Origin of the sequence: Candidatus Thiothrix putei, assembly GCA_029972225.1 — a bacterium.
GTDB classification, from domain to species: domain Bacteria; phylum Pseudomonadota; class Gammaproteobacteria; order Thiotrichales; family Thiotrichaceae; genus Thiothrix; species Thiothrix putei.
Window position 1 is genome coordinate 2,110,253 of the sequence record CP124756.1, and the last position, 115,343, is coordinate 2,225,595.

111 protein-coding genes and 5 pseudogenes (2 of these 116 running past the window's edge) are annotated in these 115,343 nt (G+C 50.6%); 72 read left to right on the top strand and 44 right to left on the bottom strand.

Features of this window, described 5'->3' with window-relative positions; all coding sequences use genetic code 11:
- Positions 1-1,654, bottom strand: partial view of a hypothetical protein gene (locus tag QJT81_10775; GenBank protein ID WGZ96411.1) — the 5' portion only. It extends 548 nt beyond the left edge of the window; only the first 1,654 of its 2,202 coding nucleotides appear in the window; its start codon is at positions 1,652-1,654; its stop codon lies beyond the left edge, outside the window.
- Between the two features lie 109 nt (positions 1,655-1,763).
- Between QJT81_10775 and QJT81_10780 the strand changes: the two genes are divergently transcribed.
- Entirely contained in the window at positions 1,764-2,522 is a 759-nt protein-coding gene (locus QJT81_10780) for an IclR family transcriptional regulator (protein WGZ96412.1), read from the top strand.
- A gap of 4 nt (positions 2,523-2,526) precedes the next feature.
- On the opposite strand, the gene QJT81_10785 is transcribed toward QJT81_10780, so the two are convergent.
- Positions 2,527-3,354 (bottom strand): hypothetical protein, encoded by an 828-nt coding sequence (locus tag QJT81_10785; GenBank protein WGZ96413.1) that lies wholly within the window; start codon positions 3,352-3,354, stop codon positions 2,527-2,529.
- A 123-nt stretch (positions 3,355-3,477) separates the two neighbouring features.
- Here QJT81_10785 and QJT81_10790 point away from each other — a divergent pair, with 123 nt between their 5' ends.
- A complete protein-coding gene (locus tag QJT81_10790; protein WGZ96414.1) occupies positions 3,478-4,209 on the top strand; it encodes a toll/interleukin-1 receptor domain-containing protein in 732 nt (243 codons plus the stop codon).
- On the opposite strand, the gene QJT81_10795 is transcribed toward QJT81_10790, so the two are convergent.
- The 4 genes and pseudogenes from QJT81_10795 to QJT81_10810 all read right to left on the bottom strand — a co-directional run bounded on the left by QJT81_10795 (position 4,151) and on the right by QJT81_10810 (position 6,613).
- The gene (locus tag QJT81_10795) at positions 4,151-4,906 is read right to left on the bottom strand and encodes a UPF0236 family protein (protein ID WGZ96415.1); all 756 of its coding nucleotides are present in this window, start codon (positions 4,904-4,906) and stop codon (positions 4,151-4,153) included. The genes QJT81_10790 and QJT81_10795 overlap by 59 nt on opposite strands.
- Positions 4,907-4,922: 16 nt before the next feature.
- Positions 4,923-5,971 (bottom strand): annotated as a pseudogene (locus QJT81_10800) (IS630 family transposase).
- 22 nt (positions 5,972-5,993) lie between these two features.
- Positions 5,994-6,170 carry a hypothetical protein gene (locus QJT81_10805; GenBank protein ID WGZ96416.1) on the bottom strand — a complete coding sequence of 59 codons (177 nt, stop codon included), beginning with the start codon at positions 6,168-6,170 and terminating at the stop codon, positions 5,994-5,996.
- Positions 6,171-6,304: 134 nt separating this feature from the next.
- On the bottom strand, positions 6,305-6,613 hold the full coding sequence (locus QJT81_10810) for a hypothetical protein (protein WGZ96417.1): 309 nt from the start codon (positions 6,611-6,613) through the stop codon (positions 6,305-6,307).
- A 77-nt stretch (positions 6,614-6,690) separates the two neighbouring features.
- Between QJT81_10810 and QJT81_10815 the strand changes: the two genes are divergently transcribed.
- Complete coding sequence (locus QJT81_10815; GenBank protein WGZ96418.1) at positions 6,691-8,913, top strand: SUMF1/EgtB/PvdO family nonheme iron enzyme; 2,223 nt, start codon at positions 6,691-6,693, stop codon at positions 8,911-8,913.
- 58 nt (positions 8,914-8,971) lie between these two features.
- Here QJT81_10815 and QJT81_10820 read toward each other — a convergent pair whose 3' ends face one another.
- Together QJT81_10820 and QJT81_10825 are read right to left on the bottom strand one after the other, a co-directional pair.
- Positions 8,972-9,355 carry a hypothetical protein gene (locus QJT81_10820; GenBank protein ID WGZ96419.1) on the bottom strand — a complete coding sequence of 128 codons (384 nt, stop codon included), beginning with the start codon at positions 9,353-9,355 and terminating at the stop codon, positions 8,972-8,974.
- Positions 9,334-9,846 (bottom strand): reverse transcriptase domain-containing protein, encoded by a 513-nt coding sequence (locus tag QJT81_10825; protein WGZ96420.1) that lies wholly within the window; start codon positions 9,844-9,846, stop codon positions 9,334-9,336. Before QJT81_10825 ends, QJT81_10820 begins: the two co-directional genes overlap by 22 nt.
- Here QJT81_10825 and avd point away from each other — a divergent pair.
- Entirely contained in the window at positions 9,833-10,180 is a 348-nt protein-coding gene (gene avd, locus QJT81_10830) for a diversity-generating retroelement protein Avd (protein ID WGZ96421.1), read from the top strand. The genes QJT81_10825 and avd overlap by 14 nt on opposite strands.
- Positions 10,181-10,635: 455 nt before the next feature.
- Here avd and QJT81_10835 read toward each other — a convergent pair whose 3' ends face one another.
- From QJT81_10835 to QJT81_10855, 5 genes are read right to left on the bottom strand one after another with little or no spacing between them, the layout of a single operon-like run.
- Positions 10,636-11,589, bottom strand: coding sequence for an HpcH/HpaI aldolase/citrate lyase family protein (locus tag QJT81_10835; protein ID WGZ96422.1), 954 nt, complete (start codon positions 11,587-11,589; stop codon positions 10,636-10,638).
- The gene (locus QJT81_10840; GenBank protein WGZ96423.1) at positions 11,586-12,659 is read right to left on the bottom strand and encodes a cysteine protease StiP family protein; all 1,074 of its coding nucleotides are present in this window, start codon (positions 12,657-12,659) and stop codon (positions 11,586-11,588) included. The genes QJT81_10835 and QJT81_10840 overlap by 4 nt, the downstream gene beginning before the upstream one ends.
- A complete protein-coding gene (locus QJT81_10845; protein ID WGZ96424.1) occupies positions 12,656-13,390 on the bottom strand; it encodes a hypothetical protein in 735 nt (244 codons plus the stop codon). The genes QJT81_10840 and QJT81_10845 overlap by 4 nt, the downstream gene beginning before the upstream one ends.
- Positions 13,387-14,487, bottom strand: a complete 1,101-nt coding sequence (locus tag QJT81_10850) for a phosphoribosyltransferase domain-containing protein (protein ID WGZ96425.1) — start codon at positions 14,485-14,487, stop codon at positions 13,387-13,389. Before QJT81_10850 ends, QJT81_10845 begins: the two co-directional genes overlap by 4 nt.
- Positions 14,488-14,508: 21 nt before the next feature.
- A complete protein-coding gene (locus tag QJT81_10855) occupies positions 14,509-15,642 on the bottom strand; it encodes a trypsin-like peptidase domain-containing protein (protein WGZ96426.1) in 1,134 nt (377 codons plus the stop codon).
- 194 nt (positions 15,643-15,836) lie between these two features.
- On the opposite strand from QJT81_10855, the gene QJT81_10860 reads away from it, so the two are divergent.
- From QJT81_10860 to QJT81_10870, 3 genes are read left to right on the top strand one after another with little or no spacing between them, the layout of a single operon-like run.
- Positions 15,837-15,995, top strand: a complete 159-nt coding sequence (locus QJT81_10860; protein WGZ96427.1) for a DUF559 domain-containing protein — start codon at positions 15,837-15,839, stop codon at positions 15,993-15,995.
- A gap of 58 nt (positions 15,996-16,053) precedes the next feature.
- Complete coding sequence (locus tag QJT81_10865) at positions 16,054-16,326, top strand: hypothetical protein (GenBank protein WGZ96428.1); 273 nt, start codon at positions 16,054-16,056, stop codon at positions 16,324-16,326.
- A gap of 17 nt (positions 16,327-16,343) precedes the next feature.
- Positions 16,344-17,285 (top strand): ISAzo13 family transposase, encoded by a 942-nt coding sequence (locus QJT81_10870; protein ID WGZ96429.1) that lies wholly within the window; start codon positions 16,344-16,346, stop codon positions 17,283-17,285.
- A gap of 70 nt (positions 17,286-17,355) precedes the next feature.
- Here the strand turns inward: QJT81_10870 and QJT81_10875 are convergent, their stop codons facing one another.
- Positions 17,356-17,511 (bottom strand): hypothetical protein, encoded by a 156-nt coding sequence (locus QJT81_10875; protein WGZ96430.1) that lies wholly within the window; start codon positions 17,509-17,511, stop codon positions 17,356-17,358.
- 182 nt (positions 17,512-17,693) lie between these two features.
- On the opposite strand from QJT81_10875, the gene QJT81_10880 reads away from it, so the two are divergent.
- The 6 genes from QJT81_10880 (at position 17,694) to QJT81_10905 (ending at position 22,934) form a co-directional block, all read left to right on the top strand.
- Positions 17,694-18,707, top strand: a complete 1,014-nt coding sequence (locus tag QJT81_10880; protein ID WGZ96431.1) for an ATP-grasp domain-containing protein — start codon at positions 17,694-17,696, stop codon at positions 18,705-18,707.
- A gap of 91 nt (positions 18,708-18,798) precedes the next feature.
- Entirely contained in the window at positions 18,799-19,398 is a 600-nt protein-coding gene (locus QJT81_10885; GenBank protein WGZ96432.1) for a TerD family protein, read from the top strand.
- Positions 19,399-19,408: 10 nt separating this feature from the next.
- The gene (locus tag QJT81_10890) at positions 19,409-20,677 is read left to right on the top strand and encodes a TerD family protein (protein ID WGZ96433.1); all 1,269 of its coding nucleotides are present in this window, start codon (positions 19,409-19,411) and stop codon (positions 20,675-20,677) included.
- Positions 20,678-20,744: 67 nt separating this feature from the next.
- Positions 20,745-21,323 (top strand): TerD family protein, encoded by a 579-nt coding sequence (locus QJT81_10895; GenBank protein ID WGZ96434.1) that lies wholly within the window; start codon positions 20,745-20,747, stop codon positions 21,321-21,323.
- A 96-nt stretch (positions 21,324-21,419) separates the two neighbouring features.
- On the top strand, positions 21,420-22,460 hold the full coding sequence (locus QJT81_10900) for a DUF475 domain-containing protein (GenBank protein ID WGZ96435.1): 1,041 nt from the start codon (positions 21,420-21,422) through the stop codon (positions 22,458-22,460).
- Between the two features lie 18 nt (positions 22,461-22,478).
- Positions 22,479-22,934, top strand: coding sequence for a tellurite resistance TerB family protein (locus QJT81_10905; GenBank protein WGZ96436.1), 456 nt, complete (start codon positions 22,479-22,481; stop codon positions 22,932-22,934).
- Here QJT81_10905 and nhaR read toward each other — a convergent pair whose 3' ends face one another.
- From nhaR to QJT81_10925, 4 genes are all read right to left on the bottom strand, one after another.
- Entirely contained in the window at positions 22,935-23,840 is a 906-nt protein-coding gene (gene nhaR / locus QJT81_10910; protein ID WGZ96437.1) for a transcriptional activator NhaR, read from the bottom strand.
- A gap of 2 nt (positions 23,841-23,842) precedes the next feature.
- Positions 23,843-26,728 (bottom strand): UvrD-helicase domain-containing protein, encoded by a 2,886-nt coding sequence (locus QJT81_10915; GenBank protein ID WGZ96438.1) that lies wholly within the window; start codon positions 26,726-26,728, stop codon positions 23,843-23,845.
- A 92-nt stretch (positions 26,729-26,820) separates the two neighbouring features.
- Complete coding sequence (locus QJT81_10920; protein WGZ96439.1) at positions 26,821-28,566, bottom strand: ABC transporter ATP-binding protein; 1,746 nt, start codon at positions 28,564-28,566, stop codon at positions 26,821-26,823.
- 3 nt (positions 28,567-28,569) lie between these two features.
- Entirely contained in the window at positions 28,570-28,998 is a 429-nt protein-coding gene (locus QJT81_10925) for a hypothetical protein (protein WGZ92398.1), read from the bottom strand.
- Positions 28,999-29,103: 105 nt separating this feature from the next.
- Between QJT81_10925 and QJT81_10930 the strand changes: the two genes are divergently transcribed.
- The 4 genes from QJT81_10930 (at position 29,104) to QJT81_10945 (ending at position 32,464) form a co-directional block, all read left to right on the top strand.
- Entirely contained in the window at positions 29,104-31,152 is a 2,049-nt protein-coding gene (locus QJT81_10930; protein WGZ92399.1) for a cation:proton antiporter, read from the top strand.
- A gap of 51 nt (positions 31,153-31,203) precedes the next feature.
- On the top strand, positions 31,204-31,728 hold the full coding sequence (locus QJT81_10935; GenBank protein WGZ92400.1) for a disulfide bond formation protein B: 525 nt from the start codon (positions 31,204-31,206) through the stop codon (positions 31,726-31,728).
- Positions 31,729-31,909: 181 nt separating this feature from the next.
- Positions 31,910-32,083, top strand: coding sequence for a hypothetical protein (locus QJT81_10940; GenBank protein ID WGZ92401.1), 174 nt, complete (start codon positions 31,910-31,912; stop codon positions 32,081-32,083).
- Positions 32,084-32,206: 123 nt separating this feature from the next.
- Positions 32,207-32,464, top strand: a complete 258-nt coding sequence (locus QJT81_10945; protein WGZ92402.1) for a helix-turn-helix domain-containing protein — start codon at positions 32,207-32,209, stop codon at positions 32,462-32,464.
- A 54-nt stretch (positions 32,465-32,518) separates the two neighbouring features.
- On the opposite strand, the gene QJT81_10950 is transcribed toward QJT81_10945, so the two are convergent.
- Together QJT81_10950 and QJT81_10955 are read right to left on the bottom strand one after the other, a co-directional pair.
- Positions 32,519-33,064, bottom strand: coding sequence for a helix-hairpin-helix domain-containing protein (locus tag QJT81_10950; GenBank protein WGZ92403.1), 546 nt, complete (start codon positions 33,062-33,064; stop codon positions 32,519-32,521).
- Positions 33,065-33,257: 193 nt separating this feature from the next.
- Positions 33,258-34,299: pseudogene (locus tag QJT81_10955) on the bottom strand (IS630 family transposase).
- Between the two features lie 15 nt (positions 34,300-34,314).
- Between QJT81_10955 and QJT81_10960 the strand changes: the two are divergent.
- The gene (locus QJT81_10960) at positions 34,315-35,823 is read left to right on the top strand and encodes a cytochrome c peroxidase (GenBank protein ID WGZ92404.1); all 1,509 of its coding nucleotides are present in this window, start codon (positions 34,315-34,317) and stop codon (positions 35,821-35,823) included.
- Here QJT81_10960 and pyrE read toward each other — a convergent pair.
- From pyrE to murA, 7 genes are all read right to left on the bottom strand, one after another.
- The gene (pyrE, locus tag QJT81_10965; GenBank protein WGZ92405.1) at positions 35,820-36,461 is read right to left on the bottom strand and encodes an orotate phosphoribosyltransferase; all 642 of its coding nucleotides are present in this window, start codon (positions 36,459-36,461) and stop codon (positions 35,820-35,822) included. The two genes, QJT81_10960 and pyrE, sit on opposite strands and share 4 nt — an antisense overlap.
- 10 nt (positions 36,462-36,471) lie before the next feature.
- Positions 36,472-37,326 (bottom strand): archaetidylserine decarboxylase, encoded by an 855-nt coding sequence (asd, locus tag QJT81_10970; protein ID WGZ92406.1) that lies wholly within the window; start codon positions 37,324-37,326, stop codon positions 36,472-36,474.
- Between the two features lie 117 nt (positions 37,327-37,443).
- Positions 37,444-37,932, bottom strand: coding sequence for a hypothetical protein (locus QJT81_10975; GenBank protein ID WGZ92407.1), 489 nt, complete (start codon positions 37,930-37,932; stop codon positions 37,444-37,446).
- A 202-nt stretch (positions 37,933-38,134) separates the two neighbouring features.
- Complete coding sequence (gene hisD / locus QJT81_10980; protein ID WGZ92408.1) at positions 38,135-39,436, bottom strand: histidinol dehydrogenase; 1,302 nt, start codon at positions 39,434-39,436, stop codon at positions 38,135-38,137.
- A gap of 2 nt (positions 39,437-39,438) precedes the next feature.
- Entirely contained in the window at positions 39,439-40,500 is a 1,062-nt protein-coding gene (gene aroG / locus QJT81_10985) for a 3-deoxy-7-phosphoheptulonate synthase AroG (GenBank protein WGZ92409.1), read from the bottom strand.
- Positions 40,497-41,141, bottom strand: coding sequence for an ATP phosphoribosyltransferase (gene hisG / locus QJT81_10990; protein ID WGZ92410.1), 645 nt, complete (start codon positions 41,139-41,141; stop codon positions 40,497-40,499). The genes aroG and hisG overlap by 4 nt, the downstream gene beginning before the upstream one ends.
- A 4-nt stretch (positions 41,142-41,145) precedes the next feature.
- On the bottom strand, positions 41,146-42,405 hold the full coding sequence (gene murA / locus QJT81_10995; protein WGZ92411.1) for a UDP-N-acetylglucosamine 1-carboxyvinyltransferase: 1,260 nt from the start codon (positions 42,403-42,405) through the stop codon (positions 41,146-41,148).
- Positions 42,406-42,672: 267 nt separating this feature from the next.
- Here murA and QJT81_11000 point away from each other — a divergent pair, with 267 nt between their 5' ends.
- The 5 genes from QJT81_11000 to QJT81_11020 are packed head-to-tail and all read left to right on the top strand — an operon-like array spanning position 42,673 to position 47,494.
- Positions 42,673-45,096, top strand: coding sequence for a sugar-binding protein (locus tag QJT81_11000; GenBank protein WGZ92412.1), 2,424 nt, complete (start codon positions 42,673-42,675; stop codon positions 45,094-45,096).
- A gap of 27 nt (positions 45,097-45,123) precedes the next feature.
- Positions 45,124-45,546: a DUF3293 domain-containing protein gene (locus QJT81_11005; protein WGZ92413.1), complete on the top strand. Its 423-nt coding sequence runs from the start codon at positions 45,124-45,126 to the stop codon at positions 45,544-45,546.
- Entirely contained in the window at positions 45,543-45,863 is a 321-nt protein-coding gene (locus QJT81_11010) for a hypothetical protein (protein WGZ92414.1), read from the top strand. Before QJT81_11005 ends, QJT81_11010 begins: the two co-directional genes overlap by 4 nt.
- 40 nt (positions 45,864-45,903) lie before the next feature.
- On the top strand, positions 45,904-46,839 hold the full coding sequence (locus QJT81_11015) for an IS1595 family transposase (GenBank protein WGZ92415.1): 936 nt from the start codon (positions 45,904-45,906) through the stop codon (positions 46,837-46,839).
- 16 nt (positions 46,840-46,855) lie between these two features.
- Positions 46,856-47,494 carry an SH3 domain-containing protein gene (locus tag QJT81_11020; protein ID WGZ92416.1) on the top strand — a complete coding sequence of 213 codons (639 nt, stop codon included), beginning with the start codon at positions 46,856-46,858 and terminating at the stop codon, positions 47,492-47,494.
- 61 nt (positions 47,495-47,555) lie between these two features.
- Here QJT81_11020 and QJT81_11025 read toward each other — a convergent pair whose 3' ends face one another.
- Complete coding sequence (locus QJT81_11025; protein WGZ92417.1) at positions 47,556-49,274, bottom strand: proline--tRNA ligase; 1,719 nt, start codon at positions 49,272-49,274, stop codon at positions 47,556-47,558.
- Between the two features lie 362 nt (positions 49,275-49,636).
- Here QJT81_11025 and QJT81_11030 point away from each other — a divergent pair, with 362 nt between their 5' ends.
- The 8 genes from QJT81_11030 (at position 49,637) to QJT81_11065 (ending at position 57,585) form a co-directional block, all read left to right on the top strand.
- Positions 49,637-51,238 carry a cytochrome ubiquinol oxidase subunit I gene (locus QJT81_11030; protein WGZ92418.1) on the top strand — a complete coding sequence of 534 codons (1,602 nt, stop codon included), beginning with the start codon at positions 49,637-49,639 and terminating at the stop codon, positions 51,236-51,238.
- 13 nt (positions 51,239-51,251) lie between these two features.
- Entirely contained in the window at positions 51,252-52,394 is a 1,143-nt protein-coding gene (gene cydB, locus QJT81_11035) for a cytochrome d ubiquinol oxidase subunit II (GenBank protein ID WGZ96471.1), read from the top strand.
- 12 nt (positions 52,395-52,406) lie between these two features.
- Positions 52,407-52,517: a cytochrome bd-I oxidase subunit CydX gene (gene cydX, locus QJT81_11040; GenBank protein ID WGZ92419.1), complete on the top strand. Its 111-nt coding sequence runs from the start codon at positions 52,407-52,409 to the stop codon at positions 52,515-52,517.
- A gap of 107 nt (positions 52,518-52,624) precedes the next feature.
- Positions 52,625-53,215 (top strand): Uma2 family endonuclease, encoded by a 591-nt coding sequence (locus QJT81_11045; protein ID WGZ92420.1) that lies wholly within the window; start codon positions 52,625-52,627, stop codon positions 53,213-53,215.
- A 12-nt stretch (positions 53,216-53,227) separates the two neighbouring features.
- The gene (cydD, locus tag QJT81_11050) at positions 53,228-55,027 is read left to right on the top strand and encodes a thiol reductant ABC exporter subunit CydD (GenBank protein ID WGZ92421.1); all 1,800 of its coding nucleotides are present in this window, start codon (positions 53,228-53,230) and stop codon (positions 55,025-55,027) included.
- Positions 55,024-55,374, top strand: a complete 351-nt coding sequence (locus tag QJT81_11055; protein ID WGZ92422.1) for a hypothetical protein — start codon at positions 55,024-55,026, stop codon at positions 55,372-55,374. Before cydD ends, QJT81_11055 begins: the two co-directional genes overlap by 4 nt.
- Entirely contained in the window at positions 55,265-56,674 is a 1,410-nt protein-coding gene (gene cydC / locus QJT81_11060) for a thiol reductant ABC exporter subunit CydC (GenBank protein WGZ96472.1), read from the top strand. Before QJT81_11055 ends, cydC begins: the two co-directional genes overlap by 110 nt.
- 50 nt (positions 56,675-56,724) lie before the next feature.
- Positions 56,725-57,585 (top strand): D-hexose-6-phosphate mutarotase, encoded by an 861-nt coding sequence (locus QJT81_11065; protein WGZ92423.1) that lies wholly within the window; start codon positions 56,725-56,727, stop codon positions 57,583-57,585.
- Here the strand turns inward: QJT81_11065 and tgt are convergent.
- Positions 57,582-58,685, bottom strand: a complete 1,104-nt coding sequence (gene tgt / locus QJT81_11070; GenBank protein WGZ96473.1) for a tRNA guanosine(34) transglycosylase Tgt — start codon at positions 58,683-58,685, stop codon at positions 57,582-57,584. The two genes, QJT81_11065 and tgt, sit on opposite strands and share 4 nt — an antisense overlap.
- Positions 58,686-58,870: 185 nt before the next feature.
- Here tgt and QJT81_11075 point away from each other — a divergent pair, with 185 nt between their 5' ends.
- The 10 genes from QJT81_11075 to QJT81_11120 all read left to right on the top strand — a co-directional run bounded on the left by QJT81_11075 (position 58,871) and on the right by QJT81_11120 (position 72,182).
- Entirely contained in the window at positions 58,871-60,553 is a 1,683-nt protein-coding gene (locus QJT81_11075) for a hypothetical protein (GenBank protein WGZ92424.1), read from the top strand.
- 90 nt (positions 60,554-60,643) lie between these two features.
- Positions 60,644-62,203, top strand: coding sequence for an EAL domain-containing protein (locus QJT81_11080; GenBank protein ID WGZ92425.1), 1,560 nt, complete (start codon positions 60,644-60,646; stop codon positions 62,201-62,203).
- Positions 62,204-62,249: 46 nt separating this feature from the next.
- On the top strand, positions 62,250-63,977 hold the full coding sequence (locus QJT81_11085; protein WGZ92426.1) for a hypothetical protein: 1,728 nt from the start codon (positions 62,250-62,252) through the stop codon (positions 63,975-63,977).
- 7 nt (positions 63,978-63,984) lie between these two features.
- Complete coding sequence (locus QJT81_11090; protein WGZ92427.1) at positions 63,985-65,052, top strand: glycosyltransferase; 1,068 nt, start codon at positions 63,985-63,987, stop codon at positions 65,050-65,052.
- Positions 65,037-66,821: a DUF4091 domain-containing protein gene (locus tag QJT81_11095; protein ID WGZ92428.1), complete on the top strand. Its 1,785-nt coding sequence runs from the start codon at positions 65,037-65,039 to the stop codon at positions 66,819-66,821. Before QJT81_11090 ends, QJT81_11095 begins: the two co-directional genes overlap by 16 nt.
- Positions 66,818-68,020, top strand: coding sequence for an O-antigen ligase family protein (locus tag QJT81_11100; protein WGZ92429.1), 1,203 nt, complete (start codon positions 66,818-66,820; stop codon positions 68,018-68,020). Before QJT81_11095 ends, QJT81_11100 begins: the two co-directional genes overlap by 4 nt.
- Entirely contained in the window at positions 68,017-69,084 is a 1,068-nt protein-coding gene (locus QJT81_11105) for a glycosyltransferase (protein ID WGZ92430.1), read from the top strand. Before QJT81_11100 ends, QJT81_11105 begins: the two co-directional genes overlap by 4 nt.
- 12 nt (positions 69,085-69,096) lie before the next feature.
- On the top strand, positions 69,097-70,542 hold the full coding sequence (locus QJT81_11110; GenBank protein ID WGZ92431.1) for an oligosaccharide flippase family protein: 1,446 nt from the start codon (positions 69,097-69,099) through the stop codon (positions 70,540-70,542).
- Positions 70,509-71,645: a glycosyltransferase gene (locus QJT81_11115; protein WGZ92432.1), complete on the top strand. Its 1,137-nt coding sequence runs from the start codon at positions 70,509-70,511 to the stop codon at positions 71,643-71,645. Before QJT81_11110 ends, QJT81_11115 begins: the two co-directional genes overlap by 34 nt.
- Positions 71,646-71,732: 87 nt before the next feature.
- The gene (locus QJT81_11120; GenBank protein ID WGZ92433.1) at positions 71,733-72,182 is read left to right on the top strand and encodes a hypothetical protein; all 450 of its coding nucleotides are present in this window, start codon (positions 71,733-71,735) and stop codon (positions 72,180-72,182) included.
- A 38-nt stretch (positions 72,183-72,220) separates the two neighbouring features.
- Here the strand turns inward: QJT81_11120 and QJT81_11125 are convergent.
- A pseudogene (locus tag QJT81_11125) lies at positions 72,221-73,262 on the bottom strand (IS630 family transposase).
- 143 nt (positions 73,263-73,405) lie between these two features.
- On the opposite strand from QJT81_11125, the gene QJT81_11130 reads away from it, so the two are divergent.
- Positions 73,406-73,792 carry a hypothetical protein gene (locus QJT81_11130; GenBank protein ID WGZ92434.1) on the top strand — a complete coding sequence of 129 codons (387 nt, stop codon included), beginning with the start codon at positions 73,406-73,408 and terminating at the stop codon, positions 73,790-73,792.
- Here the strand turns inward: QJT81_11130 and QJT81_11135 are convergent.
- A pseudogene (locus tag QJT81_11135) lies at positions 73,734-75,058 on the bottom strand (UPF0236 family protein). The gene QJT81_11130 and the pseudogene QJT81_11135 sit on opposite strands and share 59 nt — an antisense overlap.
- An 86-nt stretch (positions 75,059-75,144) precedes the next feature.
- On the opposite strand from QJT81_11135, the gene QJT81_11140 reads away from it, so the two are divergent.
- Entirely contained in the window at positions 75,145-75,714 is a 570-nt protein-coding gene (locus QJT81_11140; protein ID WGZ92435.1) for an SIR2 family protein, read from the top strand.
- A gap of 28 nt (positions 75,715-75,742) precedes the next feature.
- Here the strand turns inward: QJT81_11140 and QJT81_11145 are convergent.
- Positions 75,743-76,791: pseudogene (locus tag QJT81_11145) on the bottom strand (IS630 family transposase).
- Between the two features lie 108 nt (positions 76,792-76,899).
- Here QJT81_11145 and QJT81_11150 point away from each other — a divergent pair.
- From QJT81_11150 to aroE, 6 genes are all read left to right on the top strand, one after another.
- Positions 76,900-79,032 carry an SUMF1/EgtB/PvdO family nonheme iron enzyme gene (locus tag QJT81_11150; GenBank protein ID WGZ92436.1) on the top strand — a complete coding sequence of 711 codons (2,133 nt, stop codon included), beginning with the start codon at positions 76,900-76,902 and terminating at the stop codon, positions 79,030-79,032.
- A 140-nt stretch (positions 79,033-79,172) separates the two neighbouring features.
- Positions 79,173-79,559: an endonuclease domain-containing protein gene (locus QJT81_11155; GenBank protein ID WGZ92437.1), complete on the top strand. Its 387-nt coding sequence runs from the start codon at positions 79,173-79,175 to the stop codon at positions 79,557-79,559.
- Positions 79,560-79,639: 80 nt separating this feature from the next.
- Entirely contained in the window at positions 79,640-79,978 is a 339-nt protein-coding gene (locus QJT81_11160; GenBank protein ID WGZ92438.1) for a UPF0175 family protein, read from the top strand.
- Positions 79,975-80,472 (top strand): hypothetical protein, encoded by a 498-nt coding sequence (locus QJT81_11165; GenBank protein WGZ92439.1) that lies wholly within the window; start codon positions 79,975-79,977, stop codon positions 80,470-80,472. Before QJT81_11160 ends, QJT81_11165 begins: the two co-directional genes overlap by 4 nt.
- A complete protein-coding gene (locus tag QJT81_11170) occupies positions 80,465-80,782 on the top strand; it encodes a hypothetical protein (GenBank protein ID WGZ92440.1) in 318 nt (105 codons plus the stop codon). The genes QJT81_11165 and QJT81_11170 overlap by 8 nt, the downstream gene beginning before the upstream one ends.
- Positions 80,783-80,801: 19 nt before the next feature.
- The gene (aroE, locus tag QJT81_11175) at positions 80,802-81,644 is read left to right on the top strand and encodes a shikimate dehydrogenase (GenBank protein ID WGZ92441.1); all 843 of its coding nucleotides are present in this window, start codon (positions 80,802-80,804) and stop codon (positions 81,642-81,644) included.
- Here the strand turns inward: aroE and QJT81_11180 are convergent.
- Positions 81,630-82,220, bottom strand: a complete 591-nt coding sequence (locus tag QJT81_11180; GenBank protein WGZ92442.1) for a Maf family nucleotide pyrophosphatase — start codon at positions 82,218-82,220, stop codon at positions 81,630-81,632. The two genes, aroE and QJT81_11180, sit on opposite strands and share 15 nt — an antisense overlap.
- Before the next feature lie 125 nt (positions 82,221-82,345).
- Here QJT81_11180 and QJT81_11185 point away from each other — a divergent pair, with 125 nt between their 5' ends.
- The 8 genes from QJT81_11185 to QJT81_11220 all read left to right on the top strand — a co-directional run bounded on the left by QJT81_11185 (position 82,346) and on the right by QJT81_11220 (position 89,117).
- Positions 82,346-82,891, top strand: a complete 546-nt coding sequence (locus tag QJT81_11185) for a YceD family protein (GenBank protein ID WGZ92443.1) — start codon at positions 82,346-82,348, stop codon at positions 82,889-82,891.
- 6 nt (positions 82,892-82,897) lie between these two features.
- Entirely contained in the window at positions 82,898-83,092 is a 195-nt protein-coding gene (rpmF, locus tag QJT81_11190; protein ID WGZ92444.1) for a 50S ribosomal protein L32, read from the top strand.
- 93 nt (positions 83,093-83,185) lie between these two features.
- Positions 83,186-84,214: a phosphate acyltransferase PlsX gene (gene plsX, locus QJT81_11195; GenBank protein WGZ92445.1), complete on the top strand. Its 1,029-nt coding sequence runs from the start codon at positions 83,186-83,188 to the stop codon at positions 84,212-84,214.
- The gene (locus QJT81_11200; protein WGZ92446.1) at positions 84,211-85,179 is read left to right on the top strand and encodes a beta-ketoacyl-ACP synthase III; all 969 of its coding nucleotides are present in this window, start codon (positions 84,211-84,213) and stop codon (positions 85,177-85,179) included. Before plsX ends, QJT81_11200 begins: the two co-directional genes overlap by 4 nt.
- A 6-nt stretch (positions 85,180-85,185) precedes the next feature.
- A complete protein-coding gene (locus tag QJT81_11205) occupies positions 85,186-85,671 on the top strand; it encodes a CYTH domain-containing protein (protein WGZ92447.1) in 486 nt (161 codons plus the stop codon).
- A gap of 7 nt (positions 85,672-85,678) precedes the next feature.
- Positions 85,679-87,025, top strand: coding sequence for a DEAD/DEAH box helicase (locus tag QJT81_11210; protein WGZ92448.1), 1,347 nt, complete (start codon positions 85,679-85,681; stop codon positions 87,023-87,025).
- 86 nt (positions 87,026-87,111) lie between these two features.
- The gene (gene hisC / locus QJT81_11215; protein ID WGZ92449.1) at positions 87,112-88,242 is read left to right on the top strand and encodes a histidinol-phosphate transaminase; all 1,131 of its coding nucleotides are present in this window, start codon (positions 87,112-87,114) and stop codon (positions 88,240-88,242) included.
- Positions 88,239-89,117, top strand: coding sequence for a prephenate dehydrogenase/arogenate dehydrogenase family protein (locus tag QJT81_11220; protein ID WGZ92450.1), 879 nt, complete (start codon positions 88,239-88,241; stop codon positions 89,115-89,117). Before hisC ends, QJT81_11220 begins: the two co-directional genes overlap by 4 nt.
- A gap of 3 nt (positions 89,118-89,120) precedes the next feature.
- On the opposite strand, the gene QJT81_11225 is transcribed toward QJT81_11220, so the two are convergent.
- The 8 genes from QJT81_11225 to QJT81_11260 all read right to left on the bottom strand — a co-directional run bounded on the left by QJT81_11225 (position 89,121) and on the right by QJT81_11260 (position 98,694).
- Entirely contained in the window at positions 89,121-90,428 is a 1,308-nt protein-coding gene (locus tag QJT81_11225; protein WGZ92451.1) for a DUF58 domain-containing protein, read from the bottom strand.
- On the bottom strand, positions 90,425-91,399 hold the full coding sequence (locus tag QJT81_11230; protein WGZ92452.1) for a MoxR family ATPase: 975 nt from the start codon (positions 91,397-91,399) through the stop codon (positions 90,425-90,427). The genes QJT81_11225 and QJT81_11230 overlap by 4 nt, the downstream gene beginning before the upstream one ends.
- Positions 91,374-92,384, bottom strand: a complete 1,011-nt coding sequence (locus QJT81_11235) for a DUF4350 domain-containing protein (protein ID WGZ92453.1) — start codon at positions 92,382-92,384, stop codon at positions 91,374-91,376. The genes QJT81_11230 and QJT81_11235 overlap by 26 nt, the downstream gene beginning before the upstream one ends.
- Entirely contained in the window at positions 92,381-93,892 is a 1,512-nt protein-coding gene (locus tag QJT81_11240) for a hypothetical protein (GenBank protein WGZ92454.1), read from the bottom strand. Before QJT81_11240 ends, QJT81_11235 begins: the two co-directional genes overlap by 4 nt.
- A complete protein-coding gene (locus tag QJT81_11245; GenBank protein ID WGZ92455.1) occupies positions 93,882-94,880 on the bottom strand; it encodes a stage II sporulation protein M in 999 nt (332 codons plus the stop codon). The genes QJT81_11240 and QJT81_11245 overlap by 11 nt, the downstream gene beginning before the upstream one ends.
- Positions 94,877-95,563, bottom strand: coding sequence for an RDD family protein (locus QJT81_11250; protein ID WGZ92456.1), 687 nt, complete (start codon positions 95,561-95,563; stop codon positions 94,877-94,879). The genes QJT81_11245 and QJT81_11250 overlap by 4 nt, the downstream gene beginning before the upstream one ends.
- 63 nt (positions 95,564-95,626) lie before the next feature.
- Positions 95,627-96,829, bottom strand: a complete 1,203-nt coding sequence (locus tag QJT81_11255) for an efflux RND transporter periplasmic adaptor subunit (GenBank protein WGZ92457.1) — start codon at positions 96,827-96,829, stop codon at positions 95,627-95,629.
- A gap of 62 nt (positions 96,830-96,891) precedes the next feature.
- Positions 96,892-98,694 carry an endonuclease gene (locus QJT81_11260; protein WGZ92458.1) on the bottom strand — a complete coding sequence of 601 codons (1,803 nt, stop codon included), beginning with the start codon at positions 98,692-98,694 and terminating at the stop codon, positions 96,892-96,894.
- A gap of 127 nt (positions 98,695-98,821) precedes the next feature.
- Between QJT81_11260 and icd the strand changes: the two genes are divergently transcribed.
- The 3 genes from icd to clpA all read left to right on the top strand — a co-directional run bounded on the left by icd (position 98,822) and on the right by clpA (position 102,887).
- A complete protein-coding gene (gene icd / locus QJT81_11265) occupies positions 98,822-100,075 on the top strand; it encodes an NADP-dependent isocitrate dehydrogenase (protein ID WGZ92459.1) in 1,254 nt (417 codons plus the stop codon).
- Between the two features lie 176 nt (positions 100,076-100,251).
- The gene (clpS, locus tag QJT81_11270) at positions 100,252-100,584 is read left to right on the top strand and encodes an ATP-dependent Clp protease adapter ClpS (GenBank protein ID WGZ92460.1); all 333 of its coding nucleotides are present in this window, start codon (positions 100,252-100,254) and stop codon (positions 100,582-100,584) included.
- Between the two features lie 5 nt (positions 100,585-100,589).
- Positions 100,590-102,887: an ATP-dependent Clp protease ATP-binding subunit ClpA gene (clpA, locus tag QJT81_11275; GenBank protein ID WGZ92461.1), complete on the top strand. Its 2,298-nt coding sequence runs from the start codon at positions 100,590-100,592 to the stop codon at positions 102,885-102,887.
- A gap of 47 nt (positions 102,888-102,934) precedes the next feature.
- Here the strand turns inward: clpA and infA are convergent, their stop codons facing one another.
- Positions 102,935-103,153: a translation initiation factor IF-1 gene (gene infA, locus QJT81_11280; protein WGZ92462.1), complete on the bottom strand. Its 219-nt coding sequence runs from the start codon at positions 103,151-103,153 to the stop codon at positions 102,935-102,937.
- A gap of 154 nt (positions 103,154-103,307) precedes the next feature.
- Here infA and fabD point away from each other — a divergent pair, with 154 nt between their 5' ends.
- From fabD to QJT81_11330, 10 genes are all read left to right on the top strand, one after another.
- Entirely contained in the window at positions 103,308-104,255 is a 948-nt protein-coding gene (gene fabD, locus QJT81_11285; protein ID WGZ92463.1) for an ACP S-malonyltransferase, read from the top strand.
- Positions 104,255-105,010, top strand: a complete 756-nt coding sequence (fabG, locus tag QJT81_11290; protein ID WGZ92464.1) for a 3-oxoacyl-ACP reductase FabG — start codon at positions 104,255-104,257, stop codon at positions 105,008-105,010. The genes fabD and fabG overlap by 1 nt, the downstream gene beginning before the upstream one ends.
- Before the next feature lie 80 nt (positions 105,011-105,090).
- The gene (gene acpP / locus QJT81_11295; GenBank protein ID WGZ92465.1) at positions 105,091-105,330 is read left to right on the top strand and encodes an acyl carrier protein; all 240 of its coding nucleotides are present in this window, start codon (positions 105,091-105,093) and stop codon (positions 105,328-105,330) included.
- A gap of 71 nt (positions 105,331-105,401) precedes the next feature.
- Positions 105,402-106,646 carry a beta-ketoacyl-ACP synthase II gene (fabF, locus tag QJT81_11300; protein WGZ92466.1) on the top strand — a complete coding sequence of 415 codons (1,245 nt, stop codon included), beginning with the start codon at positions 105,402-105,404 and terminating at the stop codon, positions 106,644-106,646.
- Positions 106,647-107,984 carry an aminodeoxychorismate synthase component I gene (locus QJT81_11305; GenBank protein ID WGZ92467.1) on the top strand — a complete coding sequence of 446 codons (1,338 nt, stop codon included), beginning with the start codon at positions 106,647-106,649 and terminating at the stop codon, positions 107,982-107,984.
- Positions 107,971-108,780, top strand: a complete 810-nt coding sequence (gene pabC / locus QJT81_11310) for an aminodeoxychorismate lyase (GenBank protein WGZ92468.1) — start codon at positions 107,971-107,973, stop codon at positions 108,778-108,780. Before QJT81_11305 ends, pabC begins: the two co-directional genes overlap by 14 nt.
- Positions 108,777-109,817, top strand: a complete 1,041-nt coding sequence (gene mltG, locus QJT81_11315; protein WGZ92469.1) for an endolytic transglycosylase MltG — start codon at positions 108,777-108,779, stop codon at positions 109,815-109,817. The genes pabC and mltG overlap by 4 nt, the downstream gene beginning before the upstream one ends.
- Positions 109,814-110,449: a dTMP kinase gene (tmk, locus tag QJT81_11320; GenBank protein WGZ92470.1), complete on the top strand. Its 636-nt coding sequence runs from the start codon at positions 109,814-109,816 to the stop codon at positions 110,447-110,449. Before mltG ends, tmk begins: the two co-directional genes overlap by 4 nt.
- Complete coding sequence (gene holB / locus QJT81_11325) at positions 110,446-111,408, top strand: DNA polymerase III subunit delta' (protein WGZ92471.1); 963 nt, start codon at positions 110,446-110,448, stop codon at positions 111,406-111,408. The genes tmk and holB overlap by 4 nt, the downstream gene beginning before the upstream one ends.
- 26 nt (positions 111,409-111,434) lie before the next feature.
- Positions 111,435-111,815, top strand: a complete 381-nt coding sequence (locus QJT81_11330) for a PilZ domain-containing protein (protein ID WGZ92472.1) — start codon at positions 111,435-111,437, stop codon at positions 111,813-111,815.
- A gap of 383 nt (positions 111,816-112,198) precedes the next feature.
- On the opposite strand, the gene QJT81_11335 is transcribed toward QJT81_11330, so the two are convergent.
- The gene (locus QJT81_11335) at positions 112,199-112,426 is read right to left on the bottom strand and encodes a hypothetical protein (GenBank protein WGZ92473.1); all 228 of its coding nucleotides are present in this window, start codon (positions 112,424-112,426) and stop codon (positions 112,199-112,201) included.
- 559 nt (positions 112,427-112,985) lie between these two features.
- Here QJT81_11335 and QJT81_11340 point away from each other — a divergent pair.
- Together QJT81_11340 and QJT81_11345 are read left to right on the top strand one after the other, a co-directional pair.
- Positions 112,986-114,251, top strand: a complete 1,266-nt coding sequence (locus tag QJT81_11340) for a hypothetical protein (protein ID WGZ92474.1) — start codon at positions 112,986-112,988, stop codon at positions 114,249-114,251.
- 27 nt (positions 114,252-114,278) lie between these two features.
- Positions 114,279-114,638, top strand: coding sequence for a hypothetical protein (locus QJT81_11345; protein ID WGZ92475.1), 360 nt, complete (start codon positions 114,279-114,281; stop codon positions 114,636-114,638).
- A gap of 357 nt (positions 114,639-114,995) precedes the next feature.
- Here the strand turns inward: QJT81_11345 and QJT81_11350 are convergent, their stop codons facing one another.
- Positions 114,996-115,343, bottom strand: the 3' portion of a protein-coding gene (locus QJT81_11350; protein ID WGZ92476.1) for a hypothetical protein. The gene runs 72 nt beyond the window's last position; the window shows 348 of its 420 coding nt (coding positions 73-420); its start codon lies off the right edge, out of view — the gene reads right to left on this strand; it ends in the stop codon at positions 114,996-114,998.

Here is a 115,343-nt window from a genome sequence, read left to right on the forward strand (position 1 = left end):
GCACCGCCCAGCCGTAAGCCGCTTGGATCATATTCGCATCCGCCGGATACAGCAGGTAAACATTGCCGTTGCGCATTTGCCCGCCGATGTAGTTTTCGATTTCGGGGCGTTGGTGTGTCCAGCCGTTGCGCCCTTGCTCCAACGCACCAGCAGTGAACATCGACACCACCGCCGGAGTTTTGCGGCGCAATTCTGCCATTGCCTGCCCGACGGTTTGCACAATTGGCCAGCCGTTGATGGCGAAACTTTCATACGACAACCACAGCGAACGCCCGCCAAACAGCGCCAAGGCAGCGGCGAAACCGGCACAAGCGTCTTCGTTGAGCGGTTCGTACACTTGCCCCGTCGGGCTTTGGTTGTAGAGCGGGTCAACGGTCGGGTGGCGGATTTTCAAGACATCGTTGATGATTTTCATGTTCGAGGCTTCGTTGCCATCGGCATTGGTGACGACGAATAGCGGGTCACGCTTGCCCAGTTCCGCCACCATGTGCCCCATTGCGGTTGCGGGCACGGCTTTATCACCGACCGCGAAATCTTGCCGTGGCAAGTCGCTGGCATCAGGTAGGGCGCGTTCAAATTCGGTCACGACCGTGCGGCTGGCAGAACCGCCACCGGCGCGTTGCAGGGTGGTGCGTACCAATTCCCATGCAGCGGGGGTGAGTGCGCCTTTTTCCAAGGCGGCGGCAATCGCGGGTTTCTGCACCGTGTCACCGGGGTAAAGGTTGTGCGATTTTGCGCCGTGGATGTGAATCCCTGAACCTTTGATTTGCTTGATAATCAGCACCGACATTGTGCCACTCATCGCGCTATCAGCGGCGGCTTTTGCGCCTTCCAAGACCGCACGGGTGAAGGCAGTCCGCGCCGCATCGCTGAACAGGGTGCTATCCACATACGCGCCTTCCTGCCCTGCGTCGTCGAAATCTTTCGCGTCGATCAGCACTACGTTGCCGAAATCGTGCGCTTTCCAGTAATCCCGCATTTGCGCATTACTCATCAGTGACACCATCGAATGGTGTTCCTGACTGAAGCCGTTCCACACCAAGACCGGCAAGAAATTGGTCACATCGGGGTAGCTGGTGTGGAAGTGCTTGAATGCCGACAAAATGTACGGTTCACCCAAACCGCCGTCGCCGATGGTGCAGGGGAACAGCTTGTCGCGGTTCAAATACGCGCCCGCCATCGCAAAATGTTGCCCTTGACCCAAAGGGCCAGCGGGAGCGAGCAAGCCCGGAATCGCGCCGGATAAATGCCCCAACAAGCCGTCACGTTCGCGGAAACGGGCTTGCAAATCGTTCATGGTGTGAATGCCCATGTCTTCCAGCGAGCCGTCGAGGAACATCGCGCTGTAGAAACCAGGCGCGTGATGCCCCACTTCCGTGACGATATTGGTATGCCCCAACAGCACCAACGCCGCGTAAGCATCGGCAGAACTGGCAAAGCCGCCGGGATGCCCGGATTCTTTCGAGGCGCACAATTGCAGCGTGGTATAGCGCAAGGCATCAACGATTAAGCGGCATTGGTAAACGGCTTGGTCGTTGATTTCGGTGATCGCGGTTTGATCCGCCGCAATCGCGGAACTCGCGCCGAATTGCGTGAACGCGCTGGATGGTGCGCCGAAATGCAAGATGCCTTCGCAGAAAGTGGGTGCAGTCATGGTCGTGTCTCCTTGAATGTGTTGCTATGCGCTAACCATAAGCCTCTATGTTATTTATCGCAATACGGTATAGTTTCCACATTGTGGGAAACTGTTCTATACTGTTGCCATGAAAGCAGAAACCGACACCACCCGCATCCAAGTCATCGACCGCGCTGCTGCGCTGCTCGATGCCATCGCCCGTTACCCTGAACCTGTTAGCCTGAAAATCCTCAGTGCTGATACGGGTTTGCACACCTCTACTGCGCACCGCATCCTCAGTTCCCTGATCGACAATCGGTTTGTGGAACGTGATCCGGCGGGGCGTTACCGATTGGGGATTCACCTATTGCAATTGGGGGTACGTTTGCACAATAAGATCGACTTGCGTTCGGTGGCGCTGCCCTATATGGAAGCCTTGCGCGATCAATTGAACGAGTCGGTTAACCTCACGTTGCGCGAAGGTGACGTGGTGGTGTACATCGAAAAAGCCACGCCAAACCGCATGATGCATGTGCAACAAGTGGTCGGCAGCCGTGCGCCGTTGCACGTTACCGCCGTCGGCAAGCTGATGTTGGGGGTGGGCAGTGATGACGATATTCGCAGCTATGCGCAGCGCACCAATTTACCCGCGTATACCCGCAATACGCTTTCGACCTTGCCGCAATTGTTGGGTGTTTGCCAGCAAGCGGCGCAACAGGGCTATGCGCTGGATAATGAAGAAGCGGAAATCGGGGTGGGGTGTATTGGCGTGCTGATTTATGACAGCACGGGCAGGGCTGTGGCGGGGTTGTCGGTATCTGCCCCGATGGAACGGCGGCAGATGGCGTGGGTGGATGCGGTGCAGGCGGTGGGGAGGGCGATTTCAGCGCAGTTGGGGGGCGGGTAAACCCCTAATGCTGTGATCGCAGCGCTATTACTTGCTCTAAACTTAAGCTGGTAATACGGGCAACGTCTTCTTCTGGAATCACACCCAGCGTTAGCAATTGACGAGCAATCTCTTGCGCTTTTTTTAACTCGCCTTGTTCGATTCCTTGTTCAAGACCCGCTCTTACTCCCCAGCGGTAGGAGGCAAATTTTGTTACATCGACTTCAGTTAACATTTTTTCAGCCTCTTCTAAATAAGGTTGTAGATCACGGTTTTCAGCCAAGGTTTCGAGCATTTCAAAGTAATGGCGGAAACCGCTTTCGTCTTCGCCCATCAGCTCGCGTAGGCGTAGCACGATGTAATTGACCATTTCTTGTTCGGGGCGACCTTTGAAATCGCATAAAATGGCGAGAATCAGCGCGTCCGGTGTGTCTTGCGTGAGTAATAAACTGCAATCCACGGTGTGCATATCCAGCAGTTCATAACGGTAGGTGAAAGCGCGTGCCTGAAAATGATCGGGCATGGTGAGGCGCTCTTTGCCTATGTAAATTAAGTGCTGGTGTACACTTTCCTGTGGGTGAGCGAGCTGAATATCGGTAAAATAACGCAACATGCGTAAAGGCATCGCCGTGTCATTTTGGTTTTGAATTTCGATATGCAAGATAAACGGTGTATCGTCGGCTTTGCTGCGCATCCGCGCCACTAGGTCGGCACGGCGCTGTTCGACGCGCTGCTGTTCGGTATCCAGTAGCTCCACATCTTGCGCATCTACATTCAAATTGAGCAATAGATTGGCAATATCGGCAGCTAAATGACCCAGTACGGATTTGCTGATGATGTCTTTATTTCCCATACAGGGGATTATAGCAATGAAGTGAGGGTAGAGGTAGCAAAGACCTAAAGATGATCGTTTCAAGATTGCCTAAATTCTGGTATTAATCTGTCAGGGATTTTAAGCAGGGGAATTGCACGGGTTATGTCTCAGCCAATCAGGGTTTTTATCAGTTATAGTCATGACGATGACGCGCACCGTGAGTTTGTATTGCGTCTGGCAAACCGTTTGCGGGCGGAAGGTGTTGAAAGCTGGATTGATCAGTATGTTCCCGGTTTTCCTCCCCAAGGCTGGCAGCGTTGGATGGAAAATGAAATCGAGCAAGCCAATTTTGTTCTGCTGATTTGTACACCCTTATATTTGAAACGTTTTAGGGGTGAAGACTTTGACGGTGGGCGTGGCGTCAATTTTGAGAGCGTTATCGTTTCTCAGATGCTTTACAGCGACCGTTACCACAATACCAAATTTATCCCTGTATTGCCTGAACAAGGTGCAATCGAACACGTTCCTACAGCCTTACAAATCTACAATACCTATTGGTTGCATGATGCTGGGTATCAGGCTTTATACCGTCTGTTGACAAGGCAACCAGCAGTTACACCACCACCCGCTGGCGAGCGTATTCAACTGCCTGAAAAAACGGTCGCGGTTTTGCCAAGCCTGAGTGTTGAAACCGCTTACCTGCAAAGTCTGTTGCAACACAGTGAGATTCTGTTTGCCGACAAGACCTATACGGCATTATCCGGGCAATTCCAACAAGATCGCTCACTGATCCCCAGTACGTGTATGCCGGGTGTGAACAAAAGTGCGGTAAACCTCATGCCGCCTCAGCGGTGTTTCGCCAATAATGCTTCCATTGCTGGTTTCCCCGCATGACCCTCAACGCCAACATATCCGCCGCATTATCACTTTTCCACCATGCCCCCGATTTTTTTAAGCGTTGCTGGATGATGTAACGGTGTGCACTTTCTATTTCGCCCGACCCCACGGGCAATCCGAGGGATTTTGCTGTCGGGTAATCCAGTTGCTCAATGCGGTTGCTCAGGTAACGGTGACAAGCTCGTACTGGGGCGTTACTGTCTTCTACCGTTTCTGCTTCGAGGAAAGGTTTCAGTGTGTCGATGACCGCTTGAGCTTGACCATCCTGTAGGGCTTTTTTCTGTTTGGCAAACCATTTATCCTTGTCCTTGAGGCATGAACAGCTTGCGGATGCTGCTGATAGGTATTCACAAACATGATAAAAATCAATCAGGTAATGTCCTTGTGTGCCAAATTGTTCATCCACTTGACGGTTGATCCAGCTTGCCCCATCACCCACCGCATGGAGGAACGTGCTTTTTCCAAATCCAGCACGGCAGGCGGTGTCGAATAAGATTTTTCCAGCATCTTCTACCGTGCCACCGAATATTGCGCCAAACGTTGGCGTAGCACTGCCTTTGGCGTGGGCAAGACACAGGCGGGCTTCTTTCCAGCTTTCCTTTTTGCCTTTGCGCTTGTCGGGGGCTGTTTCGTCAATCTCGACGATGGGGATCATGCTGCCGTCCATTTCGGCAATGACATAGGCTTTTCCCAACGTGCTTGGATATACCTTACAGCGTCAAGACCTGAACATTTTTAAAGGTTTGAAAATTTGTTGTCATCAACTGGGTCAGTTCTTTCTTGTGATCGGTATCCAGCTTGTCGAGACAGTTGGTGATGGCCGCCTTGAAAGCGGGAAACTTATCATAGTATTTCGAGTACAAGCATTTTTTCTTGACGAACTTCCACAACCGTTCAATCAGATTGAGGTTGGGTGAATAGGTCGGTAAAAATAATAGTTCAATATTGAGCCTTTTCGCACAGGCAAACACGGCTTCACAGCGTTGATACTTGGCATTATCCAAGACCAAAGTGATCGGTATTTTGAGTGCTAACGCTGCAATTTTTTCCAATAATTCACACACGCTGTTAGCGTTGATATAGGAGTCGTTAGTGATCGTGATGAGTTGTAGCGTTATCGCATTGAGTGCGCCCAATACGTTGTAGCGTTGTCGACCACAGGGGGCTTTGATGAATACGCGGGAAAATGACCACAAAAACCCCAGAAACGGTGCTAACACGAAGTGGGCGGCATCGACAAAAAAAGGGCGCGTTTGCCCTCCTTAGCCTCCTGAATGCGCGGTTTTAGTTCATTTTCCAGGAACTTTTCTTGTGCTTCCACATCAGCTTTGGCGGGTATCATCCCCACTTTATGGATGTCCATCCCTATTTTCTTCATAAAGACACGTACCCTGTCCTCACTGCGTTTGATGCCTGTCAGCTCCTCAATCTTAGCGGCTGCCGCCTTGCTGGTTGCGGGGGGATATTCACGAAAATAGGCTTCAATCTTGTCTTTATATGCCATCAAATCACTCTGTGGTTTATTGAATCGTATTTCTTTAAGAGCTTCTAAACCGTTAGGTTGTAGGTAGGCGTTTAGGTAGGCAAGCAGCGTGGCTTCTGTAATCCTTTCCAATCGTTTGATTTCCTTATGCGTCAACTGTTGGGATTTCAGGTACAGCACGGACATTTTCTTACGGACTCTGGGATGAGGATGGCGCTCCTTCCAGTAGAACAGCTCCGCTATCTCATCCTCAGTGAAAGTGATTTTTAATGTCATACATTACTCATGGCTGCTTTTGTTACCAGTCATCTAACCATATTTCCCTGATCAAAAAAACTATTTTATGGCACGGACTGGTATAGTCTTTTATCAACACTTGGGATTCATGGATGCGTTTGGCGTGACCTTCGGTGATGTGTCGGATGCTGCTGGATGCCAGCCGTATCCCGTAATGTTCTTCTAATTTATCAGGCACTTGAGCAAATGAACAGTCCGCCCCAAAGTCCGTCACCGCCCGTTGCAGCGGGAGCGAACAGCCTCGGCAAACAACCTCGGCACTCTGGCTAAAGGGGCGGACACGCTTGCCGGGAATCCGGTAGACCGGTTCGCTTATGTGGATTTTTCCGTAGGTCGTGTGCCAATGACAGTTTTTTTTCCACTCTTTACATACTTCCCAATGCCTTCTTCACAGGCTGGGGCTGTGCATTTTTCTACACGTTTGTTTGCCCATGCAGTGATCGCATCATTTCCCATTTGGCGCAGTTCTTCTATCACCCGCTGTTCGGCGTCTGCTGCTTTGATAATGTCATCACCGGCATTTTCAACCACCTCGATTAGCCCTTCCATCCGAGCTTTTAATGCGGGGTTGCGGTTCAAGGCTTCTAAAAGTTTTTGGTCGCGGGAGCTAACTGTCAACATGGGAAAGTCCTTTTTCTCTGGTTTTAGGGGATGCCATCTTAGTCTACAGGACACCGCACTTTTGTTCACACCCGTGTATGCCTGCCAGCTTTCTGTTTGAAGAATTCTCCGGTAAGGGCAGTGGCTTGCGTGATTGCCGCAGTGAACCGGAAAAACACGATGACTTGTTGAGGGCATTTACCAAATATGAGCGTCTAGTCCTGTTGGGCGAGCCGGGTACGGGTAAGACCTTTTCCTTGTGGCGTATTGCTGCTGAACAGGCGCGTAAAACATTGGCTGAACCAACTGGCTTATTGCCGGTAATTATCCCGCTCAACCGTTGGACAGATGAAACCCAGAGCTTGCAGGATTTTGTGCTGAAACAAATGGGCGGTTTGGCTGGGCGTTTTGATGAACTCCGCCGTACCAAGCGTTTATTGCCACTTTTGGATGCCTTGAATGAAATTCCGTTTGACCAACGCACCACCAAACTGAAGCAGGTTAAGGCGTTCGTTAACCAGCCTGATTTCAAACATTTGCTGCTAACCTGTCGTAAACGTGACTACGTGGACAAGCTGGAACAGGATATGGACAGGCTGACGATAGAGCCGCTTGACCCGCCACGTATCCATCGGTTTCTGCACAATTACTTTGCCTATTTTGAGCAACAGCGCCCCGGTGAGTTTGAGACTGACATGGCAGAGAAGCTGTTTTGGCAGTTGGCGGGTGGTGAGCCAGTGAAACAAACGTGGGAACGTTGGCAGCAACAGGGGAAAGGTACCCACTGGCATGATTTCTGGGAGATGAAAGCAATCCCGGAAGATTGGGCGAGTGAAACACGCTGGTCGGATCGGTATAGAAAGCAGCAACTGGATGACCCGCGTAGCTTGTTGAAACTGGCAGCAAACCCTTACTTGTTGTTCCTGATCACCACCCTCTATGCCCGTTATCGAGAATTGCCCCGCAGCCGTATTGATTTGTTTGGGCGGTTTGTCAAAGTGTTGCTTGAGCGCGAGGAAGTTGAGAAGGCTAAATGCCGCGAATACATCCCCAAGCGTGAGGAAATGCTTCAGGAACTGAAACAGCTTGCTTGGCAATTGCAAAGCCGTACTGGGGATTTGAAGGAGGCACGTACTGTTCTGCAACGTGTCGAAGCGGTGCAGACTATGTCTGAACCACGCTTGGAATTTGCGGCTGCTGCCAGTCTTTTGGAGTTGACCCATAATGCGGTGCGTTTTTCTCACCAGTTACTACAGGAGTTTTTCACTGCCCAGCGTTTTAAAGAGGAGCGTGAGGCGGGGCGGAAAGCCTGTGAAATCTGGTCTGCTGATAGTTGGTGGGAGCCAAAAGGTTGGGAAGAAGCGGCAAGATTGGCGGCGGAATACGAAGCTGCCCCTGTGTCTTTTTTGCAATGGCTGGCGCTGGCAAACCCCAAGTTGGCAGCGGAAATTGCCCGCGATCAGCAACTGCCTGATGCATTGAGTGGATTCCGTGATCAATGGCAACGTGCTATCACTGACATTAAGCAATATCCGAATCACCATGAACGTCATGCGATCAGTACGGCTTTGGCATGGTTGGATTGGGATAATCGCCCCGGTGTTGGTTTGAATGTACGGGGTTTGCCTGATATTGATTGGGTAGAAATTCCCGCAGGCGAATTCACCTATCAGGATGGCGAACATTTGTCTTTGCCGACCTACAAAATGAGCCGCTACCCGGTCACAAACGCCCAGTTTCAGGTATTTGTGGCGGATGGTGGTTACGAAAATGATGAATGGTGGGAAGGGCTGCAAAAACCGGATTCTTTGCCAAATCATAGCTGGACAGAAGGAAACCGTCCGGTGGAGCGTGTTGACTGGTATGAATCCATCGCCTTCTGCCGCTGGTTATCTGCCAAAACTAATCAAGAAATCCGTTTGCCTACAGAACAGGAATGGGAAAAAGCCGCACGGGGTACGGATGGTCGGGAATACCCGTGGGGTAATGGCTACAAAACAGGTTATGCGAATATCAATGAAACTTTGGATAAAGTAGGTGAATACAACTTACAGGAAACTTCTGCTGTTGGTATTTACCCTCAAGGTCAGTCACCCTACGGTCTGATGGATATGTCCGGGAACGTCTGGGAATGGTGTCTCAACAAGTACGAAGAACCTTCAATGATTACCCCCGACCTTTCCGGCGGTGTTCGTGTGGTTCGGGGCGGCGCGTGGAGCTTCAATACAGGGAGTTGCCGCTCTTCTTTTCGCTATCTTAGGCATCCAGTCGATCGTTACTTCAGTCGGGGTTTTCGGTTGTTGTGTTGTTTTCCCCATTGATCACTGATTTACTGATCACTGAACCCCTGTCAGCCGCGTAGCGGCTGACGATTTTTTTTCACCACCTGAACTGCTTTAGCATGTGCTTTCTTAATCCCCATGAATCGGCATAACGGACGTGGCTGATCCAGCCCTGTACGCTGGCATCGAATTCAGCGAAGCTGATGTTGCCTTGTCGCCAATCAGTAAACCGTTCGCCCAATCGCCGCGAGGCTTCAACGACTTTGCGTGATTTCAAACGCCGATGCGTCGGGTAAACCACAAACCCTAACCACGGAATGCCCGCATCACACTGCATCACCTGCGCGGATTCTTCATGTACCCGCAGCCGCAATTGTGCCAGTCGATCCAGCACTTGAGCTTTCCACTCCCACAATTCCCGCTTGCTGTCAGAGAACAACGCAAAATCATCGACGTACCTCACATAGCCTTGGCACGACAAGCCGCGCTCTCAATGTGGCGGCAGAGAAAATCATAAAGAATTTGGTGATCCAGTGACGGGAAGTGTTTCACAATATCCAACCGCAGCACATAACGGTATTGTCGGCTAAACTGTTGGAAACGCTCCACCGCCCGGTGTGTGCCTTTGCCCACCCGGTTGGCGTAGCTGTCGGGGATAAAGCGCCGCTCAAAAAATGGCTCGATCACATTGCACAAGGCGTGATGTACCACCCGGTCACGGAACGGTGCGGCACTGATCTTGCGCCGTTTGGGTTCGTGGATGTAAAAGTGGGTGTATGCGCCGGGTTGGTACGTGCCGCTTAACAAATCTGCTTTCAGTGCCAGCAGCTTGTCAGCTACCTGATGCTCAAACGTTGCCACCGCTTGAGTGCTACGCTTGCCCCGCGCTGCCTGCTGCCACGCTTGCAGCAGGTTTTCCCACTGGACGATTTCCGCAAAGCGGATAGAGGATGCTGGTATGAGTGATGACATGGTAATCCTGACCAAAACCTTCAATATGCTCGAATGGTTGCTACCCAAAGCCGAACGCTTCCCGCGAGTGTACCGTTTCACCGTCACCCAGCGGATGATGGATGCCGCGCTCGACTTTCAGGATACCCTGTTCGCCGCCCAAAGCAGCCGTGGGCAAAATCGTATCGACCAACTCCAGCAATGCGATGCTGCCCTCAACCGTTTGCGCCTTTACCTGCGGCTGGCTTTCGATTGGCAATGGCTCAACAGCGGGCAATACGAACATATCAGCACAATGGTTGCCGAACTGGGGCGTTTGCTCGGCGGCTGGATGAAACAGGCAGGAAAAAGGTGAGGCATTCCGGGAACGAATCCAAGGAATGCCCCGTTTCAGTATGCGCCTGACAGCGTGCAAGCCTGTGCAGACCGGACAAACCCGCGCCATTTATCAACCTTCCAGCGCATTCCGCCAACCGTAATCAGCGCAACCTGTCAATCTGAAAAGCTGGGGAAATGTGGAAAACAACACAACAACCGAAAACCCTGATTGTTGTTACGATTGTCTGGATGCCTATGATTGCGAAAAGAAGAGCGGCAATTCTCTGTATTGTTGTTCCACGCGCCGCCCCGAACCACACGAACACCGCCATTTTACCGGGTTGCCCGACCCCGAAGGGTAATAGGAGTGTAGCAAAAGTACCGCTTCTTTGTAGGAGCCAGCCCTGCTGGCGATTCTTTCTCTTGAGATCCTGACAAATACAAGACTTATTACCCGCACCTTAAATTAATAACGCCAAAAACAGAAGAGCATTAATAAAGTGCCGCACACTCTTTCTCCATCCCCTCATCCACCGCCACCGCGTGCAAATGGCAGCCAAAATGCTTGGCACGTTCCATCACTTGCACTGCCCAATGGTGATGCGTCGCGGGTTCGCACATCGCGCCTTCAAACTGGAACACCGCAGGCATGGCATCATCCAAAATCCGCAACGCTGCTTCGTAATCACGGCTATCCACTTTCAACGCCTGATGGATCACCGCAATCTGGCTGGGGTGAATCACGGTTTTGCCCACCAAGCCGTGCAGCAAATCACGCTGGAATTCGGCTTGCAAGATGGTGTGATCTTGAAAATATTCAAACACGGGCGCGGTCAAGTGAAAACCTGCCGGAACAAAATGCGTCACCAGCATCGCCACCACATACCCCAACGGGCCATCGTACAACGTGTGTGCATGGTGAGTACGCAAGCGCAAGCACGACAGCAAATCGTTACCGCCAATCCGCAACGCCAATATCCGCGATTTAATTCCATCATCTTGCAAGCGCTCGCACAATTCGCGCACTGCCATCGCATCCAATACTTGCGCGGTTTCCAGCGTGGGCATAAACAGCAAATGCGCGGGTGCGGCTTGCACCACTGTATACCACGCCGCAAACGACTGGTTATCAAACTTGGGCAGCACGAAGCCGTCAATGCACTCAATGCCTTGCATCGCCAATAATTGATGCGCCATCTGCGGATGACGGGGACGAATAAATACCAGCGGTACGCCGCGCTCTTGCCCGCGCAGTTCGTGCAAACAGTGTTGCAAATTGCGTAAGCTGGCAGCGACTTCATCCTCACGCACTGCGTCTTCGAGGCAAATCACCATCGAGCGTAGATCAGGGATTTTCTGCCGTAAAATCACCTCCAGCAAATCGGGACGTGTTGCTGGCATGTATAAGGTTGCGCCTAACTGATAAGGGGAAATTCGTGTGGTCATGTGGTTTTCTTGATTATGGTTATCGCACGGTATGGCGCAAGCCCATCCCCAACCGCTTGCAGGGGAATCCCCCGCGCTTCGGCAAGATGGCGTAATAAGCGGATATTCGGGTCATCGAGGCGCTGCACCAGAATGTGTTCTGGCACGCGCCGCATGACCGCACGGGTGGCTTCCGCAATCCCCGGTTTCAAGCGGTTAAGGTTGGTAATATCATAAGTCTCAACCAGTTGTGCAATCGTAGCTTGTGATTGCACCAGCAACGTATGGCGGAATGTATCCGCCCAATCCGCCGCAGTGACACCCTGTTGACGACGACGGCAAGCATCCACGGTATCGACGAACCACTGGCTAACATCGTATTCCGCCAAATGCGCGTAATTGACGCAAGCGTGCCAGCCGCCATCCTCACGTAAAATCGAGCGCGACACCAAGCCGGAAACGGTCGAGCCTAAAACGCCAAACGGAATCAGCCAATCTTCGCCGGATGCTGACAGCCATGCTTTGCCGGTCGGGTCAGCCAAGACCACCAAGGGAATGTCGCCATCAGGGTAACGTTTCCCCAGCGAACGTTGCAATTCGCCATGAATCGCCCCTTTGCCGACCCAGCCATCCACCCACACCAGATCAGCGAACGCATGGCGTTGCTCAATCCAAGCCACCGCCGCTTGGTCGATGCCTTTGTCCCGCACAATGCTGATGCCGTAATGCTCACTTTCTACCCCCAACTCACGCAAGGCACGCACCAGCAATACGCCCAACGGCACACCCGCCCGCACGAAACTGACCAGCACAATCGGGCGGTTTGGGCGACGTTGCAGCAAGGCCAGTGCCAAGGCTTGCACTTCGCGGGCAAGGCGTTCTAGCCCATCGTCCAGTGCTTGCTGGAACAAGGTTTGATGCGCGGCGGAGGGCGGTGATTCCAGCGTCAGCATTTCGGAATAATGGCGTTGCCCGCTTTGAATCAGGCGTTCCTTTTCCTCCACCGGCGTGGTTTCCATGACGATTTGCCGCAACAAAAACGTGACATCGCTGGCAGCATACGAGCCGTGAAAACCGTGGGTTGCGCTCATGGTAACTGCCTGCAAATTTGTGTGTTCGGCGGGAACGCAGCGAAGTCACACAAGCGCATAAAGCCCAAATCGGACACGCTATCACCCATGCCGAATACTGGAGTACGCCCGTGTTCAGCCGTATGCCGCCGCAGAATTTCTGCCGCCGCTGCGCGTTTATTGACGAAATCGGGCAGCAGTGCGAGGTTGTTGCCATTCATGTGGGTGTAGAAGCCTTGCAAGTTAAGGGTTTCACGTAAGTTGTGCAGCAGTTGCTGGAGGTCTGCGGTGCTGGCGGTATTGCTCTTGATCACCAGATACGCAGCGGTGTCTTCTACCGATTCCAACCAGCCGCGTAAAGATAACCCCAGCGTTTCACCGATTTGCAGCGCGGTTGCCAGCATTTCTGGTAAGCGTTCCTGGTAAGCGGCAAGCTGCGGTTGGATGTGCGAATGCCAGTCGGGGTCAAGCGTGCCATCCGCTTGCAGAATCGCTGCGCCGTGAACGCATACCGCACCGTGTTGGAAGGGCAGGTGGACACGTTTAAAGGAGGCAATTCCCCGCGCCGTCACCGGAATCACGGTCATGCAGTCCAGCGCCCAGTGGATGAAATCCTGTTGCCAGGGGTGCATAAAGCTCCCGCTGTCGCTGGTTTTGCCTTGCGCGGCGGGGATTTTATCCGCATTCGCTGGCATTTTGCGGGCAGTCTGGAACAGCGTGTCATCCAAATCGGTGAGTAATAAGGGCTTCACGGGTAGAACTCCAAACAGGTGGGGTTCAAGGCGGTGATCAGCTCTTTATCCAGCAAATGTGCGGGTGGTTCGCTGCACAGCAGAATACGGTCGTAATTTTCAGGCACGACGTTGTAGAGGAAGTTGGGGATGCCTTGCCCGTAATTGTCGTGCAAGCAATAGCGGTGCTGGATGCTGTGACCTAAGGCAATCGGCGAGCGGGTGGTGGCGCTGAAATGCACGGTTGCGCCTTGCTGTTCGAGGTATTCCGCCAGCAGGTACGGAGGCCAAACAAATTCGCCTGTGCCGAGGACGAGGATGCGTTCGCCGGGCGTGACATTTATGTTGAAGGTAGAAACCCGATGTTTACGCACGCCCAACCGTCCCCAATCATTGGCAGGATTAGCGTGCCATTCGCCCGTACCCAAAACATCGACTTGCGGCATTTCGGGTGGGGGCGCGTCATTGGCTTGCCAGTTCCAATGCCCAGACAGCAGTGAAACGGCAATAGCGCGTTCTCCCAGACGTTCGGCGGCAGCACCGCCCGACCAGTCGGTAAGAGTCGCAGCAACGATGTGTTCAAACTGATCCAGCCCGGCGCGTTGCAAGGCTTCCAGCAAATTGGCGAACGTTTTGCCGGTGGAGGCTTCGTCATCGACCAACACTAAAGTACGTGCTGTGCGCAGCAATTCGACATCGGCGGCGTGTTGCGGCAGGTGTAGCACTTGTTGGGTGGCGTGGCTGTGTTCTTCGCGGAATTCGACCAGAATCGGCAAGTCCAGCGGGTGGCGCGTGGTGCAAAGGTAGAGCGTGTCGTCACGGCTGCGGCTGAGGGCTTGTTGAACCCCTGCGCCCATAGCAATCGCGGTTTCTGCCATGCCAATGACCACGACCGGCCCCGGCAAATCAGCGGGGATTTGCGCGGCAAGGGTATCTGTGGCCTTGCGCATGACCGCTGGCGAGACCGGAATGTGCCTGCCCAACACTTTGGATACAAACAAAAAAGCGCGTTTCGGGTTGCGACGTTGCGCAAAGCCGAAGAGTTCATCCGGCGAGTGCGTGCCAGATTCGATGGTCAGGTTGAGCGTGCCCTGTTCGAGAGCGACATTGATTTGCATGAACAATCCATTGGTGGTTATTTAGCTGGCGCATTCTACACGCCAGATGGCGTTTTGGGTTTGCGTCACCATTTGCGCGGCTGACAGCGTTTGCGTGCTGCTTTGCAAAGCGTATTGGATATTAGCCGCTTCCATTAATGCAATCGCCAAACTGTGACGGATGGCAAAATTCATGTTCTGCGCGTGCGTAAACGTGGACGACACCACGCCCAACACTGCGCCCGTTTCATCCAGCAAGGGACTACCGCTGGAACCGGGTTGAATGGGGGCAGTGAATTGCAGTAAGCGAATGTCGTTGTGCGCCCCAAACAAGCCGGAAATAACGCCTTGCGTGACTTGAATGCCGCTGCCCATCAAGCCTGCCAGCGGATAGCCCAGCGTGGTGATGCTTTGCGCCAAACCGACGCCGCTGCTGCGGAACGGGAGCGGTTGCAGATGACTCGGTGTTGCTACCCGCAACAAGGCAAGGTCGTTGGTACTGTCGCTGATAATCGGTTCGGCATCGAGATTGCCTTGCAGCGAACTCAAGCGGATACGGCTTGCACCGTCTGCCACATGCGCGTTGGTCATGAACACATTGGGGGCGACCAGAAACGCTGTGCCTGTCCAATTACCGGGCTGGCGTTCGGGGTTGTTTGGGGTGTTGAAGGGTGAGCTTTCATCCACCTCCATGCCCATTCTGCGCCCCAAGGCGGCAAGCCCGTAGGCGGAGGTTTCTGCCAGAGCACGTACTTTCCATTGCCCCGCTCGTTGGTAAAATTCGGCGGCAATCAGCGCGGAGGCTTGCATGTCCCCCAGTGCAATGGTGTGGCTGAAAACGTCATCCATTTGCACACTGACAGTGCTGCCAACATTCACCGGCCCGCGTGCGCCGTAGCGGTACAGCACTACGCACAAGCGCGTAATGTTGGGATTGGATAACACGCTGGTATCCAATGTCAGGGTGTAACTTGTGCCTGCGTCATTCAGCTTTGCACTTGCCCATTCGGTGGCATTGGCATGAGCTAATTGCGGGGCAGTAACTAATTGTTTTGCCTCATTGACAGGCAACACTGCCAGCCCTAAATCATGGCGGATGTCGTGCGGAAACGTGATGGCGACTGTCCAGCGATTGCCGTTCAGTGGCAGGTTTGCTCCTGCGGGTAAATTCATCATAATTATTGTTACCGAGCTGTATGGTTATGCGCAGCATGATAGCAAGAATTTTGGGTGAAGTGCCTGAATTTGTTGCCTCACTCCGAACTTACCCCCCATCCCCAGCCCTTCCCCCGCAAGGGGTGAAGGGAGTCAAGAGGTGCAGCTTGTCGGTGAATGTTGCGTGATGGGGTACGGTTGCTGATATTGATGGGATGGATAGACAATATGACAAAATTCACCGTGATCTTGCACGGACTCTGCGCAAGAACATGACAACACCAGAACAGCAATTGTGGGATGCCTTGCGAAAACGCCAACTCGATGGCTACCGTTTTCGCCGTCAAACCCCCTTAGGAACTGTCCCGAAATAACTTCCCTCTTTTCTGCTAACAGCGAAAGGGGGAAGATAGCCCCTTGTAATGCCAAGTAATGCCAATCAACACCGAGGATGAGCCAATGGATGTTTACCCATCAGCCATAGAAAAACAAATGCAGCGGTTCTACCAATCGCTCAATGAGCGTGACCGCCGCCGCTACGCCGCCGTGGAAGCCGTCCGGCTTGGGCATGGGGGGCAGGACTACATTTCCCGGTTATTGGACTGTGACCCCAAAACCATCCACCACGGGTTGACGGAGTTGGAATCGGAAGATGGCTTGCCCACCGTAAGGCAGCGAAAAAAAGGGGCGGGCGCAAACGGCTGAACGCTACGCACCTGCAATTGGATGAGCATTTTCGCCAAGTTTTAAAGGATCATACGGCAGGCGACCCCATGCGGGAGGCGGTAAAATGGACGAACCTGTCACGTCGGCAGATTGCCCGGCGGGTGCAGGCATTGGGGACATCGGCTGGGAAAAACGTGGTGTCGCGCCTATTACGGGAGCACGGCTACCGCCGCCGCAAGCCCCAGAAGAAACGCACCATGGGGCAACACGCTGACCGTAATGCCCAGTTTGAAAAGATTGCCCAACTCAAACAAACCTACCTGCAAGCAGGCAAACCCGTGATCAGCATTGACACCAAAAAGAAGGAACTGCTGGGCAACTTTTACCGTGAAGGGGTGACGGATGCCGTCGAACCCACGGAGGTCAATGACCATGACTTCCCCAGCTATGGCAATGGTCAGGTGATCCCCCACGGCATCTACGACCTTGCCCGCAACGAAGCGGCACTGCACCTGAACACCAGCCACGACACCACCGAGTTTGCCTGCGAAAGCCTTGGCTTATGGTGGCGTGAGCAAGGGAAACCCAACTACCCCGAAGCTGACGAGCTGTTGGTCTTATGTGACGGTGGTGGCAGCAACAGCTCCTCTGCGTACCTGTTCAAGCAAGACTTGCAGGCATTGGCGGACAGCCTGAACCTGACAATACGCATCGCCCACTACCCGCCCTATTGCTCCAAATACAACCCGATTGAACACCGACTGTTCCCCCATGTGACCCGTGCCTGCCGGGGTGTGCCGTTGGAAACGGTCGAAACCGCCAAACACTACATGGCAAAAACGGAAACCACCACTGGCTTGAAGGTCGCTGTCCGCATCATCAGTAAAGTTTTTGAAACCGGGCGCAAGTATACCCAAGCGTTCAAGGATAACATGACCATCCAGTTCGATGACTTCCTGCCAAAATGGAACTACTCCGCTGTCCCTCAGTCCCCCTGATTTCGGGAAGTTATTTCGGGACAGTTCCTTAGGGCGTTACATCGCTGATTTTGTTTGTCTGGAAGTCCGGTTAGTGATTGAGTTGGATGGTAATCACCATCACGACCAGCAAGGCTATGACCGCGAACGTGACAACTGGATGCAACAACAAAACTTCCGTGTACTCCGCTTCTGGAATCACGAAATCCAGCACCATCAGCAAGCCGTCACCCAACAAATCCGCCAAGCCCTACACCAACAATCACAGTACCTCTTACCCCCTTCACCCCTTGCGGGGGAAGGGCTGGGGATGGGGGGTAAGTTCGGAGTGAGGTAATGAAAAACATGAAAACAAGCATCAAACTTGTACAAATACTTATGGCATACTAGCGGCTGTCATCATTACTACAATTCTAAACAGGGCATACCATGCGCATTTGGTTCAACAAAACATTTTCCAGTATTACCTCGGTGTTCAACAACCTTCGCCAAGCGGGTGTCACCATCGTTTCGACGCATACCAATCCGGCTGCTTCCGTCTTTTTGGCCGCCGACGAAGCGATGCATGAGCCGCCCGGTTTGGTCGGGGCAGCTTATCTGGATTGGTGTTTGAGTTTTTGCCAACAACATCGCATAGATTATTTCTGGCCTGCGAAAGAGGCGGTGTTGCTGGTGCGTCATCAAGCCGATTTTGCGCAAATCGGAACGCAGTTGATTGCGGTGGCATCCCCGGAAACGCTGAAGTTATTGCACAATAAAGGCGAGTTTTACCGCACCTTGCCACCCAGTGTGGCACTGACAATGGCGTGTATCGCGGTGACAGATAGCAACGGTTTTGATCAGGCAGTGGCGGAACTCTCACGCCAACATACGGCCTTGTGTGTAAAACCCGTCGAGTCGGTATTTGGCTTGGGATTCCGTATTCTGGATACGCAACGTGACAGCATTACGCATTTGCTGGAAGGCGTGGAATACGAAATCCCGCTGGCAGAATTACGCGCAGGCATGGCACACACGCCGACGTTCCCCGAATTGCTGGTGATGGAACATTTGCCCGGTGATGAATGGAGCGTGGACTGTGCAGGACGTGACGGGCAATTGTTATGCGCCATTCAACGCAAAAAGCATCCGCAAGCAGGCTACGGGCAGGCAATCGACAATAACGCCGACATTCAAGGCATGGTGGAGCGTTTGACTACGTATTACCGCTTGAATGGCTTGTTCAATATCCAATTCAAGGCGAATGCAGCAGGCGAGCCGCGTTTGCTGGAAATCAATCCGCGTCCTTCCGGTGGCTTTGGTATGGCGTGTCTGGCGGGGGTAAATCTGGCAGAGGTTTTCTTACACAGCTTGCAAGGGAAAACCCTGAACATTGCCCCACTGCGTTACGGTTTGCGGATTAGCGAAGTCAGCACACCCGTGGTATTGCAACCGTTAGGCTGAAATAACCTGACAATTCTGGGTGAGTGTTGCTTGCATTTGAGTGACTCTCTAAGATTTTGTCACTCAACAATACAAAAGGATGGAGATTCTCATGGCTGTAAGTTTAAGTAAAGGTCAACGCATTTCGCTGGAAAAAACTGGCGGCGGTGGCTTGAGTAAAGTACGTATGGGCTTGGGCTGGGATCCGGCAGAAGCACCCAAAAAAAGCGGTTTTTTCGGTAGCATGTTCGGCGGCGGTGCTGCGGCAGACATCGACTTGGACGCTTCCTGCCTGTTGCTGGATGCACAAAAGAACCTGCTGGATGTGGTGTGGTTCCGTCAATTGGAAAGCCGTGACGGTTCAATTCGCCACTCCGGTGACAATCTGACAGGCGAAGGTTCGGGCGATGATGAAGTGATTTTCGTCGATCTGACCCGTTTGCCGGGGAATGTCGCGTATCTGGCATTCACCGTCTGTTCGTTCCGTGGGCAAACTTTCAATGAAGTCGGCGGCGCATTCTGCCGTTTGGTCGATGACAGCAACAATACCGAAATGGCGAAATTCAACCTGTCCGACAAAGGCGCACACACGGGTGTCGTCATGGCGATTGTGAGCCGTAACGGTGCAGGTTGGGAAATGAAAGCGGTCGGCACACCCACAGCGGGCGCAGTCGCCAACGACATGATGCCAGCGGTATTGGCAGCACTCTAGGAGTAACGCGATGTCAGTGACACAATTGGTTGCCGGGGCAAATTGCCCTGTACCGCGTGAAAAACTGCACGTTGAAGTCCTGCTATCGCCTGCGCAAGTCAGTGTACCGCGTGAAAAACTGCACGTTGAAGTCCTGCTATCGCCTGCGCAAGTCAGTGGTGCAGAGGTGGATATTTCCGCCTTCGCCCTGACGGCTAACGGCAAAGTGCGCGGCGATGATGACATGGTGTTTTACGGGCAACCGCGCCCCGGCAATGGCAGTGTGGCGTTTGTCGGCAACAGTGCTGGTCGTGCTGAATTCGCCGTTGACCTGCCGAATGTATTGGCAGGTACAGAAAAAATAGCCTTCACCGCCACGATTCACGAAAACCGCACCAATTTCGGCGCATTCACCAATTTGCAAGTCACCGTGAAAAACGCGGCGGGGCAGGCAGTATTGCAAGCCACCTTACCCGCGAATGGCATGGTCGAATCGGCACTGATTCTGGGCGAATTGTACCTGCGCCAAGGGGCGTGGAAATTCCGTGCCGTTGGGCAAGGTTTTGCAGGCGGCTTAAAACCGTTGGCGGAACATTTCGGGGTGGAAATCAGTGACCCCACACCAGCGGCTGCTCCACCCGTAACGCCTCCACCTGCACCTGCGAAAAAGCCGATTTCCTTGAGCAAAGTGACGCTGGATAAAGCCAAGCCGCGTGTCAGTCTGGAAAAGAAAACCGAAGGCTTCGGCGAAATCCGCATCAACCTGAACTGGAATCGTGGTCAAGCACCTGCTGCGAAAAGTGGCGGTTTGCTGGGTGGCTTGTTCGGTGGCAGCAATAAAGGCATGGATTTGGATGTCGGTTGTTTGTACGAGCAGCGTGACGGCACGATCAGCGCGATTCAAGCCCTCGGCAACCGCTTTGGTTCGTTCCGCAGTGACCCTTACATCGAACTCAAAGGCGATGACCGCACCGGCGCGATTTCGGAAGGCGAATGGCTGCACATTAACGGGCAGCAATGGCAAACCTTCAAACGGATTCTGGTGTATGCCTTCATCTACGAAGGTGCGCCCAACTGGGCACAAACCGATGGCGTTGTAACTATCTACGTACCGAATGAACCCCCGTTAGAAATTCGCTTGACCGAAGGCAGCAATTCACTGGGCATGTGTGCGGTGTTGGTGTTGGAAAATGTTAATGGCGCATTGCAGGTCAACCGTGAAGTGCGTTATTTCAAAGGCCATCAAGAAATGGATCAAGCCTACCACTGGGGTTTAAACTGGCGGGCAGGCGCTAAATAATCGAGGGATTACCGCTGATTTTCCCTGTTAAACGTTTACATGTTAATAATGATTTAAGGAGTACAAAATGGCAGTTAGTTTACAAAAAGGTGGCAACGTTTCTTTAACTAAAGAAGCACCGGGCTTAACCGCTGTTACCGTGGGTTTGGGTTGGGATACGCGTGCTACCGATGGTGCTGATTTCGACTTGGATGCGTCCATTTTTATGTTGGGTGAAAACGGCAAGGTATTGTCTGACGATTCCTTCATTTTCTACAACAACAAAAAATCAGCGTGTGGCAATGTTGAGCACATGGGTGACAATAAGACGGGCGCTGGTGATGGCGATGACGAACAGGTCAACGTGAATTTGGCAGGTTTGGCTGAAACCGTCAAGAAACTGGTATTCTCTGTCACCATTCATGACGCTGAAGCACGCAAGCAAAACTTTGGTCAAGTCAGCAATGCTTATATTCGTTTGGTGAATGCGGCTGATGGCAAAGAAATTGCGCGTTACGACCTGTCCGAAGATGCCAGCGTAGAAACGGCGATGCTGTTTGGTGAAATCTATCGCCACAATGCTGAGTGGAAATTCAAAGCTGTCGGTCAAGGTTTTGCCGGTGGTTTAGGCCCAATGGCTGCCTCTATGGGTGTTAACCTTGGCTAAATGGCGTAAGGCATTGTTCGCAATGCACTTATGATTTGACGGGCATCTCGTGGTAGATGCCTGTTTTGTTTATCCCTATGGTAAATTAGTAACCCTATGTTTCAGGATTTTAAATATTCGTTTTTAGTCACCATCCTCTGTGTAGGTTTGGCCGTTTGGTGGGGTGCGACCACCTCGATGGGCATTGCCACGGCCATTTTCCTGGTTTTGGTACTGGGCATTATGGAAGTGAGCCTGTCATTTGATAATGCGGTGGTGAATGCTTCTGTCCTCAAGGAAATGGATGAGAAATGGCAGCAGCTATTTTTAACCGTTGGTATCCTGATTGCGGTATTCGGGATGCGTTTAGTGTTCCCGATTGTGATTGTAGCCGTGGCTACGGGGCTGGGTACGATTGATGTCATGAGCATGGCTTTGAATAACCCAGATGAATACTCCCGCCATTTGATGGAAAGTCATGCAGGTATCGCAGCGTTTGGTGGCATGTTTTTATTGCTGGTGTTCCTGAGCTTCATGTTCGATAACGAAAAAGATGTTCACTGGATTCATGCTATCGAAGAACGCATGAGTGCTATGGGTAAACTTGACGTGATTAGCGTGTTATTGGCGTTAATTGCATTGTTTTTGTTGCAGGAGTTCCTGCCAATTAGCGATGAAACCCGTTTAACTGTATTAGTGGCTGGTTTAGCTGGCGTGGTGTTATACATTGCAGTCAGTAGTTTAGACGTGTTCTTTGAAGATGAAGCGGAAGGTGATGCGGTTGTTAAAAGCGTCAAGCGTAATGGTTTGGCGGGCTTTTTATACCTAGAAGTATTGGATGCATCGTTTTCATTTGACGGGGTAATTGGTGCATTTGCGATTACCAAAGATGTCGTCATCATTATGTTGGGTCTGGCAATTGGCGCGATGTTTGTGCGTTCCCTGACCGTGCATTTGGTGCACAAAGGCACGTTGGATGAATACATTTATCTGGAACACGGCGCACATTACGGTATTGGTGCTTTAGCATTCATTATGCTGTTTAGTATCCATTACCACATTCCCGAAGTCATTACCGGCTTAATTGGCGTGACGTTTATTGCGTTGTCGATAGTGTCTTCATTGCGTCACAAAAAGAAATTACTGGCAGAAGCCTAATTGATAAGGAGATTATTTATGTCATTTTTTGATAGTTTGAAAGAAAAAGCTGGCGAAGCCCGTGCTAAATTAACCGCTGAAATCGGTAAATTCAAAAACCGCGAATTCATGGAAGCCTGTGTTGCCGGTTGTGGTTTAGTGGCTGCGGCGGATGGCAGTATTGATTCGTCCGAAAAGCAAAAGATGATGAAATTCATCCAGCAATCGGATGAATTGAAAGTCTTTGAAACCAAAGACGTGATTGCTGTTTTCAACAAAGTGACCGAAAACTTTGAATTCGACAACGAAATCGGTAAAGCGGAAGCCCTGAAAATGATCGGCAAGCTGCGTAGCAAACCCGATGCAGCACGCTTAATGGTGCGCGTTTGCATGGCAATCGGCAGTGCCGATGGCTCGTTTGATGACAAGGAAAAGCAAGTCGTGCGTGAAATTTGCCGCGATTTGGGCGTTCCTGCGGACGATTTCGGTCTGTAATTAAGGCATCGCTTTAGTGTGCAGCCAATCCTGCGCGTGTTTGGTAATCGCCAGCACCGCAGGATGGCTAATCCGCCGCTCGACCGAAATGGCAAAAAATTGTTCCATCACCCCTTCTGCCCGCCCAATACAATGAATATCCGCTTCCTGGATAAAAGTATCTTCCTGTACGGAGGGGGCGACAAAGACGCCTGCCCCGCCAAAGCCAAATGCCCGCATCAGCGCACTGTCATCAAACTCCCCAATAATAGTCGGCTGTACTTTTTGCTGATGAAACCAATTCATGAGTTCATTGCGCACTGACGTACCCTCGCTCGGAATCAGCAGTGGGGCATTGTTTAAGCATTCAGGGAATTTGCCCTGCAAACTGGCTTTTACCGTGGTGTGTGCAAAAAAGCTAATCCCGCTGAAACCTAAACGGTGCGAAAATCCCTTGATTGGTAGCGTATTGGGTAACGGTTTATCCGCAATCACCAGCTCAATGCGGTGCATGGCGAGTTCCCCCAACAAGTCGGGCAAAGGACCTTCGTTGCACACAATGTGAATTTGTGGGCTGAGTTGCATTGCCGGTTCCAGTAGTTTGTAGGCAATGGTTTTAGGCACAACATCGACGATACCGACCCGAAACAGGCGTGCCTGCCCGGAAGGATGGGTTTGCAACGCTTGTTCTAGGGCGCTGCCCAGTTGAAAAATTTCATCGGCATAACGCCGTGCAGTATGCCCCGCGTCGGTGAGTTCCAGATTGCGTCCTTGTTTGCGGAACAGTTTGACGCCGAGGGAGTCTTCCAGTAATTGCAATTGCCCGCTGATGGTTTGCGGAGTCAGGTTCAGGCTTTCGCAGGCACGCACAATACTGCCCAACGTGGCAACTTCACGAAAGTAATACAGATGTTTGTAATTGATCATGTTTAACTGTCCTGAATCTTACGTAATTCTTGTTCGCACAGGGATTTTAACATGGTCAGCGCGTCATTTAGCATGGCAGTACGCACTTGCTGGAGTTGGTGTTTAATGTGATTGCGCCCAGCATCCAGCCAATGATCCCAGCGTGCTTGATCGTGCTCGCTCCACCAGTCTGGTGTATTGGCAGGTTGATAAGCCAGTTTATCGAGATCCAGCAAATCGTAAATATTGACCCATTCACCTTCCACTTTCAGCATGAGGCTAGGGTTAAACAGGTAATGCCCTTGACGCACCCGATAGAACAGTTTGCGGTTGTAACGGTCGTCGCGGTACATCTCGTTTTTTGAGAAAATGCTGGAAATATAAGCGCGTTGCTTGCGTTGTGGGCTTAATACATCCGGCGGGAAATGTGCCACTGCGTCAATAATGTCTTGCGTCCCAAAGCCACCTCGCTCCCCGATTTTGGTCGGTAGGGCGCGATAGAATAGCGCAATCATCATATTGAGCAGGAAAAACTCCATGCCGTGCTGGTCGAGTTTTAATAATTTACCGTCGATTTGAATGCTTAAACTGTCGGGGGCGAGTTGCCGGTAAATGCTGGCAAGGTGATGTTTAGCATATTTTTCATCTTTACTAGCTTGTTGTAAGGCAATCTGAAACGCGGTGAAGTGGTTATTATCCACGTATTCGGGGTTGGCTCCGAGTGCTGCCAGTTCATTAATCAGGCTTGAGTTGCCCAGCCATGCTGCCACCATGAGCGGGGTTTGGTTGAACGGGTTGCGGAAATCCACACCGAACTTATTCAGTTGACTATGTAAGGCCACCGGATTTTTAAGCTGATAGGGCAGGTAATATTTCTGCTGTAATTGCTTGATACCATTGGCGGGATGCCGTGCCGGTTTGAAGTCAACCTTGACTAAATCACGCAGGCATTGCCGGTCTTCGTAAACTAACGCTACTTCAAACAGCGCCAGCCGGGCTTTTTTATCACCCTGCTGAATGGCTTGGGTATGCAGTTGCTGCAAGGTTTCGCCGGTATAAACCGCCCACTCTGGGGTTTGTTGCTGGAGAATTTCTTGGCGGATGCGGTCAGCTTGTTCTTGTTTGCCTTGCAATTCGAGTTTGTGGGCTTCGCGTTGCCATTCTTCGCGGCTGGAATTTTGATTGGCGAGGTTGAGTGTTTCTTGCGCATCGTGCAAACCAAGCAAATCCAGTACGTGTTGTTTGGAATCGGCTTCGATCCAATACAAATTACGCACCGCACGGGTCAGGGCAACGTAGAGTGCGTTAATGTAAAACTTGTAGGTTTCCAGTGATTTATCGGTTTTATTTTTAGCTCTTGCGTAAGTTAAGTCTTGTTGCAGATCGGCATGAGTCACGCCAGCGCTGATCTCGCGGAAGCGCTTGTTTTCGGCACTCAGAAAGTTGTAGAGAATAATATTGTCGTATTCAAGCCCTTTGGCTTCTTGGATTGAGAATACCAGTGGGGTGTTGAAATGTTGTTGCGCTTCAGCTTTTTGTTCGGGGTGCATGACCACCACGGCGAAACGGGTGGAACTGCGGGTTTTGGCATCGAGTTCGCGGCGGATGTTATCGCGGTCTTGCAGAAACACCACATCGCCTTGCACATGCCCGTTACTGTGCACCAGATAATTACTTTCACGGTCAATTGAACCGAAGCGGGCATTTTTGAGCAGCAAAATCCGGTTTGCCAGCGCGGTGACTTGTGGGGAATTGCGGTAATTGGTACTGAGGATGCGGATTAAATCAACATCTGCCTGCAATTCGCCGTGGGTGTAGAACAAGCTTTTGAGTTTGCTCCACGAGAAAAAATTGGGGTGGACGATTTGGTTAGAATCGCCACACAGCAAAAATCCGCTAGGGTCACGCAAGGTTTTGAGAATGAGGAAAAGCTGGATATTGGTTAAATCCTGCACTTCGTCCACCACCACGAAATCGTAGCGTGGTGCAACCCGCTCTAGGTATTGGTGGCTGAGGATATTGCTGTCGTAACGCTGGTTTTCCTGCAAAAAACTCAGGTAACGGCTGAAAATATCGTAAACAACCGGGCGTTCGTCTTCCAAAAAAATGGATTGTTTGATGCCGAGATTGAGGTATTCATCACGGCTAAGGTAAGCGCTGGCAACGGATGGCCCAGTTATGACGCCCTTGAATTCCTCGAACAGTTTGTGGGCATCTTTGATCGGAGTACGCGGTAAGCGGCTGAACCATTGCGCAAATTCGCGGAAGTGAATCGGTTTGCCGTTGGGGATTTGGATGCTTTCGAGAAATTCCTGAAAGGAAAGGAAATCGACCTGTTGTTGGGCATTTTCGTAGCCGTGGGCGTAATACAGGTCGCGGGAATTTTTCACCAGATACGGCGATAGCGTGACGTAGAGGACATCGCCAGGGCAGGCTTTGAGTTTTTCAAGCGTCAACGCCGTTTTACCACTGCCTGCCGACCCGATGATTACTAACGGTGGCGGTAGCTCGAATACGGCTTGCTGGGTGTCGTCAAATGAGATGATTTTATCCAGCAGATTGAAACGCCCGTGCTGGGTGTTGACGTAGGCTAGGTTGGGAGTGTCATCGGGGGCGTGTTCGAGTGGGGGGATTTTGTCTTCGTCGACGATTGCGCCGTGACTGAGGAAGCGTGAACCGGCGTAATCATGGCTTTTGAGGTACTCCAGCACCAGTGCGTAGCGTTCGCCTTGATAATGGTAAAACGCTAGGAGCAGACGGTCGCTGCGATTGAGACGAGCGCGGTAGAGATTATCGCCGATTTTTTTGACATCAGCGGACTTGAGGTCGTCGGCTTCGATGAAAGAGCGCCATTTGCGGAAGCCGTTGATTTTGTCAGGGTTGAGTTCGTTATAAAGCAGTATTTGCATTCTAGTTCTGTGGCAGGTGGATGTTTACCGGACGCTGATTATAGCTGAAAAGTGCTTACAGGGGTGAGGCTGTGCTAGAACGGGGTTTGGCTTCACAAGAATTCCCCACTCTGGTGTTGCCACATTTCGTAGTATTTACCCTGTAATGCCAATAGTTCATTGTGTGTACCTTGTTCGATAATTTGCCCGTTTTCTAGCACAATGATTCTGTCCATACGTAGAATGGTGGAGAGCCGATGCGCAATCACAATCGCTGTTTTATGCTCAATGAGCTCGAAAATAGCGACCTGAATCTGTTGTTCGGTGAGTGAATCTAGCGCACTGGTGGCTTCGTCCAATACCACAATGGGGGCATTTTCCAAGAAAGCACGCGCAATGGCGATGCGTTGCTTTTCACCGCCAGAGAGTTTCACGCCACGTTCTCCCACCATTGTTTCAAAGCCTTGGGGAAGTTTTTCGATGAAATCCAACGCGCGGGCTTTACGTGCTACCTCACGCAGTTGGTCATCGGGTATCGCTTTACCCAGCGCAATATTGTCACGGATACTGCGGTGAAACAGGTCAGGCTGTTGTGGAACCAGTGAAATCTGTTCACGCAGCGAGGCTAAGGTAAAGCTGCTTGCCTCAATGCCATCCAGCAGGATTTTACCGTGCTGCGGATCAACAAAACGAAACAGGAGTTTTGTTAGCGAGGTTTTGCCTGAACCAGAATGCCCCACTAATGCTACTTTTTCGCCCGATTTGATATGCAGGTTGAAGTTTTCAAACAAGCCAACTTGTGTATTTTCTTTGCCATACGCAAAGCCTAGGTGTTCAAAGCGAATCTCGCCATGGGTAATGGTGTGGGCTTGCATCCCCGCGTGATCTTCCTCCAGATCCGTTTGGCGGAACACCTCGGTCATTTCCCTTGCATCAGCCAGTACGTTGAAAAAACGCCGGAAATTCATCCCAAAATCCCACAAATGCCGAATGATGAGCAGTAGTACTGTTTGGAATAGCACAAATTCGCCGATCTCGAATGCGCCCTGTTGCCATTCACCGATCATCCAGTAAATCAGCAATAACTCAATACCAAATACCAAGGTGCTTTGTACGGCAAAAGATACAAAGGTCAACAACCAGGCCACATTGCGTTTGCGGTAGGATTCATCCGCCAGTGCACTGATATTGGCACGTTCGTGTTGTTCCAGCGCAAAACTTTTGACAATAGCAATATTGCTGATGCCATCGGCATACGCACCACCGAGTTTGGAATCCATGGCTGCCACGCGCAGGTCAAATTTGAGTTTCCAGACCAGAAATCCGCCACTCCACCCCAGAAAGAGAGCCACCCAGACGAGGAAATACAGGGCAAAGGTTGGTTGTTGCTGGTAAAAAATAATGAAGGCGAGGCTGACTTGCAGCAAATTGCCGTAAAATTCAAAAATCATCCAGTCGATGATGGTTTCAAATGCTTTAATGAAACGGTTGGCTTGCTTGACTAAACTGCCCGCGAAATTGTTCTCGAAAAAATGGTGACGTTGTTTGACCAAGACATCAAAACAGCGTTTGTCGAGTTGGTTTAATCCCCAGCTTTGGAACATGATCATGCCGAGTTCCAGCGCCCGCCAACTGAGCCAAATAACGCTGTAAGTTACGGCGATATAGCTTAGGTTTTGCAATAATAGCTCATGTGTTGCCGCAGTGAAGGGTTTGGATAAGCCATTGGCAATTTCTTTGTAATACAGCGGAACCAGTAGCGCCAGACCTGAGCCACCTGAAATCCCTAGCATGACCACTAAAAACCAGCCCCATTTTTGACGAATGATGCTGCCGTATTCCCGAAAAATAATGTCCATATTTTAAGATTTTCCTTTTGCCGCTGCGGCTCTGGTGCGGGCTTCGATTTCGTAAGGGTTATCCCAGTAAAAGCTGCCCCCGCGTTGTTGTGCTTGTATTCCTGCAATAAAATAGACGAAAGGGAAAAGTAAGCCCCAATGCTCGAATTGTGTCACATGAACGCGCTCATGCACCCGGCTATTGTGCAAGTGTTGGGGGGAGACTCCGGCAACGATATGCCCGATGGTAATCGCATTGACTGCACCGAGAAAAGGAATACCGCGATCTAGCCGTTGCCCGACCCAACCACCCCAAATTTCCAGTACTCCTGAATGTATGGCGTATCCACCCCCTGTCCACTTTGCGAGTAAGGCTAACGGTAAACACCAAATGGTGATGGGGGCAACCCATACGTATAAGAGTAGTTGCTGCCAATAAGCTGTTTTTTTCACGGTATATCTCAACTTAATCCGGATAAGAACTGAACCGATATGGTGTTTACAAGGTCAGAAACCCGTATACTTGGCAATACGGCTTAGCAAATTGTAGGGGATTCCTTGGCAGAACACGAAATATTACACGAGCATGGACTCTTGGAAAGTATCCTGCTGTTACTGGTCATGTCTGTCGGTGCAGTTGCTGCGTTTCGCACCTTGCATTTACCGCCTATTCTGGGCTACTTGTTAGTGGGCACGGTAATGGGGACGCATGGCTTGGGGTTTATTCCGGAAAGTGAGGGCTTGGCATTCATGGGGGAGGTCGGTGTGGTCTTCCTGCTGTTTGCGATTGGACTGGAGTTCTCACTGAAGCAGTTCATGGCGATGCGTACCACCATTATTGGTTTGGGTGGGTTGCAGGTGGTGATTTCTACGCTATCAGGCATTGTCATTTTGTCTTATTTTGGCGTGCAATGGCAAAGTGCTTTAGTAGCGGGTGGGGCAATGGCTATGTCGTCAACAGCGATTGTTGTCAAGCAGTTAACCGACCAGGCGGAAATGCGTGCGCCACATGGGCAGTCAGCGTTAGGTATTTTGTTGTTTCAGGATATAGCGGTCGTGCCTTTTTTGGTAATGATCCCGTTGCTGGCAGGTGGCGGCAACCTAGAGGTGAATACCAGTGAACTGTTGCTAAATATTTTCTCGGCGGCAGTGTTGTTTTTTGTGATGTTGTTGGTCGGGCATTACACACTGCGCCCTTTATTTCAATACATTTCTCGCGCTGAGTCGATTGAGTTATTCAATATTACGGTGTTGCTGGTGGCACTAACGGCAGCTTGGCTTACTCAGTCGATGCAGCTTTCATTGGCTTTGGGAGCATTTCTTGCTGGGATGCTGCTCAGTGAAACAGAATACAAACATCAGATTGAGAGTGAAATACGACCTTTCCGGGATATTCTGATGGGGATATTTTTTATCACGGTGGGGACTAAGTTAAATATTTCTATCCTGCCTTCGTTGTGGCTTCCTGTGTTGTTGTTAGTGGTCGGGATAATTGTAGGCAAGGGCTTATTAATTGCCGTGTTAACGCGTCTCTTTGTGAAGAATAATGCGACATCACTACGTACCGGGTTGGTGTTAGCACAAGGTGGGGAGTTTGGGTTTGCGCTGTTGGCCTTAGCGTTAAGTAACCAAGTCATGTCTTCTGGTGAATCACAAACGACATTAGCTGCTATCGTGATTAGCATGGCACTTTCTCCGTTCATTATTCGCTATAACGATAAAATTACGAACCTGTTGTTAGCCGATACTTACACGCATCAACAATTTAAAGATGTCGCAGAGGTTAGTGCAGCTGTTAAAGAAGCAGACGACCATGTCATTATTTGTGGCTACCGGCGTATGGGGCAAAATATTGCTCGCTTTTTACAGGAGCAGGGTGTGCCTTATATTGCGCTTGATCTTGATCCGAGTATTGTAGAAAAAACGTGGGAAGCGGGGGATCCGGTGCATTATGCGGATGCGACGCGTCCAGAGATTTTGATGGCTGCTGGTTTAGACCGTGCTCGTATGGTGGTTATCACTGTAGTGGATGTTGAGGTGGCTAAACGTATTATCGAAGCGGTGCGTTTGAAACGTACTGATGTGCCAGTTTTAGTGCGTACTCGCGATGAGCGCCATTTGGAGGCTTTGGAACGCTTAGGGGCAACCAGTGTGTTGCCGGAGAGTTTGGAAGCAACCTTGATGATTACGCAACGTATTGTGGAGCAACTTGGGTTTAGCCCGGATGAAGTGTTCCAGATGACAGAAAAAATTCGTCGGGATAGTTACCGTTCGTTGCATAGTTATTATCACGGGGATCAAGATAAGCCTATGTCGAGTGGTAAAGTTGCTGAAGCTTTTTTACATACGTTTACCTTGCAGATGACTGATTATGCAGTGGGTAAGCGCATTGAAGAGTTGGAGTTAAAGCGTTTTGCGGTGAACATTAAGGCATTACGTCGGGGTGATATTCGGGGGGAAGAGCCTTCCGCAACTATTTTTCTGCAAACGGGGGATGTATTGGTGTTAGAAGGTACTAAAGCCGAATGTTTTCGGGAGGTGGAGAACCTCTTGAAGACGGGTGGGAAATTAGCAAAAAATAGCGCGGTTGCTACAGCCGAATCATAACGCGTATTGATGAAGACAGTTGTATGAGTATTTTTTTGAGAGAGTGCTGCTATGAATAAACGCCCACATTACTTATTTGTGTTTGTCTTTTGTTTAGCGTTATTGGGAGCAGCCTTGTTTTTTCAATTTGTGATGGGTTTAGACCCTTGCCCGCTGTGTATTTTGCAACGAATGGCAATGATAGGTATTGGCTTGGTAGCGTTATTGGCTTTTTTGCATAATCCTACGGGGTTAGTTGATAAAGTCTATGGGGGACTGTTGGTGTTGGTGGGGCTGTTCAGTGTCGGGGTTGCGTTACGTCAGGTGTGGTTGTTGAGCTTGCCATCAGAGGAGGCTGCTTCTTGTGGGCCGGGTTTAGAATTATGGTTAGATCGTTTTATTGCTGCTTTACCTCAGGGGCAGGTGACAGAGGCATTGTTACGCAGTAGTGCTGGTTGTGATGAGGTGAGTTGGTCTATCTGGGGGTTAGGAATGCCACAATTAACCTTTCCAGTGTTTATATTCTTTGCTTTTTATTTAATTTGGTTATTCTTTAAGCGAAGCAATAGGCATGTCGGTACATTTTCTATGCGTTAAATCTTAGCCGTTTTTCTGTTGGACACTACCGTTTATCAACCCAATGTATTGGGTATATTTCACTCTATGGTATTCTTTTATTCAGGATATGCGTTTAGTTAGATAGTTTTTATAGTGAAAGCTCTTGTGAAGTAAACACATGCCGATAGCCCGATATATGTCGGGCGACTTGGGGTCTGCCATGGATATTCTCGCAAATAAAAGATTTTCTGAGCGTAGAGAACCTTTTACACAACAGCGTGTCTATGAAGGGTGTCGAGTCGTTTTAGATTACATTGGCGCTATTTATGACTTCTATGGAGCGGATGCTGATTTCCGTATTGCAAGGAAGCATATCGGGTGGTATCTGGATTGAATCACCTCCAAGACAAGTTGCAAAAAGGAATTTTTACGATAACGACTCCTGAAAGCAGTTGGCTACGGTTCATCAAACATTGTGTAGAATCGTACCAACAAATACTAAAAAGGTTGCATTAATATGACGAATACATCTTCTCGTGCCGGTCTGGACGCTTCTTTGTCTGAAACGGTTGCCCGTACTTTACAAGATTACTTGGATACACTGGGCGATCATGAGGCATCAAACATTTACCGTTTGGTGTTGGATGAAGTGGAACGCCCTATGTTGGAAATCATGATGCGTTACACGCATAGCAATCAGTCTAAGGCTGCTCAGTGTATGGGTATTAACCGTGCTACATTGCGTACTAAACTGAAGCGCCATAACTTGCTCTAACTGGAGTAAGTATGGCTAAAAGGGGCGGTTTAACGTAACCGCCCCGGTTAGCCATTAAGCTTTTAATGCGTTTTGATATGTTTTTAACCCATCCCAATCGCCCGCTGCTGCTAGTGTTGCTTGCTTAGCCCAACTTTCCGCAGATGCTTTGCTGTAACGAATGTTGCTCGATGCAAGTTTCTCATTGAGGTCATCTATCGTTAATTCTGCTAACTGTGCATAACGTTTAATACCACTTGCCTGCATAGCTTCCGCCAGTTTCGGACCAATACCATTTAATTTTGTGAGATCATCAGCCACTGTTGTTTCAACAACCGGTGTTGAGGTAACGGGTATCGCTGTGGAGATAGGAACCGCTATAGGTTCTGCTGTATTCGTGAGCGTTTGGGCGGGTGATGCAACAAGTTTTGCTTTTGCGGTGCTCAGTTCTGCTTGTAACTCACGGTTCTGCTTTTGCAGCGTATCATTTTCTTTACGGCTGGTTTGCAGGGCTGTTTCGAGTTTTTTCTTCGGATTAGGTACAAACAAACGGACAAAAATCCACTCAACTAACCAACCCACCAGTATTCCAAGAATAAATACGCCTACTAGTTTAGACATTGTGAAACTCCATTGATTTAGCATGTATTTAATGCTTTTTATTACAAAGCAGATTCTAAACACATAATACGGCGGACAGAATACACCAAATGGTAGGGTTTGGCAGACAAACCTCCTCCCGACTTGATCTATAGCAATGTAATAATGTGATTACTTCATTACTTTTAGTGTCCTACTCATATGCTATTATACTTCAACCGCCCATAATTGCAGATTCCTCAAAGGTCTGAAAGTTGAGAGTCAGCAAGGAGTCCAAGGCTTTTTTATGCGTAGTGTGGGTTTGTGCCAAACAGGCATCAATGGCCTGCGCAAACGCGGTAAAGTTTTCATGGTAACGTGAATACAGGCATTCCTTCTTCACAAACTTCCAGAGGCGCTCAATCAGGTTCAGGTTGGGGGAATAAGCGGGTAGGAACAACAGTTCGATCCCGAGTGTTTGGGCGAATGTTTGTACCAGGCTACAGCGCTGGTAACGGGCATTGTCCATCACCAAGGTCACCGGGACATCCAGGGCCAATGCCTTGATTTGCCGAAGCAACTGACAAACACTTTGGGAGTTGATGTAACTGTCATTGGTCACGGTGACCAGTTCATGGGTGACTGCATTCAACGCACCGAGGACATTGTAGCGCTGGCGTCCGGCAGGGGCGCGGATGAACAGCCGGGTGAAACACCACAGGAACCCCAGAAACGGGGCCAGGACAAAATGGGCGGCGTCGACAAAGAAAACGGCGCGTTTTCCGGCCTTGGCCTCCTCAAGACGCGGCTCCAGCTCTTTTTTTAAAAGTCTCCTGGGCAGCAGGGTCGGCTTTCGCCGGTATCATCCCCACCTTCCTGACGGACAAACCCAAGTCATGCAGGAATAGCCGCACGGCTTCCCGCTTGAGTTCAAGGCCGGTTAAGCGCTGTATATCAGCGATCGCCTGACTGATCCGGGTCGGTGGATGCTTCTCAAAATGTTTCTTCAGGGGCTCACGGAAAGGTTCCAACCGGCGGGTTGGGCGACGGAAATCCAGTTGTTCCAAGGCAGCGATCCCACCTTGTTGGTAACGTTTCAAATAACGGGTGACCGTCGTTGAACTCACCTGTGCCAGCCGTTCAATGTCCCCATGCGCCATTCCCTGGCTTTTTAGCCACAACACTTCCATCCGTTGGCGGACGCGAGGGTGGGCATGGCGGTAACGCCCCTCATTCAAGGCGGTTTGATCGGATTCGCTGAAGTCTATCTGGATCATGGAAAGGACGACCGGTTGCCAATAACAGCCGTACTTTGCTTGAGGGCTTCTCATTATTCAACAGCTATTCACGGGCAAAGTATAAAGTTTATTGCGCTTGCCGGTATATTGTTATTGCTGGCAGGGTGTCAGGATGAGTCCAATATCTATCAACCGGATAATAGCAGTGCAAAAGTATTGCGCTCCGAATTAGATGCCACACTGAGAGGATTGATTCAGCAGCATGGGCTTTCAGGTGATGCGCTGCAAGGTCGAATATTGCCCACCATCGAATCACCTTTGGCACAATTGGGGATGCAGTTGTTTTTTAGCAAGTCACTGTCCGGCAATCGGGATGTTGCCTGTGCAAGTTGTCATCATCCATTGTTAGGGGGAGGGGATAACTTATCATTGTCGATTGGGGTGGATGCGGTCGATCCTAATGTGTTGGGGCATAAACGTTTGTTACAGGGGAACCTGAGTCCTAGTGTGCCACGTAATGCGCCAACTACATTTAATATCGGTTTGTGGCGGCAGTTCATGTTTCATGATGGACGGGTCGCGCAACTTGATAAAGGAATTATGACCCCTGATGTCGCTTATTTACAGCTAGACCCTTTAGCGGGTAGCAACTTGGTTCATGCACAAGCACGATTTCCTGTGACATCGAACCATGAAATGCGTGGCAAAACGTTTGATGTTGGTGGTACTGCGCAATCTTGCCGTGAACGTTTAGCCGAGCGTTTGGGGGGGTATGGTGCAATACTTGATGAGCGTTTGCCCGCTACGGAAACAGATTACTGGCTGAACACATTTCGTAATGTCTACCAACAACCTCAGGCACAAGCAGCGGAATTGATTACCGAGCAAAATATTGCAGCAGCTTTGGCGGAATATCAACGTTCTCAAGTGTTTGTTAACCATGCCTGGAAACAGTATGTACAGGGTGAACTTGCGGCGATCAGTGAACCGGCAAAACGTGGCGCGTTATTGTTTTTTCGGGAGAGGGAGGCCGGTGGGTATGCGTGTGCAAGCTGTCATCGGGGGGATTTCTTTACAGATGAACTCTTTCGTAATGTATTGATGCCGCCGCTAGGGCCGGGTAAAGGCAATAGGGATACTGAAGTGCAGCAGGATTATGGACGTTGGTTAGTGACGCAAAATCCAGACGATAAATTTCGGTTTCGTACACCCAGTTTACTGAATGTGGCAGTGACGGGGCCATGGGGACATAACGGCGCGTATACCAGCCTTGATGCCATTGTCAGGCACATGCTAAACCCATTTCAGGCAGCGCTTAACTATGACAGTGGGCAATTAAAGCAGCCAAACATTCCAACCGAGCAATTTGCCGCAAATCTGCGTGACATGTTGGGTAGTAATACTGATATGGCGGGGCAGGCGTACCAGGAAGAGGATGTGCAGTATTTAGTCGCATTTCTGCACACCCTGACTGACCCGTGTGTGACACATGCAGATTGCCTGCAACCTTGGATTCCTCCTGTTGCAGGTTCACCAGAATCAATCCTATGGGCGAGGTTTTAGATGCCAAATTCGTTGCGGTATGCCTGTACTTTTTCCAGTAGGGCCGTGTCTTTTAGATGACTACCGACATGGTTGATAACCTCATTCAAACCGACGATGCTAATGACATTGATGCCGTATAAGGCTTCCACCTCTTGTACAGCGGACTGAGCACCTTTGCCGCGCTCTTGGCGGTCGAGCGAAATGGCTACACCTGCTAAGATTGCGCCTTGGGCAGCTACGATGTCAGCCGATTCACGAATTGCCGTTCCTGCTGTCATGACATCATCAATAACTAGTACGCGACCTTGTAAGGGAGCGCCGACAATGGTGCCACCTTCGCCATGATCTTTGGCTTCCTTGCGGTTGAAGGCATAGGGGTAGTCTTTGCCATGATGTTCATATAGCGCAATTGCTGTCGCTGCTGCTAAGGGAATGCCTTTGTAAGCAGGGCCAAACAGCATATCGAACGCCAGACCAGAATCTACAATGGCTTGCGCGTAGAATTTACCAAGTCGAGAGAGGGCAGAACCCGTTTGGAACAAGCCTGCATTGAAAAAGTAAGGACTGACTCGACCGGACTTTAGGGTAAATTCACCGAATCGCAGCACACCTTGCCCAATAGCAAAATCCAGAAAATCTTGTTGATATGTTTTCATCGCTTTCATCCTATGCTTTTAAGTCTGCTAAGGCTTGCCCCAGTTTTAGGGCGACATCGGCTCCCAGCGTTTTCTCCCAAACCATGTGCGGCTGTTCCAACAGTAGAATAACGGTTGAACCCATGTTGAAACGCCCCATTTCCATGCCTTTACTCAAGATAATATCAGGGAATACTTGGCGTTTGACGCCCCAGCCTTGTGGTGGCGTTACCAAGCCATCCCACACGGTTTCGATGGCGGCTACATTGATAGCACCTACCAGTATCATCGCTAGTTTGCCGAATTCGGTATCAAATATAGCCACGACCCGTTCATTACGTGCAAACAGACGTGGAATTGTGCGGGCAGTATGCCCCGCAACGCTGAACAATCGCCCTGGTACATACACTTGCTCGATCAATGTGCCATTCAGTGGCATATGGATACGGTGATAATCACGCGGCGAGAGATAAATCGTCATGAACTGACCGTTCAGAAACGGAGCAGAGCGGGCTTCATCTCCCCCCAGTAACTCCAAGGCAGAATATTCATGGCCTTTGGCCTGAAAAATTCGCCCTGCTTCAATTCTACCCATTTGGCTAATGCGACCATCAACAGGGCTGACCAATACCTGCGTGCCTTCTGCTATTGGGCGTAATGCGGGTTGCAGTGGACGAGTGAAAAAGGCATTAAAAGTTGAGTAGCTGGCAGGGTCGGAATTGACGGCTTCCGCGAGATTTACCTTGAATATCTTGCTGAATAAACGGATAGCAGGGGGAACGACTGTTGGGCATTGAATACGCGTCAGTCGAAAGACCAGTCGGGAAATAAAGTGATGTGGCAACAGATACAGCGGCCAGGATTTCAAGGCATCGAGTAGATTCATGCAAGATTCGCGTGTCAGGAACTAAAAGCGGGATAATACGGGAAATTGGGAGAGAATAAACCAAAAAAGGCATCCCGAAGGATGCCTTTTAGCAAACTGTGATGCTTGCGCTTGGTATTACTTAACAGCAGGTGCTTGAGCAGCAACAGCAGGAGCCGCTACTGGTGCTTGAGCAGTAGCAGGTGTTGGCATTTGTGGAACCATCATTGCTGGAGCGAAGCCATTGTTAGCGCCTTCAGCAGCGAAGTTGTTGTAACCGTAGCCGTTGCCATTACCGTTGCCGTAGCCATAACCGTTACCAGCACCGTACCAGTCACCGTTACCTTTACCGTTAGCAGCCATGTCAGTATCCATGTTGGTACGGCCTTTGCCTTTGAAAGTGATTGCGAAATCAACTTCGCCATCAGCGTCGCCTTTACCACGACCCCATCCGTTTACATCGCCATTACCTGTACCGTAACCAGTACCTTGACCACTGGTAGAACCAGTGCCTTGACCAGCGCCTTGACCGTAGCCAGTGCCATTGTCAAAACCATCAGTGAATTCAGCAGAAGCAGCGCCAGCGAAAGCGATCAGAGCAGCGAAAGCGATAGTTTGCAGTTTCATAATTTTATCTCCTAGCATTTGACATTTTGGAAAACTTCAGTATGAAGAAATTATAATATTAGCATTTTCTAATGTAAAGAGGTTTCTGCACGTTTCTTGCAAATTTTTTGCAATTATTGGAAACGTTGGGTCTTGCATAAAAAAGCCCCGGTAAGCGGGGGCTTTAAGAGGTTTCAATAATAGCGGTAAATGCGCGTTGGCCTCAGCCTTTGATCCGATATTCCGCTGACCGCGCATGGGCAATCAGACCTTCACCACGTGCCAAGACTGATGCAATTTTGCCTAGTGCTGAAGCACCTTCTGCCGAGCAATCAATCAACGATGAACGTTTCTGGAAGTCATAAACTCCTAGCGGGCTAGAGAAACGTGCAGTACGTGAAGTTGGCAATACATGGTTAGGCCCTGCGCAGTAGTCGCCCACTGCTTCTGCCGTATAACGTCCCATAAAAATCGCCCCGGCATGACGGATTTGTGTTGCCATTTCACGCGGATTTTCCACGGAAAGCTCCAAGTGTTCTGGGGCAATGTAGTTGGCGACTTTCACCGCTTCATCCATATCTTGCACATGGATCAGCACGCCACGATTTTGCAGCGAGGTGGAAATGATTTCCTTGCGTGGCATCTCTTCCAGCAGACGGTTGATGCTGGCTTTCACTTGTTCGATGAATGCAGCATCGGGGCAGACCAGAATGGATTGCGCATCTTCGTCGTGTTCAGCTTGGGAGAATAGATCCATCGCAATCCAGTCAGGGTTGGTTTTGCCATCGCAAACCACGAGGATTTCGGAAGGGCCTGCAATCATGTCGATACCGACAGTGCCGTAGACCATGCGTTTAGCGGTTGCCACATAGATATTGCCGGGGCCGACGACCTTATCAACTTGCGGAACAGTGGTCGTGCCGTAAGCGAGTGCTGCAACGGCTTGCGCACCGCCGATAGCAAACACGCGGTCAACGTTGGAAATTGCTGCGGCTGCCAGCACCAATTCGTTGACTTCACCATCCGGTGTTGGCACAACCATAATCAATTCTGGCACGCCTGCTACTTTGGCAGGCACGGCATTCATTAGCACGGAAGAGGGGTATGCTGCCTTACCACCGGGGACATACAAACCGACCCGATCCAATGCCGTGACTTGTTGCCCCAGCAAGGTACCGTCGGCTTCGGTGTAGTGCCACGATTCCATCAGTTGGCGCTGTGCGTAGGATTTGAGGCGGGTAGCTGCTGATTCCAATGCCGTGCGTTGTTCTGGCGTGATCTTGGTCAATGCTTCTTGCAAACGTGCCTGCGGGATTTCCAGTTCCGCCATGCTGCCCACACTCATGCGGTCGAAACGGTTGGTGTATTCCACCACCGCAGCATCGCCACGCTTGCGCACGTCCTTGAGAATACCGTTGACGGTGTTGAATACCGCGTCATCGGAGACGCTTTCCCATGCCAGCAAGTCTTGCAGTTTTGCCCAGAAATCGCTGGCGGTGGTGTTCAGTTCGGTAATGTTGAGCATATTCAGATACTCCTACGTTTTTCAATGGCCTCTGCCAATTGGTGCAGCACGACAGTGGTGGTATCAAAGTTGATGCAAGCATCAGTAATGCTTTGCCCGTAGACCAGCTCTTCGCGCTTTTTACCATCCGCTTTCTGGTTGCCTTCCACCAGATGGCTTTCGATCATCACACCCGTGATGGCTTTGTTGCCTGCTGCAAGTTGTTCGGCGACACTTGCTGCCACTTCTGGCTGGCGGCGGTAATCTTTGTAGCTATTGGCATGGCTGAAATCGACCATCAGATACGGTGGTAATTTGGCTTTTTCCAACGCTGCTACGGCTGCGGCAACACTCGTTGCGTCGTAATTCGGTTCTTGCCCGCCGCGCAGGATGACGTGGCAATCTTCATTACCCTTGGTCGCAAAAATCGCGGTATGCCCATCCTTGGTGACAGACAAGAAATGGTGAGGACGCGAAGACGCACCAATCGCATCAATCGCAATGTTCAAGTTGCCATACGTGCCATTCTTGAAACCAATCGGGCAAGACACACCAGAGGCCAGTTCGCGGTGTGCCTGGCTTTCGGTGGTACGTGCGCCAATCGCCGCCCAGCTCACCAAATCCGCTACGTATTGCGGGCTGATCAGGTCGAGGTATTCAGTGGCAGCAGGCATCCCCTGATTGTTCAGATCCAACAACAACTTACGTGCCATGCGCAAGCCTTTGTTGATGTGGAAACTGTTATCCATATCCGGGTCATTGATCAAACCTTTCCAGCCAATGGTGGTGCGTGGCTTCTCGAAATAGACCCGCATGATAATGTGCAACTGGTCTTTGAGTGTATGACGTAAGTGCTGCAAACGCGCTGCATATTCCATGGCTGCATCCACATCGTGAATGGAGCAAGGCCCTACCACGACTAACAACCGGTCATCCTCGCCATGCAAAATACGGTGGGCTTCTTGACGTGCTGCATACACGGTTTCGGTAGCCATTTCGCTCAACGGGTATTCACGGTGCAATTCCACAGGCGGGGTTAATTCGTGCATTCCGATAATGCGCAGGTCGTCAGTTTGGTATTTCATGGGAGATTCCTTTGGTCGACTGCCGCTTGAATGTGCGCAATCAGCTCACGAATGGCGGCATGTTTGAGTTTCATGGATGCTTTATTGACGATCAAACGCGAGGTGATGTCTGCCATGTGTTCAAGTGGCGCAAGCCCATTCGCACGCAAGGTGTTACCGGTGTCTACCACGTCCACAATGCAATCTGCCAAACCAACCAATGGGGCGAGTTCCATAGAGCCGTACAGTTTGATCACGTCGACTTGGCGGCCTTGCTCCGCAAAATAGCGGCGGGTGCAGTTCACAAATTTGGTGGCAACTTTCAGCCCTGTCGTCGGCAACGGGCGGTCTGGAAAGCCTGCAACCATGAGTTTGCAACGTGCAATTTTTAGGTCAACCAGTTCATACAGATCGTGACCGCCGTGTTCCATCAGCACGTCTTTGCCTGCCACCCCCAAATCAGCCGCCCCGTATTGCACATAAGTTGGCACATCGGTTGCACGGATAATAACCAGTTTCACGTCATCACGGTTGGTATCAAGGATCAGCTTGCGGCTGGTTTCGGGGTCGTCCAAAGGTTCGATACCAGCGGCTTTTAATAGCGGGGCGGTATCTTTGAAAATGCGCCCTTTGGAAAGCGCAATGGTCAAGGTATCTTTCACAATCTTATCCATTTACTCGCTGGATTCGCGCACCCAAGCGGGAGAGTTTTTCTTCAATGCGTTCATAGCCACGGTCAGTGTGGTAAATCCTATCTACCATGGTTTTGCCTTGCGCCGCCAAGCCAGCCAACACCAGTGAGGCCGAAGCGCGTAAATCGGTTGCCATGACGGGTGCGCCTTTGAGATAAGGCATCCCCGCAACAATCGCGGTATTGCCTTCCAAGCGGATATTGGCTCCCAGACGCATCAATTCGGCAACGTGCATCATGCGGTTCTCAAATATGGTTTCGACAATCACGCCAATGCCTCGTGAAACGGCATTCATCGCCATGAATTGCGCTTGCATATCGGTCGGGAAAGCGGGGTAGGGGTCAGTGCGAATATCCACCGCTTTCAGCGTGCGGTCACGCATATCGACTTCGATCCAATCAGCCCCGGTCGTCACTAATGCACCTGCTTCGGTAAATTTGTGCAGTACAGCATCGAGTGTATCAGGTGCGGCTTTTAAAGTCCTGACCCGCCCGCCGGTAATCGCAGCGGCTGCTAAAAAAGTACCCGTTTCGATACGGTCAGGCAGGACGCTGTAATCCACGCCCTTGAGGCTGGTTACGCCCTCGACGGTGATTTTGTCCGTACCCGCACCTTTGATCTTCGCACCCATGGCAATTAAGCAGTTAGCAAGGTCGACCACTTCCGGTTCACGTGCTGCATTTTCCAATACCGTTGTGCCTTCTGCTAATACCGCTGCCATCAGCAAGTTTTCTGTACCGGTGACTGTCACGATGTCCATGACGATTTTTGCACCTTTGAGGCGTTTGGCGGTGGCACGGATATAGCCCTCTTCGACCACGATCTTCGCACCCATCGCTTCCAATCCTGTCAAATGGATATTGACCGGACGTGAACCAATCGCACAGCCACCGGGTAAAGATACTTCGGCTTCACCGTAACGTGCCACCATTGGCCCTAGCACAAGAATGGATGCTCGCATGGTACGCACTAAATCATACGGCGCGACAAAATGCTGAATGGTAGCGGTGTTGGTATGGATATTATGGTGTTCGTCGGTTTCTACCGTAACGCCCATGCCTGCAATGACCGCAGCCAAGGTAGACACATCTTTTAAGCGTGGCACATTGCGGATAGTCATCGGCGTTTCTGCCAATAAGGTCGCCGCGAGCAGGGGCAGGACAGCATTCTTCGCACCGGAGATGTCGACATCTCCATCCAGTGTTACGCCACCTTCGATAATCAGCTTTTGCATGGTATTAAGATCCGGTTCAGTCGCTTGTCAGCAAAAGGATGGAATAATAGCGAAAATTGCGGGGGGATTCACCGCATCCTGCAAACTTTCCTACAAACTGCTACGTTGGGGGCAAGGTAGGGAACTTAATCGGCAAAGTTGTTTTCCAATTAAAAGACGTTGGGCAATAAAGCAGCGAAAAGGCGGGGCTTTTACGGCTGCTCATCATAATATGGGGTTTAGTAAATCATGATAAATGCTTTCCATTGGGGGGGGAGCCGCTGGGCTATGGCTTTCTTACTGCTATTGGGGTTAATGGCGGTTAAACCAGCCTCAGCCTTCTACAACAGTCATTCTGCGTTGGGAACCAATACGAATGAAATCATGGATGACGATTCAAGCGTACCCTTCATTGATTTGATGAAAATGGCGTTGCCGTTTCGTGAAGCTCATCAATTGAATAAAGGTCATATCGAATACGATCGTTACGGCTGGCCTAAAAAGATTTCTGCGGGGGGGCAAGCAGGTACACGCTTTGTGAGTAAGTTACCTGCTGGCACTATCCCCAGTGGGCGTTACACCGTCTTATACGATGGTGAGGGTAAGTTAGAGTACCGCAATGATGCCGTCTTGGTGGAAAACATGCAGGGGCGGGACATCATTACGCTTGAACCGGGCAAGGACAATGAGTTGAATGCCACGTTGTTCATTATGGCAACGAATCCAGCCAACCCGATACGCAATATCCGCATCCTGCCACCGGGTGGAATTTGCGGGAGTAACCCGTTTCAGCGTGTGGCTGGCGCAGGGCAGTGCCGGGGTGATTACCTGGCATTTGAACAGCACTCCAGCAAGATCATTTTCAATCCCGATTACCTGACCTATATGCGGGATTTCCGCGTGATTCGCTTTATGAACATGAGCGGTATTACCCGTAATCCGGTGTATGCGTGGGAAGACCGTGCCAGCATCGACCAGCAAACCTGGGGGGGCGCAGAGGGTATCCGTGGCGCACCCATGGAAGTCATGGTCGAACTTGCCAACCGTTTGCACGCTGATCCGTGGTTTTCCATGCCACATGCAGCGAGCAACGACTTTATTCGGCGTTTTGCTGAATACGTGCAGACAAACCTTGACCCAACTTTGAAGGTGTATGTGGAATATTCCAACGAAGTCTGGAACGGTGTTTTCACCCAACACGCTTTCGCCAAGCAACAAGGGATGCAAATGGGGTTAGACCCTGATCCGAATCAGGCTGCGTATAAGTTTTATTCCAAACGTTCGGTGGATGTGTTTGGGATTTGGGAACAAGTGTTTCGTGGGAATAAACGGGTAGTACGGGTGATGTCAGGGCTGGTGGGCAGCACCCAAATGACCAAAACAGTGCTGTCCTACAACGGTGCTTACCGCTTTACCGATGCGTATGCTGTTGCACCCTATGTGTTTGGTGATGCGAATGCCTTACGTCAGGCGCGTAGTGTGAATGATATTTTCCGGGTGATGACCGACCCGAAGTACCCACATTCCCTGCCTAATGAAATCAAGCTTATTGGCAAGCAAGCGGAGATGGCAAAAAGTTTCGGGGTTGATTTAATTGCCTATGAGGGTGGGCAACATTTGGTGGATATGACCACTAAATCCGATAGTCAGCACCCCAATAACTTGTTTTACGCCGCTAACCGTCACCCACAAATGGCCTCCATTTACCAACAACTGTTAGCCGGTTGGAAACAGGCGGGTGGCAAATTATTTGTACACTTTAGCTCCCCGCGTATTTACCGCAAATACGGTAGCTTTGGCACCAAGGAATACATTACCCAAGCGGATGCACAAGCACCAAAGCACCGTGCGTTAATGGCATTTACCCGTGCTAACCCTTGTTGGTGGAATGGTTGTTCGGGTAACACTTTGGTACGCCAAGCGAAACCCGTCAGCACCTTGGAGGCATTGAAAACACAATCGGAACCTTTGGATGCCACAGCACCACAATACGAACCAATCCACGGTGAACCTCCACCGTTCCCTATGGGCAATATTCCTCCAGAAGAGGCTATGCCCCCGCAAGCAGCCGTGCAACCAACGCTGGTCACCATGCGCAATGCACCGAGTGAGCAATACGTTGCAGGCGGTAATGCCCTTATTCGGCGGGTGCGTAATCCGGCAGATGTTTGGCAAGGTGCGACAGCCTATCAACTGCGTAATATGTTGAATGGCAAAATAGATGGCACGACAGATTTAGCCGCCATGTGGCAAGCCAGTTGGGATCAGCAAAACCTGTACCTGCGCATAGGTGTTGAAGATGACCGTCCGGGCATAAGTGATTCTACGTTGCCTTGGGAAGATGATGCGGTGGAACTTTATCTGGATGCGGATGCTTCCATGCGTCCACAATATGACCAATATAACGACTTCCACTTCATTTTTGACCTAAAAACTGGCACAGTTGTGTTGGGCAAAAACTCACCTAAAATTGACCGTATGCCATTGACTCATAGCATGATACGTTCCAGTAATGGTTATATGTTGGATGTAACTTTGCCTTGGTCGGCTTTACAGGTTAACCCGCGTTCGGGGCAGCGCTTAGGGATAGATGTACACATTGACGACGACGATGACGGTGGTGATCGTGACGGTAAGTTGGCTTGGAAGGCCAAGCAAGACGAGTCTTGGCAAAATCCATCGTTATTCGGTGGGGTGATTTTGGGCGAATAACAGCATTAATAACACGGGGAATTCACGATGATGACATCAGAACTGCTGGCGGCTTACCATGCAGCACATTACCAAGTGCAAGATCCACAAGGGGCGTTTACGCTGAGAACGGATAGCCCTTCACCGGAGCTTGCCGCATTGCTGCGCACAAGAGGGCATAACTGTGCCGCTTTTATTACCGCTTGCAACCCACACAGTTGGCCGTTGAGTGAGGCTGAAAATGCCAGTGCTCAACAACAATTAGCGGCGGAGTTGGCACAATACGGGTACACCACTATTCCAGCCATTGGGTTAGACCCGGCGGGTGAGTGGCAAGGTGAGGCAAGCTTTCTTGTACCGGGCTTGGATTTAGAAAATGCCAAATCACTGGGTGAGCAATACGCACAAAACGCTATTTTATGGGCAGATGCGGAGACTGCTGTACCGCAATTGGTGGTATTAGCCGGATGAAACACTGCATTCGAGGTTTGCTATTAGTGGCAGCATTGGTATTACCGTTGCACAGCCATGCAGCCAGTTTCAATTGCGCCAAAGCCAAAACATGGTCAGAGAAAACCGTGTGTAATACCAAGCAATTGTCCAGTTTGGATGATCTGTTAGCGGTTTCATTCAAAAAAGCGTTGGAAAGCACTGACGATAAAGCTGCTTTGAAATCGGCACAAGTTGCATGGCTGACGGATGAGCGTGATGTTTGCGAAGATATTGCTTGTGGCTCAATATGCGTTTCAGGGTCTTGTTTTCCCCGGCATTGCAAACGTGATGGATAGCGGTAAAGTTAGTCATTTCCGATAGCCAAGGAGAGGCTTTATGACCTCGCTCATCAGTATTTCCAGCCTGACCAGTGATGCCGCCTGTTTCGAGCAAGTCCGTTCCGTGCGTTGGCCTAATGGGGTGATTTGTCCGCACTGCGGTTCACAGGACACTATCCGTCGAGGCAAGGATGACACCCAGCAGGAACGCCAGCGTTACCAGTGTAAGGATTGCCAAAAGCGTTTTGATGACCTGACGGGCACGGTGTTTGAAGGCCACCACCAGCCGCTGAAGGTGTGGGTGTTGTGCCTGTACCTGATGTCGTTGAACCTGTCCAACCAACAAATCGCCCGCGAATTGGGGTTGAACAAGGATGATGTTCAGGCGATGACGGAACAGTTACGGCGTGGTGTCGAGAAAAAAACGCCAGTAAACCTGTTTGGGAATGTTGAATTTGATGAGGTTTATGTCAAGGCTGGACACAAGGGAAACCCCGAAGCCGTCGCGGATGCTGGGCGTGAAGGTCGCCGCCGCGCCCTGAAAGGTGCGCCGGGGCGTGGGACACTGGAAAAGGACAAACCACCCATTTTCGGCATGATCCAGCGTTCCGGGGAGGTCGTGATCCGTATGCTGGCGAATGTGAAACAGACGACGATCAAGCCGTTGATTGTGGAAACGGTGGCAGCAGGCACGCTGGTCTACACCGATGAGTACAACATTTACAGCCGATTGGAAGAATGGGGCTATGCCCACAAAACCGTCAACCATGGCGCAGGCGAATATGCCCGTGACGAAGATGGTGACGGTTTCCATGAAGTCCACGTCAATACGATGGAAGGTTTTTGGTCACTGTTACGCTCATGGTTACGACCTCATCGGGGGATCTCACAAGAAAAGCTACCGTGTTACCTTGCATTCTTCGAGTCTCTTCACAACATCAGGAAACGGGGGCAAGCTGCCTTACAGTCCTTGCTTTCGCTGCTGTTGGGATAAGACCCTGAAACGCATATTGAGCCTTGCTTGTTTAAAAGCAGTTTACACGGCTCGCCTTGCGGTACTGAATGAGATTATTGCCAGTGCTGAAGAGTCCGTAACAGAACACGATAGCGATGAAGTGAGTGGTGGTTGGTATCAAGCTATTGCTAAACCTAACTTGACGGTACGCAAAAGCGCAGATGTTACTGGTAAAAAGCTCGGCAATGTTCCCTATGGCGGTAAAGTAAAGGTCTTAGAGTTCACCGATAAAACCGATTCGATTGGAGGGCGTGCGGGTACGTGGGTAAAGATCGAATGGCAAGGTAAGAGTGCTTACGCCTTTGATGCTTTTCTGGAAAAACTGCCTGTGGCTGATAGTGATAAAGCTGACGAATCTGACACCACTAAGGCAAGTAAAACCTTGGAAGGACTCATCACCTCCTATGAATGTGGCGACAATTGCTATTTGGTGATCACAGACAAGCAAGGCGAGCAACATTCAGGCTTGTGTACGGCAACGCTATGTGAACCTTGGAACGAGGTGGCGGAAATGCCAACCAAGTTCCAGAATCAAAAGGTGAAAGTCACTGTAGGTACAGGAACCCAATACGACGGCGGCGGCAACGTGATGGGTGAGATGGATGCATTTGAAACGATTAAGTTACTGAAATAACCGCAGTCGCAAGCAAGGTGCGGTGCGGTTATTGAGTGGGTTCTATGCATGGCGGGCTATATCAGCCCGCCAGTTTCCCTTGTATAAACGCTAAAATATCGGCAACCGGTATTTTCACTGCATCACCACCGCTGCGAGCTTTGTATTCCAATTCACCGGCTTGCAGGCCACGTTCTGAAATAATGACGCGGTGTGGAATGCCTAGTAATTCGTGGTCAGCAAACATCGCACCGGGGCGCAAGGCACGGTCATCCAGTAACACATCCACACCCACTGCCTGCAATTGCGCATACAGATCTTCTGCTTTCGCGGCAACATCCGGTGATTTCTGCATGTTCAAGGGCGCAATGACCACCGTGAATGGCGCAATCGCCGCAGGCCAGCGGATACCGAATTCGTCGTTATTCTGCTCAATCGCGGAGGCGACGACACGCGAAACGCCGATGCCGTAGCAACCCATCGTCATCACTTGCGCACGTCCGCTTTCATCCAGCACTGTCGCGTTGAGTTTTGATGAATAGGTTTTGCCTAACTGGAAAATATGCCCGACTTCAATACCGCGCACAATGGAGAGCGTGCCGCACCCGTCGGGACTGGGGTCGCCTTCGATGACATTGCGCAAATCGGCCACTTTTGGTAGAGCAACATCGCGTTCCCAGTTGATGCCGAAGAAGTGTTTGCCGTCGATATTCGCGCCTGCGCCGAAGTCAGACATATTTGCGACTGTGCGGTCAGCAACCACCGGAATCTTTAAACCGACCGGGCCTAAGGAGCCGGGGCCTGCACCAATTAGCGGACGAATTTCATCTTCACGGGCAAAGCGCAATGGCACAGCAACGCCGGGGATTTTTTCCGCTTTGATTTCGTTCAAGGTATGATCGCCGCGTACTAGCAGTGCGACAAAATCGTATTCTGCATCTTCGGCAGCAGCCACGATCAGGGTTTTGATGGTTTTTTCAATTGGTAAGCCGAATTGTTCCACCAATTCCTCGATAGTTTTAGCGTTAGGCGTATCGACTTCACGCATTGTCTCCGTCGGGGCGGCGCGTTCGGCAATCAGGCAAACCGCTTCTGCCAATTCGATATTCGCGGCGTAGTTGCTGCCACTGGCGAAGGCAATCGCATCTTCACCGGAATCAGCCAATACATGGAATTCGTGCGAAGCGTTGCCCCCGATCGAGCCGGTATCCGCTTGCACCGGGCGGAAATCCAAGCCCAACCGCTGGAAGATGCGCGAATACGCCGCGTACATGGCGTCATAGGTTTCTTGCAGCGATTCTTGGGTGAGGTGGAAGGAATACGCATCCTTCATCAAGAATTCACGCGCGCGCATCACGCCAAAACGCGGGCGCACTTCGTCACGGAATTTGGTTTGAATCTGGTAGAAATTGATCGGCAATTGCTTGTAGCTGCTCAATTCTTTGCGGGCGTAATCGGTAATGATTTCTTCGTGGGTTGGGCCGTAGCAAAAATCACGGCTGTGACGGTCACGAATGCGCAGCAATTCTGCCCCGTACTTTTCCCAACGACCGGATTCTTGCCAGAGTTCGGCGGGTTGGATGGAGGGCATCAGCACTTCTATCGCACCCGCGTTGTTCATTTCTTCGCGCACGATAGCTTCGACTTTGCGCAATACGCGCAAGCCATACGGCATCCACGTATACAGACCGGAAGCGAGGCGGCGAATCATGCCAGCGCGTAGCATTAATTGGTGGCTGATGACTTCGGCATCGGCGGGCGTTTCGCGCAGGGTGGTGAGGGGGAATCGGGAAACTCGCATGGTGTTGTCTTCTATCCGGTGTGTGAAAGGGGTGATTATAGATTTCGTGGCAGATTTGCGAAACCCCTATAGTGCCGTGGCGTATATGTTGATGAATCAAGTCAGAATTACTCACTAAATTTGATGGAAATCAATGTTGTTGCATTGCGCTTCAGAGTAGATTCGGCCCACAACAGGTAAGAGTCTGAGGAGGTGGCAAGCGGGTAGAGTGGTGTGGCATTTCACCTGCGAAGTGAGTGTGATGCTATGAGCATCTGTTGATCTGCAAAGCTAAGTATATGTTTGTTAATAATTAAATAATTTGGCATCTTTTTTGCTTTGTTCGCGATGAAGTTTTTAATGCGCTAGAGGTAATGCTATTTATGGTAACCGATGAAGTCGTCGATCTCTCGCGGCTGCAATTTGCAGTCACTGCCCTTTACCATTTCCTGTTTGTCCCCTTGACGCTTGGCATGACCTTCATGCTGGCGATCATGGAGTCGGTCTATGTGATGACCGGCAAGCAAATCTACAAGGACATGGTGAAATTCTGGGGCAAACTATTCGGTATTAACTTCGCGCTCGGTGTCACTACTGGCCTGACAATGGAATTTCAGTTCGGCACGAACTGGGCATATTACTCACACTATGTCGGTGACGTGTTCGGCGCACCGCTGGCCATTGAAGGTTTAATGGCCTTCTTCCTCGAATCGACCTTCGTCGGTTTGTTCTTCTTTGGTTGGGATCGCTTGAGCAAAGTGCAACATTTATCTGTCACTTGGTTGATGGCGATTGGCACGAATCTTTCTGCGCTGTGGATTTTGATTGCGAATGGCTGGATGCAAAATCCGGTGGGTGCAATCTTTAGCCATGAAACCATGCGCATGGAAATGGTGGATTTCGCCGCTGTCTTGCTAAATCCGGTTGCGCAAGTGAAGTTTATTCACACGGTTGCAGCAGGTTATGTGACGGGAGCAATGTTCGTGTTGTCGATCAGTGCGTGGTACATCCTCAAAGGGCGTGATCTTGGGTTTGCGAAACGTTCGTTTGCGGTGGCGGCGGGTTTCGGTATGGCTTCCATCCTCTCGGTTATTTTGCTGGGTGATGAAAGCGGTTATGAAGCGGGTGACGTGCAAAAAATGAAACTCGCGGCGATTGAAGCGGAATGGGAAACCCACCCCGCACCGGCGGGTTTCAACCTGATTGCTTTCCCGGATCAGGAAAAGGGCGAGAACAGTTTTGAGGTGAAAATCCCTTACGCACTCGGTCTGATTGCCACCCGCTCGCTGACGGAAGAGGTGAAGGGTATCAATGATTTGGTCGAGGAAAATACCCAGCGCATCCGTAACGGGATTTTGGCTTACGACCTGTTCCTGAAAATGCGGGCAGGCACTGCGAGTGATGTGGATAAGGAAAGTTTTGAGCGGTTGCGGGTTGACCTAGGTTACGGTTTGCTATTGAAGCGTTACACCCCGAATGTGGTGGATGCGACCGAGGCGCAAATCCAAATGGCGGCGAAAGACACTGTGCCACACGTTGCACCGTTGTTCTGGACATTCCGCATTATGGTGGCTTCGGGCTTCTTTATGTTGATGGTGTTTGCGCTGTCATTCTATTACACCGCGAAAAAGACCGCGTTTGAAAAGCGTTGGTTGATGCGTTTGGCGTTCTTCAGCTTGCCGTTGCCCTGGATTGCGATTGAATCCGGTTGGTTTGTGGCGGAATACGGGCGTCAACCTTGGGCGATTGGGGAGGTGTTGCCAACGTTCTTGGGTACTTCAACGCTGACGGAGTGGGATTTGATTGGGTCAATTGCTGGCTTTGTATTCTTCTACACCATTTTGCTAGTGGCGGAAATGTACTTAATGATCAAGTTTGCCAAACAAGGCCCCAGCAGCCTGCACACCGGGCGCTACTACTTTGAGAAGCACGGTGGCGGTCACGCGGGTGCGGTTTACGCTGATAAAATGAACGATCAGGTCTAAGGAGCAAACCATGATTTTTGATTACGAAACGTTTAAGTTGATCTGGTGGGTATTGGTCGGCGTGCTGTTTATTGGCTTTGCCTTGACCGATGGCTTCGATATGGGCGTGGGTGCGTTGTTGCGCTATGTCGGCAGAAATGACGAGGAGCGCCGTGTGGCAATCAATGCGATTGCGCCGCATTGGGATGGCAATCAGGTGTGGTTGATTCTGGCGGCGGGGGCGATTTTTGCGGCTTGGCCGATTACCTTTGGTGCGTCGTTTTCGACGTTTTATTGGGCGTTGGTATTGACCTTGTTTTCGCTGTTTTTCCGTCCGGTGGGCTTTGATTACCGTTCTAAAATTGCGGATACGCGCTGGCGGAATACGTGGGATTGGGGGTTGGTGATCGCGGGTGTTGTGCCGCCATTGGTCATCGGCGTGGCGTTTGGCAATTTGTTGCTGGGTGTGCCGTTTGCGTTTGACGAGTTTTTGCGAATTACGACTTACGGCTCGTTCTTTAAGTTGTTCCACCCATTTGCGGTGTTGGTGGGCTTGGTGAGTTTGCTGATGTTTACCATGCAGGGTGCGACGTATTTAATGCTGCGTACTGATGATGTGGTGTATGAGCGTTCACGTAAGGCGGCGCGATGGACAGCGGCTGGGGTGATTATCACCTTCGGGCTGGCGGGCATTTGGTTGTGGGCAGGGATTGATGGTTATGCGATTGTGCAAGAGCCGCCCCATGATTCACTGCCGAATCCGGTAGCGAAAACCGTTGTGCCGATGGCGGGCGCATGGTTGGCGAATTACAGCACGTATCCGTTGGCAATTGCTGCGCCGTTGGCGGGTTTCGTTGGGGCATTCGGGGTATTGATGCTGGCAAGTGGTAAAGGTCGCCCGGTATTGAGTTTCGTCCATAGCTCTTTGTGCTTGATTGGGGTGATCATGACGGCGGGTGTTTCCTTGTTCCCGTTTGTGATGCCTTCCAGCTTGAACCCGAACCACAGTTTGACGATTTGGGATTCGGCTTCCAGCCATTTGACGTTGGCGATTATGTTCTGGGCGGCGATGATTTTTGTGCCATTGATTCTGTTCTACACCATTTGGTGCTACAAACAGATGTGGGGCAAGATTACCGTTAAATTCATCCGTGAAAATGATCACGCCGTTTATTAAGGAGATTTTAGCATGTGGTATTTTGCTTGGTTACTCGGCGTATTGCTGGCGTGTTCCTTCGGTATCATTAACGTGATGTGGCTGGAGTTTCATGGCGGCTTGGATACGGATGATGAAAAGTAAGGCGTGAAGCACGTCTGAGAAAAGGGGAGTGCTGCGGCACTCCTTTTTTATGGGATAGGGGTTGATGTGCTAATATCTCGGTATTCATCGAGTCAGGAGTGCTAACCGTGCCGCCATTAGCGTTTCAATTGGATTATCTCAGTGTTGAGGATTACCTCCGTGGTGAGCGTGTCAGTGAACAAAAGTATGAATATGTCGAGGGAATAGCGTATGCGATGGCGGGCGCGAGCCTGCGGCATAATCTAATTACCAATAATTTTTCAGCATTGTTGTGGGTACAGTTGCGGGGCAAGCCGTGTTTCCCGCTGACCAGTGATATGTTGGTGAAAACCAAAACAGAGCGTTTTCGTTATCCCGATTTGATGGTGGTGTGTAATGATGATCCCTCTGATGATGATTATGTGCGGGAAGCGCCGTTATTGATTGTCGAGGTGATTTCTGAAAGTACACGGCGTAAAGATAAAACTGAAAAACGTGCTGAATATCTGGCGTTACCCAGTTTATTGGAATATGTTTTGATTGAACAGGATATTGCAGAAGTAACGGTTTATCGGCGTATCGATAATTGGCAACCCTCTTATTATTATCTGGGACAGGAATTGGTGCTGGAGTCTATCGGTGTTACTGTGTCGGTGGCTGATTTATATGAGCGGGTGGAAAACGGGGATATGGTGAAATGGCGGACAGATTTAGGATAGCGGCTATCAATAATGACCACACAATCTCAACCCAAGCCTCATAAACCAGCCCCTGAAATCCTCACCGCGCTCAAAGGCTGGAAAACCCATTCTGGTTTCTGGCTGAAAGCCGCTGTTGCGATTGGTTTGACTTCCGGTTTGCTGCTGATTGCGCAGGCGTGGTTGCTGGCAAATGTCGTCAATGCCGTAGTATTTGCCGAAGCAGCTTTAGCGGATGTCATGCCCAGTCTGTGGGGTTTGCTGGCATTATTTCTCCTGCGGGCAGGCTTGGCGTGGGCATCCGAACAAGCCGCGTTTCATGCTGCGGTGCAGGTCAAGCTTGCCATCCGCGCCCAACTTTACCAAAAAGTGCAGCAACTCGGCTCCGCGTGGTTGACGGGTGAGCGCAGCGGCGATTTACTCAATACCCTCAGCGATGGGGTGGAGGCACTCGAAGCCTATTACGCCCGCTACATTCCCGCGATGTCACTGATGGCACTCGTGCCGCTGGCGATATTGGTGTTTGTGTTTGCCAATGACTGGTTGTCGGCAGTGGTGATGCTGGTGACAGCCCCGCTGATTCCGGTGTTCATGATTCTGATAGGCAAAGGCACGGAAAAGCGTAACCAGCAGCAATGGCAACAATTGGCGCGGATGAGTGCGCATTTCCTCGACGTGATTCAAGGCTTAACCACCCTGAAACTGTTCAATGCCAGCCGCCGCGAAGCGCAAGTGGTGGCACAAGTTTCCGACGAATACCGCCAAAGCACGATGTCGGTATTGCGGGTCGCGTTTCTGTCCTCGTTCGCGCTGGAATTTTTCGCCGCAGTCAGCATTGCGATTATTGCGGTGTTGATCGGCTTCCGCCTGTTTTGGGGGGAAATGGATTTTCTGTACGGCTTTTTTGTGCTGCTGCTTGCGCCCGAATTCTACCTGCCGCTGCGCAATATGGGGACGCAGTATCATGCGCGAATGGCGGCGATAGGGGCGGCGGAGAAGATGGTGGGAATGCTAGAAGAGAAAATCCCCCTCAATCCCCCTTTTTCAAAGGGGGAGGCTGGATGTGCTACTTTCCTGATTCCCCCCTTTGAAAAAGGGGGGCTAGGGGGGATTTCTCTTCAAAACCTTTCCTTCATCTACCCCGACGCTAGAACCGCCCTAAGCAACCTCTCGCTGGACATCCACCCCAACGAAACCCTAGCCATCGTCGGCGCAAGCGGTGCTGGCAAAACCACGCTAATCAACCTGCTAATGGGTTTCCTACAACCCCAAAGTGGGCAAATCCTCATCGGCGATACGCCGTTAACCGCCATTGCCCCGGAAATCTGGCGCAAACACCTAGCATGGCTGCCGCAAAAACCGCAACTGTTCCCCGGCACGGTTGCCGACAATATCCGCCTCGGCAATCCCACTGCAACGCTGACACAAGTGCAAGCCGCTGCCGAACAAGCCTATGCCGCCGAATTCATCGTCAAATTGCCGCAAGGTTATGACACGCTGATTGGCGAAGCGGGGCAAGGGCTTTCCGGCGGACAAGTGCAACGCATCGCACTGGCACGGGCATTCCTCAAGGATGCGCCGCTGGTAATTCTCGACGAAGCCACCGCCAACCTTGACCGTGCCAGCGAAACTTTGGTGCAAGCCGGGGTCGAACGTTTGGCGCAAGGGCGCACGCTGGTGATGATTGCGCACCGTTTACGCACCGTACAAACCGCCGACCGGATTGTGGTGCTGGATCAGGGTACGGTGAGCGCGATTGGGACGCACGCCGAATTGCTGGTCAGTTCCCCGCTCTACCGGCAGATGCAAGCGGCTTACGGGGGTGAAGCATGAACGATTTACTGCGTTTGTTGCGCCTGTTCAAGCCGTATTGGAACTGGGCGGCATTGGGCATGGGCTTGTCATTCATCACCTTGCTGGCGAATGTGGGGTTGATGGCGGTGTCGGGCTGGTTCATTACGGCGATGGCAATGGCGGGTGTCGCGGGTGTGTCGATGAATTATTTCACCCCCTGCGGCATTGATTCGGCTGGCAGCGATTGTGCGCACGGCGGGGCGTTACGGCGAACGGCTGGTCACGCACGAAGCTACGTTTCGGATGTTGGCGGAATTGCGGGTGTGGTTTTACGAGCGCATCGAGCCGCTGGCTCCGGCGGTGTTGGAGCAATATCGCAGCGGTGATGTGTTGAGCCGCATCCGTGCCGACATTGATACGCTGAATAATGTGTACTTGCGTCTGCTAGTGCCCGTGGTGGTGGCAACGGTGGCGACGTTCGTGTTCGTGGTGGTGTTGCTGTTTTATCACCCGTTGCTGGCACTGCTGGAGTTGAGCTTGCTGCTGGTGGCGGGGGTGCTGATTCCCTGGCTGATGAACCGTTTGGGGCATGAGCCGGGGCAACAATCGGTAGAAACGGCTGCGCAATTGCGCTCGGCTTTGGTGAATGATTTGCAGGGCATGGGCGAGTTGCTGGTGTATGGTGCGGCGGATGACCATGCCGCGCACGTTCAACAGTTGTCGCAAACCTTGGCGGCGCAACAGCAAACCCTGAGCCGTTTGAATGGCGTGGCGCAAGGCGCGTTGGGGCTGTGCGCGAATTTGGCGATGTGGGGCATGTTGGTGCTGGCAATTCCGTTGGTGCGTGATCACACGATAGCCCCGCCGGAATTGGCGATGTTGGCATTGTTCGCGCTGGCAAGTTTTGAAGCGGTGTTACCTTTGCCGCTGGCGTTCCAGTCCTTGGGCGAAACCTTGGCAGCGGCGCGACGTATTTTCAGTCTTGCGGATCAAGTTGCGGCGGTGACAGAACCAGCGCATCCGCAAGCTGTGCCTGAACGTCTGGATTTTGCGTTGCGGGAAGTGAGTTTCCGTTATCAGCCGCAGGGTGAGGCCGTATTGGATGGTTTGACGCTGGATTTTCCGCAAGGTCACAAGCTCGCCATTGTCGGCGTAACCGGTGCGGGCAAAAGCACCCTGACCAGTTTGCTGCTACGTTTCCGCGAACCGAGCAGCGGTGAATTGCTGTTAGGTGGGCAAGCTATCGCCCACTACAGCGGCGAAGCCTTGCGCCAACACATCGCGGTTGTGCCGCAGCAAACACATTTGTTCAACACTACCTTGCGCGAAAACCTGTTGTTGGCAAAACGCGATGCGACGGATGCGGAGCTGGAAGCGGTGTGCCGCACTGCGCTGATCCACGACTTCATTACGCAACAGCCGGAAGGTTATGCAACGTGGGTGGGGGAAACGGGCGTGCGTTTGTCCGGCGGGCAAGCCAAGCGCGTGGCGATTGCACGAGCTTTGCTGAAACCTGTACGGTTGTTGATTCTCGATGAACCTACCGAAGGCTTAGACCCGGAAACCGCGACACAGGTGATGGTCAATATCCTCGCGCATGTGGCGCGTAACGGGCAAAGCCTGTTGCTGATTACGCACCGGGCGCACGGCTTGGAAGCGATGGATCAGGTGCTGCATCTGTCTTGAAGGATGCGGTATGATGGCGGCGATTTTTAACCAGAAAACAGGAATGCACCATGACAATCACTCGTGTAGCAGGCAACGGTGGCTTGCCGATGATCAACGTTAGCAACGACCATGCCGATGCCGTGATTTCGGTTTACGCAGGGCAAGTCTTGTCCTTTACCCCCAAAGGCGCGGCAGATCTGCTGTTCGTTAGCGACAAAGCCTATTACGCCGAAGGCAAAGCGATCAAAGGCGGCGTACCGATTTGCTGGCCTTGGTTTGGCGCAGACCCCGAAGGCAAAGGCCGCCCCGCTCACGGTTTTATGCGCAACCGCATGTGGAGCGAGTGGGAAACCCGCGAAAATGCGGATGGCTCAACCACCGTGATTTTGGGCGTGGAATCCTCCCCCGAAACCTTGGCAATTTGGCCTCATGCGTTCCGTTTGGCGATGGAAATTACCGTCGGCAAAACCTTGCAACTGGCATTGGTGACACGCAATACCGGCGATGCAGCATTCACCATTACCCAAGCGATGCACACCTATTTTGCGGTGGGTGATATTGCGCAAGCGACCGTGACCGGGTTGGAAGGTACGCAATACCTCGACAAAGCGGCAGACGGCAACGGTGCTACCAAGCAGCAAGACGGTGCAATCAGCATCAACAGCGAAGTTGACCGCGTTTACCTCGGCGTTCCGGCAGAACTGGCGATTGTCGATGGCGCGTTGAACCGCACGATCCGCATTACTTCCAGCGGCAATAACACGGCGGTGGTGTGGAATCCGTGGGCGAAAATCGCGGCGGGCATGGCAGATTTGCAGGACGATGATTACACTCGCTTTGTGTGCGTGGAAACGACGAACGCGGCAGATGATGTGGTGGAAGTGGCGGCAGGCAGCGAGTTCCGTTTGCTGGCGGAGTACGCTCTCTAATCGTTCTTTTGCCTGAGTGCGTAGAACTCACTGACAAATGCCTCAAATCGACCTTCGCTGATTGCGGCACGAATTCCCCGCATCAGTTCCTGGTAGTAATACAGGTTGTGGATGGTATTGAGGCGGGCGCTGAGGATTTCTCCGCACTTATCCAAATGCCGCAAATAGGCACGTGAATAGTGTTGGCAGGTATAGCAGCCGCACTGTTCATCAATTGGGCGTGTGTCATGCTGGTACTGGCTATTGCGGATTTTCAGTGTGCCGTAACGAGTGAACAGGAAACCGTTACGCGCATTGCGGGTGGGGATGACGCAATCGAACATGTCCACGCCGCGTTTCACTGCTTCCACAATGTCTTCCGGTTTGCCAACGCCCATCAGGTAGCGCGGGCGGTCAGTCGGTAATTCGGGCAGGGTGCATTCCAGCACCTTGTCGCGTTCGTCTTTGGGTTCGCCAACGGAGAGACCACCAATGGCGTAGCCGTCAAAGCCGATGTCTAGCAAGCCGTGCGCGGAGACTTTGCGCAATTCCTCGTACATCCCGCCTTGCACAATGCCGAATAGGGCGGAAAGGTTGCCCTCATGCGCGTCTTTGCTGCGTTTGGCCCAGCGTAGCGAGAGTTCCATCGAATGGCGTGCTTCGTCGGGTGTCGCGGGGAAGGGAGTACATTCGTCGAAAATCATCACGATGTCTGAACCGAGGTCGCGTTGCACTTGCATCGAGGATTCGGGGGTCATCAGCACTTTGCTGCCGTTCACCGGGGATTGGAAGCGCACGCCTTCTTCGGAAATCTTGCGCATTTCAGCCAGTGAAAACACTTGGAAGCCGCCAGAATCGGTGAGAATGGGTTTTTCCCAGTGCATAAAGCCGTGTAAGTCGCCATGCAGTTTCACAATGTCCGTTCCGGGGCGCAGCATTAAATGAAAAGTATTGCCGAGGATGATTTCAGCACCCATGCCTTGCAGTTCTTCGGGGGTCATGGCTTTGACCGTGCCATACGTGCCAACGGGCATGAAAGCTGGTGTTTCTACCGTGCCACGCGGGAAGGTAAGGCGACCACGGCGGGCATTGCCGTCAGTGGCGAGCAGGTCGAACTGCATGTGAGACATGGGGTTTCCTCTTGGTGGGGCAAATCCGAAGGGCAAGGAGTTTACCTGCTTGGGCAGAGAGAAGAAACCCCTCTGAGCTTCGCCTGTTCTGCGCGATTATCGTCTCATGTTCGTCTGTTATCTTTAATACTGCTACACTGGGCAAATACATAAAAAATATAACGGATACCGTGAACATGGCTACAGATGAAGCACAGATTTCCAACCATCGTTTTATTCCTTTGTCCAGCAGCAAAGCCCGCGACTGGATCAAAGCCCTGCCATTAACTGATCCCGGCGAAACGACACGGCGTATCTTCCACGGTTTAGTGGATTTAAACCGGCGGGCATTGCCAGCGATGGCGCGTTTGCAAATCAGTGAAATGTTGCGCCCAGCGCTGGACGTGTCGTTGGAGGCATTGCAACGTCATTTGGAAGCACGTGCTTTTCCGCTCCCCTCAAAAAGCCAGAAAATTTTCGAGCTTACCCAGTCCTTGATGCTGGAGTTTGCAGGGGCGTATCAAGTGGCAGCGCTGGATATGATGACCAAGAAAGAGGGCAATAAAAAAGCCCTGCAATTGGCTATTTATCGGGCAATGGATTTGATGGGTAAAGTGCTGGTACTGACCTATTCGGTATACGTGCGTACTCGTGAAACTTTGTGGCATGACATTCATCACCTCTACTTGTTGGCGGTGGAAAATGGTGTGGAAAAATTGCCACTTCGTGATGCTGCTGTGGGCGCGCCGACCATTGAAGCGCGGTATACCCAGATGAATTTGCTGGCACTGGTTAAGCCTTACAGTTTACGGCAGGGTGAGGTGGTGCGCTTGATGCAGTATTTCGCGCAACATTCGCCATTAGTGACGCTGACGCGGGACACCAACGGGCAACAGATGGGTGATTATGTTCATGCTGCGCTTCTGAATAGTGACGAGCCAGCGGTGATGATGTTGGCAAGTGATTTGCCTCATTCCCCTACCGTGAGAGTGTTGAACTTGAGTGCGTTGGTGGCGCAGATGGATACGCATATTCGTGAGTTAGAAGCCAAAGGTGTGCCAGCGATGATCCTTCAGGAAGGGTTGAGCCGCAACCTCGCTAAGCGTGTCATTTACCATTTAACGGCAGTGCTTAACCGCAGTTATAACCGTTTTCTGAAAAATGAACAGATTGGTATGGTGACGCGCCTACCTGATGTTTTATCCGTTATTCGTCAGGCACATAAAAGTGAAGCCAGTGAAGATGCGGAGGCGGAAGACATGCTGTTCAACGTATTTATGGCGAGTGATTATGAGGATGAGCATGAGGATGAGGGTGAGGCGAGAAAGGCCGTTATTCATCGGGTAGCCGAAGAGGATGGCGCCCGTATTCAGACCTGGCATGTCATGAATACCAGTGTGGGGGGCTACGGTTTGCGCTGGGAGGGTAAGGAGGCATCCGGTGCCCGCGTTGGTGAGATTGTCGCTTTGCGTGATTTGAATGATGACACCTCGTTGTGGATGATCGGGGTGATCAAATGGATGGAGTTTGTAGCTGGAAAAGGCTTATGTTGTGGTGTTGAGTTATTGTCGACCAAGATGATGGAAGTGTCTGTACAGCAAGTGCTTAACCGCACGGTGGCACAAAAAATGCCGATGGAAGGCTTGATGTTACCAAGTATCGAAGGTGTACGCCCTGATCCGGCATTGATTTTGCCAGCCTATATTTTTCAGGCAGGTGATGAAATCCGTTTGGAGTTCGCTGAACGTGAAGAGCGGGTACGGCTAGTCTTGTTGGATGAGTGTTTAGGGGCGTTTGCTTATTTTCGTTTTACGACACTTGCAGAGAAAGCGATTGAAGAAGACGAAGACGATTTCACCTTGTTGTGGCAATCGCTTTGAGGCGTTAGCGCTTGCAGTTCATCCCCTAGTCATACTCGATAATCGGTATTTATGTAGGTTTGTCTTGGGGTGATGCGTATCTTCTGTGTTATGAAAAAGCAGAAGATACATTGTGTTGTAGTTGATCAGGATGTCGAAGTCACAGCATCGCTGGATGCGGCTTTGCGCCATTCTGATGTGCTGCTGGAGCTGAATCAGGTGGCATCAGTGCAGCAACTGATCCCCGTGTTGCAAGAGCTTCAGCCGCACCTGTTGTTTTGTCCCTATGATAAGAGTAAGCCTTCGGTCGAGTTACTGGAAACGTTGCAGCGTTATTCGCCGGATACGTTATTGGTATGGGTAGCACGGGATGAATGGCAAGGTTTGACCACTTGGCTGATGGGGGTTGAATCCTGCATTCTGCCCTTGCGTGACTTGGAATATTTCGGGCAATACATTGATTTTCTGTTGCGTTATTCGAGTATTAAGCAAGATTTTCGCGATTGTAAGCATTTACTGGGGGTGGCGGAGTTACGTTGCCATTGGTTAGTGGATTATTCGTGGGAGGCAATTGCGTATATTTCCCAAGGAATGCACTTGTATGCCAATAATGCCTATGTGACCCTGTTTGGTTTTGAGGGCATGGCTGAAGTGCGATCCATGCCAGTGGCGCATTTAGTGGATAATGCTGAACGCAAAATCTTTGAGGCCATGAGTAAAGCTGCTGATGTGGGCAGCAAACCTTCCAACCGTTTGCTGATTACCTTGCGCACGCTTGAAGGTGAACGAATGCGGGCAGAAATCCGCTTCATTCCTGCGGTACTTAAAGGTAAGCGTTGTACCCAGCTACATGTGAAGCCGTTAGAGCGCAATATATTGAAGGGTGTGTCATTGCGTAAACAAGACAACCCTTGGGAAGCAACTGAGCTACGTTTGCAAAAGGCTCCAGCACCACGAGGGATGCCTGAGGTGCAGGGGGGGCTGACACCTGCTGTACCGTCTGCTGTTGATGGGATGAAAATGGTTTTCCGCAAGCTTCAGCGTATGCAGGAAACTCTGCCTAATCTATACCTTTCAGAGCCTGAGTTTCAGCAAAAATCCCAGAAGCTTGATTATACTGCACTCGTAAAACAGTTGGGTAATGGTGGGGGGCGTTTCCGACTGGATTACTGGAATCTTGGACAAGTCGTGTCAAGACTGTCATCTCAGGGGAATGAAAAGCCCGATTATCTGGTTTTTGTGTCGGTGGGCAGTGCGATTCTGAATAATGAAGCCGAGCTAAAGCGGGTGGTGGAATTACTCAATACAGCCCCTGAAGTTGCTAAACGTATGGTGTTGGCATTTCAGTATCAGGATTGTATGGCAAACATTGCTCAGCTTGGTAAAGTGATTAAGCTTTTGAAAGTCCTTGGTGTGCACTTAGCGATTGATGGTTTGCCGGATTCTTCCCAATCCTTAAAATTTGTCCAAGTGGTTAAGCCGGTCTTGGTGCGGTTGGATGCTAATGCAGTAAATGACAGTATCCACAGTACTAACACAAATCGCTTGCAATGCTTGATTGATCAACTGGTTGAGAGTCGCTGTAAAGTGATTATGCCTAGTGTGCAGGATCAACATTTCTTAAAAGTGGCTTATTCTACGGCTGCGGCTTATGTTCAGGCAGCCACATGACATAACTAGATCAGTATAATGACTAATAATATGTAGCGAGCATCGTATGTCTGTTAACGCTTTCAGGGCTGCCCTAGTGGTAGAGGGTGAATACATTTCTGCTTGGCAATATCGCATGTTGGAGTCTTTGCAAGCATCCAACAATGTCCAACTTGTCATGGTTATTTTCCGTCAGCCGGTAGCTACGGCATGGTTACAGTGCTTCAATGCATCTTGGCTTAATGTATTGCATTATTTTGATGGTAAGTTGTTTAAATGTCCGGCGACTGCACAACGCTCAACGAGTTTCTTGGCGTTACTCGGTGATACCCATTTGTGTGATGTCGGTAGTCAGCGTTACCAACACTTGCTTGCACAACAGGCGTTGGATGTCGTAATTGATTTGAGTACCCAGGCACCACTGCCGGAGATAATAGCCGCAGCAAAGTATGGCGTGTGGCGGCATGTTTATGGTTATCTTGGTGATAAAGCAGATCATTATGTCGGTATACGTGAATATGCTGGTCAACAGTCAGAAATACTCTCTGGGGTTGAGTGTTGGCGTGCGGGGCAAACGATGCCTGAGACTCTTTTCTTGGCGACAACGAGTACTGATACCGCTTCGATTAACCGTGGAATAGAACGTTCCTTGTGGAAAATGGCTGATTTTATTCCGCAACGCTTGCATGAATTGTTTCATGTGGGTGAATACATTTTCTTCAGCAATGCGAAACAACGTGTGCAGCCAACCGCATTAATGCCTCCCCCGCATAAGCCAAGCTCCAGCTTTTTCATGACCTTGAAAATATTATGGCGTTACCCTAATAACTTTCTCAACAAACTGTTTATTGCATTGTTTCGTGATGAACAATGGATATTGCTAACCAAAGCCATTGGGGATGTCACGGATTTAGGCACGTTGGAGCATTTGCACAAATGGATTCCCCCGCGTGACCGTTTTTGGGCTGATCCGTTTGTTGTTGAGCATGAAGACGAACAGTTCGTATTTTTTGAGGAGCTGCTGTATGCGCGAGGCATAGGGCATTTGGCCTGTATGCGTCTGAATTCTGATGGTTCCCATTCAGAACCCGTGACGATTTTGGAAAAGCCTTACCACTTGTCATACCCGTTTATTTTTAAACATGAGGGTATCTATTACATGATTCCTGAAACAGCTAGCAATCACACCATTGAACTGTATCGCTGTGAAGCATTTCCATTCTGCTGGGTTTTTGAAAAAAACTTGATGGAAGGCGTAGAAGCTTATGATGCTACCTTGTTAGAGCATGAGGGACGCTGGTGGATGTTTACCAGTATGCGGCAACATCAAAGCTGTTCACCCAGCGAGTCATTGTATTTATTTCATGCAGATGACCCATTAAGTACCCAATGGCAAGCACACCCTCAAAATCCAGTGGTAGCGAGTGCTGCACACGCCCGTCCGGCAGGGCGTATATTCACGAAAGCGGGTAAATGGTATCGCCCTTCACAGAATTGTGCAGGCGTTTATGGTCGCGGTTTGAACGTCAATCTTATTCAGCAACTGGATCAGCATACTTATCGAGAGGAAACCATCAGCTCTTACTTACCGGAAGGTCAGAACGACATGAACGGAATGCATACCTTGGGTGTTGGTACACCTGTATCCGTGGTAGATGCCGTTCACGTACATCGCCGCTTAGGGCTACTGGATCGTTGGGTGGTGAAGTTAAACTGTTTTTTTAACCGACCTATTTTGAAAACACGCTATGCATTAGCGGCTATTCCGCTGGCGTTTTTATGGTTTGATACGTGATCAGGTTATGACAGTACGCAGAAAAATTGCTTTGGTGGTGTACTCGCTGGGCATGGGTGGGGCAGAAAAAGTTGTGTCTGACTTGTCATTCCAGTTTGCAAAGCAGCATGATGTGACGCTCATTTTGTTTGATGCCAGCCACATGTATTACCCTTATGCGGGGGAATTGATCGACATTCAGTGTCCTTCCAAACATGGCTTTATCTTTAAAGTGTTCAATTTTTTGGATCGTGCCAGCCAACTTCGGCGTATTTTCAAAGTAAAGCGTTTTGATACGATTATCAGTGTGATGGAACATGCCAGCTTTCCGTCAATCTTAGCCAGCAGCCAAACTATTGCTGCAAATCATTGCAATCCTGAAAGGAATTTCACCCGATTTGACTGGTTGTTTGCGCGTTGGTTGTATCCGCGTGCTAAAAAAGTTATTGCGGTTTCCAAAGATGGAATGAGCATTTTTCAGCAGCATTTGAAGCTGAAAAATATTGATTGCTTGTATAACCCGGTGAATTTGTACCGTATTCGTGAATTGGCTAAGGAACGTCCAGCAGTAGTCGTCAATGGCGCTTATATCGTGGCAGCAGGCCGGTTGAGTCCTGAAAAAAACTTCGCCAGCTTACTGGAGGCTTATGCACATTCACAAGCATCGCAAACCTTCAAATTATTAATTCTGGGGGAGGGGCCAGAGCGTCTTGCCTTAGAACAACACATTAAGCAGTTAGGTTTAGAAGAGCGGGTGCTCATGCCGGGTTTTATGCGTAACCCTTACCCGTATATTGCAAATGCCCATTGTTTGGTGTTGTCCAGCTTGCATGAGGGTTTTCCGGTTATTTTGATTGAAGCCTTGGGTTTAGGGCGTCCCGTCATTTCTACCGATTGTGAAACCGGGCCGCGTGAGATTATCCATGACGGCGAAAATGGTTTATTAGTGTCTACCAATGATTGTGCAGCATTATCAGCCGCACTGGATCGTGTGTGTCTGGATGATGCGTTGCATAGTCACTTTCAGCGAAATGCGATTCCCTCGGTTGAGTATTTGGATATTGAAAAGGTGGCAGAACAATGGCTTGCTATTTGAAGCGTTGGTATTGCTACGCTTTATTGTTGCTGGGTTTGAGCGGCTGTTCACCCGAACCGTCTGTACCGGGATTGCAAGTCAAAGCAATTGGTGTGTTGGAACGGTTTGCGCCATTTGAGCCAGTGGTAGGGAGCGATCAGGTGGATATTTTCGCCGCCCGCAATGAGTACGAAGGTTTTCAGTTGGTCATCACAGCAGGTCAAGCCGGGGCGATGAATGTACAGCTCAGTGTTTCCTCATTACGTAGCTCAGACGGTGAAGTAATTGACGGTTTGCAGGTATTCCGTGAGCGTTATGTCAAAGTGAGTACTCCGTCGCCCTATTCGCCGTATCCACCACAATCATGGCCGGATATTTTATTGCCTGTTATGAATGTTACTGAGGGTGTGTCGAGTGCTTATCGGGCATTTCCGCAAAATTTGAGTGCAGGTGAAAACTTACCGGTGTGGGTTGATGTGCATATTCCGGCAAACACCAAGCCCGGTCAGTATAGTGGGCACGTAACGGTAAGTGCTGATGGTTATGCGCCTTTAGAATTGCCTGTTAATTTGACGGTATGGAATTTTACTTTGCCGGAGCGTTCTCCCTTACGCACGGTGTTTGGTACAAATGGCTACCGGGTGGCGGAGATTTACGGCTTTGAACGTACTGGGAAATCGGCGGTGGATAATGGTTTGATTCGTGCTTACAACGATTTTATGTTGGATCACTATTTGACGCCGGAAAGCCTGTGGGATGCTTCACCGGAAGCGGATGCGACCGGCAAACCCGATTTTCAGCGTAAGTTTGCGGGTTTGGGAACCGTTACCGACAATATGCGCCATTACATGCAAGAAAAGCACGCTTCCACTTACACCTATGTGTTTGCGGATAGTTATCCATTTACTGATCCTTTGGGTAAGGATCGCCAACAAGCTAAGCAATTTATGCGGGAATATGCGGGTTGGTGCGCGGCGCACGCGGGGGCTGAGCGTTGTTATACCGACCCCTCTTTTGTGGATGAGCCGGATACCCGCGAAGCCTATCAGTATGCGCGGCGTTGGGGGGCGTTTTTTGATGAAATACCGTTGCCCAAAGATGCAAAGATTCGTTATCAGGTTAGCGAGCCACCGCTAAACGAAGAGCCTGCATTAGGCAATCTGGCAGGGGCGGTGGATGTGTGGATTCCCAAGTTTTACGATTTGTGGCGGGATGTGGATCATCTTGGTAAAAATGCAGTATCTCAGCGTTTAGCTGCGGGTGAGGAAGTATGGGCATACACCGCTTTGGTGACAGACTTTAAGGAATACCAGCAACTGAATCCACGTGCTGAGGTGCTAACCGGCAATTATCCACCCGTATGGCAATTGGATTTTCCTGCGATTAATTACCGGATACCAACGTGGTTGTTGCATCGTTATGGCGTCACGGGTCTGGGGTATTGGGATACGCTGGCAGGAGCGGAAAATGCCACTATTTGGCAAGATGCGGCGAGTTTCATCAGTGATAACCCGCCAGGCATGGTGTTTAATGGCGATGGTTTGTTGGTATATCCGGCTAAACAAGCGCAAATCGGCTTTGATGGCCCAGTCGCTTCCTTGCGCCTGAAATGGATACGCGAGTCAGTGGAAGATTATATGTACATTGATTTGCTGTTACAGGCCGGTGAAAGCGCTTTTGTTGAACAGCAAGTGGGGCGAATTGCGCGTGATTTTGGTCATTGGGATAACAATCCCGTTTTGTTAATGCAAGTGAGGCAGGCGTTAGGCGAACGTCTGGCAAGTTTATGAATACGCTGCGCAATGCTGCGGTATTTTTCATGATGATCTTGGTATTTGCCTTGCCAACGGATGGGGCGGTTGAAGTAGCAGGAATGTCATTGGTAAAAATTGCTGGGTTAATGGCGTTTGGGTTAGCTGGGTTGCTATTAGTTATGGGCAATAATATTCATGCGATGCAGGCGTTTCATACTACCGTACTGCTGTATGTGGCGTGGGTTCTGTTGTCGTATACCTGGTCGGAAATGCCCGTGCCGTATGAAACCACGCAAGCAGTCAGCAGTGAGCAAGCATTAAAAAGTAATCTGTATATCCTGATGATTAGCTTATTACTGTTTCAACTGATCACGACAGCGCATGACTTAACGAAATTGTATATTGCGTTGGTGTTAGGTTCATTCTGGTTGGTGTATTTGATGGTTAAAGATTATCAAGTGACAGCCAATACGGTACGCCATGAAATAAAACAATTCGATGCCAATGAAGTATCAGTGAAATTAGCGATGGTCATACCATTGGCGATTTACTTACTAACACAAGTGAAACAATGGTGGTGGCGTTTATTGGGGCTGGCTTATATCCCAGCAGCGGCATTTACCATTTTGATTACAGGGTCACGCACAGGCGCGGTTATTATGGTATTGGGGTTGGCGGGTTTCTTACCCAGTATTCTACGGGCTGGTTGGTTGGGTAAAGCGGCAAGCGGATTGGTTATGGTGGTGGCACTGATTGCAGTGGCGAATATTATTCCACAAAAAACCATTGAGCGTATTTTTTCGACCGGCAAAGAGATTTCCAGCGGCACTTTAAATGAGCGCAGCGTAATATGGGCAAATGCGTATGAGGAGTGGGAAGAAAGTCCGCTGTATGGTCACGGGTTAGGGTCTTTTCGCCGCATTATCAATCCGTACAATGTGGACTATACCGCCCATAACAGTTTTGTGGCGATTACGGCTGAACAAGGTATTGTGGGTGTCGTGTTGTACTTGAGCGTGATAGGCATTGTGTTGGTTCTGGCTTGGCGCTTGCCGGGTGATGAACGCTGGCTACTGTTGCTCATGTTGTTAGTGGTAGTGATTGGACAAATGTCCTTAACGCTGCAAGACAGGATGTATATTTGGTTTGCTTATACGCTGACTGCTTTAAATTTTTATATTAAAAATAATGCGCCGGTGGCGAAAGATTTTAACAAGGTATCTATACCGACATGAAAAAGATAGCGATTGTTATTGCTGAATTAGCTGCCCCAGGTGGGGCAGAGAAGGTTGCGGTAGATCTTGCAGAGGAGTTTCGCCAGCGTGATTATGAAGTGACGGTCGTTAAGTTTGCGCGTTTGCCAGTGGATATTACCCGTTACGATATTCCCGTGCGCATGATTAATCTCGATATTCCTGAACGACAAGGTGGTTTGTTTACGCAGATTACTGTTTTGTTGCGACGGGCTTGGCAGTTCCGGCAGTTATTTCAACGTGAGCAGTTTGATCATATTTTTTCGTTTCTGGAAGCGGCGAATGTGCCGTGTGCATTGGCTTGCCCTGACTCAGTATTATCCGTACACCTTGATCCTAGCACTATGACCCGTAGCGAGTGGTTGGCTTTTCGTTGGTTATATCCACGTGCGAAACGGGTAATTGCGGTGTCGCGGCAGATGCAGGATTTACTGGAAAAACAGGCACACCTGAAAAATGTGAACTGTATTTATAACCCAGTGAATACCCGCCTGATTGCGGAAAAGTCTCAGGAGGTTATTGGCTTTGAGGGACGTTTTATTCTCGGTGTGGGACGTCTAGAAAAGCAGAAGCGTTTTGACTTGCTGATCGAGGCATTTGCACGTAGCAAGGCACAACAAGATTGTCAGTTGCTGATTGTCGGACGTGGTACGCAGCAAGCCATGTTAGAGCAGCATATTAAGACCTTGGGGATGGAAGAACGTGTTGTGTTAGTCGGATTTGATGCGAATCCTTACAAGTACATGGCAAAAGCAGAATTTCAGGTGATGAGCAGCGATTATGAGGGCTACCCGCTGGTATTGATTGAGGCGCTTTCTTTAGGTTGTCCGATTGTGTCGACGGATTGCCCGACAGGGCCACGCGAGATTATTCGTCATGGCGAAAATGGTTTGTTGGTTGAAAAAGGCAATGTGGATGCACTGGCGGCTGGAATAGATACCTTGTTTTTTGATCAAGAGCAATGTGAACGCTTGCGCCAACAGGCTAAGGAATCGGTGCGTAACAATGATATTGCTGCGGTTGCTGATGCATGGCTGGCAGCATGATGGCGGTGCATCATGTACGTTAAACACAGTTTGATTTATTTGTTGGCAAAGCTTGCCCCGGCGCTGGCAAGTTTTGTGGTATTGGCACTGTATACGCGCTGGATGTCAGCCGAGGAATACGGCATTTTCACGACGATATTGGTGGTGGCTTCCAGTGTCAGTCTGTTTGCTTTTGGTTGGTTGTACGTCGGTATCATGCGTTTTTGGGATAAGCAGACGCTGACAGCGGGAGCGGTGGAACGTTTAATTAGTGCATCGGTGTTGTTGATTGCTTTGTTTGTTGGGGTGCTGACCGCAGTATTTGCGTGGTTGACGGGGCAATGGGCGGTGGCTGGCGGATTTTTTGCGGTATTTATCAGTTCGGCATTTTATGAGGCTTATCAACGCATTAACTCTATCACCTTAAAAGTTGATCATTATTTATGGGCTGAGGTCGGGCGTACTGTATTGACGATGGGCAGTGGTTTGTTGTTGGTTTGGGCAGGGTATTCATGGTTGGGTGCTATTGGTGGCGTGATTCTGGGAGTGTTGCTAGTTTTGGTATTGTCAGGTGCATTGTGGCGGCATTTTCGGCTTTCTTGGCAGGAATTGGACAGGGGTGTGCTTAAGTCCTTGCTGGTGTACGGTTTGCCTTTGAGTTTGTCTTTTGTACTGTTGGAAATCATCCATGCTGCTGATCGGGTGATGTTGGGCTGGTTACTGGGTTATGCGCAGGCAGGCGAATACGCGGTGGCTTATAACCTGCCGTTTCAGATTTTGATGATGCTGACCAGTTCGTTGAATCTGGCAGCTTATCCTTTGGTTATCCGTACTTTGGAGCAAGCAGGGCGGGAACAGGCAGAGGCGCGTCTCCAGCAATATTTTGTATTACTGATGGGGGTTTCCATTCCGGCTATTTTTGGATTGCTGGGGATCGCTGAGGCATTTATTCCTTTGTTGGTGGGGCCTGAGTTTGTACCCACATCATTGAGTCTATTACCGTGGATTGGGCTGGCTATTTTTGCCAATTGCACGTATTTGTTCTACGTCTCGTTGGCGTTTCAGTTGGCAGAATACACTGCCGGTTCGGTCAAAGTGGTGGGGGTGGCGGCAGTTGTGAATGTGGTGCTGAATTTGATCCTGATCCCTACGCAGGGTGTGTTGGGTGCTGTATTGGCGTCGATTGCGGCGTATCTGATTTGCGTGGTGTATGGTTATTATCTGGGCAAGCAGCATTTTGCTTTGAATATCCCCGTATTGGCGTTAAGCAAGATTCTACTGGCGGCTTTAGGTATGTACCTGTTAATGGAGCAGTTGCCAGTATTAGCGTTGCACGGTGCGTATGTGGTGGCGTTGAAAATACTGTTGGGAGTGCTGACGTATGCAGCGTTGGTATGGTTGTTGGATATTGCTAAGGTTCGGCAATTAGTGAGAACGAGGTGCGTATGGGCAACATGCTCTACATCATCACCTCGCTGAGCGTGGGTGGGGCGCAAAAAGCCTTGCTGAATTTGGCAACGTCTGAGTTCAGGCGTGACTATTCACCCGTGGTGATTTCACTGGTAGAGGTTGAAGGGGTGCAGCAACAGTTTGCTCAGGCGGATATTCCGGTGCATGTATTAGGGATAAATCGGCTGGCAAAATTGCCTTGGCTATTGCCGCGTTTGTTGCGTTTGGTCAGGGCGATTCAGCCAGAGTTCATTCACGGGTGGATGCACCACGGTAATGTGTTTGCCACATTGGCGTGGATGTTCGCAGGTTGTCGCCCGGTATTATTGTGGGGAATGCACCATACGCCGGAAAAAGCGACGTTAGAACGTGCTCAACATGCGCTAGTGCTCAAGGTGGGGCGCTGGTTATCACGTTTCCCGCAGCACATTGTGTATGTGTCACGCCGTAGTATGCAGCGTCATGCGGAACTGGGTTATGTCACCACACAGGCGCAAGTGATTGCTAATGGCATTCCTTTGCGACATTCACAGCAGGCAGCAGAGGCGCGTGCCAGTGTGCGCGAGGAGCTGGGAATTCCGGTAACGACGGTGTTGATCGGTAGCTTGACCCGTTACGTGCCGGAAAAAGACATTCCCAATTTGCTGCAAGCCATTGCGTATTATCAAACAAATGGCGGGGATGCCCACTTTCTGTTAGCCGGTGAGGGCATGGATGCTCAACACCCTGTCTTACCCTCCTTGTTGGCGCGGCTTCCAGCGCCGGAGAACGTGCATGTGTTAGGGGTGCGCACGGATGCGGAACGTTTGATTGCCGCGTTGGATATAGCCACGCTGTCTTCACAGCGCGAGGCGTTTCCCTTATTTTTAGCCGAAGCCATGGCCGCAGGCGTGCCGTGTGTGGCGACCGATGTGGGGGATATTGCGGAGTTTGTGGCCGATACCGGGTTGATTGTGCCTGCGGGCGATGCACCAGCGTTGGCGCAAGCGTGGGTAACGCTATTGCAACAGTCAGATGTACAGCGTTATGCCTTGGGGCAACAAGCCCAACAACGCGTTGCTGCCCGTTACAGTCTCGATGCGGTGATCCAGTCGTATCGGCAATTGTTAGCGCCTCCATCTATTCATTCCTAGGCGGTGAATTAAACGTGGCATTAAGCGGCAAAGTATTATAAAAACAAGGCAAGTCTGAACCACCTTCCCCTATAAGGTTTGCCGATCATGCCTGATGATTTGTTTCCCCTCTATTTGCAGCAATTGTATGCCCGCCGTAGCCAATTGCAGGAAAAACTTGCCCGCTCCAGGCAAGAACGCGACTTTACCGATGACCCGAAACACCAGATGCGGCTTGAACGCGATCAGGTCGAAACCGAACACGCCTTGTACCAGCTTGAACTGGATATTTGCCAGCAAGGGCTGCGCGAAGTACGCCAGCGTAAGTTGAAGCGTTCGTATGATAAGGCGCTATTGCTTGCCCAGCATTTGCTGTTGGATCAGCCGGATCACCGCGAGTTACAGCAAGAAGTGGTGGAGTTGGAAAAGCTGGAACAGCAAGAGGCATTAGCCGATAGTTATGCAGCACGTTTACTGCGTATCGTAGATGAGCGTTTCAAAGTGATTCGCCACAAAGTGATGGCGGCATTGCGTACCGATACTGGGCGGCGTTACTAGGTTCTGGTTCAGCAGGTGGATGACTTGTTAGCTATACTTCAACCGCCCATAATTGCAGATTCCTCAAAGGTCTGAAAGTTGAGAGTCAGCAAGGAGTCCAAGGCTTTTTTATGCGTAGTGTGGGTTTGTGCCAAACAGGCATCAATGGCCTGCGCAAACGCGGTAAAGTTTTCATGGTAACGTGAATACAGGCATTCCTTCTTCACAAACTTCCAGAGGCGCTCAATCAGGTTCAGGTTGGGGGAATAAGCGGGTAGGAACAACAGTTCGATCCCGAGTGTTTGGGCGAATGTTTGTACCAGGCTACAGCGCTGGTAACGGGCATTGTCCATCACCAAGGTCACCGGGACATCCAGGGCCAATGCCTTGATTTGCCGAAGCAACTGACAAACACTTTGGGAGTTGATGTAACTGTCATTGGTCACGGTGACCAGTTCATGGGTGACTGCATTCAACGCACCGAGGACATTGTAGCGCTGGCGTCCGGCAGGGGCGCGGATGAACAGCCGGGTGAAACACCACAGGAACCCCAGAAACGGGGCCAGGACAAAATGGGCGGCGTCGACAAAGAAAACGGCGCGTTTTCCGGCCTTGGCCTCCTCAAGACGCGGCTCCAGCTCTTTTTTTAAAAGTCTCCTGGGCAGCAGGGTCGGCTTTCGCCGGTATCATCCCCACCTTCCTGACGGACAAACCCAAGTCATGCAGGAATAGCCGCACGGCTTCCCGCTTGAGTTCAAGGCCGGTTAAGCGCTGTATATCAGCGATCGCCTGACTGATCCGGGTCGGTGGATGCTTCTCAAAATGTTTCTTCAGGGGCTCACGGAAAGGTTCCAACCGGCGGGTTGGGCGACGGAAATCCAGTTGTTCCAAGGCAGCGATCCCACCTTGTTGGTAACGTTTCAAATAACGGGTGACCGTCGTTGAACTCACCTGTGCCAGCCGTTCAATGTCCCCATGCGCCATTCCCTGGCTTTTTAGCCACAACACTTCCATCCGTTGGCGGACGCGAGGGTGGGCATGGCGGTAACGCCCCTCATTCAAGGCGGTTTGATCGGATTCGCTGAAGTCTATCTGGATCATGGAAAGGACGACCGGTTGCCAATAACAGCCGTACTTTGCTTGAGGGCTTCTCATTATTCAACAGCTATTCACGGGCAAAGTATAAGCAAGTCACGGCGGCTGAATTCTGCGAGTGGTGGCAGGAAACTCGCACAGAGGGGGCAGTGTCAGATTTTATCGCGGATGAGAAGCAAGGTGTGGCGGAGCGCGTCCGTCAAGGCAAGGTTGCCTTGTTTCTTGGCAGTGGTGTATCAGGATTGGGGGCGCAGGAAAGTGAGCTGGCGGCGCAGCTTGCCCAGCAAGCCCCGTATGAGGCTTTTACGGGTAGCCTTTCGTCCATTGCTGAATATTACCGCCTCAAGTTCAATTTGGGGATGGATAAATTACTGGCGCGGATGGATGAAATCTTGCCGAATGATTCCCAGCAGGCGACGCTTTATCAAACCTTGTCACAGGTTCCGGCACGGGGTGTGAACAAAAGTGCGGTAAACCTCATGCCGCCTCAGCGGTGTTTCGCCAATAATGCTTCCATTGCTGGTTTCCCCGCATGACCCTCAACGCCAACATATCCGCCGCATTATCACTTTTCCACCATGCCCCCGATTTTTTTAAGCGTTGCTGGATGATGTAACGGTGTGCACTTTCTATTTCGCCCGACCCCACGGGCAATCCGAGGGATTTTGCTGTCGGGTAATCCAGTTGCTCAATGCGGTTGCTCAGGTAACGGTGACAAGCTCGTACTGGGGCGTTACTGTCTTCTACCGTTTCTGCTTCGAGGAAAGGTTTCAGTGTGTCGATGACCGCTTGAGCTTGACCATCCTGTAGGGCTTTTTTCTGTTTGGCAAACCATTTATCCTTGTCCTTGAGGCATGAACAGCTTGCGGATGCTGCTGATAGGTATTCACAAACATGATAAAAATCAATCAGGTAATGTCCTTGTGTGCCAAATTGTTCATCCACTTGACGGTTGATCCAGCTTGCCCCATCACCCACCGCATGGAGGAACGTGCTTTTTCCAAATCCAGCACGGCAGGCGGTGTCGAATAAGATTTTTCCAGCATCTTCTACCGTGCCACCGAATATTGCGCCAAACGTTGGCGTAGCACTGCCTTTGGCGTGGGCAAGACACAGGCGGGCTTCTTTCCAGCTTTCCTTTTTGCCTTTGCGCTTGTCGGGGGCTGTTTCGTCAATCTCGACGATGGGGATCATGCTGCCGTCCATTTCGGCAATGACATAGGCTTTTCCCAACGTGCTTGGATAGTCTTTTATCAACACTTGGGATTCATGGATGCGTTTGGCGTGACCTTCGGTGATGTGTCGGATGCTGCTGGATGCCAGCCGTATCCCGTAATGTTCTTCTAATTTATCAGGCACTTGAGCAAATGAACAGTCCGCCCCAAAGTCCGTCACCGCCCGTTGCAGCGGGAGCGAACAGCCTCGGCAAACAACCTCGGCACTCTGGCTAAAGGGGCGGACACGCTTGCCGGGAATCCGGTAGACCGGTTCGCTTATGTGGATTTTTCCGTAGGTCGTGTGCCAATGACAGTTTTTTTTCCACTCTTTACATACTTCCCAATGCCTTCTTCACAGGCTGGGGCTGTGCATTTTTCTACACGTTTGTTTGCCCATGCAGTGATCGCATCATTTCCCATTTGGCGCAGTTCTTCTATCACCCGCTGTTCGGCGTCTGCTGCTTTGATAATGTCATCACCGGCATTTTCAACCACCTCGATTAGCCCTTCCATCCGAGCTTTTAATGCGGGGTTGCGGTTCAAGGCTTCTAAAAGTTTTTGGTCGCGGGAGCTAACTGTCAACATGGGAAAGTCCTTTTTCTCTGGTTTTAGGGGATGCCATCTTAGTCTACAGGACACCGCACTTTTGTTCACACCCTCCGGCACGACTGGTGTTGATTTCTTCGGCTTATGATGATTTGTTGGAGCAAGCGTTCACGCTGGCAGGCAAGCCGTTTGCCCGCTTGAGCGCGATGATACGCAAAGGCAACAAACACGAGGTGGGGCATGTACAGGTGGAGTTTTCAGATGGGAATGCCGCCGCTGGGGTATATACCAGCGAACAGGTGTCCACCTTGGAAAAAACACTGGCTGATTATTCCATAATCTACAAAATGCGCGGTACATGCCGTAGCAACGGTAATGCGCGTGAAGCCCTTACTGTGACTGAAAGTGACTATTTCAGCTTTGCCCAGAACACGGCGGCGATACTCCCCAACTACTTGGTGGCGCAACTGGGGGATTTGGGCTTGCTGTTTGTGGGGTATCGCCCACGCCATTGGGAAGACCGTTTGTTGGCAACCGTGTTATTGAAACGGCGGCAAGCGCCAGAACCGTGTTTCCGTTTGGTGCAGACGGGGGAAGAGCCGTTGGAAACGGTGTTTTGGCAGCGGCGTAGCGTACAGCCGTATGCGATGGATGTGCAGGAGCTGGAGCAGTATTTGGTGGGAGGGGTGGCGTGATGGAAGAGAAGAAAATCCCCCCTATACCTTACAGCGTCAAGACCTGAACATTTTTAAAGGTTTGAAAATTTGTTGTCATCAACTGGGTCAGTTCTTTCTTGTGATCGGTATCCAGCTTGTCGAGACAGTTGGTGATGGCCGCCTTGAAAGCGGGAAACTTATCATAGTATTTCGAGTACAAGCATTTTTTCTTGACGAACTTCCACAACCGTTCAATCAGATTGAGGTTGGGTGAATAGGTCGGTAAAAATAATAGTTCAATATTGAGCCTTTTCGCACAGGCAAACACGGCTTCACAGCGTTGATACTTGGCATTATCCAAGACCAAAGTGATCGGTATTTTGAGTGCTAACGCTGCAATTTTTTCCAATAATTCACACACGCTGTTAGCGTTGATATAGGAGTCGTTAGTGATCGTGATGAGTTGTAGCGTTATCGCATTGAGTGCGCCCAATACGTTGTAGCGTTGTCGACCACAGGGGGCTTTGATGAATACGCGGGAAAATGACCACAAAAACCCCAGAAACGGTGCTAACACGAAGTGGGCGGCATCGACAAAAAAAGGGCGCGTTTGCCCTCCTTAGCCTCCTGAATGCGCGGTTTTAGTTCATTTTCCAGGAACTTTTCTTGTGCTTCCACATCAGCTTTGGCGGGTATCATCCCCACTTTATGGATGTCCATCCCTATTTTCTTCATAAAGACACGTACCCTGTCCTCACTGCGTTTGATGCCTGTCAGCTCCTCAATCTTAGCGGCTGCCGCCTTGCTGGTTGCGGGGGGATATTCACGAAAATAGGCTTCAATCTTGTCTTTATATGCCATCAAATCACTCTGTGGTTTATTGAATCGTATTTCTTTAAGAGCTTCTAAACCGTTAGGTTGTAGGTAGGCGTTTAGGTAGGCAAGCAGCGTGGCTTCTGTAATCCTTTCCAATCGTTTGATTTCCTTATGCGTCAACTGTTGGGATTTCAGGTACAGCACGGACATTTTCTTACGGACTCTGGGATGAGGATGGCGCTCCTTCCAGTAGAACAGCTCCGCTATCTCATCCTCAGTGAAAGTGATTTTTAATGTCATACATTACTCATGGCTGCTTTTGTTACCAGTCATCTAACCATATTTCCTTGATCAAAAAAACTATTTTATGGCACGGACTGGTATAGCCCCCCTTTTGCAAAGGGGGGGATGGAAGAAGCGCCGTATCCGGGGTTGCGTCCGTTTGCGGAAAGTGAGCAGGGTAAGTTTTTTGGGCGTGAAGCGGATAAAGCCATTCTGGTGGACAAGATTTTGGGCAACCGTTTGACGCTGTTGTTTGCGGCGAGTGGGGTAGGCAAAAGCTCGTTGCTGAATGCGGCGGTGATTCCGCATCTGACCGCAGCGGGTGGGGAAAACGTGGCGGTGGTGCGCAATATCCATTGGGCGGATGAGCCATTAAGCCGCTTGCACACGGTGGTACGCGATACCTTGCAACAGAAAGCGATTTTGCCTGCTGATGTGCCGACGGAAGGGACAAGCCTGCTGCAACTGCTGGAAATGTGTAGCTTATTCATACGTCGTCCGCCGTTGGTGTTGGTGCTGGATCAGTTTGAGGACTTTTTCCGCTATAACCGTTATCACCCGTCATTCCGCCCGTTTATTGAGCAGCTTACGGCGGTGATTTTGGATAACACGCTGCCGGTGAGTGTGGTGATTTCCATGCGTGAAGATTTTGCGATGGAAATGAATGCCTTCAAGCCGCAATTGCCAACCTTGTTGTTTGAAAACTATTACCGGCTGGAAAAGCTTAGCCCGGTGGCGGCGACCCAGGCGATTCTCGACCCGGTGCGGCAGGTGGATTGCGATTATGAGCCGGAACTGTTGCAACACTTGCTGGCAGATTTGAAAGAGCGCAAGCGGGACGGGCTGGAATTGCCGCATCAACCCAGCGAAGGGGCAGGGGTGGAGGTGATTGACCCGCCGTATTTGCAGATTGTGTGTGGCTACCTGTGGCGGCTCAAGGGGGATGGGAAACTGCTGCGTTTGGCGGATTACCAGCGGGCAGGGGGCGTGACCGGAATTCTGGATTATTTCCTGAATGACCATTTGCAAGGCTTGTCTCCGGCGGAAAAGCAGTTGGCTTCGCGGGCGTTTGATTATCTGGCGGCACAGCGCGGTATCAAGATGGCCTACCCGTTGGCGGTGTTGGCGACTGACTTGTTGAAAGTCAAACCGGACAAACTGGCGGCGGTGCTGGATAAATTGGCGCGGGGTGACATGCGTATTTTGCATAGTCATGAGCGCGATGGGGTGCGCTGGTATGAGCTTTACCATGATATGTATTCCGACAGCATCAGGAACTGGAATACGGCTTGGAAGGAACAGCAGCATAAGCGCCAACGCTTGGTGGCACGGGTCGTGATTGGTGTGTTGCTGGTGGTGCTGGCGGTGTTGGGGGATTCTTTGTGGTGGCTGTCTAGGAATAGTACATTTCCGGCACAATATTTGTTCAAAGAACAGGAGTTTCGTTTGATGAATTGGGGCATTCTGCCCGAACCTTTGCCGGAAATGGTGGAAATTCCCGTGACCACGGGTGAATTTCAATCGGGTGAATTGGATAAGGCTTTTGGTAAATATTACAATAAATCCTTGAGCGAGCAGGGGGCTTACGGTCAGCAAAACTTTGGGTATCCGCCGATTACAGCGGCGCTTTCTGCTCCGTTTGCCGTTGGTCAAGATGAAATCACTTATGAACAATACGACTATTATGTTTGGCAACAGCATCGGGCAGGAAAGACTGAAGAGGAGTTGCCCTATCCGACGGGGGCAACCCGCGATAATGGGCGTGGGCAACGTGCTGTTACTCAGGTGTCTTGGGATGAGGCAGTGGCTTATACCCAATGGTTAAGCACTAAGACAGGTAAAGAATACCGCCTGCCGACAGAAGTGGAATGGGAATATGCTGCTCGTGCTGGTGGCAAGACGGCGTATCCTTGGGGTGATGAAGTGGGTGTGAAGCAGGCAAACTGTAAAAATTGTGGAAGCGATTGGGATGACAAGTTTATTGCACCAGTTGGTAGCTTTGCTGCAAATGAGTGGGGGCTTTACGATACTTCAGGGAATGTTTGGGAGTGGACGTGTTCTGAATGGAAACCTGAACTTGGTGATGATGCAAAGCAGTGTGCAGGGGAGGGTGCATCCGTGCGCCGCGTGATTCGCGGCGGCTCGTGGAACGACTCTCCCGATTGGGTGCGTTCTTCCGCGCGTCTCAGGCTCTACCCCGACTTCCGTAACGATTTTGTGGGTTTTCGCGTTTTGCGCCTTTCCCGCCAGGACAATTAGCCCTGAAGAAAATCCTCCCCCAACCCCTCCTTTTGCAAAGGAGGGGGCAAGAGGGGATTCTGTTGACTATGTGGGGATATTCTCTGGCCTCCCCCTTTGAAAAAGGGGGAATGAGGGGGATTTTCTTCAAGGAAAAAACCATGCTCGATTACAATCCAGCCCTACGAGATGCTGCCCGTGACCTACGCAAGCACCAGACCGAAGCCGAAACGCGCCTCTGGGAAAGGTTACGCCGCAAGCAACTTTGTGGCGTCCAGTTCTACCGCCAGAAACCACTTGGCAGTTTCATTGCCGATTTTTACTGCGCCGCAGCTAACCTCGTTATCGAACTTGACGGCAAACACCATGCCGAAGGCAATCAGCTTGCCTATGACCAAGAGCGCACCCTGCAACTTGAGGCATTGGGTTTGCACATCCTCCGTTTCGACAACCAAAATGTTCTTCAAAACATCGACGTTGTAGTGACGCAGATACAAACCACCCTACTGGCACGCATCCAGTTCCCCCCTTTGAAAAAGGGGGGTTAGGGGGGATTTTCTTTTGCCTGCTCCTAACATCTGCGCTATATTAACTGTACCCTTAAAATGTAGTACAAAGGTACGCCATTATGCACGCCATCGCCATCCGTGAGTTACGCAACAATCCCTCCAGCCTGACTCATGCACTCGAACAAAATGAGTACATTTTTATTACCAAGCACGGCAAACCCATTGGTGTCGCCGTACCCTTGACGGATGAAAACTTGCAAATCGGTTTGATCAAAGCGACAGCCTTGCAAGCATGGCGCAACGGTGATATTTCGCTAGGGAAAATGGCGGAATTGCTGCAAATGGACAAACGGGAATTACGCCATGTGTTATCCAGCATGGGGTTGCCAATGATTGATTATCCGGCTGATGAAGTTTCGGCAGAAGCCGATTTTCTGCTGCAAGACGAACCTGCATGAAAGAGCTGGTTGTCGCTGACAGTTCCCCGTTGATTACGCTGCTGAATATCGGGCGTTTTGATCTGCTGGGGAAGCTGTTTACCCATATTATTGTGCCGCCAATGGTTGCCGAAGAAGTAGGTTGCGGCGAAGCAGATAGCTCCATCTGGTTTGCCATGCAACAATCCGGTTTCATCCGTATCGCAACGCTGCAAGCTGATAAACGCCTGCCGGTGTTGCTGTTGCAAATTGACCCCGGTGAATCAGAAGCTATTTTGCTGGCGGATCAACTCAAGCAACCGTTACTGATTGATGATAAAGCAGGTCGTAAAATGGCGCAGATGATGGGCTTAAGAATTACCGGACTGGTTGGTATTCTGGAGGCACTGCAAAAGAAAGGCGCTCTTTCAGCAGAACAAATGCCCGGAATTCTGGATGATCTGGAAAAAGTGGAATTTCGTCTGAGTGCGGCACTAAAACAGCGTTTACTGGAAGGGAGGCGCTCAAATGCCTGATCTTTTTATCAGCTACGCCCACGTTGACAAACATTGGGTCGATGCTGACCATACCAGCAAGAGAATCGCTTGCAGGGCAAGCTCCTACCGATGTGATTTCCTCCCCCCTTTGCAAAAGGGGGGCTGGGGGGATTTTCTTCAACAAAAACGCGCCGCCCTCGAACAACGCCGCACCTTGCTGCTCGACCTTCTCACCCGCCAGCAAGAAGAGCTAACCTTCGCTGATGACCCCAAACGCCAGATGAAACTGGAACGCGACATCCGCACCACCCAAGCCAGCCTTGCACAGGTTGAATCTGAAATTCGCTAACATTGACAAAGTTCCAACCATGAAACAGACCCGCATCCCTGACAACTACGCCGTCTTCGGCAATCCCATTGCCCACAGCAAATCCCCGCGCATCCACACCCTCTTCGGCGCACAAACCGGCGAAGCCGTCGAATACGGTGCAATCTGTGCCGAACCGGAAGAATTCGCGCAAGACGTAATGATGTTTCTCGTGGCAGGAGGCAAAGGTTGCAATGTCACTGTGCCTTTCAAGCAAGAAGCGTGGGAGCTGGCGGATGAACTCAACGATTACGCCGCCCGTGCCAAAGCCGTGAATACGCTGGCATTCCGCGAGGATGGCACGATGATTGGGCATAACACCGATGGCATCGGCATCGTGCGTGACTTGCAGCAAAATCACGGCATTGCCTTACAGGGTAAACGAATTCTGTTATTAGGCGCAGGCGGGGCAGTGCGTGGCGTGTTGCAACCCTTGCTGGAAGCGCAGCCTGCGAGTTTATTCATTGCCAACCGTACTGCGGCGAAAGCGGTGGAACTGGCGGCGGATTTTGCAGGTTTGGGCAATGTTTCCGGTGGTGGCTTTACGGACATCAGTGGGCAATTTGACCTGATTATCAACGGCACGGCTGCCAGCTTGCAGGGCGAGCTACCGCCGCTGCCTGATGGTTGCTTAGCCGATAATGGCTGCACTTATGACATGATGTACAGCGCCAAGCCCACGGCGTTTGTGGCATGGGGCAGGGTGCAAGGCGCTGCTCAAGCTTTGGATGGTTTGGGGATGTTGGTTGAGCAAGCGGCTGAAGCGTTCTTTATCTGGCGCGGTGTGCGCCCTGACACCGCGCCGGTGTTGGCGCAATTGCGTGACGAATTAAGCCGCCAGTAAATTCACGCCAGCTTGTTTAAGCATTTGACTCAAGCGAATCAGTGGCAACCCCATTAATGCCGTGGGGTCGTCGCCCTGCATACGTTTAAACAAGGTGATTCCCAAACTTTCCGAACGGAAACTGCCCGCGCAATTATACGGTTGGTCTTTGCGCAGGTAGCTGTCAATTTCTGCATCGCTCAACTCGCGAAAATCCACCGCAAACGGTACGACATCCAATTGATACGACCCATCGCGGCTGTCATACAAGCACAAACCGGTCAGGAAGGCGACGCTTTGCCCAGAAGCGTTTTGCAATTGCTTAACGGCATTCTCATGGCTACCGGGTTTGCCAATGACTTGTTCGTGCAATACCGCGCATTGATCCGAGCCAATAATCAGCGCATCGGGATATTGTGCCGCGACCGCTTGCGCTTTTTGCAAGGATAAGCGCAACACCATGTCGCGGGCGCTTTCACCGTCATGACGGGTTTCATCAATATCCGGTGCGGCAGTTTCAAAGGGAATCGCCAAGCGCTGTATCAATTCGCGCCGATACGGGGAGGTCGAGCCAAGAATCAGTTGTCGGGTCATCATTAAGCCTGCTATCGCCTATCTGGTAGGAAAGTAGCGGATAATACGCAAGATATACACATTACCCAAGTAAAAAGGCTAGAAATTCCTTTACACATCATAGGCTGGATTCATATAATCCCGCGCTTATGTTGAACAGACTACCCGTAGACGTTAATCCTTTTAAACTGGTTGAGCAAGGAAGATGCCTAACCGGTGTTGTGCCGTTGCAGCAATTGCCGCGTTTAGCGGAAATCGCTTTGGATGGGACAGAGGATATGGCGGTCACATTGGACTTCACCCGCAGTATCGGCGGTCGCCCAATGATCAAGGGTCATATTCGCGGCAATGTACTGTTGGAATGCCAACGCTGTATGCAGCCCGTGACCATTGCCCTTGATGCGCCGCTGCAAGTAGCACTGACAACGTTTGAGTCGGATGAACGCCCCGAACAAGAAGGCTTAGAGGCTTGGTTGATCGAGGACGAACGGCTGTTTATACAGGATTTCGTTGAAGATGAAATTCTTCTGGCTCTGCCCTTAGTGGCAAAGCACGAACAGTGTGAACCGTTGCGCAAGTTGATTGAAGCCTTGCCATCGGATGAGCCTGTTACAGAAAATGGGCAAGCGGATGTTGCGGCAGATGCCAAAAAGAATCCGTTTGCAGTGTTAAAAAATTGGAAAAAACCGGAGTAACAGACTATGGCAGTCGGTCAAGCTCGAATGACTCGTTCAAAACGCGGTATGCGCCGTTCACACGACGCACTTTCTAACCCTACTTTGTCAGTGGATGCAACCACCGGTGAAACACACCTGCGTCATCACATGACTAAAGACGGTTTCTACCGTGGTCGTCAAATCATCAAAACAGCGGTTGCAGTGGAAGACGAAGCGTAAGTGGTAACACGTTGCGCTTGTTCTCAACACACTCAACAAAAATCGCGGGCATGACCCGCGATTTTTTTTCAAGCGAGCACTAGAGAGGATAGCATGGCAGAACAGTATCGCATTGCGCTGGATGCGATGGGGGGCGATCACGGTTTATCAGTAGTGGTTCCAGCCGCTCTGAACGCGTTGCAACAATACCGAGATATTGCGCTGATCTTAGTGGGTGATGAAACCCAAATCAACGCTGCTCTGGTACAGCATAAGGCGCTATCGACACCCAATCTGCGTATTCATCATGCCTCACAAGTGGTACACATGGATGAATCCCCAGCAGTCGCCTTGAAAAACAAAAAGGACTCCTCCATGCGAGTAGCCATTAACTTGGTTAAAGCGGGTGAGGCCAATGCGGCTGTTAGTGCCGGTAACACAGGGGCGTTGATGGCCACCGCCCGTTTTGTTTTGAAAACGTTACCCGGTATTGACCGCCCCGCGATTTGCACCGCGATTCCTTCCATGCACGGGCATACTCATATGCTGGACTTGGGCGCGAATGTTGATTCTGAAGCCGAACATCTGTACCAATTTGCGCTCATGGGGTCAGAATTGGTCAAAGCCATTGATAATAAAACTAACCCCAAAGTGGGTTTGCTCAATATCGGTCAGGAAGCGATTAAGGGTAATGAGCAGGTAAAAGCCGCCAATGCCTTGCTACAAGGTTGCCCGCTGAATTACATTGGCTATGTGGAAGGCGACGATATTTACCAAAGCGATGTCGACGTGGTGGTCTGCGACGGATTTGTCGGCAATGTTGCACTGAAAACCAGTGAAGGTTTGGCGAAAATGGTTTCTGCTCAACTCAAGGCTGGTTATAGTGCTAACCTGTTTACCAAATTAGCCGCGTTAATTTCCTTGCCCGTGCTGAAATCATTCCGACGTAAATTTGACCCTAGGCGCTATAATGGGGCAAGTTTGCTAGGCTTGCAGGGTATTGTGGTGAAAAGTCACGGTGGTGCGGATAGTTTAGCGTTTGCTAACGCCATCGGTATTGCTCGCAGTGCCGTTATCAGCAATGTCCCGCAACGTATTCATAAACAACTGGAAAGTTTGCACACACAGAGGCAGAGCGCATGATCTATTCTCGAATTACTGGTACTGGCAGTTACTTGCCGGAAAAAATCCTGACCAACCACGATCTCGAAAAGATGGTGGATACCACTGATGAGTGGATTTTTGAACGTACCGGCATTCGGGAACGCCACGTCGTGGAAATGGAAAGTGCCTCAGACATGGCAGAACACGCTGCCCGACGTGCCTTGGAAATGGCAGGCAAACGCCCTGAAGACGTTGACTTGATTATTGTCGGTACGTCCACCCCGGATTTGGTTTTCCCCAGCACCGCTTGTTTATTGCAAAACAATTTGGGGATTCGTAATGGTGGTGCGGCGTTTGACGTACAAGCGGCGTGTTCCGGTTTCGTGTTTGCCTTGAGCGTGGCAGATAAGTTTGTGCGCAGTGGCACGAGCAAATGCGCCTTAGTGGTCGGCTCAGAAGCCATGTCCAAAATTCTGGACTGGACGGATCGCGGTACCTGTATCCTGTTCGGCGATGGCGCGGGGGCTGTGGTATTGGAAGCCAGCGAGGAAGCAGGCATTCTGTCTACCCACATTCACGCGGATGGCGCTTATGAACATTTGTTGAGTGTGAATGCCGGTATTTCCCGCAATATAGAGATGCTGCGTGCTGAAGGCGCATTGCTGCAAATGCGCGGTAACGAAGTGTTTAAGGTGGCGGTCAATACCTTAGGGCGGATTGTGGATAAAACGCTTGAAGCTAACGGCATGACCAAAGCTGATGTGGATTGGTTAGTCCCGCATCAAGCGAATATCCGCATTATTCAAGCCACCGCGAAAAAGCTGGATATGTCGATGGATCATGTGGTGGTCACGGTCGAGTCACATGGCAATACTTCCGCAGCCTCTGTGCCGTTGGCCTTGGATACTGCCGTGCGTGACGGGCGCATTAAACGCGGCGAAATTATCCTGTTGGAAGCCTTCGGCGGTGGCTTTACGTGGGGTTCAGCTTTAATTAGGTTCTAGGTGCTAATGGCAACCGAAATCGAACGCAAATTTTTACTGGTATCGGATGCGTGGCGGGCGTTAATCAGCCGCTCGGAATCCTTCCGCCAAGGCTATTTGAGCAGCAGCAAACGTGCCTCAGTACGGGTGCGCATTGCTGATGACACCGCCACGCTCAATATAAAAGGCATGACTTTAGGCGTCCAACGCCCTGAATATGAATACGAAATCCCGTTGCCTGACGCGACGGAATTGTTAGATCAGTTGTGCGAACGCCCGCTGATTGAAAAGACCCGCCATTTCATCGAGTTTGGCGGCAAACTGTGGGAAATAGATGAATTCCACGGTGACAACGCAGGCTTAATTGTCGCGGAAGTCGAACTCGATGCACCGGATGAAGTAATCCCCATGCCCCATTGGGCAGGTGCAGACGTTTCACATTTGGAACGCTATTACAACGTCCGTCTTACGCAATATCCCTACAGCCAATGGTCGGCTGAGGAACGAGGTTAATTACACCATGCTATTTTCTGAACTCGGCTTGTCCGAGCCGCTGTTGCGTGCCATCAGCGAACAGGGTTACGACACCCCAACCCCTATCCAAGCACAAGGCATTCCTGCTGTCCTATCCGGTCGCGACATTATGGCTGCGGCGCAAACGGGCACTGGCAAAACCGCTGGTTTCACCTTGCCGATGCTGCATTTGCTCTCGGCTAACGGCAATGCGCCCAAATCCAACCACATCCGCGCTTTAGTGCTGACGCCGACCCGTGAATTGGCGGCTCAAGTCGGCGAAAGTGTGCGCGATTACGGCAAAAACCTGCCACTGACCTCTACCGTCGTGTTCGGTGGCGTGAGTGCCAACCCGCAAATGATGGCGTTACGCCGTGGCTTAGACATTCTGGTGGCAACACCGGGGCGTTTGCTGGACTTGTATGACCAAAACGCCGTGAAATTTTCCCAAGTGGAAATGCTGGTGCTGGATGAAGCGGATCGTATGTTGGACATGGGTTTCATCCGCGACATCCGTAAGATTCTGGCGTTGCTGCCGAAACGTCGCCAAACCTTGATGTTTTCCGCGACCTTCTCCGATGACATCGTGGCGCTGACCAAGGGTTTATTGAATAACCCGGTGCAAATCTCGGTTAGCCCACGCAATGCTGCGGCAAATACCGTGACGCAATCGGTTTTCTTGGTGGATAAAGCGCGTAAAACCGCTTTGTTGAGCCACTTAATCCGTGAAAATCAGTGGGAACAGGTGCTGGTATTCTCGCGCACCAAACACGGCGCGAACCGTTTGGCGGAAAAGCTCGAACGCGATGGTGTCACCGCTGCGGCGATCCACGGCAACAAAAGCCAAGGAGCACGTACCAAAGCACTGGCGGATTTCAAGCAAGGCAATATTCGCGTGCTGGTAGCGACCGACATTGCGGCGCGTGGCTTGGATATTGAACAGTTGCCACACGTCATCAACTTCGAGTTGCCGAACGTGTCGGAAGATTACGTGCATCGTATCGGGCGTACTGGGCGTGCGGGCGCAACGGGTGAAGCAATTTCCTTGGTTGAGCCGGAAGAATACGGTTTCCTCAAAGGCATCGAAAAGCTCATCAAGCAGCAATTGCCGCGTGAACCGTTGCCTACGATCAGCGTTGCGCCAACTCGTGCCTTGACTGCCGCCGAGATTGCTAAAGATGCGGAAGCGGATCGTCCGCGTCCTGCGCAACATCGCCCTGCGAATCGTCGTACCAAATCGCAAAAGACTGAAACGCGCAAAGCCGCTGGTTTGCCGCCTGTGAAAAAAGCGGAAGGTGCAGCAGCGAGCAAGCCACGTCGCCGTCGCCCGAATAAGCCGAAAGCGGTCGCGTAAACCCCGCATTGTCAGCCGCTGCTCTTGGCAAGCGCGGCTGGCTGTGATTGAATGCCTGACTGATTTTTTGCTTATTCAGGCCAATCATGCAAACGACTGTTGATTTCAAAACACTGGCGGTAACAGGGGTGCAAGCCTTGCAACCCTATCAGCCCGGCAAACCCATCGAAGAGCTGGAGCGCGAACTGGGGATTAGCAATATCCTCAAACTGGCTTCCAACGAAAATCCCCTCGGCGCAAGCCCCAAAGCGCAAGCGGCGCTGGCTACCGCTCTCAAATCGCTGGAACTTTACCCTGACGGCAGTGGTTATCAGTTGAAAGCGGCGATTGCGGACAAGTTTGGTTTGCAAAGCGCACAAATCACTTTAGGTAACGGTTCTAATGATGTGTTAGACATCATTGCCCGTGCATTTCTGGATAATAGCCGTGCTGCCGTTTTTTCAGAATATGCGTTTGCGGTTTACCCGATTGTGATTCAATCTGTCGGTGCGGAATTGCAGCCTGCTAAAGCGAATCCGTCTACGCACGATACCATGCCTTATGGGCATAATCTGGCAAACCTTGCCGCGAAAATTACCGATAAAACCCGCGTGGTGTTCATTGCGAACCCAAATAATCCGACAGGGACGTGGTTGGGTAAGGAAGAGCTGCACCGTTTTCTAAGCCGCGTGCCGGAAGATGTGATCGTGGTGATTGACGAAGCCTACACCGAATACGTGACCGACCCGACCTTCCCGAATGCCTTAGCGTGGCTGGCAGAATTCCCGAATTTGATTGTAACGCGCACGTTTTCCAAGATTTACGGTTTGGCAGGGTTACGGGTGGGTTATGCAGCCTCCAACCCTGCGATTGCGGATATGCTGAATCGGGTGCGTCAGCCCTTCAATGTGAATTCACTGGCTCTGGCGGCGGCGCAAGCGGCGTTGGGCGATGATGATTTTCTTGAGCGCAGTGTGGCAACCAATGCGGCAGGTTTGCAGCAATGGTTTGCGGCGTGTGCCGAGAATGGCTGGGAATACATGCCGACAGCGGGCAATTTTATCACCATCAATATGCAGCGTCCGGCAGCACCGTTATATGATGCATTGTTGCGTGAAGGCGTGATTGTGCGCCCGATTGGTGGGTATGGTTTGCCGCAACATTTGCGGATTACGGTTGGCACGGCTGCGCAGAATACGCGCTGTATCAATGCGTTGCAGAAGGTTCTTACCGCGTGATTAAAAAGCTGGTTATCTTTGGTGTCGGACTGATCGGCGGGTCGCTGGCGTTGGCATTGCGTGAAGCACATTTCTGCGAAACGGTGGTGGGGTGCAGTCGCAATGCGGTGCATTTGCAAAAAGCGGTGGAGTTGGGGGTGATCGACAGCTTCAGCCTTGACCCGGCGGAGGCGGTGCGCGATGCCGATATGGTCTTGTTGGCTGTGCCGATGGGTGCAATGCGGTACTTATTGCAGCAAATCAAACCGGCATTGTCGGCGGATGCGATTCTTACCGATGCAGGCAGCACCAAGGGCAGTATCGTGGCGGAGGTCGCTCAAGTTTTCGGTGCAGATTTCCCCCGTTTTGTGCCGGGGCATCCGATTGCAGGGCGTGAAAAGAGCGGGGTGGAAGCGGCAATTCCTGATTTGTACGTCAACCGCCGTGTGATTTTGACCCCGCAGGCGCACACGGACGCCGATGCCGTTGCGAAGGTTGAGGCTATGTGGCGCGTGACGGGCGCATTGCTAGAACAAATGCCGGTGGAATTGCATGATCAGGTGTTGGCGGCAACCAGCCATTTGCCGCATGTGCTGGCATTTTCGCTGGTGGATACGCTGCTGAATATGCCGCAACGCGAAGATATTTTGCGTTATGCGGCGGGTGGATTTCGTGATTTTACCCGCATTGCATCCAGCGATCCGGTGATGTGGCGGGATATTTGCCTGACGAACAGAGCGGCGATTCTTGAGGTGATTAATGCTTTCCAACACAATTTGGGTGAATTTGCTGCTTTGATTGAAGCACAGGATGGCGAAGCGCTGCACAAGCGTATGACACATGCCAAACAAGCCCGTGACAATTATGTTGCCCAATTTGAGGCGCAACAGCCGTAGACGCTACAGCAAACCACTCCGTTTAATATCCAGATAGTGGTTAATCAAATTCACCGATAATTCTGCGGGTGGTACATCCAAACAACGAATCCCTGCTGCCCGCACCCGGTTCAGGGTTGCCTCGCGTGTTGCCAAGTAATGCTGTACGGCAGCGGTATGTAAGGCATCTTCCAGATTATCCACGGGTGCATCTAGCGCTTGATCGATGGCTTGTTCGCGCATACTCGCCAACAGTACCAGATGGCGTTTGCGCAGGATATGCAAAGCGGGTAATAAGTCATCCAAATCCTCATCCCGCAAATTAGTCAGGAGTACAATCAAGGCACGTTTTTTCTGGCGTACCAGCAGTTCAGTGGCTGCTTGCGCATAATCTGGGGCGTGGGTAGTCGGTTGTAAATCATACAACGCATTCAGCATATGCTGCACATGGTGTTGCCCCTTGTGGGCGGGTAGCCAGCGATGTTGCCCCGCAAAACTGCCTAACCCGACCGCATCGCCTTGGCGTAATGCCACGTAAGTTAACAGTAAAATGGCGTTCAAGGTGTGATCGAAATGCGACAGTTCGTCATCTTTCGCCAGCATCCGATGCCCGCAATCCAGTAAGAAAATGATTTCTTGATCGCGTTCATCCTGATATTCACGGGAAATGGGTTTGCGCATTCGGGAACTGGCTTTCCAGTCAATTTGACGCAGACTGTCGCCAGCACGGTACTCACGTAATTGATGGAAATCCTGACCCTCACCCCGGCGGCGTTTTTTCATAATACCCATGTGACTGAGGTGATGATCCGTTGCCATGAGCGCATATTGCGCTACAGCCGCAAAGTTAGGGTATACCTTGGTTGCGGAGGCTACCGGTAGCTTGACGTCATGCCACCACAGTTGCAGGGGGGATAGAATCCGCAGTTGCAAGCAAGGGAAGTGCAGTTTGCCGCGTTCGTTCGCGGTTATTTCATACAAAGGTTCAGCGAATTTGCCTACTGCTAACCCTAAGCGAAGTGGAAAACCTTGAGTGCTAACTTCCAAAGGAAAATGATCGAAAACCTCCAGTGTGAGGGAGCGCTTGCTGGTATTGTGAATCCGCAATTGTACAGTACGTTTCACGCCCAACGGTAAGGAGTGTGGCACAAACCGTTCAGCACGCGGTATTGGTTCTGTTACGACCAGCAATAAATCAGCGAACGCCAGCAGTAAGCTGATACCAACGGTCACATACCAGACACCGATGAGGTCAGGGAAAATGCTGGCAAACAAGGCGATCACTGCATTCACGCCAACCAGTTGAAAGCTGCGGCGAGCGGGCAATATCATGAACGGGGTGCTTCGGTCTTGTCGAGAACGGCGGTTAATAAGTGGTCGGCATTATACCCTTCTAGTTCCATTTCTGGTGTCAATGAAACCCGGTGGCGCAGTACGGGTAAACAGACTTGTTTGATGTCATCCGGGTGCACGAAGTCGCGTCCTGCCAGCAAAGCATTAGCACGCGCAGCACGAATCAGCGCGATACTGCCGCGCGGCCCGGCTCCAAAGCGCAGTCCTTGCCAATGACGAGTGGCACGGGTAATACGTACCGCGTAATCCAGCACCGCGACATCCACGGCAATATCAGCGACCACTGTTTGCATTGCCATGACTTGTTCAGGGGTGGCAATCGCTTGCAGATTATTCAAGTTGAAACGATCACCGATTTGTTTGTCAGTGACGACCATAACCATTTCCGCTTCTTCCTCTAATGCGGGGTAGTCAATGAATACTTTTAGTAGGAAGCGATCCAGTTGGGCTTCGGGCAATGGGTACGTGCCTTCTTGTTCCAGGGGATTTTGGGTAGCCAGTGTCATGAAGGGCAGGGGGACAGGCAAGGCTTTACCTTCGATCGTGACCTGCTGCTCTTGCATGACTTCCAATAAAGCGGATTGGGTTTTTGCCGGTGCACGATTGATTTCATCCGCCAACAATAGATTGGTGAATACCGGCCCTTTGCGCACGTTGAAACTCTGGTGTTGCATGTCGAACAGTACATGTCCGCTGATGTCCGCAGGCATCAAATCAGGGGTAAACTGGATACGGGCAAATTGCCCGGAAATGGTGCGGGCAAGGGCGCGTACCAGCAGGGTTTTGCCAAGACCGGGTACACCTTCAATCAACACATGCCCACCTGCGAGTAACGCAATGAGGGTTTCGCGTACCACTTGTTTTTGCCCTATCAGTGCTTTGCTGATTTCATGGCGGATGTTTTCTGCCAGTTGGCTGGCTTGTTCAAGCGTCAGGGTTGCTGTTGTCATGTTGTTTCCTTGTGCCTGTTAGTAGTTGAGTGACACGTGCGGCGAAAGCAGCGTATTGGGCATCACCGTGTTGTTGATGGCGTTGCCACATGAATAGACCGCTGGCATGGATATGTTCCAAAATACGGCGGCGTGCGGGGGCTGGTTTGGGAATCATCGGGCCAAAGCGTGGGCTGAGAGCCAGCAGGGTTAGTGGGATAAGGCTTGCCAACGTTAGTACCAATGCCCAGGCATGTTCCCATAACAGTTGCCAGAGGGGGGGCATATCATCTTGATGGATAAGCCAGACTGCTTGTGGTTCATCGTGTAAGCCGTGCAGCATGTACCAGAAAAATTCTGCATGGTCGTAATCGTCAATCGCGGGGTTTTCGATAAAATCTAGGTTAGCGGCCAGGGTGATTAAACCATCACCGCGCTCCAGTTCTAAAAGCCAGGCGGCATTGTTGTAATGTTGTGGGTAGGCTTGTTCCGCAGTGGTATTGAGTGCATAGAAAAACTCTGGGTCAACTTGCAGCGGGTGGCTCATGGTAGAAAGTTCTGCTTCTAGCGGCAGATCGTCATCGTCGGGGATAATATGCTCGCCGGTTGTTACGCCTAAAGCCAGTTGTAGCAAATCATTGCTGGCTGAGGCTTCAACGTCAGTTTCTGCAAGGGTTTGACGCACACGGGTAATGAGATGTCCGCCACGTTCCACCCATGCAAGGATCTCATCCACGGTTGCGCGTGACAGAGTATAACGATCCGTGTCGATGACCAGCACCGTGTTGGTATCCGGTAGCCTTTGCAGGCTCTCTTTGCGCTCAGCGGGGATGCCCATGCGTTTCAGAAATAAGCGGGCAGCGAAGAGTGGATTCTCTCGTGCTTCTCCGCGAAACCCGATGTATTCGTCAACTTCTTTGTATTCATAGGTATTCAGGAACCAGAGCACACCGGTGGTTGTGACTAGGGCAACAAACAGACCGATGAGAATGGATTGGAGCTTCATCCGTGCTCCTTGAAATCACTCCAGCCCTGCCAGAGGAGTTCCAGTGCGGCGGTGTTCGGGGTGCGGTGGGCGTAGGCTATTTCTTGCCATGCATGAGTCGCTGCCCGTAACCAGATAAGCCGCGCGTTGCTTAGGTGTGACTGTGCCAAGTTTAGGATGTCGCCTTCTGTGTGGCTTTCTTTCACGCCCAAATGGTCATGGCGCGTTAAACGCATCAAGGCTCCCCGGTACAATAGGCTGAGGGCATCACGGTGTTGACCCGCTTCCCATAAGCGTTTACTGGCAGCAGCAATATCATCCGGTAAGGATTCTGGGCGAATATCCATGCCGAACAGGATGTTCGGTGGCGGCGATGTGGGCAATTTACGTTTGGTGGGTTTTAGTAAGGCCAGAATGCGTTGACGGTATACAAGTGCCATGACGAGCAGCACAATGACCGCAACCCACAGGAGGAGTTTGGTGATATTAGCAAACAGCAGTTGCAGGGATTTGGCAAGGGCTGCGGGGTCTTCCGATTTTTCTTGTTCCGGGTTGCGTGCAATCCACTGCATTTGGGTGCGCATTCCGGCGAGTTCCTCGCGTTGCATGACGGTACTAATCTGTGTTGCGGCTTCTGCTGGGGGAAGGCGTTCAGATGCTAAGTATTCACTAACGGTAGTATTTGCCCATGATGTAACCGGCAGCAGTGTGGGCAAACCTGCCAACAACAGGCTCGCCAATAAAAGTGTCAGCGGCTGTCGTGCCAGTTGACCAAGGCGTTTTCCCAAATGACGAAAAGCCAGTTCAATATCCCACGCTTCCAATTGGGTGCGGCGATTCAAGTACAGGCTGAAACTGGCGGCTACGTACAACGGTTCAATCACCAGAATAGTCAACGTATACAGTAGCAAGTACAGCAGGTTGCCCCAATATTGCGTTTCCGTATCCAATGTTTCGGTGAACGCACTGAGCATGTAATCCCATGAACCATCCGTGGGGTCAAGGATGATAATGAGTACATACAAGCTGGCAGTCACGACATATTCCAGATGCAAACAGGCAATCGTCAGCCAGATAGCTTGAGAGTGGCCTTGCAGGTGCAGCAACGCTTGACGTTCTGCCCGTGCTTTGCCGCGCAATTGTTCCAATTGCCAAATAGACAGGTTGAAACCACGCGACAAGGAGAAACGCCGCCATGTTAATGCACTGAATAGCCCAGTATGACGTATCAAGTCAGGAAGAGCGCTAAACACGGCTGCGGTGGATAAGTGCTGGTTAAACATCTGGTGGCTCAGAATATGCAATAATACCCGATCATACAAAGGCTTAAACCACCATAAGGCGATGGGTATATAGCCTTTGTAAGCATCTGGCGTCACCACCCAAGCGATGAGTGCAAAGCTACCGAGTAGCAGTATCCAAGCGGGAAAAATCCAGCGGGTATGGTGTCGCACTAGCGCAAAGCCTAAATCAACAGCTTCCCAAGGGGAACGTAAACGGATATTTGCCGTGAGGTTGTCAAGTTTCATCCGTGACTTCCTCGCGCCCTAAAAAGGCGAAATAGCCAATGACTAGCAGCCATAATGCAATGCCAATGGCATATTTTATCAACAAAGGAATCCATGTTTGTGACGACCAAAAGGCTTCCACAAATGCCGCCATGATGAATAGTGTTGCCGCACCGTAAACAATTAAAATGGCCTCTTGTGCATTATCGCGTAATGCCAGCGTCCGCGATTTACGCCCCGGTATAATCAAGGCGGCTGCCAATTTAAACCCTGCTGCTCCCGATAACACAATCGCAGTTAACTCGAAAGCGCTATGCCCTGCCACAAATCCCCAAAAAGTTTCGGTATAACCGATTTGTGTCAAATGCCCGGCGGCTGCCCCAATGTATAAGCCGTTGAACAGCAGAAAGAACACGCTACCTAAACCGTATAATAAGCCACCTGCAAATACCTGAAAACCAATGCCAGTATTATTCTTAATGTAAAACCCGAACATATACACATCGCTATCGGCTTCACGTTCGCGCCCAAAGCGTGAAGCACGTTGCGGGTCATACATGTTTTCCATATTGGCGACTGTTGTACCATCCATGACCGAATACACCAGTTCCGGTTCGAGTTGTATGGCAATCAGTATGGCAAAAAAACTACCGAAAAACAGCATTCCCGCTAACAGCATCGCTTGCCATTCGCGCCGCACTAATTGCGGTAAATCCTGAAAATAAAACTGAATGAAGCGATGGGCGAAATGCAGCCTTGAGGTATACAAACTGTGATGCCCGCGTGTCACCAGATCGTTGAGTTGCGCAATCAATAGCGGGCTGTACATGCGGGATTGTGCTAACGCTAAATGGTGGCACAGTTGGCGGTAGGCACGAGGAAAATCGAGAGCAGGTGCGGTTAAAACGTCACGTTCACGTTGCTTTTTAGGGATTTGTTGATAATCAAGCCATGCAGCAATTTGATCCCACAGCGGTTGATAGTGTTGAATGAATTGCTCTTGTTTCATGTTCTACCGCCGCCGGTTAGCCAGCGGGCAATGCCTTGCAACCAGCAGGTAGGATTTTCTTGTTGTGCGACCAAGACGCCTGTCATTTGAGCGAGTTCTTCCAGGCGCGAAGGGGTGAGGGTATGGCTACGTTGCGCAAATAATATGATGGCTTGTTGTTCTGGCAAGGTAAGCGCGACTTCTGGGCGTATCGGTTCAACGTTCATCACAGCGTTATGTCCATTGCGGTAGGTTTTATGGAGCACTACCGTATTTGCCGCCAAATCACCGAGGCGTTGAAAACGTTGATTGAGCATCATGCTGGCAAAGCCAAAACCGTACAGTAAGGGCAAAAAATCCACTACTCGTAGTAAGTTACGGACTAAAGAGGCAGTGGCTGTTACCGGACTGGCATCGGCTTGTGCCACGTAGAGGTCAAACATTTTTTTGCCGGGTGTTTGCCCTTGATGGCGCAACTCAAAATAGACGGGATAAAACCATTCCAAGAGAAAGGTGAGGATCAGAGCAATTCCCATACCCATTCTGCCGAAGATGGCAAGAGCGGCAAAGAGCAAAGCGCTGATGAGTATGCGTAACAACAAATCCAATGCCCATGCTAATAAACGTGGCGCAGGGCCTGCGGGTGACAGTTGTAAAGCAATGCCTTCAGGCGTGTTGACCGTATAGGTGGTGTCTAATCTCATGTAAGACCACAGTTTATCCCTGTTCCTCCCCTGATATGGGGAGGTTAGGTTTTGTTTTTAGAATTATTTTGCTGGCGGGGAGGGAACCGGAGCAGGTGTTGGCGTTGAGTTAACAGGTGTTGGGTTAACCGTAGTCGGCATCCAACCAGATGTAACCCCCGTAGGTGGGTTGTTAATGATTTTCTCACCCGGATTCAAACCCGAAATAACGGCTACTTTGCTACCGCCATTCTGCTCTGCACCCAAACGTACCATACGCAGTTCAGAGGTATTGTCGTCTTTAACCACCAAAACACCCGGTAAACTGCTGCCTTTCATCAACGCAGAGCGCGGAATCACGGTGACTTGGCTGCCGCCCTTTTTGTTTTCAGGCACATAAATTTCCGCGTACATACCCGGTGCGGTGGTGATTTCCATCGGAATATCAAACTTTACCGTGACCGTGTGGCGGCTAGGATCGGCGATAGGGTAAATTTCGGAAACCCGTACCGAGGTGTCGGTACTGCCGTCAATGCGTGCCGGTAACAGCATGTCTTTGCTCAAATTGCCGACCAGACCGGAAGGCACATCGGCTTGCAAGCGTTTGTATTTGACGTAGCCGAATTTGACCAGTGGTTGACCGGGTTGCACGGTATCACCCACTTCGACCATTTTTTCGAGGATAATGCCTTCAAACGGTGCAAGAGCGCTGGCATCACGTAAGGCAGAGTCGATTTCCTGCAACTGCGACATGGCTTGCTGGAGCTGGCCTTGTGCTTGCGAAACGGCTGACATAGCATTGGTTAAATCGCCCTGACGGATGGTGTCAGAGTCATAACCGCCCATGAACGATTCCGCAAACGGGCGCACTGCCATGCGGTCAAACATGGATGGCATCCCAAAACCGGGCATTGCGCTTACATCTTTGCTGCGTGGTGAAGTCATTTCACGGTAATACTGGGCTTGCGCGTTTTGTACGCCAGCTTGTGCAATGGAAATTTGTGCAACCACGGCGTTACGCTTGGCCATGAGTTGGGCTTCGTCAATCTTGAAGACAACCGCGCCTTCCGTCAGATTAGTACCCACCGCGCCCGCAACGTATTTCACCACACCGGGGATCTGGGCGATCAAGGTCACTTCTTTGTACGGAATAACGGTGCTACCCAAGACCGATTGCGAACGAGCGCCTGCGGTTTCAACTTGAATGATTTCAGCGGCTTGTACAGCAAATGTGCTGGCAAACAAACCAGCGATTAACAATACCGACGCTTTTTTGCGTATAGTCATGTGATTCTTTATCCTCAAAGCGGGCAATTCAACAAATTAGGGCATATTAGCATGATTTCGCGTTATTGCCGGTATTCAATGGAAGCCAGCAAGTCGCGATTATTCAGCAATTGTAATGCATTTTCAGGTGTATCAATAAACGGATTTCGGATACCCAAGCGGGAATGTACCCAGTTATTGTAAGCAAGTTCCCACGCACTGGGGCTGTCTACCTTTGCCCAGTGTACCAGAGTCGCAATGTGGCGATTATAAAGTTCGTCGATTTCGTATACCAGCAACATGTACAACAGTGCACGGGCAATGTCGCCCCGGTTACTGGAGGGGATGACCCATTCGTGATCCGCATCAAAGCCCGTGGCAGCGCTGAAACTATCCGGGTGTAGGGTGAGGTTGTACGGCCGCACAATTTTATCGCCGTCCAGATCGAAATTGAAGTTAGAGCGTTTGGCATTCAAGCCGCGTTCCGAGGGGGCGAAATTGAACGGGTTGGTGCTTGCCCCATTGCGTACATGACGCGGTGCGTTTTTGTAAGTAAGGTAACGGTCTAAGAAATCGCGGGGGATAATGTGTTCAATGCTGTGATGTTGCTTCTGGTACAGCTCATTGATGGGAACTGTGCCGTAAATCGACGTGACCCAGCCGTATTCGTTATCGAAGAAAAATGACCAGAAGTTTTTCCATTTGGCGGTGCTGTCCCATTGTTTGAAATGTTCACGCGCTTGGAATACACCTCCGGCATACGCCACAAAATCCTGCCGGGTGAGAATATCAGCAACGTGTTTAATGCTGTGGGCGGGGCGTTGGTGAATACTATTGGCGTAGTCTGGGGGCGCATTACAAGGCAGCAGTTCCACGCAAACTTGCCCGTGATCGGACTGCAAGCGTTCGGCAGTCCCGTCGGTTTCCAAATGCTGATTCCAGACTTCGTAATGCGCCACTTCAGCTTTGGCATCGGTATTTTTAGGATTAAGCGCATTGGAGACGAGGATATAGTCGAGTACGCAGCCGGTGCCGCGATGAATCTTGGTAAACGGGCGTACCCGCTGCCGCATATTCGGGGCAAGTCGGAAGCTATCTGCCAAGCGGTACGTGTATAACCACGAGGCAATGCCTTCTGGCCAGTGTTCTGCTTCTAAGCCGCCAATCGTGTAAATACGTTCCTGCATGGTCAGGGCTGCGAGTGGAATGGAATTTTCACTGTCATTCATATCGCCCAGCACCGCAATGGGGTGAGTCGCATCCTGTTCTAATCGGCGCACAATGTGGTGGTAGAGCAGGGTGGCTTCTAAACCCCGTTGCAAGAGGGAGGCAATCGTACCGCGTGATAAGCGTTGCAAGGTATCGGCGACACGGTGCTGCCATTCCAGCGTATCCGGGTAACGCATATCCAAGGTAGTGGGGCGTTTGGATTTCAGGTGTGACACGTAGACGGTCAATATCCCAAAATCAGGCACTTGCACATCCACACAGATAGGAACGCGGCTAAACCGGAAATTCTCAGGAATCGGCAATTCATCACGCACAGCGTTTGCAATGTCGACTGGATGAACCGTAACGATCGGAAAGCGCGAGGCTAATGCGACCACGGACTTGCAATACACCAATGGATCATCGTCACGCACACCGGAAGTGTCAACGTGAACAAAATGCGGATACCCCGCCGCTGAACACAATTGCTGAAGTTCGGGGATGCTGAATACTTCTTGAAAGCCCACGATGTCTGCATTCATTTGGTGCAGGCGTGTGCTAATCCAGTGCTGTTTTTGCTCCCACTCGGCGGGCGTAAAGGTATTGTGTTCCGTGTGTTCATGCCAGTAATACCCGTGGGCGGCAAACTGGTAGAGGTTAAAAGTGGCAAGTTTCATGTTTTTTGGTCTCCTTCTTGCAGTCACCATCCTTACACGTTTCAGCAGTGTATGCCAAGCGTGCGGGAATTGTTTATAATGCCCGCTACGCGCAGAGAGACAACCACCAAAATTGGAGAGAGTATTGATGTACCAACATATCAAAGTTCCCGCACACGGCGAGAAAATCACAACGAATGCTGATTATTCCCTGAATGTGCCGAACAACCCGATTATTCCGTACATTGAAGGGGATGGCATTGGCGTTGACATCAGCCCCGTTATGATGAAGGTCGTTGATGCTGCTGTGCAAAAAGCTTACGGCGGGGAGCGCAAAATCGCTTGGATGGAGGTGTATGCCGGTGAAAAAGCCACCCAAGTTTACGGTGAAGATGTTTGGTTGCCGGATGAAACGGTGGATGCTGTCAAGGAATTTGTGGTGTCCATCAAAGGCCCGTTGACCACGCCGGTCGGTGGCGGGATTCGTTCGTTGAACGTTAAGCTGCGTCAGGATTTGGATTTGTACCTGTGTCTGCGCCCGATTCGTTACTACGATGGTGTTCCCAGCCCCGTGAAAGAACCGGAAAAAACCAATATGGTCATTTTCCGTGAAAATTCCGAAGACATTTACGCGGGGATTGAATGGGCAGCAGAATCCCCCGAAGCCAAAAAAGTCATTGAGTTTTTGATGAAGGAAATGGGTGTTACTAAAATTCGTTTCCCTGAAACGTCTGGGATTGGCATTAAGCCGGTTTCGCGTGACGGCACGAAACGTTTAGTGCGCAAAGCGATTCAATACGCAATTGACAATGACCGTGACTCAGTAACACTGGTGCACAAAGGTAACATTATGAAGTTTACCGAAGGTGCATTTAAAAACTGGGGCTATGAACTGGCTAAAGAAGAGTTTGGCGCGGTAGACATCGACGGGGGGCCTTGGTGCTCAATGAAGAATCCGTTGAATGGCAAGGAAATTATCGTTAAAGACGTGATTGCGGATAACTTTCTGCAACAAATCTTGTTGCGCCCAGAAGATTATTCGGTGGTGGCAACCCTGAACCTGAATGGCGATTTTGTGTCTGATGCTCTAGCGGCTCAGGTGGGCGGGATTGGTATTGCCCCCGGTGCGAATTTGTCTGATACCATCGCAATGTTTGAAGCGACCCACGGTACGGCACCGAAGTTTGCAGGTTTGGATCAGGTTAACCCCAGTTCCATCGTATTATCCGCCGAAATGATGCTGCGTCACATGGGCTGGTTGGAAGCGGCTGATTTGATTAACAAAGGTACGGCAGGGGCGATTTCCTCTAAGCGTGTGACCTTTGACTTTGCCCGCATGATTGACGGGGCAGAAGAAATTGCTTGCTCAAAATTCGGCGATAATGTGATCGCTCACATGTAACGCTCGGTACGCGATTGTGTGTCAACAGGCGGCCTGAGTGTCGCCTGTTTTTTTATTAGGACACTTGTATTTAAGGAAGTTACACCAATCTATGCAAGGAATAGTGACAGCGAACGGTCAAACCGTTTATAACATTAGCATCACAACCCGTAAGCTTGGGGCAAGGTAAATCAGGTATGGCGCAAAAACACAAAGAAGATCATGGTAACGGTCAGGATTCCGGTGTAGCGGTACAGGAATCCCGCCCAGAGGTGAAAGAACCCCCCCGCTTTAAAGTTATACTATTAAATGATGATTTCACACCGATGGACTTTGTGGTCGAAGTACTGCAAACGTTCTTCGATATGGATCACGAGAATGCGACCCGCATCATGTTACACGTACATACACGTGGCAAAGGTGTTTGTGGGGTCTATACTCGTGACATAGCGGAAACCAAAGTGGCACAGGTCAGCCGGTTTGCGCGGGAACATCAACATCCTTTGCTGTGTACAATGGAAGAGGCATAAGTCTTATGTTGAGCGCTGAAGTAGAATACTCGATCAATACGCTGTATAGCGATGCCCGTAACCGCCGTTACGAGTTTGTCACTGTTGAACATTTGCTATTGATTATGCTGGATAACCCCAGTGCGGCAGAGGCATTGCGTGCCTGTTCAGTGGATATTCCACAGTTACGCCGTGAATTAGACATATTCGTGGATGAAAACACGCCGTTGGTTCCTGAAAATGACCCGCAGCGCGATGTGCAACCGACTTTAGGGTTCCAGCGTGTTATTCATCGGGCTATTTACAGTGCTCAAACTTCGCGGAAGGGTGAAGTGACGGGCGATGCAATTTTGGTTGCCATTTTTGGTGAGCCGGATTCTCACGCGGTGTACTTCCTGTCACGCTATCGTGTGACGCGCTTGGACATCATTAATTTCATTTCCCACGGCATCCGCAAAGATCACCAGCCTGAAGCGTCGCAAGGCAAAGGTGCTGATGATGATACCCCTCAGTCATCCGGCAACCCGTCTGAAGCCGATGCTGATACCAATGACAGTGGCAAGCCTTTGGAAAAATACGCCAGTAATCTGAATGAAATGGCATTGGAGGGCAAAATTGACCCGTTAATTGGGCGCGATCTGGAAATCGAACGCACCATCCAAGTGTTGTGCCGCCGTCGCAAAAATAACCCATTGCTGGTGGGTGAAGCAGGCGTTGGTAAAACCGCGATTGCCGAAGGCTTGGCAAAACGCATTGTGGATGGCGAAGTACCGGAAATTCTCGCCGATGCCGTGATTTATTCCTTGGATATGGGGTCACTGTTGGCGGGCACTAAATACCGAGGGGACTTTGAAAAGCGCCTGAAAGCGGTATTGAAGCAAATCAAGACTGAGCCGCACGCGGTATTGTTCATTGACGAGATTCACACCATTATCGGCGCGGGGGCGACCTCCGGCGGAACGATGGATGCTTCCAATTTGATCAAGCCGGTATTGTCGACGGGCGAACTCAAATGCATCGGTTCGACCACCTTTCAGGAATACCATACCATTTTTGAGAAAGATCGTGCCTTGGCGCGGCGTTTCCAAAAGATCGACATCAATGAGCCGTCTGTTGAAGAAACCATTGAAATCCTCAAAGGCTTGAAATCGCGTTTCGAGGCACATCACAATGTGCGTTACACCCAGCCTGCACTCAAAGCAGCAGCAGAACTGGCGGCTAAGTACATCAATGACCGGCATTTGCCCGACAAAGCCATTGATGTGATTGACGAAGCAGGCGCGAACCGTCAATTGCAACCGGCTGCTTCCCGCAAGAAAACCATCAATGTCACCGATATTGAAGACATCGTGGCAAAGATTGCGCGAATTCCACCCAAGTCGGTATCCACTTCCGATATGAATACCCTGCGTAATCTGGAGCGTGATTTAAAAATGGTGATTTTCGGGCAGGACAAAGCGGTTGAGCAGTTGACCGCTGCAATTAAAATGGCGCGTTCCGGTTTGCGTGATGATACCAAACCGATTGGTTCATTTATGTTTGCAGGGCCAACCGGGGTAGGGAAGACCGAAGTCTCGAAGCAATTGGCTTCACGCTTGGGAATCGAGTTGCTGCGCTTTGATATGTCTGAGTACATGGAGCGCCACACGGTTTCACGTCTGATTGGTGCGCCGCCGGGTTATGTGGGTTATGACGAAGGTGGTTTGCTTACTGATGCGATTAACAAACACCCGCACGCGGTCTTGTTGCTGGATGAAATTGAAAAAGCCCACCCGGATATTTTCAATATTCTGCTGCAAGTGATGGATCACGGTACGTTGACCGATGCGAATGGACGTAAGATCGACTTCCGCAATGTGATTCTGATCATGACCAGTAACGCGGGGGCGGAAAATATCAGCCGTAAATCGCTGGGTTTCACAGTGCAAGATCACACGCTGGATGCTACCGAAGCGGTTAACCGTACTTTCTCCCCAGAGTTCCGTAACCGTTTGGATGCCGTGATTCAATTCAACCCGCTGACGGCTGAAGTGGTGTCTTCGGTAGTGGATAAGTTCATTATCAAACTGGAAGCACAACTAGAACCGAAAAAAGTAGTACTTGTCGTTGATGAAGCGGCTCGGCACTGGTTAGCGGGTAAAGGTTATGACCGCTTAATGGGCGCACGCCCGATGGAACGGGTGATTCAGGAACACATCAAAAAACCACTGGCAGACGCCATTCTGTTTGGCGAACTCAGCCAGGGTGGTCGAGTGGAAGTATCGGCAGATGATGAAGGGCTAGTGCTTGAAATGCACGGCACGGAAGCGGCCGTACCAGCCTGAGCATAATCGGGAAACTGACACATCTATGCGCCCTACGGGGCGCATTTTTATTTGTTGCGGTAGCTGATGCGACCTTTGGTTAGGTCATAAGGAGTAAGCTGTACGGTAACGCGGTCGCCGGTCAAAATACGGATGTAGTTTTTACGCATACGCCCAGAAATGTGGGCATTTACCACATGACCATTGTCTAGTTGAACGCGGAAAGTTGTATTTGGCAGGGTTTCCTGCACAATACCTTCCATTTCAATATAATCTTCTTTCGCCATAATCTCGCTAAATACTAAAGTGTACCAAACGGCGTATTATCCTTGCCACACGCCAGATGACAAGTTCTTTTTTAGATTTCTCGTTTTGACAGTTTTCATGGCAACATAATTTTATTAGGATAGAACGATTTTTCACGCGGGAGCAGTAAAACACATGACCATTGCGGGTATTTTTCCGGGGCAAGGTTCGCAGTCACTCGGTATGTTGGCAGCTTTGAGCGCGGACTTTGCGGAAGTGTGTGACACATTTCAAGAAGCTTCCGACGTATTAGGGCGCGATTTGTGGCTATTGGCGCAAGCAGGGCCTGAAACCGCGCTCAATAGCACTGAAAATACCCAGCCGTTAATGTTGGCTGCTGGTGTCGCGGTCTGGCGTGTTTGGCTGAAACAGGGCGGTTGTCAGCCAGTTGCCTTAGCGGGGCATAGTTTGGGTGAGTATTCCGCGCTGGTAGCAGCGGGTGTGTTGAATTTTACAGATGCGGTGGTGTTAGTCGCAGAACGTGCCCGCCTGATGCAATCGGCAGTAGCCGATGGCGAAGGGGCAATGGCGGCGATTCTGGGGCTGGATGACGCGCAAATTGTAGCGGCTTGTGCTCAAGCCGCTCAAGGCCAAGTGGTTGAAGCGGTAAATTTCAATTCACCGGGGCAAGTTGTTATTGCGGGGAATACGGCTGCGATTGATCGCGCTATTCAAGTGGCAACCGAGATGGGCGCGAAAAAAGCTATCAAATTGTCGGTGAGTGTGCCTTCGCATTGTGCGCTGATGTTGCCTGCTGCAACCGAGTTAGCCAGTCAGTTAGCCGCTATTACGTTTGATCTGGCGCAAATTCCCGTGCTGCATAACGTCGATGCGCAAACCCGCACCACGGCGGATGAGGTGCGTAGCGCTTTAGCACAACAACTCTATCGCCCGGTGCGTTGGGTTGATACGATCCAAACCTTGCAGAATACTTACGGTGCAACAGCGGCTATCGAATTTGGCCCCGGCAAGGTGTTGACGGGGTTGAATAAACGGATTGACCGCAAACTCAGTGCCGTATGCATTTTGGATAGCAAAACATTGGAAGAAGCATTAAAACTTTGTGAGGAGGCGGGAGCGTAATGGATTCACTCATCAGTTTACAGGGCGAAATTGCCCTAGTCACCGGCGCAAGCCGAGGTATCGGGCGTAGCATTGCAGAAATGTTAGGCAAAGCGGGCGCAACCGTTGTTGGCACGGCAACCAGTGAAAAAGGCGCAGAAGCCATTTCTGCCTATTTAGCCGCTGCGGGTATTGCTGGCAAAGGGATGGTGTTGAATGTTGCTGACAAAGATTCCATCGAATCCGTCACTAAAGCGGTAACTGGGGAATTCGGTGGTATCAGTGTGCTGGTGAATAATGCAGGCATTACCCGCGATAACTTGCTGATGCGCATGAAAGATGAGGAGTGGGATGACATTATTGCCACCAACCTGACGTCGGTGTACCGGATGAGCAAAGCGTGTATGCGCGGCATGACTAAAGCTAAAAAAGGGCGCATTATCTCGATTTCATCCGTGGTGGGGGCATCCGGGAATCCGGGGCAAACCAACTACGCCGCTGCCAAAGCCGGTTTGGTCGGGTTTTCCAAATCACTGGCTCGCGAAATCGGTTCACGCAACATTACGGTGAATGTGGTTGCGCCCGGCTTCATTGATACGGATATGACCCGCGAATTGTCCGAAGAGCAGCGCAATCATTTGCTGCAAAATATCCCGCTAAGCCGCTTAGGGCAACCCAATGAAATTGCCGGAGCTGTGTTGTTTTTAGCGTCCTCTTTGGGTGCATACATCACAGGCGAGACAATTCATGTCAACGGTGGTATGTATATGGCTTAAACCTGCTGGTATGATGCACGGGTTTTAAATACAATAGCCTACCGCTACCAATACTTTTTATTTACGAGGAATACAAAACCATGAGCGATATAGAAGAGCGCGTCAAGAAAATCGTTGTTGAACAATTAGGCGTTGATGAAGCTGAAGTGAAAAATTCATCTTCTTTCATTGACGATCTGGGCGCGGATTCTCTGGACACCGTTGAACTGGTTATGGCACTGGAAGAAGAATTCGGTGCTGAAATCCCTGATGAAGACGCAGAAAAGATCACCACTGTGCAAGCAGCGATTGATTACATCAAGGCTCAGCCACAAAAGTAAGTTCTTGCTTGATAAACCGCAGCTTAGGGTTGCGGTTTATCTGTGTATCACGATGAGATAGGGGCATAAGTTTGTCTAAACGACGTGTAGTAGTAACAGGTCTGGGTATTGTTTCACCTGTGGGTTCCAAGCTGGAAACAGCATGGGACAATATCAAAGCTGGTCGCAGCGGGATTAACCGTATTAGTCCTGACCTGTTCGATGCCAGTGCTTTCAGTGTGCAAATTGCTGGTAACGTCAAAGGCTTCAATGCTGACGATTACATCAAGCCCAAAGACCAGAAAAAAATGGATAAATTTATCCATTACGGCATCGGTGCGGGCGTTGAAGCGATTCGCGACTCTGGTTTGGAAGTCACCGAAGAAAATGCGGAACGCATCGGTGTGCTGATGGGGTCGGGGATCGGTGGTTTGGATACCATTGAGCGCAATTATGCAACCTTCCTCAATGGTGGGGCGCGGAAGATTTCCCCTTTCTTTGTGCCTGCTAGTATTATCAATATGGTGGCGGGCAACCTTTCCATCATGTTTGGCTTGAAAGGCCCGAATATGTCTATCGTGTCGGCGTGTGCTACTGCTACTCACAGTATCGGTGATGCCGCACGCATGATTTCCTACGGTGATGCGGATGTGATGGTTGCCGGTGGTGCTGAAATGGGGTCTACCCCGTTAGGCATCGGTGGTTTCGCAGCAGCGCGGGCACTGTCTACCCGCAACGATGACCCTGAAGCAGCAAGCCGCCCGTGGGATAAGGATCGTGACGGTTTCGTCCTCGGTGATGGTGCTGGCGTTTTGGTGCTGGAAGAGTACGAATTTGCGAAAAAACGCGGCGCACGCATTTACTGTGAACTGGTCGGTTACGGCATGAGCAGCGATGCTTACCACATGACCACACCATCCGAAGGCGGTGAAGGTGCAGCACGCTGCATGGTGAATGCCATGAAAGATGCGGGCTTGAATACGACGGATATTGATTACGTCAACGCGCACGGTACATCAACACCGGCTGGTGATAAAGCGGAAACGATGGCGGTGAAACGTGCCTTGGGCGATCATGCTTACAACGTTGCGGTCAGTTCTACCAAGTCGATGACGGGGCATTTGTTGGGTGCTGCGGGTGGTATTGAAGCGGTATTTAGCGTGTTAGCTATCCGCGATCAAATTTTGCCGCCGACGATCAATATGGATAACCAAGATCCTGAGTGCGATTTGGACTACGTGCCAAATGTTGCCCGCGAAACCGCTGTCACGGTTGCCATGAGCAACTCGTTTGGCTTTGGTGGCACGAACGGAACTTTGATTTTCAAGAAAATCTGATTGCATACGCAAACCTTCAAGGGCGAGTACGATTTACTCGCCCTGCATTCACAACACCCCGCACGTTATCCTTTCCTGCTGGAAAGTGTCGCTACATCCCCATTGTCCCGTTACAGCTTGCTGTTTGCGTTTCCGCAGGAAAGTATTCGTCTGGATAGTTTGGCGGAAACCAGTTTTTGTGAGCGCTTAGACGGGGCGTGGAGGGAAGAAACCCCTCCTAGTCTCCCCTTGTCAGGGGAGGAACAAGAGATGCCGTTCCGGGGGGGGTGGTTCCTTTATCTTGGTTATGAATTAGTTGGGCAATTAGAATCGACGTTGCAATTACCTAATTCACCAGCGGGTTTGCCGATTGCGTTGGCGGTACGAATTCCGGCGGCGGTGATCGTGGATCATTTACGCGCTGAGACGATCGTTGTCGCTGAAGAGGAATTTGCCGAGGCATTTGCTGAAGTAAAAACAGATATGGCAGCAATGAACGTAGAGACGCAAAATTTTGCGTCTCTACAGGTGCAAATTACCGAAGATTTGCCTGAACAATTTACCGTAGGAGTTGAATGCATCCGCGAATACATTGCGGCGGGGGATGTGTTTCAGGTGAATTTATCGCGTGCATGGCATGGCGACATAGCGTCGGAACATTCTGCGGCTGACGTTTACCGCTTGTTACGCAAAACCAACCCCGCGCCGTTTGCTTGTCTTGCAGATTTCGGCGAATTCGCGGTGATAAGTTCCTCACCAGAACGTTTGGTCAGAGTGAAAGCGGGCAGGGTGGATACACGCCCGATTGCTGGCACACGCCCACGCGGTGCTGACCCCGAACGTGATCAAGCCTTGTTAGAAGAACTGATTGCACACCCCAAAGAACGCGCTGAACACATTATGCTGATTGACTTGGAGCGTAACGATCTGGGGCGGATCTGTGAATACGGCACGGTCAATGTCGACGAATTAATGGTGGTGGAAAGCTATCAACACGTCCACCACATTGTTTCCAATATTCAGGGGACATTGCGGGAAGGCATAACACCAGGGCAAATAATCCGCGCAGTTTTCCCCGGTGGCACGATTACCGGTTGCCCCAAGGTACGCTGCATGGAAATCATTGCCGAACTGGAACAGGTTAGCAGAGGCGCTTACACCGGCTCAGTCGGCTACCTGAATCGCAACGGCGATATGGATTTGAATATCCTGATTCGGACCATGACGCTGCAAGGCAGGCAGTTACAATTTCGCACGGGTGCAGGCATTGTCATGGATTCGGTTGCCCCCAACGAACTCAAGGAAACCCGCCACAAAGCGCGTGGTTTGCTGCGGGCGCTCGGTCATGATATGGGTTAACGGTGACATCGTGACGCATTTACCGGTCACTGATCGGGGCTTGCTGTACGGTGATGGCGTTTGGGAAACCATCGGTGTGCAACAGGGAAAACCGCAATTGCTCGACTGGCATTTGCAACGTCTAAGTGCTGGTTTGCAAGCGTTGAACATCAGTTTTCCCAATCTTGCAGCATTCCGTGCTGAAATACTGGCGGCCTGTGTTGCGCAGGAACGTGCAGCCATCAAGTTAATTGTCACGCGCGGCACTGGACAACGTGGCTATAACCCACAAACGGTAACTGAACCAACCCGCATTCTGCAATTATCCGCTTGGGCAGACTACCCAGCCAGTTACGCCGAGCAAGGTATCCGTCTAACTTTGTGTGAAACCCGTTTGGCACATCAACCGCGTTTAGCCGGTTTCAAACACCTGAATCGCTTGGAACAAATACTCGCAAGAGCAGAGTTCGGTAGCGATTATCAGGAAGGGCTGGTTTGCGATTATGACGGCAATGTCATCGAAGGCACGATGAGCAACCTGTTTGTGCTGCGTACTGATGGTGTAATATGTAGCCCTGACTTGACGCAGTGCGGTATTGCGGGCGTAATGCGGCGATATATTATTCAAACACTTGAGAAATTCGGCAACCAATGCCACATTCTCCCCCTAACGCTGAAGGACGTTACACAGGCGCAAACACTCTTCATGACCAATTCCCTGATTGGTTTATGGCCTGTACGCGAATTTTCCGGCAAACAGTACACCATACCGCCATTGCTTAGGGATTTGCAGGCGGCAATACACACACTAGCATGAAACTGTTATTCAAATTAATCAGCCTTTTACTCATTGCCGCGATAGCCACCGTTGGATTTTTAGCGTGGTATCAATACCAACATTTTCAGGAAACCCCACTGGCGGTGACACCGGAAAATGCCTTATTTGAAATTAAGCCGGGCAGCAATATCCGCCAAGTTGCTAAACAGTTGGCAGATAAAAACCTCATCGAGCATGAGTTATTGTTCTTTGCCCATGCACGGATCATGGGTAAGGCGGCGCAAATCAAAGCAGGGGAATATCAACTTGAACCCGGTATGCTACCCGATGAAGTGCTACAAAAATTTGTGTCGGGTCAGGTGTTGCAATACCAACTAACAATTCTTGAAGGTAAAACCTTTAACGATATTTTGGCAGACATCCGCAAGCACCCTAATCTCGAACAAACCTTAAGTGATGTGGATGGACAGGCGATTATGCGTGAATTGGGTGTACCAGAGGGCATGTCTCCAGAAGGTTGGTTTTATCCAGACACCTACAGTTTTCCGCGCAAAACCACCGATTTAGCTTTTTTACAGCGCAGCTATAAAGCCATGCAAACCTATTTGCAGAAAGCATGGGAAAGGCGTGAACCACATGCGCATATTAAAACCCCTTATGAGGCTTTGATACTGGCATCTATTGTGGAAAAAGAAACCGGTTTGCCCGAAGAGCGCCCGTTGGTTGCCCGCGTTTTCTTAAATCGTTTAGAGAAAGGTATGTTGCTACAAACTGATCCAACGGTCATTTATGGTATGGGTGAGAAATACGACGGTAATATCCGTAAAACAGATTTACAAACTGATACACCTTACAACACTTATACCCGTGCAGGATTGACGCCTACGCCAATTGCAACTCCTAGCAAAGCAGCCATTGATGCAGTGATGCACCCGGCAGACAATAGTAAAGTTCTGTATTTTGTTGCGACTACTCCGGGTGGGGCATCTCACTTTTCGGAAACTTTGGAGGAACATAATCAGGCAGTGCGTGAGTATATCTTGAACCGTGATAAAGCTAAGGAGCAAAAGCCATGAAGCATGGCGTTTTCATCACTCTTGAAGGTGGGGAGGGAGCGGGTAAAAGTACTAACGTTCCGTGGATCGCTGATTACTTACGTTCCCAAGGAAAAACAGTATTAGTGACACGCGAACCTGGCGGTACGGAGGTCGCAGAGGCTATCCGTGGGGTGTTGTTATCCCCTGAATTGCCGGGTATGAATGCAGATACTGAGTTGTTGCTGATGTTTGCAGCGCGTAATGAACATTTACATACCAAAATTCTACCTGCTTTAGCACGGGGGGAATGGGTGATTTGTGATCGGTTTACCGACGCGACTTATGCTTATCAGGGTTATGGGCGCGGTATTGCATTGTCACGCATTGCAGCGTTGGAACAGTGGGTGCAAGGTGATGTACGCCCCGATTACGTTATTCTGTTTGATATTGATGTCACTACAGGCATGGCTAGGGCACAAGCAAGGGGGCGTGCTGACCGTTTTGAACAAGAACACGCCGCTTTTTTTGAGCGAATTCGTCATGGTTATCTGCAAAGGGCAGGGGAGCTGCCCGCACGTTATCCCATCATCCAAGCCGCTCAAGCGCGTGTAAATGTTCGTGAGCAATTGCAACAGGTACTAGAACGCATTATTGCAGAGACAAATACATGAGTCGGTATCCTTATCCTTGGCAAGCACCGATATGGCAGAGTCTACAACAAGCCAAGGGGCATAATCACTTACATCATGCTTTGTTGTTTAGCGGTGAGGAGGGATGCGGTAATGAGGTGTTTATTCAGGCGCTCGCTAACAGTCTGTTGTGTTTAACACCTGCTACCGATGGTAGTGCTTGTGGACAATGCCGTAGCTGTCAGGTTTTTGCGGCACAGGCGCATCCTGACTTTATGTCAGTGACTCTATTGGAAGATAAACAGTCGATTTTGATTGAGCAGATCCGTGAACTTAACTATTTTTTAGGGTTGAGTCGTAGTTATAGCCCGTGTCGAGTGGTTATTATCTATCCTGCTGAGCGCATGAATGTTAATGCGGCTAATAGCTTATTAAAATCGTTAGAAGAACCTGCTGCAAACACGCATATTTTGCTGCTAACAGCGCATCCAGCGTTATTATTGCCTACAATTCGTAGTCGTTGCCAAGCTATTCGTTTGCCGCTACCGACGCATCAACAAGCACAGGAGTGGCTGAGTCAACAAACACTGCAACATCCACTCGAACAGTTGTTGGAAACTGCGTTAGGGAGACCCTTGGCAGCATTAGAACTGGATTCTACTGATACATTGACTCAGCGTGCCCAGTGGTTCGCTCATTTGACGCAATGTATGCAAGGACAAGGGAGTATTACTGAGATTTCAGCGCATTGGGAAAAGTCTGATAAGCAACAGTTGTTGGATTGGCAGTTGACTTGGCTGCTAACACTGCTAAAACAGGCTTCTAGTGACGGTGCTGAGCCTGTAACATCTGAACTAGGGTATTTGCGTACATTACTCAATTCAAACCAAATATTAAGAATGTATGATAAATTACTTGAACTTAAGAAGTTATCCACTCATCCTCTCAACCCCCGTTTATTTATTGAATCCATGCTAATATTGTGGCAAGAGCAGCATTAGTCGTTTTCAGAGTCAGTTGAATTTTAATGGACGATATCCAGCATACGCATCACAAGCATTCGAAGGGGGATGGCAATCCTGCCAGCCTATCCATGGCTATTGCCGAAAAATCAGCATTACATGCTTGCTATATGCCATTTATTAAAGATGGTGGTGTCTTTGTGCCAACAACAGAAAAATTCACATTACATGATGAAGTTGTATTGCATTTACGTTTGGTAGAAGACGGCAAAAAGCTCTTGATTCCTGGACGAGTAGTATGGATTTCACCAGGCGTCGGTCAACGAGGCACTAGTCCAGGTGTTGGTTTACAGTTCACAGGCGAACATCGATTCCGTGTCAAACAATTCATCGAGGAAATGTTGGGGGATCTTATGAAGCAACCTTCGACAAATCCTGCGTACTAATTATTAGCTTCCCAAAATCTCCAACCTTTCCAGTGCTTTGGTAGTTCCCTATTTCGCATAATACATAGCATGGTCAATTTATGCCTAAAATGGGGATTCTATGGGGTAGGGTGGCATTCACTCACAGAAAATAGAGAAATGCGCGGGAATGCCCGCTGGGTGGAGCCTGCGGAACAGGCGGGCTATTCCCGCGCATTGATAGTATTTGTATGTAGTATCGCTACAAATACTACAAAATACAGATTGTAAAGTGTAGTGGACTGCTAGTATTCTGTGAAATCGCTACCAAAAATCTGAATGAAAAGATACAAGGCAAGAATCGTGCCAATTGATGAACGGCAAATTATCCGATAAACGGTAGTGGATTCGTTTCCACGTTGCGCTCAATTTTTAACAAATGGCGTTTTCAAGCCGTTTTTCTGCCCTATAGCCTGATACCCTGAAAGTTGGGTATTGCGTCTTAAAAAGTAGCGGTCTCGCTCCATCTGCCAGTGTGATACTCGTAATCCCGCGTAATCCGGCGTAAGCCGCTCATCAATCGCCAGTGATCCGCGTAACGCGCTCGGTGTGTTGTAGTTGTCAGGTGTATATTTGGGGTTGCCCATACGCATCAGAGAGACATTAGCCCAATCACCCCCCTGAAAAACCTCTTTATTCCATTGGCTTGGTACACTCTTTAGCGCGTAGCGAAAATGTTAGGAGTTTTGTCCTCTGCCGTACCCTCTTTCAGTTCACAGTCGTGTACACCTGTATACTGCTTAAAAATTAGTTAACACCCTGCCAAGAGGGGCGACGAAGGAGCGTCCAAGGGCGGGGGTTCCCCTCTTCTTGTCATAAGGCACATATAGAGCCATGAGGCTAGAAACCTAAACGCGCGTTGAATTATTCAGCGAATATTACCTTTTATCGAAAGCCCGTTTGCTTTTCCTGAAAGCGTGTATTACTTTTAGTTTTCAGGCGATAAATGCCGTTAGGGTGGCAACCTTCGATATTTCGGAAATAGCCAATAGATCACCATTGGAAACCCAAACATTGCGGTTTCCGCGTCTTGCATTCTTTGGGTGTGCAGGATGCCAGTAGGCGACTGGGTGGGAAGTAAGAAAGCCGAACAGTTTGCACCTGTCCGGCTTTGGATAATCCAAAGCTCTTACGTAACAAGAGGTTTAGATCATGCGTACTGTAACGCCTGCGGGGGATACCTGCAACCATTCTATTGATGAACCGTTTCAAGGTTCGTTCTATGTTCGTAGCCTCCTTGGCTTTCCGTTTCCTTCTAGTTCCTATGCAGCTATCAAGCTTCCCAGTGGTGTTACTGCTGGGTCTTCTTGGGATTGCGTACCAGATTGGGCAGAATGGGATGATGAAGCGGGAGGCTGTGTTGTCCCGCTTGATGAATCTCAGGTGTGGGATTGTCCTATTCTGGATGCTAAGCCGTTGCCTCCTGAGCCTTCTGGGTTTGCTGTCATCAAGTCCAAGTTCCGATTGGATTCGGAAAGGGTGCTTGATCAATGGTTAGCTGATCGTCAGATTCAGCAACAGGCTGAAAGCGATGCGCTGTTACAAGCTAAGCAAGCCGCTATGGTGCGTTGGATACCAGGCACGGGCATTCCTGTAATGTCCTACATTCCGCGTTCCGATTGTGTGGAAATCATTGATATTCAGGTGGGTGTACAGGATGTAGTCATCAAGCATTCAACGAAAAACGGGGCTATCAAAAACCATGCCGGTGGTGGGAAGAGGGGGGTTATCAAGGAACTCTCTAGGCAGTCTATCAAGCGTCTCAAACTAACGGCGCGTAATGTCCCTGAAGGCTCTTTTAATGCGTTTTTGACTCTCACCTATCCTGACACTTTCCCAACGGATGGCGTCAAGGTTAAGCGTGATTTGGATGTTATGCGTAAATGGCTTAAACGTCACGGTGTCGGCGGGGCTTTTTGGTTCTTGGAGTTTCAGCAGCGGGGTGCGCCTCACTTTCACCTGTTCATTTCTAATTATCCGCTATGTGGGGTCAAGGGTGTTGCTGAACATTGGTATAAGGTTGTGGGGTCTGGTGATCCTAAGCATCTGGATTGGCATCTTGGAAAGCTATCGGGTCGCTCATGTTTGGAGTATGTCCGCAAGCCTCACGCTGCCAGCTTCTACGCTACTAAATACGCAAGTAAGCAGGAACAAAAGCAAGTCCCAGAGGGCTATACCAGCGTTGGCAGATTTTGGGGTACTTTCGGCAATATGAAGCCCGTCTGGACGTTCATCAGTGGCACGGGTTCCCATTGCGTAGCCAGAACTAAGGTTCTGGTGAACAACTTCCGTTGCTCCTTTGACAAGCGGGCTATGCAAGGTCACTGGCTCCACAAGACACTTGCCTCGACTGTCATGTGGGGCGGTGCTGCTGAGCTTGCTGAGATTATGGCGTTTGTCCAGTGGGTTCCTTTTTGATTCCTGTAACACTAATCAAGTGAGCGTATGCAAATAGATTTATGGTCAGATTGTGACGCTGTACCGTTCCGGTTCCGTGTACACATCAAGCAGCACAATGAACGTATCTTGGGGCTGTCTTTGGGGATGCCGAAAGGGGTTAGGGATCCAATAAAGTCGGTTCAGCAGTCGTTACGTTTTAGCGGCGATTGCCATCCTGACAAGCCTGAAACCTACCTTGCGTCTCTCTCACACCGATTTGACTCTATTACCAATGGGGATTATGGCAATCGGCTGTTTTGGGAGGGTGCTATGCAAGCATTGGAAGGCAAGCTGTTACGTTTCGATACTGACGATGGGGCGGTATTGGCTCAGGAAATGGATAAGGTTTATCCTGTAAGCATTTGATTATAAAGATTTTGGCAGTTTCACAGACACCTCTTGACCGTTCCATCGAATCACGATTTCGGGGGATTCCTCTATTCGGGCTATCCGTCGTTTGAGTTCCGTTTTCAGGCTTAGCACTTGTAAAGGGCTTCCCGTCAATTCATGGGCTAATTCTTGGGTGAAAAGCGAGGTCTTTACCATGGTGGGGCTGTAGCGGTTGCCGTCAGGGTCAATAAGATAGCCCTCCCAAAATCTCCAACCTTTCCAGTGCTTTGGTAGTTCCCTATTTCGCATAATACATATTATGTCAAATTGACATAATATAAGTGTTATGTAGATATATGGGAGGTAGACAAAACGGTAAAGACGCAAAATGGACTAGCGTTTGCATATAGGAGAATCATCAGGTGTTTCTACGCTGCGTACAATCGTATCAACAAATGCATTCAGTTCATCGGTTGTGATGACCGCCAGCATTCGAGCCATAACATTAGGGTCTACTTGCGCAATGGTTTGATGCCCCCCTGATAATTGCAGATAAATACCAGCAGTACTTTTGGAGTCAGTATCTTCAATTCCCGCCTCTACTAACGCTTGGTCAGCTTCACTTAGTTCATCATACAAGTCATCTAACTTATCCCATAAATCATCATCTACCCCTTCAGCAATTTTCAGGACAATAGCGCCCTGCACAGGCTCAATTTCGCGCTCAAAGTGCAAATCATG

Excerpts from the sequence above, each read along its gene's own strand:
- QJT81_10780 (WGZ96412.1), top strand. The coding sequence starts at position 1,764 with ATGAAAGCAGAAACCGACACCACCCGCATCCAAGTCATCGACCGCGCT.
- QJT81_10785 (WGZ96413.1), bottom strand. The coding sequence starts at position 3,354 with ATGGGAAATAAAGACATCATCAGCAAATCCGTACTGGGTCATTTAGCT.
- QJT81_10790 (WGZ96414.1), top strand. The coding sequence starts at position 3,478 with ATGTCTCAGCCAATCAGGGTTTTTATCAGTTATAGTCATGACGATGAC.
- QJT81_10810 (WGZ96417.1), bottom strand. The coding sequence starts at position 6,613 with ATGTTGACAGTTAGCTCCCGCGACCAAAAACTTTTAGAAGCCTTGAAC.
- QJT81_10815 (WGZ96418.1), top strand. The coding sequence starts at position 6,691 with ATGCCTGCCAGCTTTCTGTTTGAAGAATTCTCCGGTAAGGGCAGTGGC.
- avd (WGZ96421.1), top strand. The coding sequence starts at position 9,833 with ATGAGTGATGACATGGTAATCCTGACCAAAACCTTCAATATGCTCGAA.
- QJT81_10825 (WGZ96420.1), bottom strand. The coding sequence starts at position 9,846 with ATGTCATCACTCATACCAGCATCCTCTATCCGCTTTGCGGAAATCGTC.
- QJT81_10835 (WGZ96422.1), bottom strand. The coding sequence starts at position 11,589 with ATGACCACACGAATTTCCCCTTATCAGTTAGGCGCAACCTTATACATG.
- QJT81_10840 (WGZ96423.1), bottom strand. The coding sequence starts at position 12,659 with ATGAGCGCAACCCACGGTTTTCACGGCTCGTATGCTGCCAGCGATGTC.
- QJT81_10850 (WGZ96425.1), bottom strand. The coding sequence starts at position 14,487 with ATGCAAATCAATGTCGCTCTCGAACAGGGCACGCTCAACCTGACCATC.
- QJT81_10855 (WGZ96426.1), bottom strand. The coding sequence starts at position 15,642 with ATGATGAATTTACCCGCAGGAGCAAACCTGCCACTGAACGGCAATCGC.
- QJT81_10860 (WGZ96427.1), top strand. The coding sequence starts at position 15,837 with ATGGATAGACAATATGACAAAATTCACCGTGATCTTGCACGGACTCTG.
- QJT81_10865 (WGZ96428.1), top strand. The coding sequence starts at position 16,054 with ATGCCAATCAACACCGAGGATGAGCCAATGGATGTTTACCCATCAGCC.
- QJT81_10880 (WGZ96431.1), top strand. The coding sequence starts at position 17,694 with ATGCGCATTTGGTTCAACAAAACATTTTCCAGTATTACCTCGGTGTTC.
- QJT81_10885 (WGZ96432.1), top strand. The coding sequence starts at position 18,799 with ATGGCTGTAAGTTTAAGTAAAGGTCAACGCATTTCGCTGGAAAAAACT.
- QJT81_10890 (WGZ96433.1), top strand. The coding sequence starts at position 19,409 with ATGTCAGTGACACAATTGGTTGCCGGGGCAAATTGCCCTGTACCGCGT.
- QJT81_10895 (WGZ96434.1), top strand. The coding sequence starts at position 20,745 with ATGGCAGTTAGTTTACAAAAAGGTGGCAACGTTTCTTTAACTAAAGAA.
- QJT81_10900 (WGZ96435.1), top strand. The coding sequence starts at position 21,420 with ATGTTTCAGGATTTTAAATATTCGTTTTTAGTCACCATCCTCTGTGTA.
- QJT81_10905 (WGZ96436.1), top strand. The coding sequence starts at position 22,479 with ATGTCATTTTTTGATAGTTTGAAAGAAAAAGCTGGCGAAGCCCGTGCT.
- nhaR (WGZ96437.1), bottom strand. The coding sequence starts at position 23,840 with ATGATCAATTACAAACATCTGTATTACTTTCGTGAAGTTGCCACGTTG.
- QJT81_10915 (WGZ96438.1), bottom strand. The coding sequence starts at position 26,728 with ATGCAAATACTGCTTTATAACGAACTCAACCCTGACAAAATCAACGGC.
- QJT81_10920 (WGZ96439.1), bottom strand. The coding sequence starts at position 28,566 with ATGGACATTATTTTTCGGGAATACGGCAGCATCATTCGTCAAAAATGG.
- QJT81_10935 (WGZ92400.1), top strand. The coding sequence starts at position 31,204 with ATGAATAAACGCCCACATTACTTATTTGTGTTTGTCTTTTGTTTAGCG.
- QJT81_10940 (WGZ92401.1), top strand. The coding sequence starts at position 31,910 with ATGGATATTCTCGCAAATAAAAGATTTTCTGAGCGTAGAGAACCTTTT.
- QJT81_10945 (WGZ92402.1), top strand. The coding sequence starts at position 32,207 with ATGACGAATACATCTTCTCGTGCCGGTCTGGACGCTTCTTTGTCTGAA.
- QJT81_10950 (WGZ92403.1), bottom strand. The coding sequence starts at position 33,064 with ATGTCTAAACTAGTAGGCGTATTTATTCTTGGAATACTGGTGGGTTGG.
- pyrE (WGZ92405.1), bottom strand. The coding sequence starts at position 36,461 with ATGAAAACATATCAACAAGATTTTCTGGATTTTGCTATTGGGCAAGGT.
- asd (WGZ92406.1), bottom strand. The coding sequence starts at position 37,326 with ATGAATCTACTCGATGCCTTGAAATCCTGGCCGCTGTATCTGTTGCCA.
- QJT81_10975 (WGZ92407.1), bottom strand. The coding sequence starts at position 37,932 with ATGAAACTGCAAACTATCGCTTTCGCTGCTCTGATCGCTTTCGCTGGC.
- hisD (WGZ92408.1), bottom strand. The coding sequence starts at position 39,436 with ATGCTCAACATTACCGAACTGAACACCACCGCCAGCGATTTCTGGGCA.
- aroG (WGZ92409.1), bottom strand. The coding sequence starts at position 40,500 with ATGAAATACCAAACTGACGACCTGCGCATTATCGGAATGCACGAATTA.
- murA (WGZ92411.1), bottom strand. The coding sequence starts at position 42,405 with ATGCAAAAGCTGATTATCGAAGGTGGCGTAACACTGGATGGAGATGTC.
- QJT81_11000 (WGZ92412.1), top strand. The coding sequence starts at position 42,673 with ATGGCTTTCTTACTGCTATTGGGGTTAATGGCGGTTAAACCAGCCTCA.
- QJT81_11005 (WGZ92413.1), top strand. The coding sequence starts at position 45,124 with ATGATGACATCAGAACTGCTGGCGGCTTACCATGCAGCACATTACCAA.
- QJT81_11010 (WGZ92414.1), top strand. The coding sequence starts at position 45,543 with ATGAAACACTGCATTCGAGGTTTGCTATTAGTGGCAGCATTGGTATTA.
- QJT81_11015 (WGZ92415.1), top strand. The coding sequence starts at position 45,904 with ATGACCTCGCTCATCAGTATTTCCAGCCTGACCAGTGATGCCGCCTGT.
- QJT81_11025 (WGZ92417.1), bottom strand. The coding sequence starts at position 49,274 with ATGCGAGTTTCCCGATTCCCCCTCACCACCCTGCGCGAAACGCCCGCC.
- QJT81_11030 (WGZ92418.1), top strand. The coding sequence starts at position 49,637 with ATGGTAACCGATGAAGTCGTCGATCTCTCGCGGCTGCAATTTGCAGTC.
- cydX (WGZ92419.1), top strand. The coding sequence starts at position 52,407 with ATGTGGTATTTTGCTTGGTTACTCGGCGTATTGCTGGCGTGTTCCTTC.
- cydD (WGZ92421.1), top strand. The coding sequence starts at position 53,228 with ATGACCACACAATCTCAACCCAAGCCTCATAAACCAGCCCCTGAAATC.
- QJT81_11055 (WGZ92422.1), top strand. The coding sequence starts at position 55,024 with ATGAACGATTTACTGCGTTTGTTGCGCCTGTTCAAGCCGTATTGGAAC.
- QJT81_11065 (WGZ92423.1), top strand. The coding sequence starts at position 56,725 with ATGACAATCACTCGTGTAGCAGGCAACGGTGGCTTGCCGATGATCAAC.
- tgt (WGZ96473.1), bottom strand. The coding sequence starts at position 58,685 with ATGCAGTTCGACCTGCTCGCCACTGACGGCAATGCCCGCCGTGGTCGC.
- QJT81_11075 (WGZ92424.1), top strand. The coding sequence starts at position 58,871 with ATGGCTACAGATGAAGCACAGATTTCCAACCATCGTTTTATTCCTTTG.
- QJT81_11080 (WGZ92425.1), top strand. The coding sequence starts at position 60,644 with ATGAAAAAGCAGAAGATACATTGTGTTGTAGTTGATCAGGATGTCGAA.
- QJT81_11085 (WGZ92426.1), top strand. The coding sequence starts at position 62,250 with ATGTCTGTTAACGCTTTCAGGGCTGCCCTAGTGGTAGAGGGTGAATAC.
- QJT81_11090 (WGZ92427.1), top strand. The coding sequence starts at position 63,985 with ATGACAGTACGCAGAAAAATTGCTTTGGTGGTGTACTCGCTGGGCATG.
- QJT81_11095 (WGZ92428.1), top strand. The coding sequence starts at position 65,037 with ATGGCTTGCTATTTGAAGCGTTGGTATTGCTACGCTTTATTGTTGCTG.
- QJT81_11100 (WGZ92429.1), top strand. The coding sequence starts at position 66,818 with ATGAATACGCTGCGCAATGCTGCGGTATTTTTCATGATGATCTTGGTA.
- QJT81_11105 (WGZ92430.1), top strand. The coding sequence starts at position 68,017 with ATGAAAAAGATAGCGATTGTTATTGCTGAATTAGCTGCCCCAGGTGGG.
- QJT81_11110 (WGZ92431.1), top strand. The coding sequence starts at position 69,097 with ATGTACGTTAAACACAGTTTGATTTATTTGTTGGCAAAGCTTGCCCCG.
- QJT81_11115 (WGZ92432.1), top strand. The coding sequence starts at position 70,509 with ATGGGCAACATGCTCTACATCATCACCTCGCTGAGCGTGGGTGGGGCG.
- QJT81_11120 (WGZ92433.1), top strand. The coding sequence starts at position 71,733 with ATGCCTGATGATTTGTTTCCCCTCTATTTGCAGCAATTGTATGCCCGC.
- QJT81_11150 (WGZ92436.1), top strand. The coding sequence starts at position 76,900 with ATGGAAGAAGCGCCGTATCCGGGGTTGCGTCCGTTTGCGGAAAGTGAG.
- QJT81_11155 (WGZ92437.1), top strand. The coding sequence starts at position 79,173 with ATGCTCGATTACAATCCAGCCCTACGAGATGCTGCCCGTGACCTACGC.
- QJT81_11160 (WGZ92438.1), top strand. The coding sequence starts at position 79,640 with ATGCACGCCATCGCCATCCGTGAGTTACGCAACAATCCCTCCAGCCTG.
- QJT81_11165 (WGZ92439.1), top strand. The coding sequence starts at position 79,975 with ATGAAAGAGCTGGTTGTCGCTGACAGTTCCCCGTTGATTACGCTGCTG.
- QJT81_11170 (WGZ92440.1), top strand. The coding sequence starts at position 80,465 with ATGCCTGATCTTTTTATCAGCTACGCCCACGTTGACAAACATTGGGTC.
- aroE (WGZ92441.1), top strand. The coding sequence starts at position 80,802 with ATGAAACAGACCCGCATCCCTGACAACTACGCCGTCTTCGGCAATCCC.
- QJT81_11180 (WGZ92442.1), bottom strand. The coding sequence starts at position 82,220 with ATGATGACCCGACAACTGATTCTTGGCTCGACCTCCCCGTATCGGCGC.
- QJT81_11185 (WGZ92443.1), top strand. The coding sequence starts at position 82,346 with ATGTTGAACAGACTACCCGTAGACGTTAATCCTTTTAAACTGGTTGAG.
- rpmF (WGZ92444.1), top strand. The coding sequence starts at position 82,898 with ATGGCAGTCGGTCAAGCTCGAATGACTCGTTCAAAACGCGGTATGCGC.
- plsX (WGZ92445.1), top strand. The coding sequence starts at position 83,186 with ATGGCAGAACAGTATCGCATTGCGCTGGATGCGATGGGGGGCGATCAC.
- QJT81_11200 (WGZ92446.1), top strand. The coding sequence starts at position 84,211 with ATGATCTATTCTCGAATTACTGGTACTGGCAGTTACTTGCCGGAAAAA.
- QJT81_11205 (WGZ92447.1), top strand. The coding sequence starts at position 85,186 with ATGGCAACCGAAATCGAACGCAAATTTTTACTGGTATCGGATGCGTGG.
- QJT81_11210 (WGZ92448.1), top strand. The coding sequence starts at position 85,679 with ATGCTATTTTCTGAACTCGGCTTGTCCGAGCCGCTGTTGCGTGCCATC.
- hisC (WGZ92449.1), top strand. The coding sequence starts at position 87,112 with ATGCAAACGACTGTTGATTTCAAAACACTGGCGGTAACAGGGGTGCAA.
- QJT81_11225 (WGZ92451.1), bottom strand. The coding sequence starts at position 90,428 with ATGATATTGCCCGCTCGCCGCAGCTTTCAACTGGTTGGCGTGAATGCA.
- QJT81_11230 (WGZ92452.1), bottom strand. The coding sequence starts at position 91,399 with ATGACAACAGCAACCCTGACGCTTGAACAAGCCAGCCAACTGGCAGAA.
- QJT81_11235 (WGZ92453.1), bottom strand. The coding sequence starts at position 92,384 with ATGAAGCTCCAATCCATTCTCATCGGTCTGTTTGTTGCCCTAGTCACA.
- QJT81_11240 (WGZ92454.1), bottom strand. The coding sequence starts at position 93,892 with ATGAAACTTGACAACCTCACGGCAAATATCCGTTTACGTTCCCCTTGG.
- QJT81_11245 (WGZ92455.1), bottom strand. The coding sequence starts at position 94,880 with ATGAAACAAGAGCAATTCATTCAACACTATCAACCGCTGTGGGATCAA.
- QJT81_11250 (WGZ92456.1), bottom strand. The coding sequence starts at position 95,563 with ATGAGATTAGACACCACCTATACGGTCAACACGCCTGAAGGCATTGCT.
- QJT81_11255 (WGZ92457.1), bottom strand. The coding sequence starts at position 96,829 with ATGACTATACGCAAAAAAGCGTCGGTATTGTTAATCGCTGGTTTGTTT.
- QJT81_11260 (WGZ92458.1), bottom strand. The coding sequence starts at position 98,694 with ATGAAACTTGCCACTTTTAACCTCTACCAGTTTGCCGCCCACGGGTAT.
- icd (WGZ92459.1), top strand. The coding sequence starts at position 98,822 with ATGTACCAACATATCAAAGTTCCCGCACACGGCGAGAAAATCACAACG.
- clpS (WGZ92460.1), top strand. The coding sequence starts at position 100,252 with ATGGCGCAAAAACACAAAGAAGATCATGGTAACGGTCAGGATTCCGGT.
- clpA (WGZ92461.1), top strand. The coding sequence starts at position 100,590 with ATGTTGAGCGCTGAAGTAGAATACTCGATCAATACGCTGTATAGCGAT.
- infA (WGZ92462.1), bottom strand. The coding sequence starts at position 103,153 with ATGGCGAAAGAAGATTATATTGAAATGGAAGGTATTGTGCAGGAAACC.
- fabD (WGZ92463.1), top strand. The coding sequence starts at position 103,308 with ATGACCATTGCGGGTATTTTTCCGGGGCAAGGTTCGCAGTCACTCGGT.
- fabG (WGZ92464.1), top strand. The coding sequence starts at position 104,255 with ATGGATTCACTCATCAGTTTACAGGGCGAAATTGCCCTAGTCACCGGC.
- acpP (WGZ92465.1), top strand. The coding sequence starts at position 105,091 with ATGAGCGATATAGAAGAGCGCGTCAAGAAAATCGTTGTTGAACAATTA.
- pabC (WGZ92468.1), top strand. The coding sequence starts at position 107,971 with ATGATATGGGTTAACGGTGACATCGTGACGCATTTACCGGTCACTGAT.
- mltG (WGZ92469.1), top strand. The coding sequence starts at position 108,777 with ATGAAACTGTTATTCAAATTAATCAGCCTTTTACTCATTGCCGCGATA.
- tmk (WGZ92470.1), top strand. The coding sequence starts at position 109,814 with ATGAAGCATGGCGTTTTCATCACTCTTGAAGGTGGGGAGGGAGCGGGT.
- holB (WGZ92471.1), top strand. The coding sequence starts at position 110,446 with ATGAGTCGGTATCCTTATCCTTGGCAAGCACCGATATGGCAGAGTCTA.
- QJT81_11330 (WGZ92472.1), top strand. The coding sequence starts at position 111,435 with ATGGACGATATCCAGCATACGCATCACAAGCATTCGAAGGGGGATGGC.
- QJT81_11335 (WGZ92473.1), bottom strand. The coding sequence starts at position 112,426 with ATGCGTATGGGCAACCCCAAATATACACCTGACAACTACAACACACCG.
- QJT81_11340 (WGZ92474.1), top strand. The coding sequence starts at position 112,986 with ATGCGTACTGTAACGCCTGCGGGGGATACCTGCAACCATTCTATTGAT.
- QJT81_11345 (WGZ92475.1), top strand. The coding sequence starts at position 114,279 with ATGCAAATAGATTTATGGTCAGATTGTGACGCTGTACCGTTCCGGTTC.